Annotated in this window: 101 protein-coding genes and 2 pseudogenes (2 of these 103 running past the window's edge); 35 read left to right on the top strand and 68 right to left on the bottom strand. The window is 72.9% G+C overall.

All coding sequences use genetic code 11. The features are described 5' to 3' along the window. The 17 genes from cobT to ABT014_RS11725 form a co-directional block, all read right to left on the bottom strand. Positions 1 to 930 carry the beginning of a nicotinate-nucleotide--dimethylbenzimidazole phosphoribosyltransferase gene (gene cobT, locus ABT014_RS11805; RefSeq protein ID WP_350638536.1) on the bottom strand. The gene continues 2,757 nt to the left of window position 1, outside the view, so 930 of the gene's 3,687 nt are visible here — the first part of the coding sequence; it begins with the start codon at positions 928 to 930; its stop codon lies beyond the left edge, outside the window. A gap of 459 nt (positions 931 to 1,389) precedes the next feature. Next, positions 1,390 to 2,640, bottom strand: coding sequence for a precorrin-6y C5,15-methyltransferase (decarboxylating) subunit CbiE (cbiE, locus tag ABT014_RS11800; protein ID WP_350638535.1), 1,251 nt, complete (start codon positions 2,638 to 2,640; stop codon positions 1,390 to 1,392). A 117-nt stretch (positions 2,641 to 2,757) separates the two neighbouring features. Continuing rightward, positions 2,758 to 3,396: a GNAT family N-acetyltransferase gene (locus ABT014_RS11795; RefSeq protein WP_350638534.1), complete on the bottom strand. Its 639-nt coding sequence runs from the start codon at positions 3,394 to 3,396 to the stop codon at positions 2,758 to 2,760. A 219-nt stretch (positions 3,397 to 3,615) separates the two neighbouring features. Continuing rightward, the gene (locus ABT014_RS11790; protein ID WP_350638533.1) at positions 3,616 to 4,452 is read right to left on the bottom strand and encodes a MetQ/NlpA family ABC transporter substrate-binding protein; all 837 of its coding nucleotides are present in this window, start codon (positions 4,450 to 4,452) and stop codon (positions 3,616 to 3,618) included. Between the two features lie 117 nt (positions 4,453 to 4,569). Further along, positions 4,570 to 5,298, bottom strand: coding sequence for a methionine ABC transporter permease (locus tag ABT014_RS11785; protein ID WP_350638662.1), 729 nt, complete (start codon positions 5,296 to 5,298; stop codon positions 4,570 to 4,572). Positions 5,299 to 5,306: 8 nt separating this feature from the next. Continuing rightward, positions 5,307 to 6,329 (bottom strand): methionine ABC transporter ATP-binding protein, encoded by a 1,023-nt coding sequence (locus ABT014_RS11780; protein WP_350638532.1) that lies wholly within the window; start codon positions 6,327 to 6,329, stop codon positions 5,307 to 5,309. 514 nt (positions 6,330 to 6,843) lie between these two features. Then, positions 6,844 to 7,338, bottom strand: a complete 495-nt coding sequence (locus ABT014_RS11775) for a GNAT family N-acetyltransferase (RefSeq protein ID WP_350638531.1) — start codon at positions 7,336 to 7,338, stop codon at positions 6,844 to 6,846. Between the two features lie 270 nt (positions 7,339 to 7,608). Next, positions 7,609 to 8,109 carry a sigma-70 family RNA polymerase sigma factor gene (locus tag ABT014_RS11770; protein WP_350638530.1) on the bottom strand — a complete coding sequence of 167 codons (501 nt, stop codon included), beginning with the start codon at positions 8,107 to 8,109 and terminating at the stop codon, positions 7,609 to 7,611. A 163-nt stretch (positions 8,110 to 8,272) separates the two neighbouring features. Then, the gene (gene argH, locus ABT014_RS11765; protein ID WP_350638529.1) at positions 8,273 to 9,697 is read right to left on the bottom strand and encodes an argininosuccinate lyase; all 1,425 of its coding nucleotides are present in this window, start codon (positions 9,695 to 9,697) and stop codon (positions 8,273 to 8,275) included. 80 nt (positions 9,698 to 9,777) lie between these two features. Beyond that, positions 9,778 to 10,971 carry an argininosuccinate synthase gene (locus ABT014_RS11760; protein ID WP_350638528.1) on the bottom strand — a complete coding sequence of 398 codons (1,194 nt, stop codon included), beginning with the start codon at positions 10,969 to 10,971 and terminating at the stop codon, positions 9,778 to 9,780. A 179-nt stretch (positions 10,972 to 11,150) separates the two neighbouring features. Continuing rightward, entirely contained in the window at positions 11,151 to 11,699 is a 549-nt protein-coding gene (locus tag ABT014_RS11755; RefSeq protein WP_350638527.1) for an arginine repressor, read from the bottom strand. A gap of 23 nt (positions 11,700 to 11,722) precedes the next feature. Beyond that, positions 11,723 to 12,928: an acetylornithine transaminase gene (locus ABT014_RS11750; protein WP_350638526.1), complete on the bottom strand. Its 1,206-nt coding sequence runs from the start codon at positions 12,926 to 12,928 to the stop codon at positions 11,723 to 11,725. After that, positions 12,925 to 13,857 (bottom strand): acetylglutamate kinase, encoded by a 933-nt coding sequence (argB, locus tag ABT014_RS11745; protein ID WP_350638525.1) that lies wholly within the window; start codon positions 13,855 to 13,857, stop codon positions 12,925 to 12,927. The genes ABT014_RS11750 and argB overlap by 4 nt, the downstream gene beginning before the upstream one ends. A gap of 13 nt (positions 13,858 to 13,870) precedes the next feature. Continuing rightward, positions 13,871 to 15,019 carry a bifunctional glutamate N-acetyltransferase/amino-acid acetyltransferase ArgJ gene (gene argJ / locus ABT014_RS11740; protein WP_350638524.1) on the bottom strand — a complete coding sequence of 383 codons (1,149 nt, stop codon included), beginning with the start codon at positions 15,017 to 15,019 and terminating at the stop codon, positions 13,871 to 13,873. A gap of 20 nt (positions 15,020 to 15,039) precedes the next feature. Further along, positions 15,040 to 16,068, bottom strand: coding sequence for an N-acetyl-gamma-glutamyl-phosphate reductase (gene argC, locus ABT014_RS11735; protein ID WP_350638523.1), 1,029 nt, complete (start codon positions 16,066 to 16,068; stop codon positions 15,040 to 15,042). Positions 16,069 to 16,290: 222 nt separating this feature from the next. Next, positions 16,291 to 17,247 carry an ADP-ribosylglycohydrolase family protein gene (locus ABT014_RS11730; protein WP_350638522.1) on the bottom strand — a complete coding sequence of 319 codons (957 nt, stop codon included), beginning with the start codon at positions 17,245 to 17,247 and terminating at the stop codon, positions 16,291 to 16,293. A gap of 3 nt (positions 17,248 to 17,250) precedes the next feature. Next, positions 17,251 to 18,417 (bottom strand): methyltransferase, encoded by a 1,167-nt coding sequence (locus tag ABT014_RS11725; RefSeq protein WP_350638521.1) that lies wholly within the window; start codon positions 18,415 to 18,417, stop codon positions 17,251 to 17,253. A 195-nt stretch (positions 18,418 to 18,612) separates the two neighbouring features. On the opposite strand from ABT014_RS11725, the gene ABT014_RS11720 reads away from it, so the two are divergent. Both ABT014_RS11720 and ABT014_RS11715 read left to right on the top strand, forming a co-directional pair. Further along, positions 18,613 to 19,578, top strand: a complete 966-nt coding sequence (locus ABT014_RS11720) for a rhomboid family intramembrane serine protease (RefSeq protein ID WP_350638520.1) — start codon at positions 18,613 to 18,615, stop codon at positions 19,576 to 19,578. Positions 19,579 to 19,625: 47 nt separating this feature from the next. Then, entirely contained in the window at positions 19,626 to 20,147 is a 522-nt protein-coding gene (locus ABT014_RS11715; RefSeq protein WP_350638519.1) for a GNAT family N-acetyltransferase, read from the top strand. Positions 20,148 to 20,166: 19 nt separating this feature from the next. Here the strand turns inward: ABT014_RS11715 and pdxR are convergent, their stop codons facing one another. Next, positions 20,167 to 21,537, bottom strand: a complete 1,371-nt coding sequence (gene pdxR, locus ABT014_RS11710) for a MocR-like pyridoxine biosynthesis transcription factor PdxR (RefSeq protein ID WP_350638518.1) — start codon at positions 21,535 to 21,537, stop codon at positions 20,167 to 20,169. A gap of 69 nt (positions 21,538 to 21,606) precedes the next feature. On the opposite strand from pdxR, the gene ABT014_RS11705 reads away from it, so the two are divergent. Together ABT014_RS11705 and ABT014_RS11700 are read left to right on the top strand one after the other, a co-directional pair. Beyond that, entirely contained in the window at positions 21,607 to 22,530 is a 924-nt protein-coding gene (locus tag ABT014_RS11705; RefSeq protein WP_350638517.1) for a DMT family transporter, read from the top strand. Between the two features lie 77 nt (positions 22,531 to 22,607). Next, positions 22,608 to 24,089, top strand: a complete 1,482-nt coding sequence (locus ABT014_RS11700; RefSeq protein WP_350638516.1) for an alpha/beta hydrolase — start codon at positions 22,608 to 22,610, stop codon at positions 24,087 to 24,089. Between the two features lie 189 nt (positions 24,090 to 24,278). Here the strand turns inward: ABT014_RS11700 and ABT014_RS11695 are convergent, their stop codons facing one another. Then, positions 24,279 to 24,839, bottom strand: a complete 561-nt coding sequence (locus ABT014_RS11695) for an HD domain-containing protein (protein WP_350638515.1) — start codon at positions 24,837 to 24,839, stop codon at positions 24,279 to 24,281. Between the two features lie 69 nt (positions 24,840 to 24,908). On the opposite strand from ABT014_RS11695, the gene ABT014_RS11690 reads away from it, so the two are divergent. Further along, entirely contained in the window at positions 24,909 to 25,748 is an 840-nt protein-coding gene (locus tag ABT014_RS11690; protein WP_350638514.1) for a polysaccharide deacetylase family protein, read from the top strand. 75 nt (positions 25,749 to 25,823) lie between these two features. Beyond that, positions 25,824 to 26,822, top strand: coding sequence for a ketopantoate reductase family protein (locus ABT014_RS11685; protein WP_350638513.1), 999 nt, complete (start codon positions 25,824 to 25,826; stop codon positions 26,820 to 26,822). Between the two features lie 48 nt (positions 26,823 to 26,870). Here the strand turns inward: ABT014_RS11685 and ABT014_RS11680 are convergent, their stop codons facing one another. Then, entirely contained in the window at positions 26,871 to 27,689 is an 819-nt protein-coding gene (locus ABT014_RS11680; RefSeq protein ID WP_350638512.1) for an SDR family NAD(P)-dependent oxidoreductase, read from the bottom strand. Between the two features lie 338 nt (positions 27,690 to 28,027). On the opposite strand from ABT014_RS11680, the gene ABT014_RS11675 reads away from it, so the two are divergent. Continuing rightward, positions 28,028 to 28,897, top strand: coding sequence for a 3-hydroxybutyryl-CoA dehydrogenase (locus ABT014_RS11675; protein WP_350638511.1), 870 nt, complete (start codon positions 28,028 to 28,030; stop codon positions 28,895 to 28,897). A 412-nt stretch (positions 28,898 to 29,309) separates the two neighbouring features. On the opposite strand, the gene ABT014_RS11670 is transcribed toward ABT014_RS11675, so the two are convergent. The 9 genes from ABT014_RS11670 to infC form a co-directional block, all read right to left on the bottom strand. Continuing rightward, on the bottom strand, positions 29,310 to 30,041 hold the full coding sequence (locus ABT014_RS11670) for a DUF7873 family protein (RefSeq protein WP_350638510.1): 732 nt from the start codon (positions 30,039 to 30,041) through the stop codon (positions 29,310 to 29,312). A 97-nt stretch (positions 30,042 to 30,138) separates the two neighbouring features. Further along, positions 30,139 to 30,969 (bottom strand): chitosanase, encoded by an 831-nt coding sequence (locus tag ABT014_RS11665; RefSeq protein WP_350638509.1) that lies wholly within the window; start codon positions 30,967 to 30,969, stop codon positions 30,139 to 30,141. 225 nt (positions 30,970 to 31,194) lie between these two features. Then, positions 31,195 to 33,708, bottom strand: a complete 2,514-nt coding sequence (gene pheT / locus ABT014_RS11660; protein ID WP_350638508.1) for a phenylalanine--tRNA ligase subunit beta — start codon at positions 33,706 to 33,708, stop codon at positions 31,195 to 31,197. After that, positions 33,708 to 34,829, bottom strand: a complete 1,122-nt coding sequence (gene pheS, locus ABT014_RS11655) for a phenylalanine--tRNA ligase subunit alpha (protein ID WP_350638507.1) — start codon at positions 34,827 to 34,829, stop codon at positions 33,708 to 33,710. The genes pheT and pheS overlap by 1 nt, the downstream gene beginning before the upstream one ends. Positions 34,830 to 35,077: 248 nt before the next feature. Then, positions 35,078 to 36,181, bottom strand: coding sequence for a sensor histidine kinase (locus ABT014_RS11650; RefSeq protein WP_350638506.1), 1,104 nt, complete (start codon positions 36,179 to 36,181; stop codon positions 35,078 to 35,080). Positions 36,182 to 36,237: 56 nt separating this feature from the next. Beyond that, on the bottom strand, positions 36,238 to 37,104 hold the full coding sequence (locus ABT014_RS11645; RefSeq protein WP_350638505.1) for a TrmH family RNA methyltransferase: 867 nt from the start codon (positions 37,102 to 37,104) through the stop codon (positions 36,238 to 36,240). 121 nt (positions 37,105 to 37,225) lie between these two features. Beyond that, the gene (gene rplT / locus ABT014_RS11640) at positions 37,226 to 37,615 is read right to left on the bottom strand and encodes a 50S ribosomal protein L20 (protein ID WP_033825492.1); all 390 of its coding nucleotides are present in this window, start codon (positions 37,613 to 37,615) and stop codon (positions 37,226 to 37,228) included. 103 nt (positions 37,616 to 37,718) lie between these two features. Further along, positions 37,719 to 37,913, bottom strand: coding sequence for a 50S ribosomal protein L35 (rpmI, locus tag ABT014_RS11635; RefSeq protein WP_350638504.1), 195 nt, complete (start codon positions 37,911 to 37,913; stop codon positions 37,719 to 37,721). 169 nt (positions 37,914 to 38,082) lie between these two features. Further along, positions 38,083 to 38,835, bottom strand: coding sequence for a translation initiation factor IF-3 (gene infC / locus ABT014_RS11630; RefSeq protein WP_350638661.1), 753 nt, complete (start codon positions 38,833 to 38,835; stop codon positions 38,083 to 38,085). 449 nt (positions 38,836 to 39,284) lie between these two features. Between infC and ABT014_RS11625 the strand changes: the two genes are divergently transcribed. After that, positions 39,285 to 39,668 carry a DUF1844 domain-containing protein gene (locus tag ABT014_RS11625; protein WP_350638503.1) on the top strand — a complete coding sequence of 128 codons (384 nt, stop codon included), beginning with the start codon at positions 39,285 to 39,287 and terminating at the stop codon, positions 39,666 to 39,668. 60 nt (positions 39,669 to 39,728) lie between these two features. Here ABT014_RS11625 and ABT014_RS11620 read toward each other — a convergent pair whose 3' ends face one another. Next, positions 39,729 to 40,472: an SseB family protein gene (locus ABT014_RS11620; RefSeq protein ID WP_350638502.1), complete on the bottom strand. Its 744-nt coding sequence runs from the start codon at positions 40,470 to 40,472 to the stop codon at positions 39,729 to 39,731. A 97-nt stretch (positions 40,473 to 40,569) separates the two neighbouring features. Here ABT014_RS11620 and ABT014_RS11615 point away from each other — a divergent pair, with 97 nt between their 5' ends. Together ABT014_RS11615 and ABT014_RS11610 are read left to right on the top strand one after the other, a co-directional pair. Further along, positions 40,570 to 41,784, top strand: coding sequence for an amino acid deaminase/aldolase (locus tag ABT014_RS11615; RefSeq protein ID WP_350638501.1), 1,215 nt, complete (start codon positions 40,570 to 40,572; stop codon positions 41,782 to 41,784). A gap of 62 nt (positions 41,785 to 41,846) precedes the next feature. Continuing rightward, complete coding sequence (locus tag ABT014_RS11610; protein WP_350638500.1) at positions 41,847 to 42,254, top strand: hypothetical protein; 408 nt, start codon at positions 41,847 to 41,849, stop codon at positions 42,252 to 42,254. Positions 42,255 to 42,342: 88 nt separating this feature from the next. Here ABT014_RS11610 and ABT014_RS11605 read toward each other — a convergent pair whose 3' ends face one another. After that, a complete protein-coding gene (locus ABT014_RS11605; RefSeq protein ID WP_350638499.1) occupies positions 42,343 to 43,425 on the bottom strand; it encodes a DUF2510 domain-containing protein in 1,083 nt (360 codons plus the stop codon). A gap of 152 nt (positions 43,426 to 43,577) precedes the next feature. Between ABT014_RS11605 and ABT014_RS11600 the strand changes: the two genes are divergently transcribed. From ABT014_RS11600 to ABT014_RS11580, 5 genes are all read left to right on the top strand, one after another. Beyond that, positions 43,578 to 44,318 carry a gamma-glutamyl-gamma-aminobutyrate hydrolase family protein gene (locus tag ABT014_RS11600; RefSeq protein ID WP_350638498.1) on the top strand — a complete coding sequence of 247 codons (741 nt, stop codon included), beginning with the start codon at positions 43,578 to 43,580 and terminating at the stop codon, positions 44,316 to 44,318. Positions 44,319 to 44,462: 144 nt separating this feature from the next. Continuing rightward, the gene (locus ABT014_RS11595) at positions 44,463 to 45,500 is read left to right on the top strand and encodes a cation diffusion facilitator family transporter (RefSeq protein WP_350638660.1); all 1,038 of its coding nucleotides are present in this window, start codon (positions 44,463 to 44,465) and stop codon (positions 45,498 to 45,500) included. Positions 45,501 to 45,610: 110 nt separating this feature from the next. Next, complete coding sequence (locus tag ABT014_RS11590) at positions 45,611 to 46,576, top strand: 5'-3' exonuclease (protein WP_350638659.1); 966 nt, start codon at positions 45,611 to 45,613, stop codon at positions 46,574 to 46,576. Between the two features lie 736 nt (positions 46,577 to 47,312). After that, positions 47,313 to 48,731 (top strand): alpha/beta hydrolase, encoded by a 1,419-nt coding sequence (locus tag ABT014_RS11585; protein ID WP_350638497.1) that lies wholly within the window; start codon positions 47,313 to 47,315, stop codon positions 48,729 to 48,731. A 148-nt stretch (positions 48,732 to 48,879) separates the two neighbouring features. Next, positions 48,880 to 53,142, top strand: a complete 4,263-nt coding sequence (locus tag ABT014_RS11580; RefSeq protein WP_350638496.1) for an AAA family ATPase — start codon at positions 48,880 to 48,882, stop codon at positions 53,140 to 53,142. Between the two features lie 84 nt (positions 53,143 to 53,226). Here the strand turns inward: ABT014_RS11580 and ABT014_RS11575 are convergent, their stop codons facing one another. The 5 genes and pseudogenes from ABT014_RS11575 to mobF all read right to left on the bottom strand — a co-directional run. Further along, the gene (locus tag ABT014_RS11575) at positions 53,227 to 55,152 is read right to left on the bottom strand and encodes a hypothetical protein (protein ID WP_350638495.1); all 1,926 of its coding nucleotides are present in this window, start codon (positions 55,150 to 55,152) and stop codon (positions 53,227 to 53,229) included. Beyond that, a complete protein-coding gene (locus ABT014_RS11570; protein WP_350638494.1) occupies positions 55,149 to 55,730 on the bottom strand; it encodes a hypothetical protein in 582 nt (193 codons plus the stop codon). Before ABT014_RS11570 ends, ABT014_RS11575 begins: the two co-directional genes overlap by 4 nt. Then, positions 55,720 to 56,805: a dsDNA nuclease domain-containing protein gene (locus ABT014_RS11565; protein WP_350638493.1), complete on the bottom strand. Its 1,086-nt coding sequence runs from the start codon at positions 56,803 to 56,805 to the stop codon at positions 55,720 to 55,722. Before ABT014_RS11565 ends, ABT014_RS11570 begins: the two co-directional genes overlap by 11 nt. 332 nt (positions 56,806 to 57,137) lie before the next feature. Beyond that, positions 57,138 to 60,878 (bottom strand): AAA family ATPase, encoded by a 3,741-nt coding sequence (locus tag ABT014_RS11560; RefSeq protein ID WP_350638658.1) that lies wholly within the window; start codon positions 60,876 to 60,878, stop codon positions 57,138 to 57,140. 93 nt (positions 60,879 to 60,971) lie between these two features. Continuing rightward, positions 60,972 to 62,059: pseudogene (mobF, locus tag ABT014_RS11555) on the bottom strand (MobF family relaxase); the annotation flags it as partial. A 519-nt stretch (positions 62,060 to 62,578) separates the two neighbouring features. Between mobF and ABT014_RS11550 the strand changes: the two are divergent. Further along, positions 62,579 to 63,259 (top strand): hypothetical protein, encoded by a 681-nt coding sequence (locus tag ABT014_RS11550; protein WP_350638492.1) that lies wholly within the window; start codon positions 62,579 to 62,581, stop codon positions 63,257 to 63,259. An 89-nt stretch (positions 63,260 to 63,348) separates the two neighbouring features. Here ABT014_RS11550 and ABT014_RS11545 read toward each other — a convergent pair whose 3' ends face one another. The 6 genes from ABT014_RS11545 to ABT014_RS11520 all read right to left on the bottom strand — a co-directional run bounded on the left by ABT014_RS11545 (position 63,349) and on the right by ABT014_RS11520 (position 66,803). Beyond that, positions 63,349 to 64,065, bottom strand: a complete 717-nt coding sequence (locus tag ABT014_RS11545; protein ID WP_350638491.1) for a hypothetical protein — start codon at positions 64,063 to 64,065, stop codon at positions 63,349 to 63,351. A gap of 22 nt (positions 64,066 to 64,087) precedes the next feature. Further along, on the bottom strand, positions 64,088 to 64,777 hold the full coding sequence (locus ABT014_RS11540) for a pentapeptide repeat-containing protein (protein WP_350638490.1): 690 nt from the start codon (positions 64,775 to 64,777) through the stop codon (positions 64,088 to 64,090). A gap of 67 nt (positions 64,778 to 64,844) precedes the next feature. Continuing rightward, positions 64,845 to 65,009, bottom strand: a complete 165-nt coding sequence (gene amcA / locus ABT014_RS11535; RefSeq protein ID WP_280721532.1) for a multiple cyclophane-containing RiPP AmcA — start codon at positions 65,007 to 65,009, stop codon at positions 64,845 to 64,847. Then, positions 65,006 to 66,148: a cyclophane-forming radical SAM peptide maturase AmcB gene (gene amcB / locus ABT014_RS11530; RefSeq protein WP_350638489.1), complete on the bottom strand. Its 1,143-nt coding sequence runs from the start codon at positions 66,146 to 66,148 to the stop codon at positions 65,006 to 65,008. The genes amcA and amcB overlap by 4 nt, the downstream gene beginning before the upstream one ends. Positions 66,149 to 66,168: 20 nt before the next feature. Next, positions 66,169 to 66,354 (bottom strand): hypothetical protein, encoded by a 186-nt coding sequence (locus ABT014_RS11525; protein WP_350638488.1) that lies wholly within the window; start codon positions 66,352 to 66,354, stop codon positions 66,169 to 66,171. After that, positions 66,351 to 66,803, bottom strand: a complete 453-nt coding sequence (locus ABT014_RS11520; protein WP_350638487.1) for an ATP-binding protein — start codon at positions 66,801 to 66,803, stop codon at positions 66,351 to 66,353. Before ABT014_RS11520 ends, ABT014_RS11525 begins: the two co-directional genes overlap by 4 nt. A 243-nt stretch (positions 66,804 to 67,046) precedes the next feature. On the opposite strand from ABT014_RS11520, the gene ABT014_RS11515 reads away from it, so the two are divergent. The 3 genes from ABT014_RS11515 to ABT014_RS11505 all read left to right on the top strand — a co-directional run bounded on the left by ABT014_RS11515 (position 67,047) and on the right by ABT014_RS11505 (position 69,669). Then, a complete protein-coding gene (locus tag ABT014_RS11515) occupies positions 67,047 to 68,309 on the top strand; it encodes a helix-turn-helix domain-containing protein (RefSeq protein WP_350638486.1) in 1,263 nt (420 codons plus the stop codon). Continuing rightward, complete coding sequence (locus ABT014_RS11510) at positions 68,306 to 68,833, top strand: GNAT family N-acetyltransferase (RefSeq protein WP_502894944.1); 528 nt, start codon at positions 68,306 to 68,308, stop codon at positions 68,831 to 68,833. Before ABT014_RS11515 ends, ABT014_RS11510 begins: the two co-directional genes overlap by 4 nt. A 116-nt stretch (positions 68,834 to 68,949) precedes the next feature. Then, on the top strand, positions 68,950 to 69,669 hold the full coding sequence (locus tag ABT014_RS11505) for a hypothetical protein (protein WP_350638485.1): 720 nt from the start codon (positions 68,950 to 68,952) through the stop codon (positions 69,667 to 69,669). A gap of 137 nt (positions 69,670 to 69,806) precedes the next feature. Here ABT014_RS11505 and ABT014_RS11500 read toward each other — a convergent pair whose 3' ends face one another. After that, entirely contained in the window at positions 69,807 to 71,033 is a 1,227-nt protein-coding gene (locus ABT014_RS11500; RefSeq protein WP_350638484.1) for a recombinase family protein, read from the bottom strand. An 87-nt stretch (positions 71,034 to 71,120) separates the two neighbouring features. Continuing rightward, positions 71,121 to 71,339: a recombinase family protein gene (locus tag ABT014_RS11495; protein WP_350638483.1), complete on the bottom strand. Its 219-nt coding sequence runs from the start codon at positions 71,337 to 71,339 to the stop codon at positions 71,121 to 71,123. A gap of 116 nt (positions 71,340 to 71,455) precedes the next feature. Between ABT014_RS11495 and ABT014_RS11490 the strand changes: the two are divergent. Next, positions 71,456 to 71,959: pseudogene (locus tag ABT014_RS11490) on the top strand (5'-3' exonuclease); the annotation flags it as partial. A gap of 125 nt (positions 71,960 to 72,084) precedes the next feature. On the opposite strand, the gene ABT014_RS11485 reads toward ABT014_RS11490, so the two are convergent. Further along, positions 72,085 to 74,952, bottom strand: coding sequence for a DEAD/DEAH box helicase (locus ABT014_RS11485; protein WP_350638482.1), 2,868 nt, complete (start codon positions 74,950 to 74,952; stop codon positions 72,085 to 72,087). 386 nt (positions 74,953 to 75,338) lie between these two features. Here ABT014_RS11485 and ABT014_RS11480 point away from each other — a divergent pair, with 386 nt between their 5' ends. The 4 genes from ABT014_RS11480 (at position 75,339) to ABT014_RS11465 (ending at position 77,803) form a co-directional block, all read left to right on the top strand. Continuing rightward, positions 75,339 to 75,743, top strand: coding sequence for a peptidase inhibitor family I36 protein (locus tag ABT014_RS11480; protein ID WP_350638481.1), 405 nt, complete (start codon positions 75,339 to 75,341; stop codon positions 75,741 to 75,743). Between the two features lie 106 nt (positions 75,744 to 75,849). Beyond that, on the top strand, positions 75,850 to 76,824 hold the full coding sequence (locus ABT014_RS11475) for a hypothetical protein (protein ID WP_350638480.1): 975 nt from the start codon (positions 75,850 to 75,852) through the stop codon (positions 76,822 to 76,824). A 234-nt stretch (positions 76,825 to 77,058) separates the two neighbouring features. Then, positions 77,059 to 77,433, top strand: a complete 375-nt coding sequence (locus ABT014_RS11470) for a hypothetical protein (RefSeq protein ID WP_350638479.1) — start codon at positions 77,059 to 77,061, stop codon at positions 77,431 to 77,433. Between the two features lie 40 nt (positions 77,434 to 77,473). Beyond that, positions 77,474 to 77,803: an ArsR/SmtB family transcription factor gene (locus ABT014_RS11465; protein ID WP_350638478.1), complete on the top strand. Its 330-nt coding sequence runs from the start codon at positions 77,474 to 77,476 to the stop codon at positions 77,801 to 77,803. A 57-nt stretch (positions 77,804 to 77,860) separates the two neighbouring features. On the opposite strand, the gene ABT014_RS11460 is transcribed toward ABT014_RS11465, so the two are convergent. Continuing rightward, positions 77,861 to 79,036: an aminotransferase class V-fold PLP-dependent enzyme gene (locus ABT014_RS11460; protein WP_350638477.1), complete on the bottom strand. Its 1,176-nt coding sequence runs from the start codon at positions 79,034 to 79,036 to the stop codon at positions 77,861 to 77,863. 79 nt (positions 79,037 to 79,115) lie between these two features. Here ABT014_RS11460 and ABT014_RS11455 point away from each other — a divergent pair, with 79 nt between their 5' ends. Then, positions 79,116 to 81,212: a S9 family peptidase gene (locus ABT014_RS11455; RefSeq protein WP_350638476.1), complete on the top strand. Its 2,097-nt coding sequence runs from the start codon at positions 79,116 to 79,118 to the stop codon at positions 81,210 to 81,212. A gap of 123 nt (positions 81,213 to 81,335) precedes the next feature. Next, the gene (locus ABT014_RS11450) at positions 81,336 to 83,714 is read left to right on the top strand and encodes an immune inhibitor A domain-containing protein (protein ID WP_350638475.1); all 2,379 of its coding nucleotides are present in this window, start codon (positions 81,336 to 81,338) and stop codon (positions 83,712 to 83,714) included. Between the two features lie 110 nt (positions 83,715 to 83,824). Here the strand turns inward: ABT014_RS11450 and ABT014_RS11445 are convergent, their stop codons facing one another. Beyond that, on the bottom strand, positions 83,825 to 84,466 hold the full coding sequence (locus ABT014_RS11445) for a TetR/AcrR family transcriptional regulator (protein ID WP_350638474.1): 642 nt from the start codon (positions 84,464 to 84,466) through the stop codon (positions 83,825 to 83,827). A 96-nt stretch (positions 84,467 to 84,562) separates the two neighbouring features. Here ABT014_RS11445 and ABT014_RS11440 point away from each other — a divergent pair, with 96 nt between their 5' ends. The 5 genes from ABT014_RS11440 (at position 84,563) to ABT014_RS11420 (ending at position 88,656) form a co-directional block, all read left to right on the top strand. After that, entirely contained in the window at positions 84,563 to 86,065 is a 1,503-nt protein-coding gene (locus tag ABT014_RS11440) for an FAD-dependent monooxygenase (protein WP_350638473.1), read from the top strand. 264 nt (positions 86,066 to 86,329) lie between these two features. Then, complete coding sequence (locus ABT014_RS11435) at positions 86,330 to 86,713, top strand: hypothetical protein (protein WP_350638472.1); 384 nt, start codon at positions 86,330 to 86,332, stop codon at positions 86,711 to 86,713. After that, positions 86,713 to 87,654 (top strand): transcriptional regulator, encoded by a 942-nt coding sequence (locus ABT014_RS11430; protein WP_350638471.1) that lies wholly within the window; start codon positions 86,713 to 86,715, stop codon positions 87,652 to 87,654. Before ABT014_RS11435 ends, ABT014_RS11430 begins: the two co-directional genes overlap by 1 nt. A gap of 40 nt (positions 87,655 to 87,694) precedes the next feature. Then, positions 87,695 to 88,189 (top strand): roadblock/LC7 domain-containing protein, encoded by a 495-nt coding sequence (locus tag ABT014_RS11425; RefSeq protein WP_350638470.1) that lies wholly within the window; start codon positions 87,695 to 87,697, stop codon positions 88,187 to 88,189. A 92-nt stretch (positions 88,190 to 88,281) separates the two neighbouring features. Next, a complete protein-coding gene (locus ABT014_RS11420) occupies positions 88,282 to 88,656 on the top strand; it encodes a roadblock/LC7 domain-containing protein (protein ID WP_350638469.1) in 375 nt (124 codons plus the stop codon). Between the two features lie 129 nt (positions 88,657 to 88,785). Here ABT014_RS11420 and ABT014_RS11415 read toward each other — a convergent pair whose 3' ends face one another. From ABT014_RS11415 to ABT014_RS11395, 5 genes are read right to left on the bottom strand one after another with little or no spacing between them, the layout of a single operon-like run. Beyond that, positions 88,786 to 89,763 carry an ABC transporter ATP-binding protein gene (locus ABT014_RS11415; RefSeq protein WP_350638468.1) on the bottom strand — a complete coding sequence of 326 codons (978 nt, stop codon included), beginning with the start codon at positions 89,761 to 89,763 and terminating at the stop codon, positions 88,786 to 88,788. Next, the gene (locus ABT014_RS11410) at positions 89,760 to 90,776 is read right to left on the bottom strand and encodes an ABC transporter ATP-binding protein (RefSeq protein ID WP_350638467.1); all 1,017 of its coding nucleotides are present in this window, start codon (positions 90,774 to 90,776) and stop codon (positions 89,760 to 89,762) included. Before ABT014_RS11410 ends, ABT014_RS11415 begins: the two co-directional genes overlap by 4 nt. Further along, a complete protein-coding gene (locus tag ABT014_RS11405) occupies positions 90,773 to 91,762 on the bottom strand; it encodes an ABC transporter permease (RefSeq protein ID WP_350638466.1) in 990 nt (329 codons plus the stop codon). Before ABT014_RS11405 ends, ABT014_RS11410 begins: the two co-directional genes overlap by 4 nt. Next, positions 91,759 to 92,808 (bottom strand): ABC transporter permease, encoded by a 1,050-nt coding sequence (locus ABT014_RS11400; protein WP_350638465.1) that lies wholly within the window; start codon positions 92,806 to 92,808, stop codon positions 91,759 to 91,761. The genes ABT014_RS11405 and ABT014_RS11400 overlap by 4 nt, the downstream gene beginning before the upstream one ends. 15 nt (positions 92,809 to 92,823) lie before the next feature. Next, on the bottom strand, positions 92,824 to 94,566 hold the full coding sequence (locus ABT014_RS11395; RefSeq protein ID WP_350638464.1) for an ABC transporter substrate-binding protein: 1,743 nt from the start codon (positions 94,564 to 94,566) through the stop codon (positions 92,824 to 92,826). 236 nt (positions 94,567 to 94,802) lie between these two features. Here ABT014_RS11395 and ABT014_RS11390 point away from each other — a divergent pair, with 236 nt between their 5' ends. After that, a complete protein-coding gene (locus ABT014_RS11390; protein ID WP_350638463.1) occupies positions 94,803 to 96,266 on the top strand; it encodes an aminopeptidase P family protein in 1,464 nt (487 codons plus the stop codon). Between the two features lie 34 nt (positions 96,267 to 96,300). Here ABT014_RS11390 and ABT014_RS11385 read toward each other — a convergent pair whose 3' ends face one another. Then, entirely contained in the window at positions 96,301 to 97,317 is a 1,017-nt protein-coding gene (locus tag ABT014_RS11385) for a nitronate monooxygenase (protein WP_350638462.1), read from the bottom strand. A gap of 207 nt (positions 97,318 to 97,524) precedes the next feature. Between ABT014_RS11385 and ABT014_RS11380 the strand changes: the two genes are divergently transcribed. Beyond that, on the top strand, positions 97,525 to 98,394 hold the full coding sequence (locus ABT014_RS11380; protein WP_350638461.1) for a hypothetical protein: 870 nt from the start codon (positions 97,525 to 97,527) through the stop codon (positions 98,392 to 98,394). A 33-nt stretch (positions 98,395 to 98,427) separates the two neighbouring features. Here the strand turns inward: ABT014_RS11380 and ABT014_RS11375 are convergent, their stop codons facing one another. Together ABT014_RS11375 and ABT014_RS11370 are read right to left on the bottom strand one after the other, a co-directional pair. Further along, the gene (locus ABT014_RS11375) at positions 98,428 to 99,060 is read right to left on the bottom strand and encodes a response regulator (RefSeq protein WP_350638460.1); all 633 of its coding nucleotides are present in this window, start codon (positions 99,058 to 99,060) and stop codon (positions 98,428 to 98,430) included. After that, positions 99,057 to 100,265: a sensor histidine kinase gene (locus ABT014_RS11370; protein WP_350638459.1), complete on the bottom strand. Its 1,209-nt coding sequence runs from the start codon at positions 100,263 to 100,265 to the stop codon at positions 99,057 to 99,059. The genes ABT014_RS11375 and ABT014_RS11370 overlap by 4 nt, the downstream gene beginning before the upstream one ends. 181 nt (positions 100,266 to 100,446) lie before the next feature. Between ABT014_RS11370 and ABT014_RS11365 the strand changes: the two genes are divergently transcribed. Further along, on the top strand, positions 100,447 to 101,517 hold the full coding sequence (locus tag ABT014_RS11365) for an FtsX-like permease family protein (RefSeq protein ID WP_350638458.1): 1,071 nt from the start codon (positions 100,447 to 100,449) through the stop codon (positions 101,515 to 101,517). Then, positions 101,514 to 102,209: an ABC transporter ATP-binding protein gene (locus tag ABT014_RS11360; protein WP_350638457.1), complete on the top strand. Its 696-nt coding sequence runs from the start codon at positions 101,514 to 101,516 to the stop codon at positions 102,207 to 102,209. The genes ABT014_RS11365 and ABT014_RS11360 overlap by 4 nt, the downstream gene beginning before the upstream one ends. Before the next feature lie 48 nt (positions 102,210 to 102,257). On the opposite strand, the gene ABT014_RS11355 is transcribed toward ABT014_RS11360, so the two are convergent. The 13 genes from ABT014_RS11355 to ABT014_RS11295 form a co-directional block, all read right to left on the bottom strand. After that, a complete protein-coding gene (locus ABT014_RS11355; RefSeq protein ID WP_350638456.1) occupies positions 102,258 to 102,968 on the bottom strand; it encodes a GntR family transcriptional regulator in 711 nt (236 codons plus the stop codon). 65 nt (positions 102,969 to 103,033) lie between these two features. Next, positions 103,034 to 103,969 (bottom strand): ornithine cyclodeaminase family protein, encoded by a 936-nt coding sequence (locus ABT014_RS11350; RefSeq protein WP_350638455.1) that lies wholly within the window; start codon positions 103,967 to 103,969, stop codon positions 103,034 to 103,036. Continuing rightward, the gene (locus ABT014_RS11345; protein ID WP_350638454.1) at positions 103,969 to 104,991 is read right to left on the bottom strand and encodes a proline racemase family protein; all 1,023 of its coding nucleotides are present in this window, start codon (positions 104,989 to 104,991) and stop codon (positions 103,969 to 103,971) included. The genes ABT014_RS11350 and ABT014_RS11345 overlap by 1 nt, the downstream gene beginning before the upstream one ends. After that, complete coding sequence (locus ABT014_RS11340) at positions 104,988 to 106,367, bottom strand: aldehyde dehydrogenase family protein (RefSeq protein ID WP_350638453.1); 1,380 nt, start codon at positions 106,365 to 106,367, stop codon at positions 104,988 to 104,990. Before ABT014_RS11340 ends, ABT014_RS11345 begins: the two co-directional genes overlap by 4 nt. 74 nt (positions 106,368 to 106,441) lie before the next feature. Beyond that, entirely contained in the window at positions 106,442 to 107,443 is a 1,002-nt protein-coding gene (locus ABT014_RS11335) for a proline racemase family protein (protein ID WP_350638452.1), read from the bottom strand. Between the two features lie 70 nt (positions 107,444 to 107,513). Further along, the gene (locus ABT014_RS11330) at positions 107,514 to 108,455 is read right to left on the bottom strand and encodes a dihydrodipicolinate synthase family protein (protein WP_350638451.1); all 942 of its coding nucleotides are present in this window, start codon (positions 108,453 to 108,455) and stop codon (positions 107,514 to 107,516) included. An 82-nt stretch (positions 108,456 to 108,537) separates the two neighbouring features. Further along, on the bottom strand, positions 108,538 to 109,962 hold the full coding sequence (locus tag ABT014_RS11325) for an FAD-dependent oxidoreductase (RefSeq protein ID WP_350638450.1): 1,425 nt from the start codon (positions 109,960 to 109,962) through the stop codon (positions 108,538 to 108,540). Continuing rightward, entirely contained in the window at positions 109,943 to 110,263 is a 321-nt protein-coding gene (locus ABT014_RS11320) for a (2Fe-2S)-binding protein (RefSeq protein WP_350638449.1), read from the bottom strand. Before ABT014_RS11320 ends, ABT014_RS11325 begins: the two co-directional genes overlap by 20 nt. Beyond that, positions 110,260 to 111,459: an NAD(P)/FAD-dependent oxidoreductase gene (locus ABT014_RS11315; protein WP_350638448.1), complete on the bottom strand. Its 1,200-nt coding sequence runs from the start codon at positions 111,457 to 111,459 to the stop codon at positions 110,260 to 110,262. Before ABT014_RS11315 ends, ABT014_RS11320 begins: the two co-directional genes overlap by 4 nt. Positions 111,460 to 111,595: 136 nt before the next feature. Continuing rightward, positions 111,596 to 112,531 carry a twin-arginine translocase subunit TatC gene (tatC, locus tag ABT014_RS11310; protein WP_350638447.1) on the bottom strand — a complete coding sequence of 312 codons (936 nt, stop codon included), beginning with the start codon at positions 112,529 to 112,531 and terminating at the stop codon, positions 111,596 to 111,598. Between the two features lie 197 nt (positions 112,532 to 112,728). After that, positions 112,729 to 112,899 carry a hypothetical protein gene (locus ABT014_RS11305; RefSeq protein ID WP_350638446.1) on the bottom strand — a complete coding sequence of 57 codons (171 nt, stop codon included), beginning with the start codon at positions 112,897 to 112,899 and terminating at the stop codon, positions 112,729 to 112,731. 10 nt (positions 112,900 to 112,909) lie between these two features. Then, positions 112,910 to 113,140 carry a hypothetical protein gene (locus ABT014_RS11300; protein WP_350638445.1) on the bottom strand — a complete coding sequence of 77 codons (231 nt, stop codon included), beginning with the start codon at positions 113,138 to 113,140 and terminating at the stop codon, positions 112,910 to 112,912. Between the two features lie 6 nt (positions 113,141 to 113,146). Then, positions 113,147 to 113,960, bottom strand: the 3' portion of a protein-coding gene (locus tag ABT014_RS11295; protein ID WP_350638444.1) for a helix-turn-helix transcriptional regulator. Its footprint extends 143 nt past the window's final position; the window shows 814 of its 957 coding nt (coding positions 144–957); its start codon lies off the right edge, out of view; the stop codon is at positions 113,147 to 113,149.

Genomic DNA, 113,960 nt, shown 5'->3' with positions numbered 1-113,960 from the left:
CTCGGCAGCGGGCTGCTCGGCCACGGGCTGCTCGACCGGGGCGGGTTCCGCGACCACCGGCTCGACCGCGACCGGCTCGGCGACGACGGGCGCCACCGGCGGCGGGACGGGGGTTCCGTGCGCCGGCGTACCGCCCAGCGGGCGGACCTGGTACCCCTGCGGGTCGACGGCGCCGGAGGGGCCGCGGTCGGCGAGCGAGCGGACCGGCACGTGGCCGGTCATCAGCGACGGGTCCGGGATCGGCGGCCCGGCGTGCAGCGGGCGCCGGACCGGCTGCGCGGGCTGGACGGGCTGCGCGGGCTGCTGGACCGGCACCGCCTGCGGCGGGGCCACGGCCGCGTCCAGGGGCTGGACCGGGGCCTGGACCGGCGGAACAACCGGTTCTGCGCCGGCCGGGACGGGCTCGGTCGGCTGCGGCTGCGGCTGCGGCACGAGCTGTTCGGCCACGACCGGTACGGCCACGGGCTGTTCGACCACCGGCTGCGCGGGCAACGGCTGCTGGAGCTCCGGCGCGTACACCTCGGCGACCGGCATCGGCGGGTTCAGCGGCGGCCAGGAGGGCTCGACGGGGACCCCGGCGGGCGGCGTGTGCATCGGCAGCGGCTCGGCGACCGTGCGCAGCGGCATGGTCTCGCCCAGCGCGGCGGGCGCCGCGAGCGGCGGGGCCGGGTGCTCCATCACGTTCACGGTCTCCACGGCACCGAGCAGAGGCTCGCCCCAGGAGCCCTGCGGGCCGGGCATCAGGAGCTCGTCCTCCTCCTCGTCCAACTGGTCGAGGAAGGTGTACGCGGGCCGCGGCTCGGCCGCCCAGACCTGGCCGGGCGGCTGCGCGCCGGGCATGCCGGTACCCGCCTGCGGGCCGAGCGGGTCGGCACCGCCGTACGGCTGCTCCGGGACTCCCGCGCTCGGGACGTGGCCGCCATCGGTCATGTCAAAGCTCCTTCCAGGCCGCATCCACGACCTCGGCGGCGCGGCCATGACCGCAGCGCCCAACTCCGCCGGGGCGGGGCCGCGGACGGCCCGCCCCTGCACCTACTGGCGGCCGCCGCGCACACGACGGCCGTCGGCCCCGGCGCGCCGCTCCACCCCGGCGGCGCGGCGGGCCCGGCCGGGCTGGCGCACCATCAGGAACAACGACCGCCCGGGGCAACCGGCACGTCCGCACCGGAACCCCAGGCATTCTTCCGGCCCGGCCTGCATCGCGTCGAATGTACGCAAGATGTGTCGATACAGGTTGCACCGCGTCAAATCGGTACCAACCAGTCCGGATCGGACACGATCCACCGGGTGTTCGCAGCCCGGGGGCCACCCTACCGGCCGGGGCCGACGCTCTCCCGAATCCGTGTCCGGATGCGACGTGGATCACCGTCGGCCGCACCGTACACGGTTTCAGGCGGCCTTGGCCCAGAGGATCAGAGTGTGGTCGGCCGGGCCGAAGGAGGGGCGGTCGTGCTCGGCGCGCGCCGGCGTGAGCGGCGCGGACTGGAGCAGTGCGCCGTCCACCCGGTAGCCGGCCGCCTCGGCGATCCGCCGGAGTTCGCCGGCCTCGGCCAGGTTCGCGGCCACCGCCACCACCCGGTCCGGCCGCCGGGCCACCACGGCCCGGACCAGGTCGGCGCCGCCGGACCCGACCAGGACGGCGTCCGGCTCCGGCAGGCCGCCGAGCGCCTCGGGCCCCTCCCCCTGGACCACCTCGACCTCCGCCGCGTGCCGCCGGGCGGCCAGCACGAGCCGGGCGCAGGCGGCGGGGTCGGGCTGCACCGCGACCGCCGCGGCGCCCAGGCGGGCGGCGTCGACCGCGACCGCGGCGCCGCCGGCGCCGATCGTCCAGACCAGGTCGCCGGGGACCGGGCCGAGCCGGGCCAGGGCCAGCGCGCGGACCTGCGCGGGGAGCTCGGACTCCGCGTCCTCGGCGCCGGGAGCAGCATCCGCCCCCGCGTACGCCGGGGCGGGCAGGGCCCAGCCGTGCTCCGGCGCGGGGAAGCTCACCGGGCGCCCGGCGAGCCACCCGGCCGCCTCTGTCCCGGCGAGGGGCTGGCCGCCGCCGATCACCAGCACCACGCTCGGGTCGCGCCAGTCGCGGTCGGGCACCCGCTCGGAGGTGAGGACGGTGACGTCCTCCTCCGGGGTGCCGAGCGCCTCGCAGACCACGAAGGTCCGGGGCACGCCGTGGAGCATCAGGGCGAGTTCGGCGGGGCCGGCGTCGGCGGTGGTGAGGACCGCGACCTTCGGATTGGCCCGGCAGATGTTGGCGGCGCGGCGCAGCCGGCCGCCGTGCGCGGAGACCACCTGGGCGTCCTCCCAGGCCATCCCGGCCCGGGCGAAGGCGGTGGCGACCGAGGAGACCGCCGGCAGCACCTCGAGTTCCAGCCCGTACTCGGGACGCCGCAGGGTGCGGACCACCCCGAAGAAGCCCGGGTCGCCCTCGGCGACCACCACGGCGCCGCCGCGGTGCTCGGCCAGCCGGTTCGCGGCGTCCGCGATGCTGCCGAGTGCGATGCGTTCGGCGTCCGCCGGTACGGGCAGCGCGTTCAGTTGGTAGGGCGCTCCCGCGACCAGGGTCGCCCCGGCCAGGGCGGAGGCCGCCGCCTCGGTGAGTGGGGTTCCGTCCCACCCGATGACCGTGATCCGGTCAGCCATCTGCGGCTGTTCTCCCTCGTCCGTCCACCCCTCGGGCGGCCTGCCCCGGCGCGCCCCAGGAGAGGCTACCCGGTGTGCTCCGCCCGACGCAGGACCGGGCGCCGCGCGGGCCGGCGGTCAGTCCCGCAGCAGGTGGTGCTGCTCGGCCCAGTCGGGCTGGAGGCCTTCCAGGTCCTCGGGCAGCAGGCTCCAGACGATCAGGTCTGACCTGCTCCCGGCGGCCGTACGGGCCGGCTGGCCGGGGGCGCGGTCGTCCCGGACTATCCAGGCGCTGCGCAGCACGCCCTCGCTGATGCAGCCGGTCTTCTGGGCGACCTGCTGGCCGGCCGTGTTGCCGGCGGCGGTGCGCAGCTCCAGGCGGTGGAAGCCGCGGTCCTCGAACAGCCACTGGGCGACGCCGAGCACGGCCTCCGGGGCGTAGCCCTCGCCGCGGGCCCAGGGGGCGGTGATCCCGGTGAGTTCGGTGGAGCGCAGCCGCCAGTCGGTGTCGCGCAGTTCGACCCGGCCGACCACGCGCTGGGTGAGGTGCTCGGTGACCACGAAGCCGATGCCGCGGCCCTCGGCCCGGCGGGCCGGGGCCAGGCGGCGGATCCACTCCAGCGCGTGCGTCTCGGTGAAGGGTTGCGGGACGGCCGTCCAGGCGTTGACCTGCTCGTCGGCCATCATCGCCACCAGGCTGGGGGCGTCGGCGTCCGCGGGCGGGCGCAGCAGCAGCCGTTCGGTGCTGATGGCGGTCTCGGGGAAGCTCGCTGCCATTGCCGTCTCTCCTCGCCGGGTCGTCGACGCACGGTACGCCGCGCCCCTCCTCGGGCGTGCCAGGGTACCCGCTGTCCCGCGACGGTCCGTCAGGTACGCCGCCGTTGTGACGACGGCTCGTCAGATTCGTCCCCGGCGGCGCCGTCCCCCCTGCATACTGCCCGACCGGGCCCCCGCCGTGGTGCGGCGGGGGCCCGGTCACGGGGCTGGGCGGGCGGCTCAGAAGGCCGGGGTCACCGAGCCCTGGAAGGTGTCGGCGATGTACTTCTTCACCTCGGGCGAGTGCAGCAGCTCGGCCAGCTTCTTGACCCGCGGGTCGGCCTCGTTGCCCTTCTTGACGGCCAGGATGTTGGCGTACGGGTTGCCCTCGGCCTTCTCCAGCAGGATGGCGTCGGTGGCGGGCTTGAGACCGGAGTCGAGGGCGTAGTTGCCGTTGACGACCGCGGCGTCCAGGTCGTCGAGGGCGCGCGGCAGCTGGGCCGCCTCCAGCTCCTTGAACTTGAGGTTCTTCGGGTTGCTCGCGATGTCCTGGACGGTCGCGGCGGTGCCGGCGCCACCCTTGAGGGTGATGAGGTTGTTGTCGGCGAGCAGCTTCAGCGCCCGGCCCTCGTTGGTGGCGTCGTTGGGGACGCCGACCTGGGCGCCGTCCTTGAGGTCGCCGACGGCCTTGGCCTTCTTGGAGTACACGCCGAGCGGCTCCAGGTGCACCGGCTCGACGGAGACGATGCCGGTGCCGTTCTTCTGGTTGAAGTCCTCCAGGTAGGGCACGTGCTGGAAGTAGTTGGCGTCCGCGGAGCCGTCCTGAACGGCCGTGTTCGGGGTGACGTAGTCGCTGACCACCTTGATGTCCAGCTTCAGGCCCGCCTTCTCGGCCAGGTTGTCCTTCACGTACTGGAGGATCTGGGCGTGCGGGGTGGGGCTGGCGACGACGGTCAGCGCCTTGTTCGGGTCGGCGGAGGCGCCGGCCGGCGAGGAGCCGGAGCTGCCGCAGGCGGCGAGCGAGAGGGCGAGGCCGGCGGTGGCGAGGACGGTGGTGGTCTTCAGGACGTTACGCACGAAAAGTGCCTTTCTGCGGGGTTGCGGTCGGCCGCCCGGACCGTCGGGGACGGGCCGGCGTGCGGCCGGGTTCTCGCCGGGCCCTGGGTCGGGCCGGCGGGGTCGGTGGGGGGCGGGTCAGCGCCCGGCGAGCTCGTCGTCGGCGCCGCGCCGGCGGCCGAACAGCAGGCCCAGCGGGCTGGGGTAGGAGCCGCGGTGGGCGAGGTGACGGGCGATCCGGTCGCCGACCAGCTGGAGCACCGTCACGATGACGACCAGCTCGGCGACGATCACCCACATGAAGGTGGTCTGGAAGCGCAGGTAGCCGTAGCGGTAGGCCAGGTCACCGAGGCCGCCGCCGCCGACGGTGCCGGCCATCGCGGAGTAGCCGATCAGGGCGATCACGGTGGTGGTGACCGAGGCGACCAGGGCCGGCAGCGCCTCCGGCAGCAGCGTCTTGCGGACGATGGTCCAGGTGGAGCCGCCCATCGACTGGACCGCCTCGACCAGACCGCCGTCCACCTCCCGGACCGAGGTCTCCACCAGCCGGGCGAAGAACGGGATGGCGCCGACGGCGAGCGGTACGGCCGCAGCCTGCCAGCCGAGCGAGGTGCCCACCACCCAGCGGGTGAACGGGATCAGCGCCACGATCAGGATGACGAACGGGATCGAGCGGCCGACGTTGACGATCACGCCGAGCACCCGGGCGACGGGCACGTTCTGCAGCAGCCCGCCCTTGTCGGTGAGCACCAGGAACAGGCCGATCGGCAGGCCGATCACGATGGTCGCGGCGGCGGCGATGCCGACCATCCCGAACGTCTCCCAGGTGGCGGGCCACATCAGGTCCTGCATCTGGTCCCAGGTCAGGGTGTTGCTCATGCCACCGCTCCGTTCGCCGCGAGGACGTCCACCTGCAGGCCCTGCTCGCGCAGGAAACCGATCGGCACCACGTTGTCCTGGTGGCTGCCGGGCAGTTCGACCCGCATCCGGCCGACCATCCGGCCGGCGATGGTCTCCACCGCGGCGCCCAGGATGTTGATGTCGATCTGGTAGGTGCGAGCCAGCTGGGAGATGAACGGCTGGGCCGGGGCGTCGCCCTGGAAGGTGACCTCGACGACGGTGTGGCCGGGGTGCCCGGAGCCGAAGTCGCCGAGCGGGAAGAGGTCCCGGGCGAGCTGGGAACCCTCGGTGGCGAGCAGGTCGTTCAGCGCGCCGGACTCGACCACCCGGCCGCCGCGCATCAGGGCGGCCGAGTCGCAGACGGACTTGATGACGTCCATCTCGTGCGTGATCAGCAGGACGGTCAGGCCGAGCCGCTGGTTGAGCTCGCGCAGCAGGTGCAGGATCGAGCGGGTGGTCTCCGGGTCGAGCGCCGAGGTGGCCTCGTCGGAGAGCAGCACCTTGGGGTCGCCGGCCAGCGCGCGGGCGATCCCGACCCGCTGCTTCTGACCGCCGGAGAGCTGGCTCGGGTAGCTGCGGGCCTTGTCGGCGAGACCGACCAGGTCGAGCAGTTCGGCGGCGCGGCGGCGGCGGGTGGTGCGGTCCTGGCCGATGATCTCCAGCGGGAGCTCGACGTTCTCCTGCACGGTGCGCGAGGCGAGCAGGTTGAAGTGCTGGAACACCATGCCGATCCGGCGGCGCGCCTCGCGCAGTTCCCGGCCGGCCCGGTGCTCGCTGCCGGCGAGCGCGGTGAGGTCGAGACCGTCCACGGTGACCGTGCCGGAGCTGGGCCGCTCGAGCATGTTGACGCAGCGGATGAGGGTGGACTTGCCGGCACCGCTGGTGCCGACGACGCCGTAGACCTCGCCCTCGCGGACGTGCAGGTCGACGCCGTCGAGGGCGGTGACCTCGCGGCCCCGGGAACGGTAGACCTTCCTCAGGTCCTTGGTGGTGATCACAGCTGCTTCCGTTGTTCGTGGGCGGACGGCCTAGTGGCCGGAACGCCGGTGGCGGTCAGCGGCATGCCGGGCACGCCGGTGCAGGGTGAAGAAGGGGGGTCGGTGCGATCCGCACGTCGATCGTCGCCGCCGGGCGGCCGGGACGCGCGCGGGCATGGCCCTCACGGGTCATCAGTGACCGGTGGGCGGGTACGCCTGGACGGCGCGGAAGGGGTTACTCGCTTCGGGGCGCGAGCGGGGGGACGGTGGCCCTCAGCGGTGACACATTCGACGGCACAGGCATCGCTCACCTGCCGGCGCGGTGCCGGTGGGGATGCATGTCGTCGTCGCAGTCATGGAAGCAAGTAAATCAGACATATGGGCAGGGTCCCAATGAACAGGACCAGCTGTCCGAAATGCGGACACGACCCTTGTGCGGCAAGGCCGACGGCGCCCGACCTCGGGGAGGTGGGGCGCCGTCGGCGGAGCTGGAACGGGGTCGCGGCGGGGCGCTGCGAGGCTCTGGCGGGAGGGGTCAGGCGGCCAGCGAGGTGGCGACCGGCTTCTCCAGCGTGACGATGCTGAGCCGGCGGCTGACCTCCCGCACCGCGGTCTGGCGGTAGCCCTGGCGGGCGTACAGGCGCAGGTTGGCCAGGCTGCGGTGGCCGGTGAACAGCGCGAACGCGCTCACCGCGGACTCGGCGGCCAGGCTGCGCTCCACCGCGTCCAGCAGGCGGCGGCCGAGGCCGTGGCGCTGGATCCGCGGGTGCACCACCAGCCGGCCGATGTGGCCGACGCCCTGCTCGTCCACCCAGCCGCGGACCGTGCCGACGACCTCGTCGCCGAGCCGCGCCACCAGGACGTGCCGCTCGGCGATCTCCTCGCGGAGGCTGTCCAGGCTCTGCGTCAGTGGATCGATCGACCAGTCCGAGTACAGCTCGGCCTCGCCCTGGTACCCGAGGTACTGGAGCTTGAGGATCTGCTCCGCGTCCTGCTCGTTCGCCGCCGAGATGCTCACACTCATGCCCATGTAAGGGGCCTCCCCATGGATCGTGCCCGGCGCGACGAGTGAGGGTCTCGCACCGGCCGCCTGCCGAGGTGTTCCCGGACGGGGATCTGCCCGGTCCGGGGGTAGCGCACGCCGCGCCCCTCCGGACGGCGATGCCGCCCGCCGGACCGGACCAGCGCTCACGCTCAGTATCCGGAACCACGGGCGACCGTCAAGAGCGACGTTCGCCACCGCTCTACCCAGCCGCCGCCCGCTCTCAACCTCCCGGCCGCCCGACGTGGCGAGCGTCACTCAACCTTCACCGGCCCGCCAGTCCTCCCGCCGGGCCGCCAGCAGCACCCGCAGGCAGCCCAGGCAGCGGGATCTGGTCGGGCCGAGCGAACCGCGCGGCAGCCCGAGGCGGCCGGCCAGCTGCTGGTACGTCAGCTCCGGGGAGCCGGCCAGAGCCGCCAGCAGCTCGGGACAGCGGCCGGGGAGGGCGGCGAGGGCCCGGCGCAGGGCGCGGTGCAGCTCGGTACGGGAGTGGTGCTCGGCCGGGCCGAGGTGACGCTGCGTCACCGTCGGGACGGGGGTCTCGGCGGGGGCGGCGCGGGCGGCGAGCGCCTCCCGGACGGCGAGGCCGCGGAGCCAGGCGGCGGGGGCGGGGGTGGCCGGGAGGCGGCCGGCTTCGGCGCGCTCCAGGGCGGTGAGCCAGACCGACTGCTCCAGGTCGTCGGGGTCGGCGCCGCTGCCGCGGGCGAGGGCGGCCAGGAAGGGGAGCAGGGCGGGGCGGAGGGCGGCGACGGGGATCACAGCCGGTATGACGGTGGGGTGGGGTGGTGGACACGGGTGGGGGGCGGGTTCCACCCGCACGGGGGCGGGGGCACGCGCAGGGCACGGGACGGGAAGGGAGGGGAATGCGCGCGGCCCCTGCCAGGGGGTGGGCAGGGGCCGGGCGGTGGTGGGGAGGGGGAGGTCAGGGGGTGAGCCAGGACTGCTGGGTGGCGAGGTCGGCCTTGAGTTCGGCAAGCTGGGTGGCGACGGCGGTGGGGGCGGTGCCGCCGCGGCCGTTGCGGGAGGCGATGGCGCCGTGGACGCTGAGGACGGAGCGGACCTCGGGGGTGAGGTGCTCGGAGATCTCGGCGAACTCCTGGTCGGTCAGGTCGGCGAGCTCGATCCCCCGAGCCTCGCAGGTCTTCACGCAGGCGCCGGCGACCTCGTGCGCGACCCGGAACGGGACGCCCTGCTTGACCAGCCACTCGGCGATGTCGGTGGCCAGCGAGAACCCGGCCGGGGCCAGCTCCTCGAGGCGCTCGCGGTGCACGGTGAGGGTGGCCATCATGCCGGTGAAGGCCGGCAGCAGGACCTCCAGGGTGTCGCAGGAGTCGAAGACCGGCTCCTTGTCCTCCTGCAGGTCGCGGTTGTACGCGAGCGGCAGCGCCTTGAGGGTGGCGAGCAGGCCGGTGAGGTTGCCGATCAGGCGGCCGGACTTGCCCCGGGCCAGCTCGGCGATGTCCGGGTTCTTCTTCTGCGGCATGATCGAGGAACCGGTGGAGAAGGCGTCGTGCAGCGTGATGAAGCCGAACTCCTTGGTGTTCCAGATGATCACCTCCTCCGCGATCCGGGAGAGGTTGATCCCGATCATCGCCGTGACGAAGGCGAACTCGGCCACGAAGTCCCGCGAGGCCGTGCCGTCGATCGAGTTGCCGACCGAGCCGCGCTCGAAGCCCAGCTCGGCGGCGACCGCCTCCGGGTCCAGCCCGAGCGAGGAGCCGGCCAGGGCGCCGGAGCCGTACGGGGAGACGGCGGTGCGGGTGTCCCACTGGCGCAGCCGCTCGGCGTCCCGGCCGAGGGCCTGCACGTGCGCGAGGACGTGGTGGGCGAAGAGGACGGGCTGCGCGTGCTGGAGGTGGGTGCGGCCCGGCATCGCGGTCTCCGGGTGGGCCTCGGCGAGGCCGACCAGGGCGTGCTGCAGGTCGAGCAGCAGACCACCGATGATCTTCGCGTGGTCCCGCAGGTACATCCGGAACAGGGTGGCGATCTGGTCGTTGCGCGAGCGGCCGGCCCGCAGCTTGCCGCCGAGGTCGGCACCGAGCCGCTCCAGCAGGCCGCGCTCCAGCGCGGTGTGCACGTCCTCGTCGGCGACCGTGCCGGTGAACGCGCCGGAGTCGACGTCGGCGAGCAGCCGGTCGAGGCCGGCGAGCATGTCCGCCAGCTCGCCGTCGGTCAGCAGGCCGGCCCGGTGCAGCACCTTGGCGTGCGCCTTGGAACCGGCGATGTCGTAGGGGGCCAGGCGCCAGTCGAAGTGCACCGAGGCGGAGAGCCTGGCCAGGGCCTCGGAGGGGCCGTCGGCGAATCGCGCGCCCCAGAGGCGGACGTCGGCGGGCTGGTCGGCGGGCATCGCTCGGGCTCCTTCAGCTGTGCGGCGGGAGGGGAGGTCCCGGCTGCCGGGGGTGACAGCCGGGACCGGGTGGAGATGGCTCAGGCCAGGTCGCGCCGGGCCGCGATCTTCGAGGAGAGGCCGAAGATCTCGATGAACCCCTTGGACATCGACTGGTCGAAGGTGTCGCCGGTGTCGTAGGTGGCGAGGTTGAAGTCGTACAGCGACTGGTCGGACCTGCGCCCGTTGACCACCGCGCGGCCGCCGTGCAGGACCAGCCGGATGTCGCCGGAGACGCTCTGGTTGGCCTCGTGGATGAAGCCGTCCAGCGCGCGCTTGAGCGGGGAGAACCACAGGCCGTCGTAGACCAGTTCGGCCCAGCGCTGCTCGACCTGCCGCTTGTAGCGGGCGAGTTCGCGCTCGACGGTGACGTTCTCCAGGGCCTGGTGGGCGGTGATCAGGGCGATCGCGCCGGGGGCCTCGTAGATCTCGCGGGACTTGATGCCGACCAGCCGGTCCTCGACCATGTCGAGCCGGCCGACGCCCTGGGCGCCGGCGCGCTTGTTGAGCTCCTCGATGGCCTGGAGCACGGTGACCTTGCGGCCGTCGATCGCGACCGGGACGCCGGCCTCGAAGGTGATGACCACCTCGTCGGCCTCGCGCGGGGTGGCGGGGTTCTGGGTGTACTCGTAGACGTCCTCGATCGGGGCGTTCCAGATGTCCTCCAGGAAGCCCGTCTCCACCGCGCGCCCGAAGACGTTCTGGTCGATCGAGTACGGGGACTTCTTGGTGGTCGCGATCGGCAGGCCCTTGGCCTCGGCGAAGGCGATCGCCTTGTCCCGGGTCATCGCGTAGTCCCGCACCGGGGCGATGCACTTCAGGCCCGGGGCCAGCGAGTTGATGCCGACCTCGAAGCGGACCTGGTCGTTGCCCTTGCCGGTGCAGCCGTGCGCGACGGTGGTGGCGCCGTGCTTCTGCGCGGCGGCGACCAGGTGCTTGACGATGGTCGGCCGCGAGAGCGCGGAGACCAGCGGGTACTGGCCCTGGTAGAGGGCGTTGGCCTTGAGCGCCGGGAGGCAGTACTCGTCGGCGAACTCGTCACGGGCGTCCGCGACCTCGGCCTCGACCGCGCCGCAGTCCAGCGCGCGCTGGCGGATCTTCTCGAGGTCCTCGCCGCCCTGGCCGACGTCGACGGCGACGGCGATGACCTCGGCGCCGGTCTCCTCGGCGATCCAGCCGATGCAGACGGACGTGTCCAGACCGCCCGAGTAGGCGAGTACGACGCGCTCGGTCACGGCTTTCTCCTTCACGAAAGGTAACGAACAGGGCAGGGGAACGGCGCTGTGCGGGATCCCATGCGGCGTTAGGCATAAGTATGCATCACCGCGTATGAAACGCCAAACAGCGTTTTCTGGGCCGGAGTGCGGGGTGCTGCGGGCGGAGTGCGGGGTGCTGCGGGCGGAGCGCGGGGCCGCTACTGGACCTTGGCCTGGGCCAGCTGCATCAGGTGGTCGGCGAGCGCCTGGCCGCCGGCCGGATCGCGGCTGATCAGCAGCACGGTGTCGTCGCCGGCGATGGTGCCGATCACCTCGTACACCTCGGCGGCGTCGATGGCCGAGGCGAGGAACTGCGCGGCCCCGGGCGGGGTGCGCAGCACCACGAGGTTGCCGGAGGCGGTGGCGGAGACCATCAGCTCGCCCGCCAGCCGGGCCATCCGGCCCTCGCTGGCGGACTCGCCCATCGGTGCCCGCGGCGTGCGGTCACCGCCCTCGGCCGGGACGGCGTAGATGAGCGCGCCGTCCCGGTTGCGGATCTTCACCGCGCCCAGCTCGTCCAGGTCCCGGGAGAGCGTGGCCTGAGTGACCACCAGCCCGTCGTCGGCCAGCAGCTTGGCCAGCTGGCTCTGCGAACGGACGGGCTGACGGGTCAGCAGGTCCACGATCCGCCGGTGGCGCGCGGTGCGGGTCTGCGGGACCTGCGACGTCGGCCCGGCGGCGGACTGGTCGGAGTGGGGAGCGGTCATACGATGATTCTCCTGGACTGCGCTCAGCTGTTCGCGTCGGGGGCGGGCTCCCGCACCGACCGGAGGATCTCCGGCAGTGCGGCCAGGAAGGTGTCCGCGTCCTGCTCGGACAGCACCAGCGGCGGCACCAGCCGGACCGCGTCCGGGACGGCCGCGTTCACCAGGAAGCCGGCCCGCTGGGCGGCGGCCTGCACCTGGCCGGCCACCGGCTCGGTGAGCACGATGCCCAGCAGCAGGCCGCTCCCGCGGACGTGCGCGACCAGCGGGTCGCCGAGCGCCTCGACGCCCGCGCGGATCCGCTCGCCGAGCTTGGTGGCGTGCTCCAGCAGGCCTTCGGACTCGATGGTGTCGAGCACCGCCAGCCCCGCCGCGGCGACCACCGGGTTTCCGCCGAAGGTGGTGCCGTGATGGCCCGGGTGGAGCAGCTCGGCCGCCGGTCCGAAGGCGACCGCGGCGCCGATCGGCAGACCGCCGCCCAGGCCCTTGGCCAGCGTGACGACGTCCGGCTCGACCCCGTCCAGGGCCTGGTGGGCGAACCAGTGGCCGGTGCGGCCGATGCCGGTCTGGATCTCGTCCAGGACCAGCAGGGTGCCGGTGGCGCGGGTGATCTCGCGGGCCGCGCGCAGGTAGCCCTCGGGCAGCGGGACGGCGCCGTTCTCGCCCTGGATCGGCTCCAGGAACACGGCCGCGGTGTCGGTGGTGACGGCCGCCCGCAGCGCCTCCACGTCGCCGAACGGGACGTGCTGCACCTCGCCGGGCAGCGGACGGAACGGGTCCTGCTTGGCGGGCTGGGCGGTGAGCGCGAGCGCACCCATGGTGCGGCCGTGGAAGGCGCCCTGGACGGAGACCAGTCCGGTCCGGCCGGTCAGCCGGCTGATCTTGAACGCGGCCTCGTTGGCCTCGGCGCCCGAGTTGCAGAAGAACACCCGGCCCTCGCGGCCGAACAGCCCGAGCAGCCGCTCGGCGAGCCGGACGGTCGGCTCGGCGATGAACAGGTTGGAGACGTGGCCGAGGGTCGCGATCTGGGCGGTGACCGCCTCGACCACCGCCGGGTGGGCGGTGCCCAGCGCGTTCACCGCGATGCCGCCGACCAGGTCCAGGTACTCCTTGCCGTCGGCGTCCCAGAACCGGGCGCCGGCGCCGCGCACCAGGGGGATCCGCGGGGTGCCGTAGTTGTCCATCAGGGCGTGCTGCCACCGCTCGGTGAGCTCGGTGTTGCTGCCGGTCATGCCAGTCCCCCCAGTACGGGCGCCTCGTCGTCGGGGACGACCATGGTGCCGATTCCTTCGTCGGTGAAGATCTCCAGGAGCAGGCTGTGCTGCACCCGGCCGTCCAGCACGCGGGCGGTGCCCACGCCGGAGCGCACCGCCCGCAGGCAGCCCTCCATCTTGGGCAGCATGCCGGTGGCCAGGGTCGGCAGCATCTCCTCCAGCTCGGTGCCGGTGAGCTTGCTGATCACGTCGTCCGACTCCGGCCAGTCGCGGTAGAGGCCCTCGACGTCGGTGAGGATCACCAGCATCTCGGCGCCCAGCGCCACCGCCAGCGCGGCGGCCGCGGTGTCCGCGTTGATGTTGTAGACGTGGCCGTCGGCGCCGCGCGCGATCGAGGAGATCACCGGGATCCGGCCGTCGCCGATCAGCGCCTTCACCGCGCCGGCCTCGATGTTGACGATGTCGCCGACCAGGCCGATGTCCACCTGCTCGCCCTCCACCACGGCGTACCGCTTGACGGCCGTCATGGTGTGGGCGTCCTCGCCGGTCATCCCGACCGCGAACGGACCGTGCGCGTTCAGCAGGCCGACCAGCTCACGCTGCACCTGACCCGCCAGCACCATCCGCACCACGTCCATGGTCTCCGGCGTGGTCACCCGCAGACCCGCGGTGAACGAGGACTCCAGGCCCAGCTTCTCCAGCTGCGCGTTGATCTGCGGGCCGCCGCCGTGCACCACGACGGGGTGCAGTCCGGCGTACCGCAGGAAGACCACGTCCTGGGCGAAGGCCGCCTTGAGGTCCTCGTCCACCATGGCGTTGCCGCCGAACTTGATCACGATCGTCTTGCCGTGGAAGCGCTCCAGCCAGGGCAGCGCCTCGATCAACGTGCGGGCCTTGGGCAACGCGGTGTTGTTGCGGGCCTGTTCGCCCTTGGGTGCGATCTGCACGGTGTCCCCCGGATCAGGTCGAGTAGGCGCTGTTCTCGTGCACGTAGTCGGCGGTCAGGTCGTTGGTCCAGACGCTGACCGCGGCCTCGCCCGCCTTCAGGTCGGCGGTGATGACCACCTCGCGGTCCTTCATCGAGACCAGCGAGCGGTCCTCGCCCACGCTGCCGTCGCGGCAGACCCAGACGCCGTTGATCGCGACGTCCAGCCGGTCGGGGTCGAAGGCGGCGGCGGTGGTGCCGATCGCCGCCAGCACCCGGCCCCAGTTCGGGTCCTCGCCGTGGATGGCGCACTTGAGGAGGTTGTTGCGGGCCACCGTGCGGGCGACCTCGACGGCCTCCTCCTCGGTGGCGGCGTTGACGATGTCGATCCGGATGTCCTTGCTGGCACCCTCGGCGTCGCCGATCAGCTGGCGGGCCAGGTCAGCGGAGACCGTGCGGACGGCCTCGGCGAACTCCGCGCCGTCCGGGACGACGCCGCTGGCCCCGGAGGCCAGCAGCAGCACGGTGTCGTTGGTCGACATGCAGCCGTCGGAGTCGATCCGGTCGAAGGTGGTGCGGGTGCCGGCGCGCAGCGCGGCGTCCAGTGCCGGGGACTCGACCGCGGCGTCGGTGGTGATCACCACCAGCATGGTGGCCAGGCCGGGGGCGAGCATGCCCGCGCCCTTGGCCATGCCGCCGACCGTCCAGCCGGCCGGGCTGGTGACCTGGGCGGTCTTGTGCACGGTGTCGGTGGTCTTGATGGCGATGGCGGCCGACTCGCCGCCGTCCGCGCTGAGCGCCCCGACCGCCTGGTCGACGCCCGGCAGCAGGATGTCCATCGGCAGCCGCTCGCCGATCAGGCCGGTGGAGCAGACCGCCACCTCGCCGGCGCCGGTGCCGAGTGCGGCGGCCACCTTCTCGGCGGTGGCGTGGGTGTCCTGGAAGCCGAGCGGGCCGGTGCAGGCGTTGGCGCCACCGGAGTTGAGGATCACCGCGGTCAGCCGGCCGGCCTTCAGCACCTGCTCGGACCAGAGCACCGGCGCGGCCTTGACCCGGTTGGAGGTGAAGACGCCGGCGGCGGCGAAGGCCGGACCGTCGTTGACCACCAGCGCCAGGTCGGGGGTGCCGGAGGCCTTGATGCCGGCGGTGACACCGGCGGCCCGGAAGCCCTTCGCCGCGGTCACGCCTGCATTCTGACTGTCGGTCACGGTGCGACTCCGTTCAGCGGAAGGCCCAGCTCCTCGGGGAGGCCGAGGGCGATGTTCATGCTCTGCACCGCGCCGCCGGCGGTGCCCTTCACCAGGTTGTCGATCGCGCTGATCGCGATGATCCGCCCGGCGTGCTCGTCCAGCGCGACCTGGATCAGCGCGGCGTTCGAGCCGTACACCGAACTGGTCTGCGGCCACTGGCCCTCGGGCAGCAGGTGGACGAACGGCTCGCCGCCGAAGGCCTCTTCGTACGCGGCGCGCAGCGAGGCGGCCGTGGTGCCGGGCCTGGCCTTGGCGCTGCAGGTCGCCAGGATGCCGCGGGGCATCGGGGCCAGGGTCGGGGTGAACGAGACGGTGATCTCCTCCCCCGCGACCGGGCCGAGGTTCTGCGCCATCTCCGGGGTGTGCCGGTGGCCGCCGCCGACGCCGTACGGGCTCATCGAGCCCATCACCTCGCTGCCGAGCAGGTGCGGCTTGGCCGCCTTGCCGGCGCCGGAGGTGCCGGAGGCGGCCACCACCACGGCCTCGGGCTCGGCCAGCCGGGCCGCGTAGGCGGGGAAGAGCGCGAGCGAGACGGCGGTCGGGTAGCAGCCGGGGACGGCGATCCGCCGGGTGCCCTTGAGCGCGGCGCGGTGGCCGGGCAGCTCGGGCAGGCCGTACGGCCAGGTGCCGGCGTGCGGCGAGCCGTAGAACTGCTCCCAGGTGGCGGCGGAGCGCAGCCGGAAGTCGGCACCGCAGTCGACCACCAGCACGTCCTCGCCGAGCGCCTCGGCGACCGCGGCGGACTGGCCGTGCGGCAGGCCGAGGAAGACGATGTCGTGGCCGGCGAGCACCTCGGGGGTGGTCGGCTCCAGCACGCGGTCGGCGAGCGGGATCAGGTGCGGCTGCAGGGCGCCGAAGCGGGCCCCGGCGTTGGACCCGCCGGTCAGCGCGCCGATCTCGATCTCGGGGTGGCCGAGCAGCAGGCGCAGCACCTCGCCCCCCGCGTACCCGCTCGCGCCGGCGACGGCGACTCGCAATGGCATGACGTTCCCTTCTCGGACTTGGCATGAATATACGCAGCGCGGAACATTCATGCAAGGAGTTCCCTGATAAGGGTACCCTAAGTCGATCGCCGGGTCCGCCGGTCCGCCGCCGCCGGGGCGCCGCTCACCTTCCGGCGCCCGGATGACGGGCCCGCCGCAGCACGCTGTCCTCCGGGAGAACGAGGCCTGACCAGAAGGCGCGCGGACGCGAACACACGCCGGTCAAGGCCGGTCCAGCCGCCGGGCCAGCACCAGCAGGTCCCCCGCGCGCAGCACCCGGCCACCGCCTCCGGGCAGCGGGACGTGCAGCGGCTCGCGCCACCTGGCGGGCACCGCGTCCAGCCCGTACACCGCGCCGGCCAGGCCGCCGGTCACCGCGGCGACGGTGTCGGTGTCACCGCCGAGGTCGACCGCCGCCCGCAGCGCCTGCTCGAACGAGCCGGTGCTGCGCAGCGCCCAGAGCGCCGAGCCCAGGCACGGCCAGACCGCGCCGTTGAACTCGGTCGCCCGGTCCGGGTGCCAGCCGGCGTCCAGCACCACCGCGTACCGCTCCCGGTGCTCAGGGTGCACCTCGGCCAGCGCGGCGGGCAGCTCCGCCAGCGGGTCCTCGCCGGCCAGCGCGGCCCGGACCAGGGCGTGGAAGACGGCGGTGCCCTCCCAGGCGGCGCGGTCGCCGTGGGTGAGCGCGGCGATCCGCCGGGCCGCGTCCATGGTCCCGGCCCGGTCGAGACGGGCGAAGCGGACGGCCGAGGTGGTGGCACGCATCAGCGAGCCGTTGCCGGCGGCCCGCAGGGTGCTCTGGAAATGGATGCCTGCGGCCAGGTCCCAGGGCAGGTCACCGGTGAGCACCTGCTCGGTCTGGATCCCGATGTCCTTGGGGTCGGCGGCCGCCCAGCGGCGCAGGCGGTCGAAGACGTCCGGCAGGTCGAGTCCGCCGCGTTCCAGCAGCGACTCGGCCAGGTGGACGGCCTGCTGGGTGTCGTCGGTGGCCTCGCCCGGCTCCCAGCCCCCTCCGCCGCACATCTCCGAGGCGCCGGCCGGGACGCCCGCCGGGCCGTGCTGCGGGAACCGCGCCGAGAACGCGCCCGGCGGACCGAACTCGAACGGGGCGCCCAGGGCGTCACCCACCGCGGAGCCGAGCACCGCGCCGGCCGCGCGGCCGGACCTCCCCCCGAGCACCGGTCAGCCCCGGACCGCGCGGAGGACCACGAACTTGGGGTTGCTGGCGACCAGGTCGCAGGAGCCGAACAGGCGGCGCAGCTTGAGGTGGTAGCCGAGGTGGCGGTTGCCGACCACCCAGAGCTCGCCGCCCGGGCGCAGCGCGTCCCGCGCGCCGGTGAACATCCGCCAGGCCGTCGCGTCGGTGGTCGCCTGGTGGCTGTGGAACGGCGGGTTGTTCAGCACCAGGTCGACCGAGCCGGCCGGGACGCCCGCGAGGCCGTCGCCGACCCGGAAGGTGGCCACCGCGCCGAGGCCGGTGTTGGCCCGGAAGGTGGCTTCGGCGGAGGCGACCGCCTGGTGCGACTCGTCGAGGAAGAGCAGTTCGGCCGCGGGGTTGGCGAGGGCGGCGGCGGTGCCGACCACACCGTTGCCGCAGCCGAGGTCGACCACCCGTGCGGGGCCCCGGCCCGGCGGGAGGTGCTGGAGGAGGAACCGGGTGCCGATGTCCAGGTGTTCGGCGCAGAAGGTGCCCGCGTGGTTGGTGACGGTCCGTCCGGACATCGGGCCGATCCCGGCCGGCAGCGGGTAGCTGTGCGGCCACGGGTTGGCGGGCCCGGCGGTGTCCTGGCCGGACGGCTGCGGGGTGCAGAAGATCAGCCGGGCCTTGCGGGCCGCCAGCGAGGTCCGGGTGGGGCCGAGCAGCCGCTCGAAGAGCTTGAGGGTGGAGGTGTGGATCTCGGTCACCATGCCGGTGCCGACCACCACCGTCCCCGGGTGCAGCGAGGGGGCCAGCCGGTGCAGCTGGTCCTCGAGCAGGGCCAGGCTCTTGGGCACCCGGACCAGCAGCACGTCGATCCGGGCGGGCACCTCGTCCCGGGTGGAGCGCAGCTCGACGGCGTCCGGGGCGGCCGTGTTGCGCCGCAGGTTGGCCGTGGTGGCGCGCTGGCCGAGGTAGGAGTCGCTGATCTGCACGGGGCGGTGGTCGGCGAGTGCGGTCACCAGCGCGCCCCAGCGGTCGCCCAGCACCACGACGGTGCCCGACAGGTCGACCGGCGGTGCCCCGTCGATCCCGGCGAGGTGCCGCAGCAGGTACTCGTCGGCGGCGTCCCAGGCGCGGAGCCGGTCCCGGGGGTCCTCGGGGAAGCGGGTGAGGTCGAGGTCGCCCCAGGGCGTCGTGAAGCAGTTCATCGTGGATCCAGGCTAGCCGAGCCCGCCGGCACCGCCGCCCGCCCGCGGCGCCGGGGTCGGCCACCCTCCCCCCACCGGCCACGGGGGCTCCCGGAGCCGGTCCGCGGTTCGCTAGTTTGTTCGCCGACACCGCGGATGCCCCGCGGTTCGACCGCAGACCAGCTGCGCGAACACGACGGAGACCCAGAACCCGCCATGGATGCCACGCACCCCGCCGACGGCCCGCAGTCCCCCGAGACCCGACCGGACCCGGTCTGCTTCCGGCACCCCGGGCGGGAGACCCACGTGCGGTGCACCCGGTGCGACCGCCACATCTGCCCGGACTGCATGCACGAGGCTCCGGTGGGCTACCAGTGCCCGGAGTGCGTCCGGGCGGGCCGGCAGGACATCCGGCCGGTGCGGACCCAGTTCGGCGGGCGGCTCGGCGCGGCGCCGTACGTCACGTACCTGCTGATCGCGCTGAACGCGCTGGCCTACCTGTGCGAGCTCGCCCGGCCGTCGGTGGTGGACGACTTCGAGATGCGCGGGCTCGCGACCGTCGGGCCCGACGGCGGGTACTACATCTTCCACGGCTTCGTGCTGCCGCCCGAGTTGCACGCCGTCGGCGTCGCCACCGGCGAGTGGTACCGGCTGCTCACCGGGGCGTTCCTGCACCTGCAGCCCAGCGAGGGCACCTTCGGGATCGCCCACATCCTGATGAACATGTTCTCGCTCTGGGTGGTGGGCCGGGTGGTCGAGGAGCGGCTCGGCGCCGTCCGGTACCTGGCGGTGTACCTGCTGTCCGCGGTCGGCGGCTCGGTCGCGGTCTACCTGCTGGCCCCCACCCAGGGCGCGGTCGGCGCCTCCGGGGCGATCTTCGGCCTGACCGCCGCGTACTTCGTGCTCAGCCGCCGGATGCAGCACGACCCGCTGGGCGGCAACCGGCAGATGGTCTCCCTGCTGATCTGGCTGGTGGTCTCGGCCGGCATCACCTCCTGGCAGGGCCACCTCGGCGGCCTGCTCACCGGCCTGGCCACCGGCGCGGCGATCGCCTTCGCCCCGCGGCGCCAGCGCGGCGCGGTGCAGGCCACCGGACTGGTCGCGGTCGCGCTGGTGCTGGTGCTGCTGGTGGTGCTGAAGACCACCGACCTCGCCGACGCCTACCCGTGGCTCCCGAGCTGACGGCGCCCGAGCTGACGGCGCCCGCGCACCGGGGGTAGCGTCGCCGCATGGACGACGACCGGCCCACCCTGCACGGCGCCGCCGTGACGCTGCGCCCCGCCACCGCGCAGGACATCCCGGCGCTCGCCGCCATCCGGGCCGCGCCCGAGGTGTACGCGCGCTGGCGCGGCGGCGCCGACCTGGCGGCCGAGGTCGCCGAGGACCTCGCCGATCCGAGCACCCCCACCCTGACGGTGGAGTACGGCGGCCGGGTGGCCGGCGCGATCCAGTGGCACGCCGAGGAGGAGCCCGACTACCGGCACGCGGGCATCGACATCTACCTGGACCCCGCCGTGCACAGCCGCGGCGTGGGCACGGACGCCGTCCGCACCCTGGCCCGCCACCTGATCACCGCGCTCGGCCACCACCGTCTGGTGATCGACCCGGCCGCCGACAACGCCGCCGCCATCGCCTGCTACCGCAAGGTCGGCTTCCGGCCGGTCGGCGTGATGCGGCGCTACGAGCGCGGCCCGGACGGCAGTTGGCACGACGGCCTGCTGATGGACCTGCTGGCCGACGAGCTGAGCTGACACCCGCGGCGCGGGCGGCTCAGGGCCCGGCCACCGCAAGGGCGAGCAGCCGGGCCGCCCGGCGCAGCCGGTGCTCGGGCAGCAGCCCGTACCCCAGCGCCAGCGCGGGCGGCCCCGGGCTCAGCCGCATCGGGGCCACCGGCTCCACCCGTACGCCCCGGGCCGCCGCGGCGGCCACCACCTCCGGTTCGCCGCGGCCGGGCGGCAGCCGCAGGCAGAGGTGGAGCCCGGCCGCCACCCCTGGCACCTCGGCGGCGGGCAGCTCGGCCCGCAGGGCGTCCACCAGCGCGTCCCGGCGGCTGCGGTAGCCGGCCCGGACGGTCCGCAGGTGCCGGTCGTAGCCGCCGCCGGCGAGCAGTTCCGCGAAGCTGAGCTGCTCGATCACGCCGGTGCCCAGGTCGGCGTAGCGCTTGGCGTGCCGGAAGTCGGCGGCGAAGCGTTCGGGCAGGACCGCCCAGCCGAGCCGCAGCCCCGGCGCCATCGACTTGCTCAGCGACCCCAGGTGCACCACCAGGTCCGGGGCCAGGCCCTGGAGGCAACCGACCGGTTCGCGGTCGTAGCGGAACTCGGCGTCGTAGTCGTCCTCCACCACCACGGCGCCCGACTCCCGCGCCCAGGCGATGAGTTCGGCCCGCCGGGCGGGGGCCAGCACCACTCCGGTGGGGTACTGGTGGGCCGGCGTGACGACGACCACCGTGGCCCCGCAGGCGGCGAGCGCCGCCACGTCCAGCCCGTCCGCGTCCACCGGGACCCCCACCGGCTCCACCCCGTGCGCCCGCAGCAGCGACAGCGTGCCCGGCGAGCACGGGTCCTCGACCGCGAACCGGTGGTGCCCGTGCCCGGCCAGCACCCGGATCAGCAGCGCGAGCCCCTGGGCCACCCCGCTCACCACCGTCACGTCCCCCGGGCCGGCCGCCGCCGCCCGTACCCGGCCCAGGTGGCCGGCCAGTTCGGCCCGCAGCTCGGGCAGGCCCGCCGGATCGTTGTAGCCGAGCCGGTCGTGCGGGGCGGCCGCCAGCGCCCGCCGCCCGGCGGCCAGCCAGGCCGCCCGGGGGAACGCCGCCAGGTCCGGCGTGCCCGGCTTCAGGTCGTACGGGGGCGGCGGCGCGGGCGGCTCCGGCAGGCCGGCGGCGGGCGGCCGGGCCACCCCGGGCGCGACCCGGGTGCCGGACCCGTGCACGGCCACCAGGTAGCCCTCGGCGACCAGTTGGGCGTACGCCTCGACCACCACCCCGCGGGAGAGCCCGAGTTGGTCCGCCAACCGGCGGGTGGCGGGCAGCCGCGCACCCGCCGCCAGCCGGCCGTCCCGGACGGCCCCGCGCAGCGCCCTGGTCAGCTGACCGGTGAGATCGCCCTGCCCGTGGTCGACCGCGATGACCAGTTCCGACACGGTGGTCCTCCCTGCGGCACTCCGAGTGGACCTGTCCGGCGGACCACTTCCGCTCCTAGCGTGGCACACATGCCCCTCTCCGACGCCGCCTCCGGCGGGCTGCGCGCCGCCGCCGCGATGACCGTACTCGGCTGCTCCACCGGCGCCACCGCCGTCCTCACCGGCTACCCGCTGTACGGCGGGCAGGCGGTGCGCTACCTGCTCGCCGCCGCCCTGCTGCTCGCCCTGGCCCGCCGGGCCGGACCGCTGCGGCCCCGGCTGCGGCCGGCCGAGCTGGTCCGCCTCCTCCTGCTCTCCGCCACCGGCCTGTTCGCCTTCAACGTGCTGCTGATCCAGGCGCTGCGCCGGACCGACCCGGCGGCGGTCGGCAGCGTCGTGGGGTGCACCCCGCTGCTGCTGGCGGTGGTCGGCCCGCTGCTGGCCGGGCGCCGGCCGCAGGCGCGGCTGCTCGGCGCGGCCGCCGTGGTGGTGGCCGGCGCCGCCGTCACGCAGAGCTCCGGGCCCGGGGATCCGCTGGGCTTCCTGTTCGCGCTCGGCACGCTGGCCTGCGAGGCCGCGTTCTCGCTGCTCGCCGTGGACCTGCTGCCGCGGCTGGGCGCGGTCCGGGTCTCCGCGTACACCACCGCGCTGGCCGTACCGATGTTCGGGCTGACCGGGCTGGCACTGGACGGCACCGGGCTGCTGCGGGTGCCGAGCGCGGCCGAGGCCGGGGCGTTGCTGTACCTGGCGGTGGTGCTCACCGTGGTGGCCTTCCTGCTCTGGTACGCGGCCCTCGGCCGGCTCGGCCCCGAACGGGCCGGGCTGTTCGCGGGGCTGATCCCGGTCACGGCCGCCCTCTCCGGCGCCGCCCTGGGCACCGCCACCCTCCACCCGGGCGAACTCCTCGGCACCGCCCTGGTCGGCCTCGGCGTCTGCGCGGGCATCACGGGCCGTCAATCCCTCACGCCTGTAAGTGCGGTGATGGCAGCGGAGCCGGACCCGGCCGGACGGTGAACCGGGGGAACACCCCACCGCGGACCGGCCCGCTGGCCCGATGGGAACGGCCCGGCCGCCCGAGCAGACTCATCGGCATGCGAATCGCCCACCGCGCCGCGGCCCTGCTCGCCGCCGCCACCGCCGTCACCGCCGCCATCACCGCCGCCATCACCCCCGTGGCCGAGGCCGCGCCCCGACCCGCCCCACCGGTGTGGACCGCCTGCGCCGGGGGCGCCGCGCCCGAGCAGCAGTGCACCACCATCGCCGTCCCGCTCGACCACCGGGACCCGGACGGCCCGCAGCTCACCCTCGCGGTCTCCCGGATCCCGAGCAGCCGGCCCGAACTGCGCCGGGGCAGCCTGCTGCTGATCCCCGGCGGCCCCGGCGGCACCGGTCTGAACACCCCGTCCGCGGTCGCCGGCAAGCTGCCGAAGGAGGTCCGGGAACGCTACGACCTGATCGGCTTCGACCCGCGCGGCGTCGGGCGCAGCACCCCGGTCGACTGCCGGCTCGCCCACGAGGACCTGTCCATGGCAAGGCTGCGCCCGTGGCCCGCCGCCGACGGTTCCACCACCACGAACACCGCGACCGCCCGCCGGGTCGCCGAGACCTGCTTGCGCAACGGCGGCCCGGTACTGCGCTCGCTGTCGACCGCCAACGAGGCCCGCGACATCGACCGGATCCGCCAGGCGCTGGGCGAGCGCCGGATCTCTGCCTGGGGCACCTCGTACGGCACCTACGCCGGAGCCGTGTACGCGACCATGTTCCCGGAGCACACCGACCGGTTCGTACTGGACAGCAACGACGACCCCGACCCGGCGAAGGTCGGACGCGGCTGGCTGGCCGCGTTCGGCACCGGCGCCGAGGACCGCTTCCCCGACTTCGCGGCCTGGGCCGCCGCCCCCGGCAACCCGGACCGGCTCGCCGGCACCGCGGCCGAGGTCCGCCCGCTCTTCCTCGACCTGGCCGCCCGGCTCGACCGCGAACCACTGCCGTGGCCGGGCGCCAACCCGGCGGTGCTGGACGGCAACGCGCTGCGGGAGACCATGCTGGAGAGCCTGTACGACGACGAGAAGTTCCCCGCGCTGGCGCAGCTGATGCTCGCCGGCCTCGGCAGCCGGCCGCTGCCGGCGGTGCAGAGCCCGCCGGACGCGGTCCTGCAGAACACCGTCGCGGTCTCGGTCGGGGTGCTGTGCAACGACGTCGCCTGGCCGCGCCCCAGCGCGGCCGCGGTGGCGGCGGAGCGCGCGGCCCATCCGCTGACCGCCGGGATGCCGGTGAACGTGATGCCCTGCGCGTACTGGCCCGCCCCCGCCGAACCGCCGGTCCGGGTCACCGGTGGCGGCCCGCCGAACGTGCTCCTGATCCAGAACCTCCGCGACCCGGCGACGCCGTACCAGGGCGCCCTCAAGCTCCGGCACGCCCTCGGTGACCGCGCCCGGATGGTGACCGTCGACTCCGGCGGCCACGACGCCTACCTCGCCAACGGGAACGCCTGCGGCGACGCGCTCGTCACCACCTTCCTCACCACCGGCCACCGCCCCACCACCGACACCCACTGCCCGCCGACCCCCTGACCGGACGCACGGGCCCCGGGCGCGACCCACCCACACGGGCCCCTCAGGGGCGCGGGGAACTGCGCGAAACGGAAGGCGCACCACCGTCACTCCCGCACCGCGCAGTTCCTCGCGCCCCCAGGGGTGACCCATTCGCAGGGACCACACAAGACCCCCAGGGGTGGCCCCCGCTCAGAGGCTCTGTGTGGGTCAGGTGAGTCGGTGGGCGGACTGGTGGGTGAGGCGGTGGTCGGCGGTGGCGCCGAGGGGGGTGAGGAGGTCGTCGAGGGTGAGGAAGACCTCCCAGCGTGGGCTGCCGCAGGCGGTTGCCAGGTGGGTGGTGACCAGGTCCTCCAGGTCGGGGCGGCGGCTGTTCTTCCAGATCTTGTCGGCAAGGCTGACCAGGAGCTCCTCCAGGGTGATGCCGGGCAGGTTCCAGGAGGCGTGGGTGCGGGCGGGCCGGGCGTCCGGTTCGGGGACGCCGAGGTCGAGCAGGAGGTGGTAGCCGGCCTCCTCGTGCAGGTGGCCGGGGGCGGAGAGTTCCTCCGGGTGGCGGACCTTGCCGATGTCGTGGACGGCGGCGCCGAACAGGACCTTCGTCCGGTCGACGGCCACCGCGGGCCAGTGGGTGGCGATGCCGTCCAGCAGCCGGTCGGCCACGTCGTGGACCAGCTCCAGATGGGCGCGCAGCCGAGGCGGCGCCCCCACCGCGTCCAGCAGCTCCAGCGCCCGTCCGGGCATCGGACGAAGGGTCAGCAGGCGATCCGTCATGCCGGACAGGGTCGCACGGGTGCGCGGCCCGAATCGCACGCGGGAGCGGTGCTGCCTAGGCTGTCGCCGATGACTGTCGACCGACGCACCCTGCTGCGCGCCTCCGCCCGGATCGCCGGGCTGGCCGCGGGTACGGCCGCGCTGACCGCCTGCGGCGGCGGGCGGACCGGACCGAGCGCGCCGTCCCCCGCCGGCGCCACCGCGGCCGCCGGCTCCGCGACCGCTGCGGCGGCGGCCGCGCCCGCGTCCGGCCCGGCCGCCGAGCCGTCGGCGAGCCCCGCGCTGGCGCTGCCGCCGCTGGCCGCGGACACCCCGGAGGAAGTGATCAACGGCCCGCGCGGCCGCCCGCAGGTGGCGCTGACCTTCCACGGCCAGGGTGACCCGGCGATCGCGGAGCGGGTGCTGCAGACGGCCGAACAGCTCGGCGCCCGGCTGACGGTCCTGGTGGTGGGCAGCTGGCTGGACGAGCAGCCGCAGCTGGCCCGGCGGATCCTGGACGGCGGCCACGAGCTGGGCAACCACACCCAGAACCACCTCAACATGTCGGGCCTGAGCGCCGCCCGGATCCACGCCGAGATCGCCGACTGCGCGGAGCGGCTGGAGCGGCTCACCGGGTCGATCGGCCGCTGGTTCCGCCCGTCCGCCACCCAGTACGCCACCGCGACCGTCCGCGAGCAGGCCCGGCTGGTCGGGTACCAGCACTGCCTGTCCTTCGACGTCGACCCGATCGACTACGCCGATCCCGGTTCGGACCGGCTGCAGCGCCGGCTGCTGGGATCGGTCCGCAACGGTTCGGTGGTCGCGCTGCACCTCGGCCACCAGGGCACCGCCGACGCGATGCCCGGGATCCTGGCCGGGCTGGCCGAGCGCGGCCTCGGCGCGGTGACGGCCAGTCAGCTCTGCAGCTGACCCGGCCGACCAGCCGGCCGACCAGCTGCCCGCCCGGCCACCGGAGGGCCCGGGCGGCATGCGATGCTCGGCTGCATGCGCTACATCGTGATCGGGGCCGGTGCCGTCGGTGGCACGATCGGCGGACGACTGTTCGAGAGCGGGCACCGGGTGGTCCTGGTCGCCCGGGGCGAGCACCTGGAGGTGCTGCGCCGGGACGGGCTGGGCTTCACCACGCCGGACGGCGGCCTGCGCCGGCTGCCGGTGCCGGCCGTCGGCGGCCCGGAGGAGCTGGAGCTCGGCCCGGAGGACGTCCTGCTGCTGGCGGTGAAGACCCAGCACTCCGCCGGGCTGCTGGCCCAGTGGGCGGGCCGGCCGGTGGCGGGCGGCGGCACGGCCGGCGAGCGGCTGCCGCTGGTCTGCGCGCAGAACGGGGTGGAGAACGAGCGGCTGGCGCTGCGCCGGTTCCGCCGGGTGTACGCGATGTGCGTCTGGCTGCCGTCCACCCATCTGGAGGCGGGGCAGGTCGCCGCGTCCGGGAGCCCGCTGAGCGGGGTGCTGCACGTCGGCCGCTACCCGGAGGGGATCGACGCGACCGCCGAGCAGATCGGGGCGGACCTGGCCGACTCGCGGTTCGCCGCGCTGGTCCGCTCCGATGTGATGGGCTGGAAGTACGCCAAGCTGCTGAGCAATCTGGGCAACGCGCTGGAGGCGGTCGGCGGTCCGATCGAGGGCGAGCTGCGGCTCGCCCTGCTGGGGCGGATCGCCGCCGAGGGCGCCGCCGTGCTGGCGGCGGCCGGGATCGGCTACCCGGACGAGGCGGAGCAGCGGGCCGTGCGCGGTGACCTGGTGACGCTGGTCCCGATGCCGGGGGCGGCGCGCGGCGGCGGCTCGTCCTGGCAGAGCCTGGCCCGGGGCACCGGGGACATCGAGGCGGACCATCTTAGCGGCGAGATCGTCCTGCTGGGCCGGCTGCACGGCGTGCCGACGCCGGTCAACGAGGCCGTGCAGCGACTGGCCAACGCCTTCGCGGCCGAGGGCCGCACGCCCGGCAGCCTGCCCGAGCCGGAGCTCGCCGCCCTCCTCGAACCCTGAGCGGCCACCCGGGCCACCCGCGACCCACCGGCGACCGGGTGGCCGGGCTCAGCCGAGCGGATCGTCCGGACCGTACGGGCGCAGCCGCAGGGTCCGCGCGTCCGTGGCCCGGATCTCCTCGGCCCGGGACACCAGCTGCTCCAGGTTGTCCCGGCCGGCGTGCAGGAAGCGGCCGTGCAGGGCGTCGAAGCGGCCCCGGGCGGCGTCCACGGTCACGGCGACCATGTAGCCGATGGAGCCCCACTCCTTCATGCCGGCGAACATCGGCATCCCGGTGGTCATGTCGGTGGCGACCGCGCCGGGGCTGATGTCCAGCACCACCACGCCGTGGGCGGCCACCGAGTCGGCGAGGTTGTCGGAGAGCTGGAGCAGCGCGCCCTTGGAGGTGGCGTACGCGGTGTAGTGGCCGTCGGGGCGCAGCGCGAAGCCGGAGTTGAGGTTGACCACCCGGCCCCGGCGGCGCTGCACCATGCCGGGCAGCACGTGGCGCATCAGGTTGAACGGGCCGCGCAGGTTGGTCTCCACCACCTGCCACCAGCGGTTCGGGTCCGCCTCCCAGAGCGGCACCTCGGCCGGGTCCACCTGGCCGGCGTTGTTGACCAGCAGGTCGAGCGGTCCGAGGTCGCGTTCGACCGCGCGCACCGCCTCGCGGACCGCGCCCGGCCTGGTCACGTCGGCGGTCACCGCGACCCCGCGGGCGCCGCGCCGGGCGCACAGCCTGAGCGTCTCGACCAGGGAGTCCTGGGTGCGGCCCAGCAGGCCGACCGACATCCCCTCGGCGGCGAGCCCGACGGCGATCTCGCGCCCGATCCCGCGGCCGGCGCCGGTGACCAGTCCGACCTGCCCTGCCAGTGATCCGGTCGCCATCGGCGGGCCTCCTCGCTCGTCGGCGCGGGTGCGCGCCCGGGCGCCCGCGGGTCCCGGTGGGGCCCGGACGGGCACTGGTCGGCATTGTCGCCCCGGCCGGGCACCGGCGGGGGCAGCGCGCGGGCCGCCGCGGGCAACTCATCCGGTCGGCCCAGCGGCCCGCCGTTCCCGGGGCGGGCGCGGCCGGGCGCGCCGGACGGGAGCGCCCGGAGGTGAACGTGCGTTAAGCGGGGTAGTACCGTCGTCCCGGGCGTCGTACCGGGCCGCCACGGCCGCGGTGCTCCGCCTGCAGAGCAGCCGGCTGGGAGAACCCCAGCACCACCGTGAAGGGCAACTGAGTGAGTGACATCGCGCGCGTCGGAGTAGTCGGCTGCGGCCTGATGGGGTCGGGCATCGCCGAGGTCTTCGCCCGCTCCGGTCTGGACGTCCTGGTCTCCGAGGCCACCGGCGAGGCCCTGGAGCTCGGCCGCACCCGGCTGACCAACTCCCTGGAGACCGCGGTCAAGCGCGGCAAGCTGACCGAGGAGCAGCGCGACGAGGCGCTCGGCCGGCTCTCCTTCACCACCGATCTGGCCGACTTCGCCGACCGTGACCTGGTGGTCGAGGCGGTGGCCGAGCGGGAGGACATCAAGGTCCAGATCTTCCAGACGCTCGACCAGGTGATCGAGCGCCGGGACGCGATCCTGGCGTCCAACACCTCGTCCATCCCGATCGTGAAGCTGGCGGCCGCCACCAGCCGCCCGGAGCAGGTGATCGGCCTGCACTTCTTCAACCCCGCGCCGGTGCAGAAGCTGGTCGAGGTCATCCCGACCCTGACCACCTCCGCCGAGACCACCGCCCGGATCGAGGCCTTCGCGGTCGAGGCGCTGGGCAAGGAGCCGATCCGCGCCCGGGACCGGGCCGGTTTCGTGGTCAACGCCCTGCTGGTGCCGTACCTGCTGTCCGCGGTGCGGATGTTCGAGACCGGGGTCGCCACCGCCTCCGACATCGACAAGGGCATGGAGGCCGGCTGCGCGCACCCGATGGGCCCGCTGCGGCTGTGCGACCTGATCGGCCTGGACACCATCGTCTCGATCGCCGAGTCGATGTACGAGGAGTACAAGGAGCCGCTGTACGCCGCTCCGCCGCTGCTGTCCCGGATGGTGGACGCGGGCCTGCTCGGCCGCAAGTCGGGCCGCGGCTTCTACGACTACACCGCCTCCGCCTGACCGGCGGCCGGGCCCGGACGTGACGGGACCCGGGAGCGGTATCCGGCTCCCGGGCCCCTGAGGTGCCACCCAACTGATTGCGCCAGCACGTTTAAGAGCTGCGGATCATTTTCACAGTGTCGTGTTCTGCCTTTGAACTACCGTGCCACGAGGAGAGGCACAGGCGGGACTTGAACCCGCATCCGACCCTTCGGTCCGCACCCGGTCGATCTGGCGCTCGGCGGCGAATACTGAGACTGGAGCGAGAATCTGAGTTTCATGGGGCTGCCTCTACCCTTTGGGCCACCCCGGCAGGTGGTGCCGGGGGGAGGACTCGAACCTCCACCGTTACCCCGTGGTCAGCTTCAACATCAGTGTCAGCTTGCGCTGTTGCCAGCGCACCCCTTCGCTCGCACGAGGGGCGATCAGAAGGCTACCCGAACAGGTAGCCGAACACGGCCTCGCCGGCGCGCCGGTCGGTGACCTCGGCGCCGTTGGCCTCCTCGCGGGCGTACTGCACCGCCTGCTGGAGCTTCTCCACCCGCTCGACGAGTTCGTTGACCCGCCGGGCGGGGAGCGCGCCGGAGAACTTGACGGTGGTCCAGTACCCCACCGGGATGTCCTCGTAGTACACCTCGACCTGGGCCGGGTGCTTCTCGGTCGCCTCGGCCTTCACGTGGTTGCGCGGCACCTTCTTGGTCCGGATGGTGCGCACCGCGTCGGTCTTCCAGGCGTCGGTGGACGGGTCGAGGGCCCACGCCTCCGAGGCGTCCAGCACGGGCAGCTTGCGGACGAAGGTGTACAGGTCGGCGAGCTGCTTCTCCAGGAAGAGCAGGTAGCTGACCGGCACCTCCTTCAGCAGCGGCCGCCCGTCGACCACCACGTCGGCGCGGGCGGAGCAGTTGGCCCAGTCCTTGGTCGCGGTGACGTCGAACAGCCGGGTGAGCGAGGTGGCGGTGGCCCGCAGGATGTCCTCGGCCTTGACCTGGACCCGGGTCGACTCCGGCGGGAGCTGCTCGCCCTCCTCGTCCTTGGGCTGGTACGTCCGGGAGATGCCCGCCAACAGGGCCGGCTTCTGCAGCCCGTGGTGGGCCTGCGTGAGCTCCTGGAACGACTTGGACTTGACGCCCTTTTCGACCGCGATGATCTGGTTCAGTTTCGCCACGTGGCAGAAGCTACCAGCGCCGCATGCGCACTGTCGTGCGAATTCACGCAGCAGGCTGCCTTCGGGCCAGGCGCCGGCCCGAAGGCAGCCCCGCAGGTCAGCTGTTGATGCTGTAGGAGTCGCCGTAGACCTTCCACTTGAGCGGCGGGTCGAGGTCGAAGTTCTTGGCGTTCAGGAAGACCGTCTGCTCGGTGTCGACCCTGCTGGTGTCGGCGTGCGCCTCCTCCTTCTTCATGACGACCTTGCGGGCCGCCAGGAAGGCCTTCAGGTAGGTGGTCTCGTCGCCGCCCTGCGCCGGGGACTTGGCCTTCTTGAGGGCCGCCGCGCGGATCCCGCCGAAGCTGTCGGAGTCGCTGCCGGGGCCGTGCATCACGATGGCGTCGTAGTAGATGAACTGGCCGAGCGCGCGCAGCCCGTCCGCCTTGGCCTGGCTGACCGCGGGGTTGAAGTAGACGCGGTCGCGCTCGTCGTTCTGGGCCTTCTGGAAGACGGTGTCCTTGGCCGCGGTGGCCCAGTCCTTCTCGAACGCGCTGCCCAGGCCCGAGTGGGACTCGCTGCCGTTCACCTTCTTCAGCGCGGGCAGGTACTTGGCGAGGATGTTGCCGGGCTTCAGGTCGGTGTAGTGCTGGACCAGTTCGAGCATGTCGCCGGTGCCCGAGCAGAAGCCGATGATGCCGGCCGTGTAGCCCCGGCCGTCGCCGATGTCCTCGATGTACTTGTACTGGGCCTTCCAGTCCAGCGAGGAGTTCTCGGCGCTGGACACCAGCTGCATCGCGATGTCCTTCTTGTGCGCGTCGTCCAGGCCGACCGCCGCCACCGCCACGGTGGAGCTCTCGGCGTGCCCGACGCCCGCCGTGGCCAGCGTGAGGGGGACCGCGGCGAGCAGGATCGCCAGTGCGGTGCGGGCCGTCCGGTGGTGAGTTGCCATGTGAATGCTCCGTCTGCCGGCTGCGGGCATGGGGGTCCCCGCAGGTCACGTTAGGAAACTTTCCTAACCGATTGAAGCGCCCGGCCACCCCGGGCCGCAAGACCCTTGGCGCAGAAAGCAGTTGATCGTCACAGCGGGCACACCGCGCATCCGGCCGGCGCGCACACGACAAGGGCCCCGCCCCCGGACCGAGTCCGGGGGCGGGGCCCTGTGGCCGCCGTCGGGTCAGGCGCCGCGCAGCACCGCGCCGGTGCGCTCGCCGGCCACCGCGACCGCGTTCGCGCGGGCGGCCGAGGCCTCGTCCGCGGTCAGCGTGCGGTCGGTGGCGCGGAAGCGCAGCGAGTACGCCAGCGACTTCTTGCCGGCGCCCGCCTGCTCACCGGTGAAGACGTCGAACAGCCGGATCGCCTCGAGGAGTTCGCCCGCGCCGTCACGCAGCGCGTGCTCCACCTCGGCGGCCGGCACGGCGGCGTCCACGATCAGCGCCACGTCCTGGGTGGCCACCGGGTAGGCGGCGACCGCCGGCCCGGAGACCCGCTCGCCACCACCGGCGAACAGCAGGTCCGCGTCGATCTCCATCGCCGCGGTGCGCTCGGGCAGGTGCAGCGCCTTGATCACCCGCGGGTGCAGCTCACCGGCGTGGCCGACCACGACCTCGCCGACCAGCAGCTCGGCGCAGCGGCCCGGGTGCCACGGGGCACGCTGGGCCTGGCGGACCGTCAGCTCGACGTTGGCCGCGCGGGCCACCGTACGGGCCGCCTCGACGGCGTCCGCCCAGCTCGCGCCGGCGCCCTTGCCCCACCAGCCGGACGGCAGCCGCTCGCCGGCCAGCGCGATCGCGATCCGGCGCGGCTGGTGCGGCAGCGCCGCGTCCAGCTCGGCCAGCTCGGCCTGGCTCGGACGGCGGTCGACGGGCAGCCGCGGGGCGACCCGCAGTTCGTCCTTGGGCAGGAACACCGTGCCGGTCTCGAAGATCGCGAGATCGGTGTTGCCGCGGCCGATGTTGCGGCGCAGCGCGCCGAGCAGACCGGGCAGCAGCGTGGTGCGCAGGCCCGGCTCCTCGTCGTTGAGCGGGTTGACCAGCGTCACCGTGCGGCGGCGCTCGTCCGCGGGCTCGAGGCCGAGCGCGTCGAGCGCGGCCTCGCCGACGAACGGGTAGTTGTTCACCTCGACGTAGCCGGCCCCGGCCAGCGCCACCCCGGCCCGGCGGTGGAAGCGCTGGGCCTCGGTCAGGCCGCGGCCCGGCGGGACGGTGGGCATCCGGGCGGGGACGTTGTCGTAGCCCTCCAGCCGGATGACCTCCTCCGCGAGGTCGTACGGGTCGGTGAGGTCGGGCCGCCAGCTCGGCGGGGTGACCTCCAGGATGTCGGCGCCCACCACGGTGCAGCCGATCTCCTGGAGCCGCCGGGTGACCGTCTCGCGGCTGTACGCGGTGCCGGCGACCCGGTCCGGCAGGTCCGCGTCGATCGCGATGGTGCGCAGCGGGTGCGGCGCGGCGATGTCGGTGACCCCGGCCTCGGCGGTGCCGCCGGCGATCAGGACCAGCAGGTCGACCGCGCGCTGGGCGGCGGCGCGGGCGGCCTCCGGGTCGACGCCGCGCTCGAAGCGCTTGGACGCCTCGGAGGGCAGCTTGTGCCGCTTGGCGGAGCGGGCGACCGCGACCGGGTCGAAGTGCGCCGCCTCGATGATCACCTCGGTGGAGCCGGTCACCTCGCCGGTCTCCGGGTCGAGCGCCGGGTCGAGGATCTCGGTGCTGGCGCCGCCCATCACACCGGCCAGGCCGATCGGGCCGCTGTTGTCGCAGATCAGCAGGTCCTCGGCGGACAGCTTGCGCTCGACGCCGTCCAGCGTGGTGAGGCTCTCGCCCTCGGCCGCGCGGCGGACCTGGATCGGGCCGTCCACCCGGTCGCGGTCGTAGGCGTGCAGCGGCTGGCCGACCTCGAGCATCACGTAGTTGGTGATGTCGACGGTCAGCGAGATCGGGCGGATGCCCGCCTTCTGCAGCCGGCGCCGGAGCCAGATCGGCGACTGCGCGGACGGGTCCACGCCGGTCACCGTGCGGGCCACGAAGCGGTCGCAGCCGACCGGGTCGGCGACCTTGACCAGGTAGCCGTAGGAGTTGGCCGGCGGCACGTCCAGCAGCGCCGGGTCGGCCAGCGGCAGGCCGTACGCGGCGGCGGCCTCGCGGGCCACGCCGCGCATGGACAGGCAGTAGCCGCGGTCCGGGGTGACGGCGATGTCCAGCACCTCGTCGACCAGCTGGAGCAGCTCGATCGCGTCGGTGCCGGGCTCGTACTCCGGCGGGAGCACGATGATGCCGTCGTGGTCGTCGCCCATGCCCAGCTCGCGGGCGGAGCAGATCATGCCGGCCGAGGTGTGGCCGTAGGTCTGCCGCGCGGAGATCGGGAACGGGCCGGGCAGCACGGCGCCCGGCAGCACCACGACGACCTTGTCGCCGACCGCGAAGTTGGTGGCGCCGCAGACGATCTCCTGCGGTTCGCCGGTGCCGTTGGCGTCGCCGACGTTGACGAAGCAGTGCCGGATCGGCTTCTTGAAGCCGGTCAGGGTCTCGATGGAGAGCACCTGGCCGACCACCAGCGGGCCCTTGAGGTCGGCGCCGAGCTGCTCGACGGTCTCGACCTCCAGGCCGGCCCGGACCAGGCGGGCCGCCACGTCGCGGCCGGTCTCACCGGCCGGAAGGTCGACGTACTCGCGCAGCCAGGAGAGCGGGACGCGCATCAGATCTCCATCCCGAACGGGAGGGTGAACCGGACGTCACCCTCGACCATGTCGCGCATGTCGGCGACGTTGTGGCGGTTCATCAGGATTCGCTCCAGGCCGAGGCCGAAGGCGAACCCGCTGTAGCGGCTCGGGTCGACGCCGCAGGCGACCAGCACCCGGGGGTTGACCACGCCGCAGCCGCCGAGCTCGATCCAGCCCTCGGAGGAGCAGGTCCGGCACGGGCGGTCCGGGTTGCCGACGCTCTCGCCCCGGCACACGAAGCACTGCAGGTCGATCTCGGCGCTCGGCTCGGTGAACGGGAAGTACGAGGGCCGCCAGCGCAGTTCCAGACCGTCGCCGATCAGCTTGGAGACCAGCTGCTCGATGGTGCCCTTGAGGTCGGCGAAGGTGATGCCCTCGTCCACCGCCAGGCCCTCGACCTGCCGGAACACCGGGGTGTGGGTGGCGTCCAGCTCGTCGGTGCGGTACACCCGGCCGGGGCAGACCACGTAGATGGGCGGCTCGCGGTCGAGCATGGTGCGGGCCTGCACCGGCGAGGTCTGGGTGCGCAGCACCACGCCGGAGTCCGGGGTGCCGTCCGGGGCCCGCACGAAGAAGGTGTCCTGCATCGACCGGGCCGGGTGGTCCTGGTGCAGGTTGAGGGCGTCGAAGTTGAGCCACTCGGCCTCGACCTCGGGGCCCTCGGCGACCTCGTAGCCCATGGCCACGAAGGTGTCCTCGATCCGCTCGGCCAGCGTGGTCAGCGGGTGCCGGGCACCGCGCGGGGCGCGGTCGTACGGCAGCGTGACGTCCACCGCCTCCTCGACCAGCACGCGGGCGTCGCGCTCCGCCTCCAGCTCGACCTGACGCTTCGCCAGGGCCTGGTTGACGGCGCCGCGGGCCTGACCGATCAGCTTGCCGGCCGCGGCCTTGGCGTGCGGCGGCAGCGCGCCGATCTCGCGGTTGGCCAGCGACAGCGGGGAGCGGTCGCCGGTGTGGGCGACCTTGGCGGCCTTGAGCTCGTCGAGGCTGCCGGCCGCGGCGAAGGCCGCGACGGCCTCGTCCCGGGCCTGCTCCACCACCTCGGGCTTGAGTGCCTCGACCTCGACCGGGTCGTACGACTTATTGGGTGCGGACATCTCTATCTTTCCCGTGCTCCTGCTGGTGAAGGGTTCTGGTGGCACAGCTCGCCCTTGCGTCACGCCCGGCGTGGCCTGGTCGCGGGCAGCCGCTCCCGCTGTTCACGGGAGGGGTGTCCGCGGCTCGGCCGCGCGGGGCGTACCACAACGCCAAAGGTCGAGTGTAGTCGTAGCGCGCACAGGGCCGACCGCAGGTCCGCGGCGCCCTCGCACGGCGAAGCCCGCCGGGGCGACCGCTTCAGGGGCTCTCAGAGCATGAAGTCCGGCACCCCGGCGGGCAGGATAAATCGGAACTGGGCGCCGCCGCCGGGGGCGCGGCTGATCCGGATGGTGCCGCCGTGGGCCTCGACGATGCCCTTGACGATGTAGAGGCCGAGGCCGGTGCCGCCGCGCTTGGAGCCGCGCCAGAAGCGGGTGAAGACGCGCGGCATCGACTCCTCGGGGATGCCGCTGCCCTCGTCGCTCACGGTGACCGCCGTTCCTTCCAGGACCCGGGGCGGGGTGCCCGGGGGCTCCCAGCCGGCCGCCTCGACCACTTCCTTGGCGGGCGCCACCTCGATGGTGACAGTGCCCTCGCCGTGCCGCACCGCATTTTCCAGCAGGTTGCCCAGCACCTGGTCGATCTTGTCGGGGTCGGCCCAGAGCGGACCGGACAGCTCGCCCACCCGGATGTCGAAGCGGTCGGCCGGGATGCCCGCCGCGACCTTGCCCTCCACGTGCCGCCGCACCGCGGCCGGCAGGTCGATCACCTGCTTGCGGACCTCCAGCCGGCCGGCGTCGATCCGGGAGATGTCCAGCAGCTCGGCGATCAGCCGGGTGACCCGGTCCGCGTCGGCGTCGACGGTCTCCAGCATCACCCGCTTCTGCCCGTCGTTGAACCGCTCCCACTTGGCCAGCAGCGTGGCGGTGAAGCCCTTGACGCTGGTCAGCGGGGAGCGCAGCTCGTGCGCCACGGTGGCGATCAGCTCGGCGTGGCTGCGCTCGGTGCGCCGGCGGGCCTCGGTGCCGCGCAGGCAGACCACCACCCGCTCGATGGGGCCGCGGGGCCGCTCCCGGACGTACCGGGCGGAGGCCAGCACCTCACGGCCGCCGGGCAGCAGCAGGTTGCGTTCGGGCTGGCCGGTGCGGACCGCGAGACCGCCGTACGGGTCGGTCAGCTGCCACCAGCGCCGGCCGTCCAGGTCCTCCAGCGGGAGCGCCTGCTCCAGCGGCCGGCCGAGCACCGCGGCCGGCGCGAGGCCGGTGATCCGGGCGGCGGCGCTGTTGAAGACGGTCACCCGGCCGCGGGCGTCGGCGACCACCAGCCCGTCCGGAAGGTCGTCCGGGTCGAGCCGTGCACCGCTGCCCACCATGGGTGTCCCTCCCGCTTACCCAGCGTGTTGCCGCCCCGACGCAGACCCTAGCGCCCCTACCCCCGTGCGCGACAGCCTCCGGGCGAGCGCTGTGCGCGGGCCGAGGCGTAGAGGCAGACGGCGGCGGCCGTGGCCAGGTTGAGGCTCTCGGCGTGGCCGTGGATGGGCACGCGCACCACCTCGTCGGCGAGTGCGCGGGTCTCCTCCGGCAGGCCCCAGGCCTCGTTGCCGAACACCCAGGCACCGGGCGCGCCGAGGGTGCCCTCGTCCAGCTCCTGGTCGAGGTCGCGCTCCCCCGCGCCGTCCGCGGCCAGCACCCGCACACCGGCCTCGCGCAGCCGGGCGACGGCCACCTCGATCGGCACGCCGGTGGCGAACGGCAGGTGGAACAGGCTGCCGACGGAGGCCCGGACTGCCTTCGGGTTGTAGAGGTCCACCGAGGCGTCGGTGAGGATGACGGCGTCCGCCCCGGCCGCGTCGGCGGTCCGCAGCACGGTGCCGGCGTTCCCGGGGTCACGGACGTGCGCGAGCACCGCGACCAGCTGCGGGCGGGCCGCCAGCACCTCCTCGAAGGGGGTGTCGATGAACCGGCACAGCGCCACGATGCCCTGCGGGGTGACGGTGTCGCAGATCTCCGCGATCACCTCGTCGGTGGCGGTGAGCACCGCGAGCCCCTCGGTCAGCGCCGCCCGCACGATGTCGGCGTGCCGCTCGGCCGCCTCGGCGGTCAGGTAGATCTCCACCACGGCATGCTCGCCCGAGCCCGGCAGCCGCCCGAACGCCACGGCCTCGCGGACGGCCTGCGGACCCTCGGCCAGGAAGCGGCGCTCCTTGCTCCGCTGGTTGCGCTTGGCGAGCCGGCGGGCGGCCACCACCCGCGGGGAGCGCAGGGAGGTGAGCAGGGGGGTGTCGGTGCTCTGCATGCTCTCGTTCTCTGAGTGGGCCGGGCACGGCCGGGGCCGGACGCGGCGGGCCGCCAACGAATCGGACCCGCAGGCCGTGGGGCCTGCGGGTCCGGACAGCTCAGCTGTGATCCGCTCGGGATCAGGCAGCGGCGACCTTCGGCGCGTTCACGTCGGCCGGCAGCGCCTTCTGGGCGACCTCGACGAGCACGGCGAACGCACCGGCGTCGTGCACGGCCAGCTCGGCCAGCATCTTGCGGTCGATCTCGACGCCGGCGGCCTTCAGGCCCTGCACGAAGCGGTTGTAGGTGATGCCGTTGGCACGGGCCGCAGCGTTGATGCGCTGGATCCAGAGCTGGCGGAAGTCGCCCTTGCGCTTCTTGCGGTCGTTGAAGTTGTAGACCAGCGAGTGGGTGACCTGCTCCTTGGCCTTGCGGTACAGGCGCGACCGCTGGCCGCGGTAACCGCTGGCCCGCTCGAGGATGACCCGGCGCTTCTTGTGGGCGTTCACTGCCCGCTTGACGCGTGCCACTTGATTACTCCTTGGGTTGGACCGCGGACTGCTTCACGCGGTCCGTCATTCGATTGGGTCGGGAAGGATCAGCCGGTTCCGCAGCAGGGCCGCGGGCGGGCGATCACTTGCCCAGAAGCTTCTTGATCTTCTTGGCGTCGGCCGGGGCCATCACGACGGTGCCGGCCAGCTTGCGGGTCAGCGTCGAGGGCTTGTGCTCCAGCAGGTGGCGACGGCCGGCACGCTCGCGCAGCACCTTCCCGGAGCCGCTGATCTTGAAGCGCTTGCTGGCGCCGCTGTGCGTCTTTTGCTTCGGCATGTCGCCGTTTCTCCTCATCGTCCGCCCCTTGGCCCGCACACTGCTGCGCGGGCCCGGGGCACAGGCCCCTCCCCACCCGGTGTCGGGTACGGAGGGCGGTTCTAGGTCACCGGGGCGGATGCCCCGGTACCTGGGCCGATCACCCGGACGAGCCATGAGCCACGGGGGCTCAGGCGTCCTGGGCGGTCTCGGCCGGCTGCTCGACCTCGGCGGCGGGGGCCTCGACGGCCTCGTCACCTTCGGTGTCCTCGATCACGTCCAGGGCCTCGTCGTCCTCGACGTCGTCCTCGGCGTCCTCGGCGATCGAACCGGGGGTCCGGCCCTGGCGCTCGGCCTTGCGGGCGTCCGCGATGGCACGGGCCTCGGCCATGGCCTCGGTCTTCTTCTTGTGCGGGCCGAGAACCATGATCATGTTTCGGCCGTCCTGCTTGGCCGAGGACTCCACGAAGCCGAGCTCCTGGACGTCGTCCGCGAGCCGCTGCAGCAGTCGGAAGCCCAGCTCGGGGCGGGACTGCTCACGACCGCGGAACATGATCGTGATCTTGACCTTGTCGCCCTGCTTGAGGAACCGGACGACGTGACCCTTCTTGGTGTCGTAGTCGTGCGGGTCGATCTTCGGCCGGAGCTTCATCTCCTTGATGACCGTGTGCGCCTGGTTCTTGCGCGCCTCACGGGCCTTCATGGCCGACTCGTACTTGAACTTGCCATAGTCCATGAGCTTGCAGACCGGAGGCCGCGCGGTGGCGGCAACCTCGACCAGGTCGAGGTCGTACTCCTGGGCAAGCTCCAGCGCCTTCGCGAGCGGCACGATGCCGACCTGCTCGCCACTGGGACCGACGAGTCGCACCTCGGGGACGCGGATCCGGTCGTTGATGCGGGGCTCGGTGCTGATGGGGCCTCCTCGGTTGCACCTTTTTTCGATGCGGCCGTCGGACGGCGGTCGCACGTAGTGGCTTCGACCACTGGGCGGGGCTTCATTCATGCTGCGCTGCGAACAGCACCGCAAGCACGAAAAAAGCCCCGCACGGTGACAGGCGGGGCTCCACACAATCCGAGGCGCCGGTGAGGGCGCCACTGGCGACCTGCGACCCTCGCGGGCGCCTGTCGCGGACCGTACCCGTCGACCGTGAGGACGAGGCGGGTGGGAGACTGTCGGGGTGGCCCTTTCGGGCCTCCTGGGTGGAGCCTCCACTTGCTGGCCAGGAACCCATGCGGGAATCCGGCCGGTCAGTCTCGAAGCATACAGCCTTTCCCGTCTCACCGGTATTCCGCCCCTCCCCCGGCCGGGGCCGCCCACCTGCGGCGCACCGGGCCGGGCGGGCCTGGGTACGCTCGCTGTGTACCCAACCCGGCACGACGGAGTGAGCCATCTTGACCAGCCAGCCCGAGCAGCACGAAGAGCACACCGGCGACGAGGCGGCCATCGGCTTCGACGACCTGACCCGCGACATCGCGGAGGTGCCGGCCGTCGAGGTGATCACCACCGTCGCGGTCCACCTGATGAGCGCCGCCGCCGTGAAGTGCGGGCTCGCCGAGGGCGGCGAGAAGGACAAGGACCTGGACGAGGCGCGCAAGCTGATCACCGCGCTGGCCGGCCTGGTCACCGCCGGGGCCCCGGAGATCAGCAACTTCCACGCCGCGCCGCTGCGGGACGGGCTGCGCTCGCTCCAGCTGGCCTTCCGCGAGGCGTCGCTGGTGCCGGACGCCCCCGGCTCCGGCCCCGGCGAGAAGTTCACCGGGCCGGTCTACTCCTGAGCCCGTCGCGCGGACACGCCGGCGCCCCCGGAGCGAGCCGCTCCGGGGGCGCCGGCGTGTTCAGCGGCGGTACAGCGGCTCCGGCGGCAGCGCGGTGCCCGCCGGCACCACCGCGAGCTGGAGGCCGCGGTCCAGCCTGACCCGCAGCACCGGGTCGGCGGTCAGCGCGCCCGCCAGCCGTTCGACCGCGGCGCGCGGCTGCGGCTCGGCGAGGCCCTCGTCCAGCACCACCACCAGCGTGCCGTCCGCCTCCTCGGCCGCCTGCAGGTGCCCGGCGACGACGGCGGGCTCGGCCACCAGCAGCGCCCGCACCGCCGCCCGGACCTCCGGGTCGGCGTGCGGCGCGAGGTAGGCGCGGTTCTCCGCCACGGCGCGCAGCCGGGCCCCGCTCAGCGGGACGGTGACCGGGCCGGCCGGGTCCACCAGCAGGGTGTCGGCGCGCTCGGAGTACGCCACCATCGCGGCCTGCGGCGCGGCCACCGGCGCCGGGCGGGCGTCGGCCCGCCAGCGGGCCATCGACTCCAGCGAGGTGAAGGCGGGCAGCGCCCGGCGGCCGTCCGCCGCCTCGATCACCGGCACCGCCATGTCGCTGGTCTTCTCGTGTCTGAGCCCGTTCGCGTCCGTCTCCACCTCGCCGAGCAGGGCCACGATCGGCACCAGCAGGCGGCTCGCGGTCAGCGCGCCGAGCAGCTCGCCCTCGGCCGTCCGGCCCTCCGGCCAGCCCGCGAGGGCCGAGGCCAGGCGCGGGTCGGCGGTGCCGTCGTCGTCGGAGAATCCGGGGTTCGGGATGTTCTTGGGCTCCACCCCGTGAGGGTATGCCACCGGTGCCGGCCGGCCGGCACCCGCAGGAGCCCCGGCCCAGGACCTACCCAGCGGTAGCGCCGTGTGGCAGTCTGCGCCCATGGCCAACCTGCACCCCGCCCCGGGCACCGTCGCCGACCGCGCGCGGTACGACCGCGCCACCGCGCACCTCGACGCACCGCTGGCCCTGGTCGACCTGGCGGCCTTCGACGCCAACGCCGCCGATCTGGCCAGGCGGGCGGCCGGGAAGCCGATCCGGGTCGCCAGCAAGTCGGTGCGCTGTCGGGCCCTGCTGGAGCGGGTGCTGGCGATGGACGGCTTCGCCGGGATCATGAGCTTCACGCTGGCCGAGTCGCTCTGGCTGGCCCGCTCCGGCTTCGAGGACGTCCTGCTCGCCTACCCGTCCGCCGACCGGGCCGGCTACGCCGAGCTGACCGCCGACCCCAAGCTGGCCGGCGCCGTCACCGTGCTGATCGACGACCCGGCGCAGCTCGACCTGATCGACCGGGCCCGCGAGGGCGCCGAGCAGGTCCGGGTCTGCCTGGAGCTGGACACCTCGCTGCACCTGCTGGGCGGCCGGGTCCGGGTCGGCGCCCGCCGCGCCCCGATGCGGACCCCGGAGCAGCTCGGCGCCTTCGCCGAACTGGTCCACACCCGGCCCGGGTTCAAGGTGGTCGGCCTGATGGCGTACGAGGGTCACATCGCCGGTGTCGGGGACCGGATCGCCGGGCGGCCGCTGCGCTCGCAGGCGATCCGGCTGATGCAGGCGAAGGCCCGGGCGGAGCTGGCGCAGCGGCGGGCCGCGGTGGTGCGGCGGCTGCGGCAGGTGGCGGACCTGGAGTTCGTCAACGGCGGCGGCACCGGCAGCGTGGAGAGCACGGTGGCGGAGCGGGCGGTGACCGAGGTGGCCGCGGGCTCGGGCCTGTACGTGCCGCGGCTGTTCGACAACTACCGCTCGTTCCAGGGGCGTCCGGCGGCGCTGTTCGCCCAGCCGGTGGTGCGGCGGCCGGGGGTCGGCGTGGTGACCGTGCTCGGCGGCGGATACCCGGCCTCGGGCGCGGCCGGTCCGGACCGCTCCCCCGTGCCGTACCTGCCGGCCGGGCTGCGCTACGACCCGCAGGAGGGTGCCGGCGAGGTGCAGACCCCGCTGCTCGGCTCGGCCGCCGACGACCTGCTGATCGGCGACCGGGTCTGGTTCCGGCACGCCAAGGCCGGTGAACTCTGCGAGCGCTTCCCGGAGTTGCACCTGGTCGAGGGCGACCGGGTGACCGGCACCGTGCCGACCTACCGGGGTGAGGGGAAAACCTTCCTCTGACCGTCCGACCCGGGGCCTATGCTGACGATCAGTCGGATTTCGCGGGTCGGAAGGGGGCAGCCATGGAGGCCGAGCTCGTCGCACTGGCGACGTCGGGGGCGACCACACTGGTCGGGCTGATGGTGACCGAGGTCTGGTCGGAGGTCCGGGGGCGCTTCGGCGCCCTGTTCGGGCGCCGCCGGGAGACGGTCTGCGAGGACATGGACGCGGTCCGCGAGGAGCTGATCGCCGCCGAGGACCGTGAAGCCGCGATGGCCGGTGCGGAGGCCGAGTGGACCGCCCGGCTGCGGCGCGCGCTGGCGGCCGACCCGGCGGCGGCCGACCAACTGCGGTCGCTGCTCGACGAGTTGCAGCAGCACGGGCCGCAGCCCGGCGCGGGGTCGGCGAACGCCACCATCACCGGCGGCACGTTCCACCAGTCGGTGGTCCAGATCGGCCGGATCGACCAGGCCGGGGACGTCACCTTCTGACCACGACGACGGATCGGGCCCCCGGCGGGTGCCGGGGGCCCGATCCGTCGTCGGTCGGTCTTCGGGTCCTCGGGATGCTCGGGCCCGCTCAGGTGCGGGTGCCGCCCGAGCCGCCGCCGAGCGCCGGGCCGTCGTAGGCCGCGATGCCCGCGACGATGGTGTCCATCACCTTGACGTCGGGCGCCTTGGTGTCCACGTCGAAGCCCAGGTGCACGGAGGCCAGCTGCTTGCCGTCGCCGGTCGGGAAGACCACCGTCTCCACGTAGCCGTCGTTGCCCTGCGCCGCATCCACCTTCCAGCGGACCAGGTAGCCGTCGTGGCCGGCCACCTTGACAGCCTCGGACTTCAGCTCCTCGTGCGAGTTCACCTCGCCGTAGGAGTCCTTCGCCGCCGCCGCGATGTCGGCCAGCGCCGCCTGCTTGGCGTCGGTGCCGTCCACCTTGCCGGTCACCGCCCCGCCCAGCGAGCAGGTGTCCTTGCCGTCGACGCAGGTGTACTGGCCGACGGTGAGGGCCGCGTAGCCGTCGTCGGTGGTGCCGCCCTGCCAGCCCGACGGGACGGGCAGGCTGATCCGGTTCACCGCGTCCACGGCCGGGCCGCCGCCGGCCCCGCCACCGGGCAGGCCGCCGCCCGGCGGGGTGCCGTCCTGGCTGCCTCCGCCCTGGCCGTTGCCCTGGCCGTTGCCTTGGCCGTTCCCGCCCTGGCCGCCGTTGCGGCCCTCGCCCGGGGCCGTGCCGCCCTTGCCGCCGAAGCCGCCGCCGGGGCCACGGAAGTCCTGGGACCGCTGACCGGGCCGGTCCACCGCCGCCCGGCTGTCACCGGAGCGGCCGTCCATCGCCAGGTAGGTCACCCCGGAGCCGACCGCCAGGCCGACCAGTGCCGCCACCGAGGCGGCCACCAGGACGGCCCGGCCCGGCCGGCGGCGCGCCTTCGGCGGGGCCGGCTGGCCGAACGCCACCGGCGGCAGCTCCGGGTAGCGCACCGTCGGGCCGGTGCCCAGCACCTCGCCCTCCAGCACCCGGTCGTCCGTGCTCCCGGCCGCCGCCCCGTCGGCCGGCGCGGGCCGGGTGGCCGTGGTCCATCCGGTGCCGTCCCACCAGCGCTCGGGCCGAGGGTCACCGGTGAGTTCCTTGGGGTCCGGGTACCACCCGGCGGGAATCTGCTCGCTCACACCGGAGAAATCTAAACGCCCGCGGGTAAGCACGGAATCAGCTCGACCTGAGAACGGCCTTTCCCCGATGAGATTCGGATGAGAAAGACACGCCAGCCCCGTCGGACCGCCCCAGCAGCCCTTCCCGCCCCGCGGACGGCAGAATTCGCCGCATGACCCCACGGCCCGTCATCGGCATCAGCAGCTACCTCACCACGGCGGCCTGGGGCCGCTTCGACCAACGGCTCGCGGTCATGCTGCCCGAGCGCTACCCGGCGCTGGTCCGGGCCGGCGGCGGCCTGGCCGTCCTGCTGCCCCCCGACGCACCCGAGCACGCCCCGGCCGCCGTCGCCCGGCTGGACGCCCTGGTGATCGCGGGCGGCGAGGACGTCGACCCGGCCCTGTACGGCGAGCAGCCGCACCCCAGCACCGAGGCCGTCGCCCCCGAGCGGGACGCCTGGGAGGCCGCCCTGCTGCGCGCCGCCCTGGCGGTCCGGATGCCGGTGCTCGGCATCTGCCGGGGGATGCAGCTGCTGAACGTGGTCCGCGGCGGCTCCCTGCACCAGCACCTGCCCGACCTGGTCCGGCACGAGGGCCATGCCGGCGGCCCGAACAGCTACGGCCGGCACGCCGTGCGGCCGGTGGCCGGGACGATGCTCAGCGGGCTGCTGCCGGAACCGAGCGTGGTGGTGCCGACCTCGCACCACCAGGCGGTGGACCGGATCGGCGAGCGGCTGACGGTCTGCGCCCTGGCCGAGGACGGCACCGTCGAGGCGGTCGAGGACAGCACCGGGGCGGGCTTCGTCCTCGGCGTGCAGTGGCACCCGGAGCAGGGCGAGGACCCGCGGGTGATGCAGGCCCTGGTCGGCGCCGCGGCGGCGACCCGGGCGGGTCGGCTGGTCCCGGTCGGCTGAGGCCGTTCGGCGGCACCGGCGCGGGCCGTTCGGCGGGAACGACAACGGTCACCAGTGCAGTCTTTGGATCTTCCTCCGATCTGCGGTTCACTTCGTGGACGGGCAGTGCGGCCCGGCCTACGGAACGTGCGGGAGAGGATCTCGATGGGCGGCCACGACCACCAGCACGACGAGCACGACCACGGCGGACCCGGTGGCCACGGCGGGCACGGCGGGCACTCGCACGGGGTGGCCGCCGACGCCGACCGGCGGTGGCTGCTCAGCGCGCTCACCCTGATCGTGGTCTTCATGGCCGGCGAGGTGGTGGTCGGCTTCGCCGCCCAGTCGCTGGCGCTGATCTCCGACGCCGCCCACATGCTCACCGACGCGGCGTCCATCGTGCTGGCGCTGATCGCCATGCGGCTGTCCGCCCGGCCGGCCCGCGGCGGCTACACCTACGGCCTCAAGCGGGCCGAGATCCTCTCCGCCCAGGCCAACGGGGTCACCCTGCTGGTGCTGTCCGCCTGGCTCGGCTACGAGGCCGTGCAGCGGCTGATCCACCCGCCCGAGGTGACCGGCGCGCTGGTGCTGGTCACCGCGCTGGTCGGGATCGCGGTCAACATCGCGGCGGCCTGGTGCATGTCCAAGGCCAACCGCAGCTCGCTGAACGTCGAGGGCGCCTTCCAGCACGTGCTGACCGACCTGTACGCCTTCATCGCCACCGCCGTGGCCGGCCTGGTGATGATCACCACCGGCTTCGTCCAGGCGGACGCGATCGCCTCGCTGATCGTGGTCGCGCTGATGCTGAAGGCCGGCGTCGGACTGGTCCGGGACTCCGGCCGGATCTTCCTGGAGGCCGCCCCGGCCGGCATCGACCCGGACACGGTGGCCGATCGGATGGTCGCCGAGCCGCTCGTCGAGGAGATCCACGACCTGCACATCTGGGAGATCACCTCGGGCCAGCCGGCGCTGTCCGCGCACATCCTGGTCAGCCCGGGCGGGGACTGCCACGCCGTCCGCCGCGAACTCCAGCGCCGGCTGCGCGAGGAGTACCGGATCAGCCACAGCACCCTGCAGGTCGACCACGTCGGCGAGGAGGAGGCGCAGGCGCTGCTCCAGATCACCGGCCCCGGCGTCGAGCCGTGGGACCACTGCGCCGACGCGCACGGGCCGGTGCACCGCAGCGGGCCGCACGAGCACTGACGCCGGTGGCCCGCCGGACCCGGCCGCCTGACCCGGCCGCCGGCGGTCGATCGGTCGGACGGTTCGTCAGCGGCGTGCGGCATGATCGGAGGGTGACCGCACCCCGACTGATGCTGCTCGACACCGCCAGCCTCTACTTCCGCGCCTACTTCGGCGTGCCGGAGTCCGTGAAGTCCCCCGACGGGCAACCGGTGAACGCCGTCCGCGGCCTGCTGGACTTCGTGGCCCGGCTGGTCCAGGACCACCACCCCGACCACCTGGTCGCCTGCATGGACGCCGACTGGCGCCCGCAGTGGCGGGTCGACCTGATCCCCTCCTACAAGACCCACCGGCTCGCCGAGGAGGACGCCGGGAGCACCGGCGACGCGGAGGAGATCCCGGACACCCTGGCACCGCAGGTGCCGGTGATCGAGCAGGTGCTGGACGCCCTCGGCATCGCCCGGGTCGGCTGCCCCGGGTACGAGGCCGACGACGTGATCGGCACCCTCACCGCGCGGGCCACCGGGCCGGTCCAGATCGTCACCGGCGACCGGGAGACTGCAGATTACCAACCCGCACGGGTCCTGATCGTGACGGGGGACAGAGACCTCTTCCAGCTGGTGGACGACGCCCGCGGCGTGCAGGTCATCTACCCGGTCAAGGGCGTCGGCAACGCCGAGGTCATCAACGAGGCCGCCCTGCTCGAGAAGTACGGCGTCACCGGCAGCGAGTACGCCGACATGGCCGCCCTGCGCGGCGACCCCAGCGACGGCCTCCCGGGCGTCAAGGGCATCGGCGAGAAGACGGCGGCCCAACTCATCCGCGAGTACGGCGACCTCCCCGGCATCCGCGCCGCCGCCGCCGACCCGCTCTCCAAGCTCACCCCCGCACGCCGCAAGAACATCCTCGAAGCCGCCCCCTACCTCGACGTCGCCCCCACCGTCGTCCGCGTCGCCACCGACGTCCCCCTCCCCGACTTCGACCCCGTCCTCCCCACCGAACCCCTCGACCCCATGGCCTTGGAAGACCTCTCCGCCCGCTGGGGCCTCGGCACCTCCCTCACCCGCCTCCTCGACACCCTCACAGCCACCCGCTGAGAACGGAGCCCGCGTCCGTCTCCGCGCTGGCTCCCCGGCACGTCCCGAGACTCGGTGCCCCTTCCATGCGACGGCTCCAATAGTCAGGCGCAACAGGTTCGAGCTGTGCTAAGACTTCTGAACCGGCCTCCAAGTGCCATCTGGCCAGGCCCTCATTTTATGGCCCCTGACCTGCAAAAACACCTCTCAGAAGCTCTCGCTGTTACTCGCTCGTCCTCTCCCTCATGTGAAATGAGTGTGAAATGGCGACACTCGCAGATGACTATGCGTCAGCAGAGGAAGCGGGCGACAGGTCGGCCACTGCCCGCACAGAGAGTGACGAACCCTGTCGAGTGGCGGCCGCTGCATCAGTGCAGCAGCCGCAGCTCTGCAGGCGAGATCGGTGGCTACCGTCATCGCCTTGCACGCGGGCAGTCATGGCGGCTGCAAGGGGATTCTGCGGCCTCCCCATGTATTTGCTGTCCACGGCCCCTGATGTCGATGTTCCCTTGGCGCCGGGGCCACCGTCACCACCGCCTCGATCCTGCTCTGGATCTGATCTTTGAAGACGATCTCTAGTACGCAGCCTGGATTCCTCCTGCAGTGAAGCTCGTACGCGGATGGGCGCGCTTGTCTATTGTCGGGTGACATGGGGACGGTAGGAGATGACAGTGCGAGCCGTAGGGTGCCATACGGGGCTATGCCGCCGGTGTTCAGGGATCGCACCCGGGACGCGTGTGTGGTAGTACCGGGCATCATGGGCAGCGTCCTTCAGGAAACTACGACGGGCCGCCCGCTATGGGGCGTCGACCTCAGGATGCTGACCGGCACTGCAGCCGACGACGACCGGTTTAGCGTGTTGCAAGCGGACGAGTTGGAGCGGGCCGCTGACGCTGACACCTTCCGACGTAATCCGCTGACCCGAGTGCGAGCAACCGGGCTGCTGGCGAAGCCGTGGTGGCTGCCCGTACTGGAAGGCTTGGATCCCTATACCCAGACAGTCGACAGCCTGCGGAAAGTCGTGTTGGCACCGGAGGCCGTGGCCGCTTTTCCGTACGACTGGCGCCTGTCCGTCGCCTACAACGGCGCAGTGCTCGCCCGTACGGCCCGCGCGCATCTGACTCGGTGGCGAGACCAGGTCGCCTCCCGGTCCGAGTGGCGGGCGGCGGGCGAACGGCAGCCGCGGCTGGTATTCGCCGCACACTCGATGGGTGGGCTGGTGGTGCGGGCCGCCATGGAGCAGGACCCGGAACTGGCGGCCGACACGCGGGCGGTGGTCACCGTGGGGACCCCCTTCTTGGGCTCAGCGAAGACGGTCCTGACGCTCAACCTCCTATGCGCCGGGGCGAGGCCGAGGTGGCTGCTTCGGCAGGTGCAGGCAATGGCGGCGACTCTGCCGGGCGTGCACGACCTGCTTCCCGGATACCGCTGCCTGGATATAGGTCTGGATATCGCACGGCTCACTCCGAGTGATGTCGCTCGGTTCGGCGGAGATCGGGACCTGGCAGCCCGCTCGTTGGACGAGCACACCCGCCGTTGGGAGCAGCCATTCGCGATGCCCGGCCACCGGGCGGTCGTGGGCGAGGCCCAGGCCACCGTGCAGACCCTGGCTGAGCTACCGCAGGCAATCGTCGTGGGCCGCCGCCACGCATTCGATGTCGGCGACGACGGCGAACTCGTCCGCGACCCGGCCAGTGGTGTCCCCGCCCGGCGCGATACACGCGGAGATGGCACTGTGCACCTCCCATCCGCTCAGGCCGGCATCACCGCGGTCACCTACGTATTCGGCCAGCACGGCACCCTGATGCGCCACGACGAGGTCCTGCGCCAGATCCGCAACATCACCCTCGAACGCGCCTCGGGCGCCCGCATGGCCGACAGCAACAAAGCCGGAGCGGGCCTGGAGACCCCCTATCTCGGCGGGTCGGTCGGGCAGCCGCTCACCCTCCACGTCACCGGCTTGCTCAACCCGGCCGGGGTGAGCCTAACCGTTCGCTCTGCGACCAGCGGCCGCCTCGGCCACCCCCTCACCCTCCGTCGCGACATTGATCGCCCCGACGGCGCCTTTGCCAGCCGATTCATCCCCGACGCGCCAGACCTGTACCGAGTCACCTTGGACACCGGGGCCGACGTGCCGATTACCCAACTCATCCTCGTCACCCCGCCCGACGCCTGAACGCGGAAATCCGCCCATGCCTACCCCCAGCGCCCCCGCCTACCGACCGACCCCTGCTGCCGCTGCCCCAGGCCAGGCAGGGCTGACCCCGACCGGTGACGCGGTCGAGGACTTCCCGGCCGCTGGAAGCGCGGTCGAGCTGTTCCCTGTGAACTTCACGACCTACCGGCACCATGACGACCTGGACACCGAGCAACACGTACTGGCAATCGCCGAACTCCTTACCCCCTACGGCCTAAACGTCAACCACTGGGTAGTCCCGGAGGACGAACGGGACCGGCAGGCGGTCGAGAACCGCCTCGGCGACTGGAAACGGCTCACGGCCACGCATCGCGGAAACACGGTGCTCTACTGGGCCGGCCACGGCAATGCCGAGCACCTCGCCCACCATCTCACCCCAACACCCATCGACGACGGTGTATCCCCAGAGGAGGTTGCCCGCGCCATTGGCCGCAGACGGTTTCACCCCGACAGCGAGCACAGCTGGACGATCGTCGTCCTCGATGCCTGCTTCTCCCAGGACTTCGCTCGCAAGGTCCACACCACACTCATCAACGAGTATCGAGGCGTCGACCGCTTCCTGCTGCTGTCCACCGCCGCCGAGGGCTACGCGGAGCTTGGCGCCTTCACCCGAGCTTTGGAAAACGCCCTGACCATCACCTTCTTTGGGAGGAGGGCCATCGGCCTGGCCGAACTCGGAAGCCAGCTCGCTCGCGAACTCCGCGGCTACCGCGCTGATACCGTCGACGACCACCGCGACCAGTTGGTCCGCGTCCTGCCAGACGTCGCCTCCGCCGTCTCCGCACCGCTAGACCAGCTCGCCGAGCTCCAAGCAGTTATCGACCAGCTTCCCGCCGATGAGCAGCGCCACTTCCTCCCCAAGGCCAGCGGGGCCGAACTAGGCGAGCTCGCCTGGTACTTCCACGGCCGCACCCAGGAACGCGACCAGATCCTCCACTGGTTGGCCACCGCCATTCGGGGCGCCCTCGTTGTCACCGGCCCCGCAGGTTCGGGCAAATCAGCCCTCCTCGGCCACGTCCTCCTTCACACCAACACCCGCCTGCGCGTCCTCCTCCTTCGCCACGGTCACCTTGCCCCACTACCGGCCGACATCCCCTGCCCAGACGACCCGTTCGACCTCGTCGTCCACCTCTCCGGCCTCACCCTCGCCCGAACCCTGCACCTCGTCGCCCAGGCAGCAGGTCTGCCAGACCTCGCACAGGAAGCGACCGCCAGCCAACCCCCGGCCGACCTCGCAGCCCGGCTCCTCGAACGACTCCAAGACCGACGCGAACGGCTGACCCTCCTCTTCGACGCCCTCGACGAGGCCGAACAGCCCCACACCATCGCCGACACCCTCCTACGCCACCTCGCCGCCCTCCCGGCCGTACGCATCGTCATTGGCACCCGCCGCTCGACCCGTGAAGGCCCCGACCAGCTGGCGCTCAACGACACCGACATCCTCGACGCCCTCCGGCCACGCGCTCACGGAGCACACCTGCAGTACATCGAGGTGACCCAAAATCAGGATGCGCTCGCCGGATATCTGAGCGCCAAACTCCACACCGCCCAATACAGAGGCGCCCTCGACGCCGACGACATGACTATAGAAAATGCCATCCACCGCCTGGTTACCCACCATCAACTGGGCGGCGCAGAACCGCAGCAGTTCCTATACGTCCGCCTCGCCGCCCACGAACTGCTCAACGACCCCGCCCTCCTCGCCGACCCCTCACCCCTGATCGGCCGCACCCACCGCCAGCTATTCACCCGCGCCCTGGAACGCCTCCACCGCGCCGACCCCCACTACACACCCCTCCTCCATGCCCTCGGCCTCGCCCAGGGGCGAGGCATGCCCGACCAAGATGGCATCTGGGCACAGGCCGCCGACGCCCTCACCACCACTGTTGGCACCGGCGGTAGTATCTCCGGCCTAGTCCGGGACGCCGCCCCTTACCTCGTCCTTGACCAGGAACACGGCCAGAGCGTCTACCGCCTCGCCCACCGCACCTTCAGCGAACACTTCACCGCTGCCCCTGACGTCCCCACTGCGCACGCCGCCGTCACGACAGCCCTGGCCTGCCACATCCGCTACAACCTCGACACCTCGCCGCATGAGGACTTCAGCCCCTACATCCGCCACCACCTCGCTGACCACGCACGCCTCGGCCACAAGGCGGGGGCCCTGAGGATCCTCGCCGAACACCCCGATGTCCTCGACACCCTCGACCTTTCCAGCATCACCACCAACGCCCTGCACCGTGGCCTCGCCTCGGGCGAGCTGCCACCCACCATCGCCGGGACCGTCTTCTTTCACAACCATGTCTACGAGACCGGTCCCTATCAGCAGGATCACGGCACGATCGGATGGCGCAGGTGGTGGCGCAGACTTGGTACTGCCTACATCCAAGGCACCCCGCCCTCCGTCGAGACCTGTCCTCACAACCCCTCAACGTGGCCCCCCACGCTGGTCGCTGGCGCAGTCAAGCGACGGCAGCTCCACCTGCAACTCACCGGCCACGTCGGCTACGTACACTCGGTGGCGGCGTTCACGGCTCCGGACGGCACCCCCCGCCTCGCCACCACCAGCGACGACCGGACGGTCCGGATCTGGAACCCCGCTACTGGCACCCAAGACGGACCTCCCCTCACCGGCCACACTCGGGGGGTGCTGGCGGTGGCGGCGTTCACCGCCACCGACGGCACCCCCCGCCTCGCCACAGCCGGTTATGACCGGACGGTCCGGATCTGGAACCCCGCCACCGGCACCCAAGACGGACCTCCCCTCACCGGCCACGCCGCAGGGGTGCACTCGGTGGCGGCGTTCACCGCCACCGACGGCACCCCCCGCCTCGCCACCACCAGCGACGACCGGACCATCCGGATCTGGAACCCCGCCACCGGCACCCAAGACGGACCTCCCCTCACCGGCCACACTCGGGGGGTGCTGGCGGTGGCGGCGTTCACCGCCACCGACGGCACCCCCCGCCTCGCTTCGGCCAGCGACGACAAGACCGTCCGGATCTGGAACCCCGCCACCGGCACCCAAGACGGACCTCCCCTCACCGGCCACGCCGCAGGGGTGCACTCGGTGGCGGCGTTCACCGCCCCCGACGGCACCCCCCGCCTCGCTTCGGCCAGCGACGACAAGACCGTCCGGATCTGGAACCCCGCCACCGGCACCCAAGACGGACGGCCACTCACCGACCACACCGACTGGGTGCGCTCGGTGGCGGCGTTCACCGCCCCCGACGGCACCCCCCGCCTCGCTTCGGCGAGCTACGACAAGACGGTGCGGGTGTGGAATCCCGCTACAAGCACCCAGGAAGGCCAGCCCCTTGTCGGCCACACCAACTGGGTCCGGGTGGTGAGGGCGTTCACCGCCGCCGATGGCACTCCCCGCCTCGCCTCGGCCGGAGATGACCAGACCGTGCGGATCTGGAACCCCGCCACCAGCACCCAGGAAGGCCAGCCTCTTGTCGACCGCACCGGCAGGGTCCGGGTGGTGGGGGCGTTCACCGCCGCCGACGGGACCCCCCGCCTCGCCACCACTGGCAACGACCGGACCGTGCGGATCTGGAACCCTGCCACTGGCACCCCAGACGGCCCTCCTCTCATCGGCCATACCGGGAGGGTCCGGGTGGTGGGGGCGTTCACCGCCGCCGACGGGACCCCCCGCCTCGCCTCGGCTGGCCGGGACAAGACGGTGCGGGTGTGGAATCCCGCCACCGGCACCCAGGAAGGCCAGCCCCTTGTCGGCCACACCAACTGGGTCCGGGTGGTGAGGGCGTTCACCGCCGCCGACGGGACCCCCCGCCTCGCCTCGGCCGGAGATGACCAGACCGTGCGAATTTGGAATCCCGCCACCGGCACCCAAGACGGACCTGCCCTCACTGGCCATACCGATGGGGTGCTGGCGGTGGGGGCGTTCGTCTCTCCGGACGGCACCCCCCGCCTCGCTTCGGCCGGCTACGACCGGACCGTGCGGATCTGGAACCCCGCCACCGGCACCCAAGACGGGCCTCCCCTGACCGGCCACACCCGGGCGATAATGACCGTGGCGTCATTCACCGCCCCCGACGGCACCCCCCGCCTCGCCACCACTGGCGATGACACGACGGTGCGAATCTGGAACCCCGCCACCGGCGCGCAGGACGGACCTGCCCTCACCGGCCACAACGGCGGAGTCCAGGTGGTGGCGTTCACCGTCGCCGACGGAACCCCTCGCCTCGCCACTACTGGCGATGACAAGACGGTGCGGATCTGGAACCCAGCTACTGGAACAACCCACATGTTGCCCCTGGAAGATCAGATATACGCACTAACGGAACACTGTGGACTGATCATCGCAGGAACCGACTCGGGCTATCTTGCGATCGATATCTCATCCATACCCGCCGGCACAGTTTGATCGCCAAAACACTTCCTAAGCTACTTTCGTCTGCCTTAGCACCGAGTTCGAGAGGAACAACCTGTTCGATCCGCGGGACCGGGATCAGGAGGAAGACTCTCCGGTGTAGGCCGTTCGCATCAGAATTTGCTTGATCGTTTTCGTGGCCCCGGGAACTGCCACTGCCTGGGTGGAGATCACCTGGGCACCTGTCTCCTCGGCAGCTTTCGCAATGTCCCGTAGGACGGCGTGAACAACCTCATTGGCAATGCCCTGCTGGAACGGGTTGTCCAGCATCAGCAGTCCGGGATACGGGCAGTCGCCGTCCATGTCCTTGGCGAGGAAGAGCAGAGCCCTGCTGTAGGCGAGGAAGAAGAGCACCGTGGCTTCTGCCCCGAGGGCTTGGTGCCAGGGCCGAGTGCCCACGTAGAAGGTCAAGTCGTCGGCGCTGATCGCCACGTTGCCGTCCACCCACACGTCGGCGCGGTGACGGTCGAGGAACTCGTTCATCCTCTCGGCGAACAGGGCGCAGCGGTCGAGTGGTGTCTTGCCGGGGCGGGGTGCGTCATCAGCCTGACGCTGGTGGTGCTCAAGGCGTCGGGCTGCCGCCGCAGTTGCTTCGGTGGCGGCGGCCTTGCGGGCGATCATCTCGTCCAAGGCAGGCAGCGCCGTGAGCTTCTGCTGCAGTCGGGCGATTCGGGCCGCCATCTCTTCGAGTGTCGTCACGAACGGTGCGAGACGGGCGGCCCGCTCGGTGTTCAGCCGGGCTGCGAGTTCGTGGTGGCGGTTCTGGGCCTGCTGACGATCCGTCCTGGCTTGTCCGAGGTCTTGGCGGGTGCGGGTGATGGCCTCTTCGAGGTCTTCGTCCTCGGCGGTCAGTGATCGCTGCTCCAGTTCCCCGCGGCGCTGGCGCTGGTCGTCGGTCACGGGCTGCGTGCAGACGTAGCACGTTCCCTCCGGGTGGTCCCGGTGAATGTCGATCTTCTGTTCGCAAGCGGGGCAGAGCCGTACCGGCAGGCTGCCGAAGACGTCCACCGAGGCAATCAGCCGGTCCATGCGGGAGATCTCGGCCTTGACGGTGTTCTGGGACTGGACGTGAGCTGCGAGGACCTGTTCGAGGTCGGCGATCCTCTCGGCTGTCTGGGCGAGTTCTTGGGTCGCCCGCTCATACTGGCTGGAGAGCGTGGCGTCGTAGCCCGGTGTCGTGCCCTCGGGGCGGCTGGGGGCCAAGAGGAGTTCTATCTCGCCGGTGAGCCGGCGGCGCTGCTCGTGGACGGAGTCGAGTTCGGCTCTGAGGTCGGCCCGGACGGAGTCGACCTGGTGCTGGGTCCGGGCGATGGGGATCTGCAGGTTCTCACACACAGCAGCGACGGCCCGGTCCGTGCTGTCGTGAACTTCCCGCTCAGCCGCTTGCGCTTGGAGGAGGTTGCGCTCTGCTGCCGCGAGGGCGAAATCGTTGTTGTCGTAGCGCGTGGGGGCGAACCCGAGGAGGTAACTGATCACCGCTCGCCGAAGGTACTCCTGCTCTTTGTCCGCGAACCGGATCCAGGAGTCCTCGTTGCGGTGGATGTGGCGCAGCACGCTACGGAAGCTGAGGGGTACGAGCTCGGTGGCGGTCGCAGCACGGATGCCCTTGGGGACGTTGATCCTCGGCCAGCCGAGTACGTACAGGATCCGGTCGGAGAACTCGGCGACGGGGAATTCGTTGCCGTTCACCGTGACCTTGCCCCGGTGTCCGTACTCCAGGTTCCGGCGGATCTCGGTCGGATTCCCGTTGACGGTCAGCTCGGTGATGATCTCGACGTACTCATCGGCGACCGCCGCCTTCAGGGCGTCGGCGGGGCTGTCCGGGTTGCCGAGGCAGTAGTCGATGGCCCTGAGCGTGGTGGTCTTCGAGCTGTTCCTGACGCCCTGGATGATGTTCAGGCCGACCGTGTTGAAGTCGTACCTGTCGATCTCGCCCGAGGTGTGGACCAGGGTAACGGCGCTGACCCGGAGCCCGGGTCGGGAGGGTGCCGTGGGCTCGGTCATGGCCTGATCTCCTGGTGGTAGGCGAGTTCTGCGACCTCAGCGGGGAAGAGTCGGTAGACGAGGTCCTTCAAGTCGGTGCCGGACCAGTCCGCGAGGTTGCCGCGCATGGCATGGCAACGCATGACTATGGGGCGGAACTCGTCCATCGCCGCCAAGGTGGCGGCGGCCTGCTTCCCCTTGGCCGTCAGGCGGACCCGTTCCGGTTTATGGCTCGTGGTGACGGTGATGAGTTCGCGGGCTGCGAGGAACGCCAGGAACTGCCGGTAGCGGGGATCCCAGGGGCCGAAGCGGTAACGGATCATCGGCGCCTCGACCTCCTCCGGCATGGACGCACGGAAAGCCGTTTCGTGGTGGACCTCGTCCGCGAGTGCTCGGTGTGCGCGTTCCAGGAAGATGGGGTAGCGGAGGAAGAAGTCGAGCTTGGCGAGCTTGGTGCGGCCGGCGATGTGCGGTCCGGGCTGGCTACCGCATTCGGCGAGTAGGAGGAGCAGCCGAGAGGCGTGGAAGTCGGGCGAGTCGTCCGGGTCCCAGGGCCGATGGAGCGGCGGGATGGCGCTCCTGCCGATTCTATGAGGCATCGGCGTACCGGTTCTGGCAGCGGGCGGTGATGTCCGCGAGGACCGCGTGAGCTCGGGCGAGGGTTACCGCCCCGCTGCTCACCGCCGGGAGGTTCTCGACCCGGGCGAGGGTTTCGAAGTATGCGTCCGATCCTGCAGGAATTCGTCCGGCCCGGCGCTCGGCCATGACCCGGGTGCAGACTGCGAACACCTCATCAGCAAAAACTTCCATCTGCTCACGTGCCGAACTGACGCTGGCCCGCTGAGCCCTGCGGTACCTGAAGACCTTCTCCTTATGAGCCTCTGCCTCCTCGGCCGACACCCCAGCGACCGCGAGCTTGTCCGCGAGTTTCGTCAACGGAGCGGTGGTGCCGTCCTGCTGTCTGCCCGTGGACTGCGTGATGGCCAGCAAAAGCATTTCGCGAAAATCCATGGCCGATACGGCACAGGGCTGCGGGGCCATCGCGCTGCGGGCGATGCGCATCAGGAGCCGCACCATGATGTCCTCGACCTCGGTGCTCAGCGGTGCCTGTCCGAGGTGACTGCCCACGATGGGGCCGAGCCGCCGTATCGCTCGGTCTTCCACCTCCTCGATGGTCCTGCCCTCCACCAGGACCTCAAGGCGGTCTACGCACCAGCCGATGTCCCGCTCGTTCGGCAGGACGACGCCACGAAGTCGCTTGACGATGTCCTCCCGGATGTCCTGCGGGACAGGACCCCGTGGCTTGCCGCGTTCGGTCACGAACACGTGGAAGTTGGCGTGCGGGCTCTCGTTGATGATGAAGGTGAAGCGGGCGTTGTCGGAAAGGGGTTTGCCGAGGAACAGCTTTCCCAAGTAGCTGCTCTCCGGCTTCTTGTCTATGTCAGCTGCGCACACGCTGGCGACGCTGTGGCGCTTGCCAGCTTCTTCGATGGTCTTCACCTGGCGGTAGACCGGCGCGTCTCCGTCGACGCAGACGATGTCTTCCAAGTCTTCCCAGGAGACTTGCGTCCACATGCCTTCATGCATGTCAAGGCAGTCGAGGAGGGTAACCGCGTCCTGGTACGCGAAGCCGCGCCGGCTCCGGCGCCCGCCGTCAGCTGGCGCCGAAGACATTCGTACTCCGCCATACTGCAGGAGGCCACGTCGAGACAGCCATTGGCTGCGCTGGCCGACGACGCACCAACACCACCCCTTAGATGATCCGTTGAGGATCGGCCAAGTAGACCATCGGGCGACAGAACGTGGCAACGGTTGTGACGGGCACCCGTTGCCAATCCTTCACAAATGCCTGCCTCCGCAATGACAGCTCTCCAACCCATGCGCATATGAGGCTGGCTGAGAAGTTGGTGAACAAGAACGGTGCTCCCGGGGTTTAGCGGAGGCGTGGTCCTTGCTGGTCTTGGTGCTGGATCTGCTGCGGACGTGGCTGGAGCGGCTGCCGCTGCTCAGCCGGGCGCTGGGTCGGGGCCTGGCGCTGGTCGGCGGGCTCGACTCGGCGGTTCGGCGCAGGCCGGGCGGTGCGGGTGGTGGGCTGTCCGCCGCGCTGCTGGAGCTGGTCGCGGTGGGCTTGGCGCTCGGCTTGGCGGCCGGCTCGGCGTCGTTCGGCGAGGGTCGGCTGGCGACGCTCCTCGGTCTGCTGCTGCTCGGGCTGGGTGGCCTCGGTGGTGAGTTGGCGGCGTTCGGCGAGGGCCGTGCTGACGTGTTCGGCGATGTACTGCTGGGCCAGGGCTGCATCGTCCAGGCGCGGTCGGCCGGCGAGCCAGGTGGCGCCGGTCCGGGCGGCGACGGTACGCAGGATCTCGGCCTGATCGGCCTCGGACAGCGTGCGGTAGACGTCGGCGGCGAGTCGGTGGAGGGCCTGCTGGTCGCTGTCCGCGGTGGCCGCCGCCGGGGTGTTCAGGGTGGTGGCGATGCGGCGGGCGGCGATGGCGGCTTCGGTGGCCGTCCAGTAGGCGTGGTGGCCGGTTCGGCCTTCCTCGATGTAGGGGCCGGCGGGCTGGGCGGCGTTGTCGTTGGTGACGCGGTACTGGTCGCGGTAGGCGGCGACGACGGCGAGTTGCTGCTGCCACTCGGTACGCAGGACGGGGTCGGCGGGGGCTTCGCCGAGGCTCCGGGCGACTCTCCGCGGTGCGCTCGGCGAGGACCGAGACGCGGTTGGCGATCAGCGCGGTGCTCTCGGTCAGGTAGTCGTGGTGGCGCGGGTTGGCCGCGGTGGAGGGCGGTACCGGGTTGATCCACGCGGGCAGGTCGGCGCGGCCGGAGGCGGCGCGGGTGTGGGCGAGGGCCTGCTGCTGGGCGTGCTGGAGGAGTTCGGGCAGGGCGGTGCGGCCGGTCGCCTCGGAGAGGGCGGCCTCCGCGGTGGTGCCGGTGTTCTCGATGGCCTTGAGGGTCCAGGCGAGGGTGCGCCACAGCTCCGCTTCGGCGCGATCGTTCTGCTGGGCGGAGACGGTCGGGGCGTCGGCGGCGAGGTGGCGGCCGATGCGCCAGGCCAGAACCTGGCTGAGGCTGTCGGCGCCGTTGAGCGGGCGGCTCTCGGCGACCTGGCGCAGCAGTACGGCGGGTTCGTGGCCGGCGGTCTCGGCACGACGCAGGGCGGCGGTAAGGGCGAGCCAGGTGCTCTCGCCCAGCGCGCGGGCGGCGTGCTGGGTGCCGAGGACATCGGCGGCGAGGGCCTGGCGGCGGAGGGCTTCGGGGGCCTGCTGGTGGTGTTCGGGGATGCCGTCGGCGGCCAGGGTGGTGCGGGCTGCGCGGGTCAGGGCGGTGACCGGGTCGCTCGCGCCGGTGGTCTGGTTCGCGGCGGTGGTGAGCAGGGTGGTGGTGTCGCGGTCGGTGCGCTCGGCGGCGGCCAGGGCGCCTGCGAGATGGGGCCACTGCGGGTGGGCGGTGACCTTGTCGGTGGTGGTGTTGAGCGCGGTGGCGGCGGTGGCGGCGTAGTGGTTGAGGGTGTCGGTGGCCACGTGCGGGTGCGCGTCCGGGGCCTGGGCGGCGGCGGGCGCGATGTGCAGGGCGGCCGGCTGCTCGGTGGCGCTCTCGGGGTCGAAGCGGTGGGCGGGCTGCCCGGTGAGCTGCGCGACCAGGGTGGCGTAGCGGGTGGTGTCGGCGGTGGTGGGTGCGTTGAGGTGGGCGGGTGCGGGGCGGTCGTCGGTGATGGTGTTCAGGCGCCAGGCGAGGGCCTGGGCTGGGGAGTCGGCGGTGGTCAGGTCGCCGCGCCAGGTGGCGGCGGCGAGCAGTCGTTCGGGCTGCCAGCCGGAGGCTTCGGCATCGCGGAGGGCGCGGGTGACGGCGGTCATCGCGTCGTCGCTGGTGATCTGCTCGGCGAGGGCGGGGCCGAACAGGCGGTGGATCAGCTGGTGGTAGTAGGGGGCGGTGAGGGTCTCGACGGCGTGCTGGTGGCGGGGCGCCAGGGTGGCCAGGGAGACGGCGTCCTCCTGGGCGCCTCGGATGGTCTCGGTGGCGGAGAGCTGGGCACCCTCGCGGCCCAGGACGCGCTCCAGCACCTCGCGGGCGGCGAAGGAGTCGGGGTCATTCTTGGGCTTGTCGAGCTGCTCGTCGGTGTCGAACGGGAGGAGGTCGTGGGTGGCGGTGTAGAGGGTGGTGGTGTGGCGGGCGCGGGTGAGCTGGACGTACAGCTCCTCGCGGGTGGTGTCGTCGGTGACCAGGGGGTGGGCGGTGTCGACGGTGCCGCCCTGGGAGCGGTGGACGGTGGAGGCGTAGAGCAGCTGGACGTCGGCGGCGACGTACTCGGCGGGCAGGGTGAGGCGTCCGCGGTGCCCAAGGTGGCGGACCTTCAGGGAGCCGTCCTGGTGGCGCTTGAGAATTTCCCAGGCGTCGCCGTTCTTGACGAAGTCGCAGCCCCGGTTGGTGGTGATCTTGCGGTTGTTCTCGCGGGTGACGATCCAGTCGCCGCGGCCCGCGCGGTTGCCGTCGCGCAGCAGGACGCCGTCGGCCTCGACCTGGCCGGCGGCCACGCGGTCCTCGCGGGCGCGGGCGGACAGGGCGGTGACGTCGGCGCCGGTGCGGGTGCTGATCAGGGTGGTGCGGCCGACGAGCATGTCGGCCTTCCAGCCCTCGTACGCGGCTTCGACCATGGCGGTGCGCGAGCCGCTGACGACCCGCTGGTTGGCGAAGTAGAAGTCCAGTGCGGCGGTGTCGCCGGTGCGGATCTTGAGGGTGGCGGCGGCCTCGTGCTTGTCGGTGAAGCGGTGGAGGGTGGTGAGTTCGACGGCGCCGGCTTCGGCGGCGATCAGCCGCAGCGCGCCGCCCGCTTCGACGCTGCTGAGCTGGCGGTAGTCGCCGAGCAGGCGCACGCTCGCGCCGCGGTCGGCGGCGATGCGGACGAGGTTGTCCAGGTTGAGGGTGCCGGCCATGCCGGCCTCGTCCACCAGGACGACGTCGCCCGGGTTCAACTTGAAGCCCGCGCGGTTCTCGGGCACGTTCTGGCCATTGCGCAGAGCGCCCATGTGCTTGCCGCCGGTGTACTCCCAGAGGAACTTGTGGAGATTCTCGGCGGGCTGCTTGAGGTCGCGGGCGAGGACGGCGGCGGAGGCCGCGGAGGTGGCGAGCGGGACGACGCGCTGGCCGGCCTGGTTGGCGACGTGGACGTATGCCTGCATCGCGGTGGTCTTGCCGGAGCCGGCCGGGCCGAGGCCGAGGGAGACCAGCCGGGTGTCGGTGGCGAAGGCGGTGACGAGGGCGCGCTGGCCCTCGTCCAGAGGGCGGTTGCGGGCCTCGAAACCGTCGATCGCGGTGCCGACGAAGGCCCGGTTGAGTCCCTGGTTGGCGGGGGTGAGGGCGGCGTCGACCAGGCGGCGCTCGGCGTCCAGGATGGCGGTGCTGGTGTAGCGGTCGGAGGCGTGCCGGACGAACACGCTGTCGCCGTTGGCGCGGCGCAGCTCCTCCGGCTCGTCCAGCAGCGCGGGGGCGTCGACGCGGACGCTGTGGGCCGGGGAGACGGCCTCGGTGACGATCGCCTCGACCAGCTGCCGGTGCTCGGCGGCGTCGGTGGTGGGGTGCTCGGAGCGGGCCAGGCGCTCGGCGTGGGCGCGCAGGTTCCACACCGTCCACACCGCCCGCTCCTCGCCGACGGCAGTGATCACGGCGGCGGCCAGGGCGGGGATCTCGACCGGCTTCGCCTCCTCCCGCTGGGCGCTAGCCGGGGTGCTTCCGGGCGCGGGGACGGCCGCCATCACGCGCCCGACAATGTCCTGGCCGTGGGCGGTGGTGACGGTGCTGGTCCAGTCGGCGCGCATCTCCTCCAGAGATCGGGCGGCCTTCTTGCCCTCGCGGGTGTCGAGGTTGGCCTGGCGGGCGAGCTGGCGGGTCATGCCGCGGGAGGGGTCGTGCCCGTGCTCGCGCCGGTACTCACGCAGCAGCTGCTCGTAGCGGGCCTCGATCTCGGTCCGGCGGGAGGAGAAATGCGTGATCGCCTCGACCGGGACGCCGACGATCTCGCGCACCGGCTGGCGCTTGGTGACGGAGTCCTCGCGGGCCTCGAAGGTCACGCCGAGCCGGGCGGTCAGCTCGGTCTCGAACCGCGAGTTGTAGAACTCGGAGGCGGCGACGGTCATCGCCAGCAGGCCGCGGGCGTCCAGCGAACGCCACTTCCCGTCGACGCCCTGGATCTTGTTGGCGACGACGACGTGGGTGTGCAGGTTGGGGTCGCCGGCCCGGGAGTCGAAGTGGTCGAAGGCGACGGCGATCAGGCCCTTGGTGTCGATCTGGGCCTGGCCGGTGCTGCCGGTGCGGGTGTGCGCGGCGTTCTGCTCCAGCAGCTCCAGCGCGGCGTCGCGGGCGGCGGCGCGGACCTCCAGGCGCTCGTCCAGCGCCCACAGCACCGCAGCACTCTTCACCGGGGCGAAGACCAGGTCGAACCCGGCGACGGCGGCCCGCTGGCGGCGGGACTCCTCGTGCTGGACCTTCTTGATCTCGGCGCTGGTGGGGGTGCGCCGGGTCTCCTTCTCGATGACGGCCAGGCGCCGCTCGACGCGCTCGGCGAACGGGTCCAGAGGCTCGTACTCGGGGTACTTGCGGCCGAGGGTGGCGGCCTTGATCGCGGCGGCCTGGACGGCCTTGAGCTGATCGTCGTCCATGTCGGCGCGCACGTTGGCGGCCAGGTGCTCGTCGATGATGCGCTGGGCGTCCGGGTGCTGCCCGAGGCCGAACAGGTGCTTCATCTGCTGCTCGGTCACGGTGGTCCCGTCGAGTCCGAGCAGGGGGCGCCGCGGCCGAGCCAGACGCCCGCCGGGTTGCCCTTCTGGGTGTAGTACTCCTCGGCGGACTGACCCCGCTGACGCTGTACGTCGCCGCCCGCGACCTGGCGCGTCAGGTAGGTGTAGCCGTTGCCGGCAGTGAGCTTGTGGATGGTCATCAACGCGACCACCCCCAGCTTTCCGAAACCTGGATGAGGGTAAGCACAGCAGCTATTCGAGCCGCCGATTCACCTGCCTCATCAAATGCCATGTGAGCACTTTAGCCCCGCGCAGCGGACCATGCTCAGAATATCTGCAAGAGGTGTCTGGATATCTTCGAGCGGAGCGGATGGTGATGCCGAGCAGCCTCGACTCGTCACCTCTGACCTGCAGAGTCGATGGACTCGCGGCGACGAAGGGACGGTTTCCTGTCATTCATGTCTCGATATTTATCGTTGCTCCTCAGGGATTTTCAGTCGTGAAGACAAGGGGTTTCCGAGCTGGGTTTTTGTAGCTAGAGTCACGGCCAGAAAGGGCCGCTCGCTCTCCTGATCAAAGTTGCTCCCGGCTGCTGCGGAGCAACGGAACCGATCCCCATCGACTCCCTGGGATGCCGCCCCCCTGTGATGACCCGTGAACCTCGTACTGGTCACGCCGACGCGCCACTCGCGCAACTGCTCCGCTCGCGCCCTGGCTACGTGCCGCCGACCGTCGGCGAGCGGGTGGTCGTCGTCGCAGACTTGCTGACACCCAGCTGCCATCCGCGCGCCGTGATGAACCTGATCCGGTTCGTTCGTGACTGGCAGCCGGACCGGGTGGTTGTCATGAGCACCAGCCAACCCAGTTCGACTCGTAAGGGCTCCGAGTGCACCACGCGTGCCCTCGCCCAGCTACGCGCCGTCTACTCAGGAGACGTCGTCATCCAGGCCGGGGCCGGAGCAGGCGGAGACTGCCACATAGCCGGCCCCTGTCCATGCTGGCCCGCAGTCATCTCCGACCTGGGCCTTGCCGTCGTCGCCGGAATCCAACCGGTCGAACCGGGCTGGCTGAGCCTCACCGCGACCGGCCCCGGCCCCAGTCGCTATCCGGGCGCGCTCGCCATCCTGCTCGCTCGCGGGTTCGGACGCTCCGTCATCTGCAGCGGAACCAGCGGCCTCGCACTGATCGGAGAGATCCCGGCCGACGACCCGACGGCTGACACGCTCTGGGGCTTCGAGATCGGAACGCTTCGGCGCACTGCAACGTCGACAGCTTCGTCCTTCCGCCCAGCGATGGGCTTCGGAGTGGTCGACTCCACGGCCGGCGTCGCCGAGCCCATCGCCGTACCGATCTCGCGCAGTGGGGCGTTCACGTTCGACGGAGTCACCTACGCCGCATAGCGGTCGACCTACGCAGCGGCGCAGGGCGCCTCCGGCGAGCCGAACAGGAAGGGCATGCCCCCGGCTTACGCGGTTCCATCCACCGGAGATCAGACCGCAGAGCGGAGACTGCCGCGCGGCCAATGGCCGAGCCAGAACGCTGCCGTGGACGGCTCGGGTTGGTCCTCCGTCGAGCCGTCGTGGGGCAGCAGTTCGGTGGGAGCGATGTAACCCTCTCCCGGGGCCAGCCGGATGCGGAAGACCCGCAGCGGCTGTCGACCGGCGACGTAGGCCCGCAGGTCGTCGGTGTGCGGGTAGCGGCCGGCGGGGTCGGCGTAGAGGGTGCGGCAGATGGTGCGGATGTCGACGTCGGCGAGCAGGAGGTAACGGGTTCCGGGGCCGAGGTTGAAGCAGAGGCGCCGTCGGCCGGTGTGCTTGGACTCGTAGTCCAGGCGGTCCCAGTTGTCGACGTGCAGTCCGATGCGGCGGCCGTCCTGATAGTTGGGAGTGGTGGTCAGGGCCTTGGCGGGGCTGGCGGCCTGGCCGAGATGGACGGCGTCCGGATCTCCGAGCGGGTTAGCCAAGGCTGCCAAGCTCGCAGGCACCGGGCCGTCGGGGAGCTTGACCAGCTCGACCAACGTGTCGTCGGCGGTCCGGGCGCTGGGCTTGAGCCGTGCGGCCAGGTCGGCCGTCAGCGGTTGCCAGGGGCCGGCCGGAAGGACGGCCCCTGGCTCGTACTCCGGCTCACTGCCGGCGATGCGGACTTCGGTGGTCTCGCAGCGGGCGATGAGGGCGGCGGGGTCGGTGTGGGCGATGGCGAGGTTCACTCCGGGCTCCTCCCGGTTCGGGTCATCGGCGCTGGTTCATGGTGTTGCCGAAGGTCACGTCCAGCTCCGCGATCAGGGCTTCGGCGAGCTCGGACTGCTGGGCCCGGTCGATGACCACCTTGGCGAGGTGGGCGACACCCCGCAGCGAGGTCAGGTCGTTGCCGCGCAGGTCCAGGCCCTGGTACTTGCCTCGCCCGAAGTCGGCCATCCGCAGCGTGCACGCATCCAGGACCGCCCCGGTCAGGTCGCAGCCGGTGAACGATGCTTCGGTGAGCACGCACTTGGAGAACACGACCGGTCCGATGGCCCGGACCTGCTCGAAGCTCGCGTAGTCGAGCTTGCAGTTCTCGAAGAGCACATTGTCCAGAGCCACGCCGGTGAGGCCGGCACCCATGATCTTGCAGTTGCGGAAGACGACGCGGGACAGCTTGCTGTCGGCGATGCGGGCGGTGGCCAGGTCGCAGGTGTCGAACTCAACGGAGTCCAGGCGGACCTTGTCGATCTGGACGCGATCGGCCCGCAGCCCCCTGACGCGGCCGGTGATGAGGCTGATGTCGGCCAGGTCCAGGTCTCGCAGGTCGGCGTCGCCGTACTGGAAGTCCTGGACGATGCCCCGGGCGGAGTCCAGGGAGGTGACGTTGGACAGGTAGAGGCCGGGCTCGTCCAGGGCGGGCGGAGTGACGGTGACGCGGCCGAAGGTGATGCTGTCCACGGGTGGGGCTCCGCTCTGCCGGGCCGGGCCCACACCGCGCAGTGCGGGCCCGGGTGCTCAGGTGGTGCTACTTGCTGGTCTTGTTGTCCCAGGTGGGCCGGTTGTCGAACGACGAGCCGACGTTGTCCCACGTCGGTCGGTTGTCGAACTTGGCGACCGTGACCGGGTGACCAGACGTCAGGTCGGCCACCACGGGGGAATCGGTAACGGCCAACAGCTCGAGGATGGTCATGCTGGTTGCTCCTCTCGGACGGTATCGGACAGTGCGGTGACGAGGGCCTGCCTGGACACGCGGCAGTAGTTGGTTTCGGTGGTGTCCAGGCTCCCGTTCTCGAAGTAGCGATTGCCGGCTTGGGCTCCTCGGCAGAAGCCGAAGAACTCGCACCGGGCCTCGCACTCGTCCAGGCCGGTCAGGAACTCACGCACGTACCGCAGGTGGTGCGCGCGGTCCAGCATGGAGCCGATGGTCAGCTCCAGGACGTTGCCGGCCCGGAAGTCGTTGTATGCCGGGTCGCTGATGCCCGCCAGCTCGGGCGAGAGCAGGACCACGTCCCCAGCGGCGGAGACGGTCGGGATCGGGTCGATCAGCGCGTCGTCCCACGCAGCCAGACCCGTTGCACGGGCGGACCGCAGATAGCTGCCGAGCCGGTCGACCTCGCGAACGGTCAGCTCGCGGTGTCGCCTCGACCAGGCGATGGTGCGACGCCAGAACTCGCGGGCCTGTTCGACGGTGGGCACCGCCCGGCCAGTGTCGACGCCCTCGGTCTCTTCCATGTTCAGCCCGACGCTGTGGCAGCCCAGGCCCGCGATGAAGTCCAGCAACCCTTCCGGGTCGAGGATGCTCTCCGCGCTGACGACTGCGATCACGGAGAACCGGACCTCGTGCTCTCGAAGGCAACGAATGCCCTTCATGATCCGGTCGAAGGCCGGGCGGCCGGCCCAGTCGACGCGCTGGCGGTTGAGGGTGGCCGGGCCGTCGATGCTCACCCCGATCCGGAACCCGTACTCGGTCAGGAAGTCGCACCAGGCCGGGTTGATCAGCACCGCGTTGGTCTGCACCGAGTGCTCGACCAAGCCAGCCTTCCGAAGCGGCTCGAACGGGGCCAGCAGTTCGGCCAACCGCCGCCGCCCCACGGCCAGCGGCTCGCCCGCGTGCCACAGGACCTCGATGGGCGAGGAGGTCGCGGTGTCGGCGAACTCGGCGATCGAGCGGGCCACCGCCTCGGCGACCGCCACCGGCATTGGTGTGCGCCGGCCTCGGTCGGGCAGGTAGCAGTAGGTGCAGTTGAGGTTGCAGAAGCCGTCGGGCTGCACGACCACCGTGTTCGGACGGCGGGCGATGCGGCGCCGGTAGCGGACCAGGTTCTGCATCGTGCTGGCTCCTCGCGCGGTCAGAGGGATTCGGTACCCGGGTCGGTGTCCGGCGCGCTGGCTGAAGCGCGCGACTGGTACTGAGGCGGTTGGTGCTCGACCAGGTAGCCGAGCAGACCGAGCACGACGAGGTGACCGGACAGCACCAGGGCCTTCATGGCGTCGCCCAGCAGCTCGCGGTCGGGGCCGCGGTGCTGGGCGCTCATGCCACAGCCCCCAGTTCGGCGTGGACGGTCTTGCCGTTCGGCAGTTGGTCAGCGCCCCAATGGCCGCCAGTGAGGTGGTGGATCAGAGCGATGCCCCGGCCGCCCTCGTCCTGCCCATCGGCCTCGACCATGACCGGCAGGACGCGGCAGCCGTCGGTGACACGGATCTGGACCGCCTGCTCGGTGAGCCGTTCGATCTCGACTCGCATCCGCAGTCGGCACCCGGTCTTGGCCGCGTTGGTCGCCAGCTCCGAGACGATCACCTGGGCGTCCTCGACGAGGTGGTCCAGGCCCCAGAGCGCCAGCTGGACGCGCACCAGCCGACGAGCGGCGGACACGGACTCGGACCGGTAGGGCAACTCCAGGCCGACCGACTCGGTACCGCTGGCGGCTGGGGTCTCGGCGGCCGTCGGCTCGACTCCCGAAGGCATGCCTGCGGTGAAGGCCATGGCGGAACTCCTGGTGGGTGCGGTTGAGGGTTGGCCGGGTGCCCGGCCTGGAACGCAGGACGGGTCTGGCAGCAGATGCCGTCCCCGAGAGGAGGACGGCTTTGCGTAACCAGTGAACGACCGTCAGCTACCGGCTGGTGAGGCAAAGTACGAGTGCCTCTGGTCCGCGCTCGACCGGAAAACTTGACCGCCTCATTACCCGACCCCCTGCACAGCACGTCACGCCACAGCTACGTTGACCGCATGGTGGCCAACGCCGCACTCCGCCTCCGGATAGCCGAACGCCGCATGACGAAGGCAGAGTTAGCCCGCGAAGTGAACGCCGAGGTCAAGACCCTCACCGGGAAGCTCGGCACGGTATCAGAGCGCACGGTCCACAACTGGCTGACTGGTCAAACCCGTTGGCCTCCGGCGAAGATCCGCCTTGCGCTCACGGCAGTGTTCGACTGCCCGTCCGAGGAACTGGGCTTCGTCCCCACAGGACGAGCCCAAAGCAGCGCAACGGAGGAAGACGTGAAGCGACGCGACTTCATAGCAGCCGCCGGAGGCACCACCGTGGCCGCGCTCACGGGCGCCGCGGCCGGACCACGTCGGATCGGGATCAGCGACGTCCAACACTTGCAGGCCCGCTTCGCCGAGGTCGTTGCCAGCGACCACCGCCACGGCGGTCGCCTCAGCATCGAGACCCGGGCCGGCCAGCTGGCCGACGAAGCCCTCGCCCTCCAGGAGCGCAGCACTGCCACGCAGCGGATCAGGGCTCAGCTGTACGCCAGCGCGGCCTCCTTCATGTCGAGCGCGATGTGGGCCGCCATCGACGGCCGTCGCTTCGCCGCTGCTCTCCAGTACCACCAGAAGGCTGCCTCCCTGGCCGCCATGTCCGGTGACTCGTCCATCCAGTTCCGTATCTGGTCCCACGCCGGCAGCCTCTACCGCCATCTCGGCCGGCCCGGTGACGCGCTCGCGGCCAACGACGTGGCCCGCAACCTGCCCATCGCCCGGCGAGACCCGCTGTTCGCCTCCCTCGGACACGCCCGCCACGCGGCCATCCACGGTCTGACCGGAGACACCAATGCGGTGCGACGCTCCCTCGGGCACGCCCAGGAGGCCCTTGACCGAGCCGACTCCGGCGTCTCCCGCCCGCTCTGGATAACAGCCTTCTACGACCAGGCCGAACTCGGCTCCCTGGCCCTGGCCGCCTATCTCTCGGCCGGAAGTTGGGAGGAAGCTGAAGCTCACGCGCACCGCTGCATGGCGCTTCGCCGGGGCGCCATGCAGCGCTCACACGCGATCACCACGGTCCGCCTCGCCCATGCCCAGCTCGGCCGGGGCGACCTCGAACCCGCCGTCGCCACCGCCATGTCGGTCCCGGCGGAGGTCTCCGCCCACCCCCGCGTCACCGGCATGCTGAACGCCTTCGACACCAAACTGGGCGACCTGGCCGATGGCAGCAACCTGGCCCGCACCTGGGCCGAGTACGCACACAACAGCAGGAGGACCACCGCGTGACGATCGAGCTCCGCCACCACATCGACCTCACCCCGCAGGCCCGCCAGGACCTGCTGGACGTCTACGCCGACGTACGGGCGCCCCTGCTGCACCTGGCCAACTACCGCGTCCAGACCTTCGCCGAGCGCCTCGACCGGCACGCCACCGAACACGGCTTCGAACTCGTCCTCGGCTACGACGGCGATGTGCCGATCGGCTACGCCTACGGCAACACCGCCGACGCCGGCGACCGGTACTGGAAGCGCATGGCCGAACCCCTGCCCGACGGCTTCACCAACGTCCCCGTACTGGTCATCAAGGAGATCGGCGTCCGCACCCCCTGGCGCGGCACCGACACCGCTCGCCGCATCCACGACGAACTCCTCGCCCACCGCGCCGAGGATCGCGTCACCCTGATGGTCAACCCGCTCGCCGGGGACGGCAAGGTCCAGGCCCTGTACGAGTCCTGGGGCTACGAAGCCATCAACAGCCAGCAGCCGTCCCCTGACTCGCCCCGCCTCACTGCCATGATCCGCCCTCGCTGACGCGCCCGAATCGGCGGGCCCGAGCCATTACCTACTCGACCTCGGGAAAGCTGCCCCTGTTGTCGTGCGCGACGGCTACCGTTGAATGACTGTCCGTCAACGATCGGTTTCTAAAGGTGACTTCAAAGCCACGCCGTAGCTACGGTAGCGGTACCATCGCCGGACTCCTCACCCTGGCCCGCGGCGCGTGCTACTGGCCGGACTGCGGTGAGCCGACCGTCCGGATGGTCGATGGTGAGCCCGTTCAGAACCTCCAGATCGCCCACATTCGAGCCTTCGAGGAGAACGGTCCGCGGTTCGACCCGACCTGGTCGGTGGACGAGCGCAACCAGTTCTCCAACCTGATCCTGCTGTGCACCCCGCACCACAAGGTGATCGATGGCCCGCGCAGTGCCGAGTTCTCGGTCAAGCTGTTGATCCGTTGGAAGAGCGCCAGGGAGGCCGACGGCCTCGACGCGCTGGAGGGCCTGGGTGATCTCACCAAGGCCGACCTCGGCGAGATGATCGCCGAGGCCCAGACCGAACTTCTCGACCGCCTCGGACCGGCCCTGGACGAGTTCGCCAAGACCGCACCGGACCTCGCGTCCCTGCTGCGGCTCGTCACCAACGAGCTCGCAGACCCGCGGGTGCACGGCTTCGGCATCTCGGAAGACGCACTGTGGGCCTTGAACGACTCCGCGCAGTCCCTCTCCCATCTCCAAGACAGCGCAAATATCTTGGCCCAGGCTGTGACCGGCTTGCAGAATCTAGAAGGCCAAGCCAAGGCACTGCAGGCAGCCGCCGCCGAAGCCCGCAGCGCGGCGAACGCACTCAGCGACGCCCGATACGGCGGATAGCAAGAACGGGCACCACGCGCGCACCCGCCGCCAATGCACACAGCTCGGGCACTGCGTCCCGCTGAGCGGTCATGGCGGGGCCGGAATCGCTCTGGCCCCGCCGTCGGCAGCAGTGCGGTAGGACAAACCCACAACTCTCAGTCGAACGTGTCGGCCTCCTCCGCCTGGGCGGCAGGAAGCCCGCCACCCAAATGCGGAGTCGATCCGCTCCGAGTGACCGCGTCCCTGAGCCGGGCAGCCAAGTCCTCCGGGACCTCGACCCGAGCTTGGAGAGCCGGTGCGGGCTTGACCACCAGCCTGATTCCGCTGTCCAGCAGAAGCTGCCGACGCCCTGCGGTGTCCCGGGCCTGCCAAGCCGTCGCGTACGTTTCGTCGGAGTCCTCCAGCACCCACTGCGCCGGCCGCTGCGGCAGGGCTTCGAGCTCCTCTCGCCGGTGGAGCAGCGCCCGCATGCGTTCCTTCCACTCGTCCTCGTCCTCGCGACCGACGATCAGGCCTTCGTCCTTCTCCTCGCGAAGGCCCTTGATCGCCCGCTTGACCGCGGCCAGATCCTCCGAGTGGTCCTCCCCCGGGATGTACCGACGCACTGGAACGTGCTTGTCGCCGACCTTCGCGATGAAGGTCTCCTCAATCAGGTCCTCCAGTTGCTGGGAGGGCTGAGACGTTCCGCAGTTCGCCCTCCCCTTCGCGCTCCCGCTCGGGCAGTGGTAGTAGCTGTAGACATTCCCGCTCGACTTCTTCGGAGCGTTCTTCTGATAGAGCGGCCCGTTGCACGCGTCACAGAATGCGACACCGAGCAGCGCGGACGTGGAAAAGGTCCGAGTCTTCTTCGTGGATCTGGCCGCGAGCGCGGGCTCCAGCCTGGCCCACAGCTCTCGGTCGAAGACCGGTCCGGCGATCCTGATCGGCAGCCCGTCGGCGCCTCGGGTCTCCTTGCCACGGTGGAGTTTGTACCCTCGCAGCGACGGGGTCCTGAGCAGGTCGGCGACGACGCTGGTCGCCCACTCGATCCCGTCGACGCTCTTCCCCTTCGAGGTCTCGGTCTTTCCCTGGGCCCTCAGATGGCGTACCAGGTTCGTCGGCTCGTTGCGGCGATTCAGTTCCCCTGCGATTTCACGGAACGACCATCCGGCGATGTACCACTCGGCCATCTCGCGCGCCACCCCCACGGTGTGTGGCTCCAGACTGAGCGTCTTTCCGCCTTCCGGGTGATCCACCACCTCATAGCCGTAGGGCGCGTATCCGCCCGGCCAGCGCACCGTCTTCCGCAGGAATCGGTGGGCCCCGAGAACTCGGTCCCTCGTCCGCTTGAGTTCCATCTCCGCGAAGAGCGAGGCGAGCATCAGGAAGACCTTGCTCATCATCGCCGACATCGAGTCCTTGCCCTCGTCCCGGAAGTTCAGGACGATGCCGTCGTACGAGAAGACGAGGATCTTGCGGTTGGCCTCCGCTCAGTGCGCCACGTCCGCGCAGTCCTTCGCCGAGCGGAAGACGCGGTCCACCTTCGAGAAGATCATCGCGTCCCACAGGCTTGCCTTCTCCCCCAGCCACGGGCCGAGGTCGGGGCGGTCGAACGGACGGACCTCGGCAGACACGTCCAGGTCCTGGAAGTAGCCGACGACCTCCCAGCCCGACCGGTCGGCGTAGCGTTGGCCGGCTTCCTTCTGCACCAGGTTAGGAGACCTTCTCGGCCCCCTTGACCACGCTGACGCGTGCACCGACGACGGCTCTGAGCATGTTCGGATCCTCGCAGGTCAGACCCGGTTTCGCGTGTTGGGAAACTTCTGTCTCCCGCGACCGGGACCTGTTCCAGCTGGTCGACGACGGCCGGGAGATCACCGTGCTCTAACCCCTCAAGGGGGTCGGCAGCCTGCAGATCACCGACAACGCGCTGCTGCGGGAGACGTACGGCGTGGACGGCGCCTCGTAAGCGGACCTGACCGCCCTGCGGGGGGACGCCAGCGACGGGCTGCCCGGGGTCAAGGGGATCGGCGAGAAGACCGCGGCCCAGCTCCTGCAGGCGTACGGGGACCTGGCCGGGATCCGGGCCGCCGCGCTGGACCCGACCTCCAAGCTGACCCCGGCCCGCCGGCGCAACCTGGTCGAGGGCGCGCCCTACCTGGACGTCGCCCCCACGGTCGTCCGGGTCGCCGCCGACTGCCCGCTCCCCGCGTTCGACCCCGCGCTCCCCACCGAACCGCTCGACCCGATGACCCTGGAAGACCTCTCCACCCGCTGGAACCTGGGCAGCTCCCTGGACCGCGTCCTCACCGCCCTGCAGCGTTCCTGATTTTCAGGGGCGCGGGGAACTGCGCACGGCGGGAGGGCAGACGTCGCACTCTTCCGACCTCGCGCAGTTCCTCGCGCCCCTGAGGGCACCAGGGCGGTTACTCAGCAGCCCCCCTGGCGGAGCCGTCACCCCACCGAGGAGTACGCGATGATGCCTCGGCGGAGGGAGTCGACGGCCTTGCGGGCGGTGGTGCGGAGGGTGGCGTCCTCGCCGGCCGCGTCCTGGATCTGGCCGAGGACGTCGATCAGCTGCTTGGTCCAGCGGACGAAGTCGCCGGCCGGCATGTCGGCGTCCCGCAGGACCGAGTCGAGGTTGTGGCCGAGCGACCAGCGGTAGGCGGCCCAGGCGAAGCCGAGATCGGGCTCGCGCTGGCCGACGCCCTCGGCGGTGGAGATGCGGTGCTGCTCCTCCAGCGCGTCCAGGTGCCCCCAGATCCGGACCATCTTGCCGAGCGCGTCCTTGGCCGCCCCCTCGGGCACCCGGGGAGCGGTCGCGTCGTCCGACTGCCGCGACTCGTAGACCAGCGCCGAGGCGCAGGCCGCGAGTTCCGCGGCGGCGAGGTCGGACCAGACGCCTTCGCGGATGCACTCGGAGGCCAGCAGGTCGAGCTCGCCGTACAGCCGGCCGAGCCGCTTGCCGTCGTCGGTGACGGTGTCGGCGCGCAGGTAGCCGAGGTCGGTGAGCAGGCCGCAGACCCGGTCGAAGGTGCGGGCGATGGTGTGGGTGCGCGAGCGCATCCGCCGTTCCAGCAGCTCGGTGTCGCGGTGCAGGCGGTGGTAGCGCTCGGCCCAGCGGGCGTGGTCCTCGCGCTCGTCGCAGCCGTGGCACGGGTGCTGCCGCAGCTCGGCGCGCAGCCGTCCGATCACGTCGTCGTCGGCCGCGGCCGCCCGCCCCTTGCGGTAGCGCTCGGGCTCCAGGTGGCCGGCCTTGGTCCGCAGGGCGGAGGCCAGGTCGCGGCGGGACTGCGGGCTGCGCGGGTTGAAGGACTTCGGGATCTTGACCCGCTCCAGCGCCTGCACCGGGTACGGGAAGTCGATCATCGCGAGCCGCTTGACCTGCCGCTCGGCGGTGAGCACCACCGGGCGGGGCCCGTCCTGGTAGTCGGGGTGGCGGCTGGTCCGCGGCGAGCGGCTGACCGGCGGCAGGCCCGGGTCGAGGACCAGGGCGAGACCGGCGAACTTGCCGGTCGGGACGTGGATGACGTCCCCCGGCTTGAGGTGTTCGATCGACTCCACGGCCGCGGCCCGGCGCTGGCTGGTGCCTTCGCGGGCGAGCTCGTTCTCCCGGTCCTTGAGCGCCCGGCGCAGCCCCATGTACTCGTCGAAGTCGCCGAGGTGGCAGGTCATCGACTCGCGGTAGCCGTCCAGCCCCTCCTCGTTGCGCTGGACCTGGCGGGCGATGCCGACCACCGAGCGGTCCGCCTGGAACTGCGCGAAGGAGGTCTCCAGCAGCTCCCGGGAGCGGTGCCGGCCGAACTGGCCGACCAGGTTGACGGCCATGTTGTAGGACGGCCGGAAGGAGGACCGCAGCGGGTAGGTGCGGGTGCCGGCGAGGCCCGCCAGCGCCTCCGGGTCGAGGCCGCGCTGCCAGAGCACCACCGCGTGGCCCTCGACGTCGATGCCGCGGCGCCCGGCCCGGCCGGTGAGCTGGGTGTACTCGCCGGGGGTGATGTCGGCGTGGGTCTCGCCGTTCCACTTGACCAGCTTCTCCATGACCACCGAGCGGGCGGGCATGTTGATGCCGAGGGCCAGGGTCTCGGTCGCGAAGACCGCCTTGACCAGGCCCTTGACGAAGAGCTCCTCGACGACCTCCTTGAACCTCGGCAGCATGCCGGCGTGGTGGGCGGCGATGCCGCGCTCCAGGCCGTCCAGCCACTCGAAGTAGCCGAGCACGTGCAGGTCCTCGTCGGGGATGTCGGCGCAGCGCTGCTCGACGATCTCGCGGACCACGGCCCGGTCGGCCTCGCGGTTGAGCCGCAGGCCGGAGGTGAGGCACTGCTGGACGGCGGCCTCGCAGCCGGCCCGGCTGAAGATGAAGGTGATCGCGGGCAGCAGCCCCTCGGCGTCGAGGCGCTCGATCACGTCGACCCGGCCGGGCGTCCAGATCCGGGTGGGGCGGCCGGTGGGCATGGAGCGGCCGCGGCCCTTGGCGAACCTGTCCCGGCCGCCGCGGTCCTGCTCGGAGCGGGCCAGCCGGACCAGCTCCGGGTTGACCGCCTTGGCCGGGTTGCGCGGGGCGTCCTTGGGGCGTCCGTCGCGGTCCGGGCTGGCGAACAGGTCGTACATCCGGTTGCCGGCCATCACGTGCTGCCAGAGCGGCACCGGGCGGTGCTCGGAGACGATCACCTTGGTGCCGCCGCGCACGGTGTCCAGCCAGTCGCCGAACTCCTCGGCGTTGGAGACGGTGGCGGACAGCGAGACCAGGGCGACGGACTCGGGGAGGTGGATGATCACCTCTTCCCAGACCGCGCCGCGGAAGCGGTCGGCGAGGTAGTGGACCTCGTCCATCACCACGTAGCCGAGGCCGTCCAGGGCCCGGGAGCCGGCGTAGAGCATGTTGCGCAGCACCTCGGTGGTCATGACCACCACGGGCGCGTCGCCGTTGACCGAGTTGTCGCCGGTCAGCAGGCCGACCTTGTCGGCGCCGTAGCGCTTGACCAGGTCGCCGAACTTCTGGTTCGACAGGGCCTTGATCGGCGTGGTGTAGAAGCACTTGCGGCCGCCGGCCAGGGCCATATGGACGGCGAACTCGCCCACGATGGTCTTGCCCGAGCCGGTCGGGGCCGCGACCAGCACCCCTTCACCGGCCTCCACGGCCTCGCAGGCCTCCAGCTGGAAGGGGTCGAGCGGGAAGTCGTAGAGCTGCTGGAACCCGTAGAGCGCGGTGGCCTGCTCCTCGGCCCGGCGGCGCGCGGCCCGGTAGGCCTCGGAGGGGCTGAGCTGGTCCTGATCCGTGAGCTGCTGGTCACTGCGGCCCGGCATGGCGCTGTTCATCGGCGTCACCTTTTCTTCCCGCGGGCGGACGGCCCCGAGGGGCGAGACGGGGGCGCAGACGGCGACGCCTGCGGCTGCGGAGCCGCGGCGATGGGGGCCGTCGGGGCGCAGCGGACGTGGTGGGTGGTGTGGTGATCGAGCATCTCAGCCAGAGATTACCCGCCGGGACTGACATCGATAGCACCGTTTTTCGGGGGTGTGGGGGCATGGCGGGCCTTGGTGGGTTTTTAGCGGTTTGTCGACAGGAATTCGGCCAGCCCGATGGCAACCTGACGCAATCGAGCCTGTGCAGTGCGTCACAGGGCTGGTCCACTGTCCCGGTACGAGGTTCCAGGCACAGGACTCCCACCGCCGCCCCCGCGACCACTCCCAGAGAGGCAAGCCGCATGCTGGCCAACCGCCACCGGCTCCCGCACCGCCTGATCTCCGCCCTGATCGCCACCGCCGCCGTCGCCGTGCTCGGCCTGACCGGCAGCGCCACGGCCGGGGCCGCCGAGCTGAACGGCTATACGGACAACGGTGAGTTCTCGCTGTACAGCGGCCCGGGTACGACGGCCATGGTGCTCGACCTCTACACGTCCAAGGACAACCTGGGCTACCTCAGCTGGCCGCTGTACGGCGGGAACCCGAACGACCGCAACGAGTCGTACTGGAACAACGACAGCTTCACCTGGCACGTCTACACCGACGCGAACCGCGGCGGGCGGCACGGCTGGGTCAATCCCGGCGTGATCTCGGACGCCTCCAGCACCTTCCGGCACCAGGTCTCCTCCGCGTACTACACCGGCTGATCCGCCGCTCGCGGTGCCGCCCGGCCGGGTGCCGGGCGGCACTCGCGTTCCGCCGCGCCGGCCCCTGTCCGGCGAGCCCGACCACCACCGACCCCCGGAGCCCGATGTGCCGAGCCGGCCGCAGACCAGCCGCGCCGCCCTGCCCGCCCTCCCCGTCTTCCCCGCGCTGCTCGCCACCGCGGCCGCCCTGCTGCTGGCGGGGTGCGGGAGCGGTGGCGACGGCGGTGAGCCCGCGGTGGCGGCCGTGCCGACGCCGCCGAACGCCGCCACGCTGCGGTTGCCGCTCCAGGACTACATCCCGGACGCCGAGCAGCTGAACCGGCTGGACCGCGCCCAACGGATCCTCACCGACCAGTGCATGCACCGGTACGGCTTCGCCTTCCTGGTGCCCGAACTCCCGCAGAGCCCGTCCGGCGAAGGGGAGAACGCCCGGCGCTACGGCCTCTACGACCCGCAGGCGGCGGCCGCCTCGGGGTACAGCACGCACGAGGAGGACCGGCCGCAGAAGCCGCCGATGCCCTCGCTGGAGCCGGCCGCGTCGCTGGTGCTGGGCGGCACCGGGCGGGTGGACGCCAGGACGATGCCCAAGAACCAGCAGGAGGCCGAACGGTCGGGCGCCGGGGACGGCGAGGTGAACGGGCTGAAGGTGCCGATCGGCGGCTGCCGCCGGGAGGCGTACCTGCGGCTGTGGGCCCCGACGGCGGCCGCCGGCGACCCGATGAAGGTGCAGGAGCTGGACGCCGACGCCTACGACCGGTCGCGGCAGGACAGCCGGGTGGTCAAGGCCACCGAGCAGTGGAGCGCCTGCATGGCCGAGCAGGGCTATCACGCCCGCAACCCGGTCAGCCCGCAAGCCGAACTGGGCCTGGCGCCGGACCAGTTCGCCGGGCCGGCCGGGATCGCGGCGGCCGTGGCGGACGTCGGGTGCAAGCGCCGGACCAACCTGGTGGGCATCTGGTACGCGGTCGAGTCGGCGTACCAGCGGAACCTGATGGACCGCAACGCCGAGCTGCTGCAGGCCGCCCGGCGCGGGGAGGAGGAGTCGCTGAAGCTGGCGGCCGGGCTGGTGGCGCAGGGATGAGGCGGAGCCCGGAGCCGGCGGCCGGTCCGCCCGTCGCTCCGGTCGTCGGTCCGGTCTCAATCAGATCCGGAGTTTCAAAAGTCTTCATACGGCCGGATATCACCGCTAGGTGACCACGGAACGGGCAGCTCCGGTCAGTTCCGATCATCCCGCCGGGCCGGACCCCCCGCTTCCTACAGTCGGACCACTCACCCCGCCACCGCGGCGCGGGATTCACCGGCAGGAGGATTCGCGATGGCGACTCTGGAGACCGCGCTCAAGGATGCCATGACCATCGAGGGCGCCATCGGCATCGCCCTGGTCGACTACGGCAGCGGCATGGCACTCGGCACCCTCGGCGACAACACCGAGCTCGACCTCAACGTGGCCGCGGCCGGCAACACGGACGTGGTCCGGGCCAAGATGCGCACGATGGAGATGCTCAACCTGCACGACAACGAGATCGAGGACATGCTGATCACCCTGAGCAGCCAGTACCACCTGATCCGCCCGCTCACCGTGCAGTCCGGCCGGGGCCTGTTCCTCTACCTGGCGCTCAGCCGCAGCCGCGCCAACCTCGCGATGGCCCGGCACCAGCTGAAGCGGATCGAAGCCTCGCTCGAGGTCTGAACGGCAGCCACCCGACGGGCATCGGAGAGGGGAGGCCCGGATGCCGGTGCCGCTGCACCAGGCCAAGGCCGAGCTGTTCCGGATGCTCGGCCACCCGATCCGGATCCGGGTGCTGGAGCTCCTGCAGGCCGGGCCGACACCGGTCCGCGAGCTGCTCGCCGAGCTGGAGATCGAGCCGTCCAGCCTCTCCCAGCAGCTGGCGCAGCTGCGCCGGTCCGGACTGGTGACCGCCACCCGGGAGGGGTCGACCGTGGTGTACGCGCTGGCCGGCGCCGATGTCGCCGACCTGCTCCGGGCGGCGCGGCGGATCCTCACCGAGCTGCTGGCCGACCAGGGGATGCTGCTGGCCGAGCTGCGGGCGGCCGACTGACCGGGGCCCGGCGCTCCCAGCATCCCCGCCTCGTCGGTGCCCGACCGCCCCCGGGCGTCACCGGCCGAGCAGGTCGCGCAGGCCGCAGCCCAGCTCCCGGTACTCCTCGGGCCGGTTGTAGAGCTGGGCACTGATCCGCAGCACCCCGCCGCCCGGCCAGGGCCGGACCGCCACCCGGGCCTGCAACCGCCGGGCCACCGCCACCATCAGCGCCTTCGCGGCGTGGTCGCTCTCGGCCACGCCGGGCGGCAGCCGCAGGGCCCGCATCGCCACCCCCGGCATCACGGCCAGCGGCCGCAGCCCCGCCCGGTCCGCCAGCTGCCGGGCGCCGTACCCGACCAGTGCCTCGTTGTGGGCGCGGACCCGCTCCGCGCCGAGCTGTTCCAGCAGGGTGAACCCGGCCGGGGCGGCCAGCCACGGCGTGTAGTCGGCGGTGCCGCGCCACTCCACCCGGCCGGGGAAGCCCCGGTCGTGCTCCCAGGACAGGGTCAGCGGCCGGATCCGCGGCCGCCAGGAGCCGCCCACCGCGAGCACGGCGGTGGCCCTGGGGGCGAAGGCCCATTTGTGGAGGTTGCCGAGCCAGAAGTCCGCGCCGCCGGCGCCGTTGCCCAGGCGCACCGGCAGCATGCCCGGTGCGTGGGCGGCGTCCACCACCGTGACCACCCCGCGCGCGGCCAGTTCGGCCAGCAGCGGTGCCCCGGCGATCTCGCGCGCGGTCGGCGAGGTGACCAGGTCCAGTACGGCGATCCGGGTGCGCGCGCCCACCGCGGCGAGCACCTGCGCCCGGACCGCCGCCTCGTCCGGGGTGTGCAGCGACAGCCGTACCGTGCGCACCCGGGCACCGGTCTCGGCGGCGCGGCGGCGGGCCGCCTCGGTGACCACGCCGTAGCCGTGGTCGGTCACCAGGATCTCGTCCCCCTCGGCGAGCGGGACGGAGTCCAGCACCACCGCCATGCCCTCGGTGACGTTGGTGAGCAGGGCGAGCCGGTCCGGTTCGGCGCCGAGCGCGGCGGCGACCCGGGCCCGGGCGCGGGCGATCCGGTCCGGCAGGTCGGCGAAGAATCCGTCGGGGTCCTGCTCCTGCTCGGCCCGCAGCCGGGCCTGGATCCGCTGCACCGGTGCCGGGACCGCCCCGTACGAGCCGTGGTTGAGGTGGGCCACCGCGGGGTCGAGGGTGAACAGCCCGCGGGCGCCCGGCACCGGTTCGGGGAGGCCGCCGGCCGGCGCGCTCATCGGGCATCGTCTGATGTGTGACATTTCACACTGCATAGTTCTAGCCGAGGGACCACGCCCGGGGCAAGCATCTGTGCCCGTGACCCACACCGACCCCTTCCTCTCGCTCAGCGCCCGCACCGGCCGTTTCGGTTTCGGCTCGCCGCGCGCCGCCACCCTGTCCGAGGACGGCACCCGGGTGCTGTTCCTGCGCTCCACCGGCCCCCTGGACCCGGTCGAGCGGCTCTGGCTGCTCGACCTGACCACCCGGACCGAGCGGCTGGTCGCCGACCCGGTCGCGATCGCCCCGCAGCGCACCGGCGACCCGGCCGACCTGCCCGTGGCCGAGCGCCGGCTGCGCGAGCGGACCCGCCTGTGGGCCCCGGGCATCGGCTCCTTCGCCGCCACCGCCGACCTCGCGGTCGCGGTCTTCACCCTGGACGGCCGGCTGCACCGGACCGTCACCGACACCGCCGTGACCACCGAACTGCCCACCGCGGGACCGGCGTTCGACCCCCGGCCGGACGCCACCGGGCAGCGGGTGGCCTACCTCACCGGCGGCGCCCTGCACCTCACCCCGGCGCCCGCGCTGCACCCCGGCGGTCCGCTCGCCCCGCTCAGCCCGCCGGACGGCGCGCTCTGGGGCACCGCCGAGTTCGCCGCCGCCGAGGAGCTCGGCCGCCACCGCGGGCACTGGTGGTCGCCGGACGGCCGCGCGGTGCTGGCCACCCGGGTCGACGAATCCGCCCTGCCGCTACGGCACTTCGCCGACCCGGCGCACCCCGAGCAGGCCCCCGACACCTTCGCGTACCCGCAGGCCGGCGGCCCCAACGCGGACGTCCAGCTCTGGGTGCTGGCGCTCGACGGCCACCGGGTACGGCTGCGCTGGGACACCGCCGCGCACCCGTACCTGACCGCGGCCGGCTGGGAGGGCAACGGCGAGATCCTGCTCACCGTGGCCGACCGGCTCCAGCAGTGCGTGCTGCTGCTCAGCGCCGACCCCGCCACCGGCGAGACCCGCGAACTCTCCCGCACCACCGACGAGTTCTGGGTGGACGAGGTGCCGGGCACGCCCGCCCGGCTGGCCGACGGACGGATGCTGACCGCCGCCGACACCCCGGACGGCGGGGCCCGCGGGCTCGCCCTGGACGGCCGGATCCTCAGCGACGAGCGGCTCCAGGTCCGCCGGGTGGTGGGCCGCCTCGACGGCCGGCTGCTGATCGAGGCCAACGAGGACCAACCCGCCGACCAGCACGTCTACCTGCTCGACCCGGACGGCGGCGTGCCGGAGCGGCTCACCGAGGGCGCCGGCGTGCACTCGGCCACCGCCGCCGGCGGCACGCTGCTGCTCACCTCGGCCACCCCGGACGGCATCCACCGCACGGTGCACTTCCGGGGCGAGCGGATCCCGCTCGCCGACCACGCCGAGCCGCTGCCGTACCGGGTCCGTCCGCAGCTCGCCCGGGTCACCGAACTCGGCCTGCCCACCGCCGTGGTGTACCCGCGCGGCCACGTCGCCGGAGAGCGACTGCCGGTCCTGCTGGACGTCTACGGCGGCCCGGGCGCGCAGGCGGTGGCCAGCGAGCCCCGGCGCTGGCAGGTCCGCCAGTGGTGGGCCGACCAGGGCTTCGCGGTGGTCACCACCGACAACCGCGGCACGCCGTTCGTCTCCCCCGCCTTCACCCGGGCGATCTTCCGGCGGTTCTCCCAGGTAGCGATCGAGGACCAGGTCGCCGCGTTGCGGGCGCTCGCCCCGGACCACCCGGACCTCGACCTCGAACGGGTCGGCGTGCGCGGCTGGTCGTACGGCGGCTACCTGGCCGCGCTCGCCGTGCTGCGCCGGCCGGACGTGTTCCACGCCGCGAGCGCCGGCGCCCCGCCCACCGACTTCCGGCTCTACGACACCGCCTACACCGAGCGCTACCTGGGCCTGCCGCAGGACAACCCGGAGGGCTACCGGGCCGACTGCCTGATCGAGGACGCTCCCGCGCTGCGCCGCCCGCTGCTGCTGATCCACGGCCTGGCGGACGACAACGTGCACCCCGCGCACACCCTGCTGCTCTCCGAGGCGCTCACCCGGGCCGGGCGCCCGCACAGCCTGCTCGCCCTGCCCGGGGTCAGCCACCTGACGGCGGGCGGGGTGATGGAGCAACTCGCGGCCCTGGAACTCGACTTCCTGCGCGGCGCGCTCGGCTGAGGGCCCACCGTCAGGGCCCGGGCACCGCGGGTGACGAGCGCCCGAGGTCTTCCATGTGACCGATGACATGTGAAATATTACGCCCGCTCACCCGACCACCCCCGTCCGGAAAGGACCGGTCAGTTGCGCAGAATCTCTGCGGCCCTCGCGGCCGCACTCAGCACCGGTGCGATAGCGGCCACCATGCTGGGGACCCCCGCCTACGCCCGCCCCGCCGTACCCGTGAGCGTCACCGGCCAGCAGGCCGCCGTCGGCGCGCCCGCCGCCGACGGACAGGAGGGCCCGCAGCAGGAGCTCTCGCCCCAGGAGCGCAAGCGCCAGGCACTGCGCGGCCTCGCCCTGGAGCAGGTCAACAGCGGCGCCGTGGCGAAGACCGCGGCCGGCACCACCCCGGCCAAGGTGAAGATCGGCAACGACTACGTCCAGCTCGCGCAGCAGCGCAAGGACAAGGTCTTCGTGATCCTCGCCCAGTTCGGCGACGAGGTCGACAACTCGACGCTCTACAACGGCCAGCCGCGCTACGGCGGCACCCCCGGGCCGCAGCACAACACCATCCCGCAGCCGGGCAAGGACGACACCCACACCTTCTGGAAGAACGACTTCAGCCGCGCGTTCTACCAGCAGATGTTCTTCGACGACTCCCCCGGCGCCAACTCGATGCGCAACTTCTACCGCACCCAGTCCTCGGGCCGGTACGACATCGAGGGCACCGTCAGCGACTGGGTGACCGTCCCGTACAACGAGGCCCGCTACGGCAGCAACAAGGGCCCGCAGGGCAGCGGCGCCTGGACCCAGGCGCAGGAGTTCGTCCGGGACGCGACCAAGGCGTGGTTCGACGGCGAGATCGCCAAGGGCCGCACCCCCGCCGACGTGAAGGCCGAGCTGGCCCAGTACGACGTGCAGGACCGCTACGACCACGACAAGGACGGCGACTTCAACGAGCCGGACGGCTACCTGGACAACGTGATCGTGGTGCACGCCGGCGTCGACGAGACCTGGGGCGGCGGCGCCCAGGGCGCCGACGCACTGTGGGCGCACCGCAGTTGGGACCTCCCGGACCCGACCGGCCAGAGCGGCCCGGACGGCAACCGGATCGGCGGCGCACCGGTCGGCGACACCGGCCTGTACGTCTACGACTACGTCCAGGCGGGCGAGAACAGCGGCGTCGGCCTCTTCTCGCACGAGTACGGCCACAACCTCGGCCTGCCGGACCTCTACCCGACCAACGGCGGCGACAACGCGGTCAACTTCTGGTCGCTGATGTCCTCCGCGTCCTACCTGGGCAAGGGCAAGAACACCACCGGCGAGTTCCCCGGCGACCTGGACGCCTGGAGCAAGCTGCAACTCGGCTGGCTCAACTACGACGAGGCGCAGGCCGCCACCCGTTCCAGCCACGCGCTCGGGGTCAGCGGCTACAACACCGACCAGGCCCAGGCCGTGCTGGTGCACCTGCCCCCGTCGCAGACCACCACCTCGCTGGCGGTGCCCGCCGAGGGCGCGGCCCAGTGGTGGAGCGACACCGGCGACAACATGGACGCCTCGCTGACCCGCACCCTGGACCTGCGCGGCCGCTCGACCTCCGCCGCGCTGGACGCCTCGGCCTGGTACGACATCGAGCAGGACTACGACTTCCTCTCGGTCGAGGCCTCCACCGACGGCGGCCGCAGCTGGACGGCGCTGCACGGCACGGTGAACGGGGCGCCGATCGGCGACACCACCGCGCTCACCCCCGGCCTGACCGGCACCTCCAACGCCTGGACGCAGCTGCACATCCCGCTGGACGCCTACCTGGGCCGCCAGGTGCAGGTCCGCTTCCACGTCACCTCGGACGGCAACACGCACGGCCGCGGCGCACTGATCGACGCGGTCAAGGTGACCGCCGACGGCGTGCGGATCGTCGAGGACGGCGCCGAGACCGGCGGCCAGGACTGGGCACTGACCGGCTTCTCGGTCATCAAGGGCAAGGACGCCGTCAAGGACCACCCGCGCGCCTACCTGGTCGAGAACCGCCGCTACGTCGGCTACGGCACCTACCTGAAGACCGGGCCCTACAACTTCGGGTACTCCGGCATCTGGGGCAAGGCCAACATCATCGACACCTACCCGTACCAGGAGGGCGTCCTGGTGTGGCTGTGGGACACCGCCTACGAGGACAACAACACCAAGGACCACCTCGGCGGCGGCCTGATCCTGCCGGTGGACGCGCACCCCGAGGTGAACTACTTCAACGGCGGCACCGCGGTCAACGGCCGGATGCAGAGCTACGACGCGCCGTTCTCGCTGCAGCCCACCACGGCGTTCCAGCTGCACAACGTCAGCGCGGTGACCAAGTTCCCGGCGAAGCCCGCCGTGCCGGCCTTCAACGACCGCACCGGTGACTACTACAACCCGGCCGCACCGCAGCTGGGCGTGAAGGTGCCGAACACCAACACGAAGATCGAGGTCGTCCGGGAGACCCAGGGCGGCAAGCTGACCACCATCAAGGTCGGCCCGGCCGCCTGATCGAGGCGCAGGGCGACGCTACCCCGAGGAGGGGCGCCGGGGATCCCCGGCGCCCCTTCCGGCCTGTCCGGCCACCACCGGGGAACGGGCACCGGCCCGCCGCGGCCCGGTCAGAACCCGCGGCCGCCCGCGCCGCCGCGCAGCAGGGCGACGGCCTCGGCGAACTCGGCCGTGGCCAGCCGGTGGGCCTCCCCGATCGGGGTGCCGCCGTCCAGCCGCTGCCAGTTGAGCCGGGCCAGCTCCTGCCGCACGCCGATGAACTGCACCGCCACCAGCTGCGGCGCCAGCCCGCCCGCGCCGGGCAGCGCCTCGGCGAGCGCGGCCGCCAGGTCGTCGGTGTCGCGCGCGATGTAGTCCAGCAGGTGCGAGGACAGGCTCGGGGTGTCGTAGATCAGCCGCATGAAGGCGAGCACCTCGGACTCGTCGTTCAGCCCGGTGTTCGGGTCGTGCGCGGCCAGCCGCTCCAGCTGGTGGCGCTCCAGCGCGGCCAGCGGGGTGAGCGGGGCGGGGCGCTCGCGCACCACCCGGGCCGCCTCGCCCAGGTGGTCGGCGATCCGGTGCAGGACCAGCTCCTCCTTGGTGGCGAAGTAGCGGAACAGCGTCGGCTTGGAGACCTCGGCGGCGGCGGCGACCTCGGCCACCGACACCCGGTCGAACCCGTGCGCAAGGAACAGCCCGATCGCGGTGTCGGCGATCGCCTGCCGGGTGCGCTGCTTCTTCAGGGCTCGTAGTCCCTCGGGCTCATCGGTCATAGCTCAATCATAACCCGGATACTTTTGTGACTCGGTTGTATTTCTGCCTCGGTTGCGATTCCCTGGAGGGAGCCGACCGAGCAGAGGGAGAAGCAGATGCCGACCGTGGTGATCGTGGGGGCCGGACCGACCGGACTGACACTGGCCTGCAGCCTGGCCCGCCAGGGCGTCCAGGTGCGGGTGCTGGAGCAGGCGACGGAGTACGCCTCCGGCTCGCGCGGCAAGACGCTCAACCCGCGCAGCCTGGAGGTGCTGGCCGACCTGGGGATCCTCGACCGGCTGACCCCGCACGGCCGGTCCCGGCTGCCGTTCCGCAAGTACTTCGCCGGCGAGTTCGTCGAGGACACCGACCCCTACGCGGGCGTCCGGCCGACCCCCGCCGCCCCGTACGAGGCCGGCCTGTTCCTGCCGCAGTGGCGGGTCGAGAGGGCGCTGCGCGAGCTGCTCGGCGAGCTCGGCGGGCGGGTCGAACTCGACAGCCGGGTCGAGCGGTTCGAGCAGGGCCCGGACGCGGTGCGGGTGCTGCTGGCCGACGGCCGGGCGGTCACCGGCGACTACCTGGTGGCCTGCGACGGCGGCCGCAGCACGGTGCGCAAGCGGCTCGGGATCCCGCTGGAGGGCAGCAGCGACCCGGAGTTCGCGCTGGTGTGCGGCGACGTCGAGGTGGCGGGCCTGGAGCCGGACGCCTGGCACCAGTGGTTCGGCCCGGAGGGCGCGCTGATGCTCTGCCCGTTCCCGGGCGAGCGCAGCTGGCAGCTCCAGGCCTCCCCGGAGTTCGACGCGGACGGCGTGCCGCTGCCGCCCTCGCTGGAGAGCTTCCAGCGGCTGGTCGAGCTGCGCACCGGGCGCAGCGACATCCGGCTGTCGGAGGCCACCTGGCTGTCCACCTGGCGGGTCAACGTCCGGATGGTGGACCGCTACCGGGTGGACCGGGTGCTGCTCGCCGGGGACTGCGCGCACGTGCACCCGATCGCGGGCGGGCTGGGCATGAACACCGGCATCCAGGACGCCTGGAACCTGGGCTGGAAGCTCGGTCACGTGCTGACCGGCCTGGCCGGGCCCGGACTGCTGGACACCTACCAGGAGGAGCGGCTGCCGATCGCGGCCTGGACGCTGGGCGTCAGCAGCGAGGGGATGGCGGCGGTGATCGAAGGCGTGCGCACCCCGGGCGTGGGGGTGGAGGCCGGCCGGCTCACCGACACCACCGGGCTGGGCCTGGACTACCGCTGGAGCTCGCTGGCCGAGGACCGGCTCGGCGGCCCGCTGCGCGCCGGCGACCGTGCACCGGACGCCCCCTGCACCGGCCCGGACGGCGAACCGGTGCGGCTCTTCGAGGCCTTCGCGGGCAGCCACTACACCCTGCTCGGCTTCGGCCCGGCCGCCCGCTCGGCGCTGGCGGACCTGCCGGCGCACGTCCGGGCGGTGGCGGTCGAGGCCGGCGCGGGCTCGCTGGTCGACCACGGCGGGCACGCGCGCCGCGCCTACGGGGTGACCGGGGACGCGCTGGTGCTGGTGCGGCCCGACAACCACGTGGCGCTGACCGTGCCGGCCGGCCCCGCGGCCGGGCCCGCCGTCCGGGCGTACCTGGACCGGCGGTGAGACCGGTACCAAGGCCGGCAGCGAGGCCCGCAGGACTGCCGGCGGGCCCGCGCAGGGCGGCGCGCGGCCGATCCTCCGTCAGTTCCGTTGCCCTGAAGGGGTGGTGACCCTAACAGATTCGGGCATATGCCCGACGAATATGACGGATTCCGACCCACGGTCGAACCACGGGGGTTAGCGTTACGCTCCGACGAGGTTACCGCTAGTGAGCGCGGTGCCACACGCGGGGCCCCTCGATGGGCGCCGCAGGAGGGGTGCGTGTCGGTGCCGGGGATCGATGACTGCCTTGACGAGGCCATGGGCGTGCCGGGCGCGCTCGGCGTCAGCCTGGTCGACTGGACCAGCGGGCTGGCGCTGGGCACCGCCGGGGAAGGTCCGGGCGGTGACCACGAGGCCGGGGCCGCCGACGCGACCGAGCTGGCGAGAGCGGTGACCCAGAGCGCGTCCTTCGCGGACCCGGCCGCCGGGACGGCTCCCGCCGAGGACCTGATCCTCAGCTCGGCGGGCGCCTACCACCTGGTCCGCTTCCTGGAAACGGACTTCGACAGCAACCTGATCCTCTACCTGCGGCTCGACCGGGACCGGGCGAACCTCGCCCTCGCCCGACTCAGACTCGCCGCCATCGCCGAACAGTTGGTGCTCGACTGATGACCACCGCCGCACTCGGCGTGCCGACCCTGCACGCACCCGTCCTGCGCCTGCCCCGCCGGCGCCGCTCCGGCTGCTCACCGGCCACCGTCTTCGAGACCGCGCTGACCGACCTGGCCGCGCAGCGCGCCACCGGCGTCATCACCGGCACCGACGGCTCGCTGTACCTGCACGACGGCTCCGTGGTGCACGCCGAGAGCCCGTCCGCCCCCGGGGTCGGGTCGCTGCTCACCGGCTGCGGGCGGCTCACCCCCGCCGAGTGGGCCGGACACCTGGAGGGCCACCGGACCGACGGCCGGCCGCTGGCCGAGCAGTTGGTCGGTTCCGGCCGGGTGAGCGCCAGCGAGCTGCACCTGTGCCACCTGACCGCCGTCCTGGACGCGGCGTTCTTCGCGCTCGGGCAGGCCGAGGGCGAGATCCACTTCTCGGCTGCCGTCGAACCGCGGTTCACCCTGGCCCGTCCGATGAGCGTGCGCGAGCTGCGCGCCGCGGCCGGCCGGCGGCGGGCCCTGCTCGACCGGGTCTGGCCCTGCCCCCAGCTGGACACCGCGACCGTACGGCGCCGGCCCGGCGCGGTACCGCGGGCCTGCACCCGGCGGCGGCGGGCGGTGCTGGAGGCCGCCGACGGACTGCGCACCCCGGCCGAGATCGCCCGGCTGCTCGGCCGCTCGACCTTCGGCACCGTGCTCGACATCAGGCACCTGGCGGCCGGCGGTCTGATCGAGTCGGCGGCACCGGTGCCCGAGCCCGCACCGGCACCGTCGTTCCCACCGGTGACGGTGCCGCCACCGCGCGCCGCCCCGGAGCCGTCCCCCGCTGCCCCTCAGGTGCTGCTCCCGTCCCGGCCGCATCCCACCGCACCCGTCCTGTTCCACGATCCGTCAGATCCGCACGTCGCCCTGCTGCTCAGGATCCGAGCCGGCCTGGAGGCCCGACTGTGAGTGTTGTTCCGCCCGTCCTTACCGCCCGCCCGACCGAGTCATGAAGCGCACCTTGCGACAGTTCACCGGCCGCCGGCCCCCCGTGCTGATCGATCCCGAGCTGCTGTCCGAGCCGGAGGTGCTCACCGAGTTGCGCGGCCTGCGGGCCCGGGTGCCGCACCTGACCGGCAGTCTGGTCGCCACCACCGACGGTCTGGTGGTCGCGCACGACACCACCGACCTGGAGCCGGCGGGGGTCGCGGCGCTGACGGCGGCCGCCCTCGGGGTGGGCGCCCGGCTGGCGGAGGCGACCGGCCAGGGCGGGTTCCGCGAGCTGCTGACCCGCGGCGAGTTCGGCTACACGGCCACCTACGCGGCCGGCGCCTTCGTGGTGCTGACCCTGCTGGCCGGCCCCGAGGCCAACATCGGGCGGCTGCACCTGGAGGCCCGCCGCGCCGGCGGCCGGATCTCCTCGATCGCGGACGCCGCCCTGGAGCGCCAGGACCAGCGCGACCGACCGGCCGGACCGCCGACCACGGGCCACCGCCCCATGTGATTGCCCGAGTGCCCGAGTTACCGAATTACCGCGTCACCGCGTCACCGATGCACGATCCGACAACCCTTCGTACCCGGATGAAAGAGGACACCATGGCCAACACCGACAGCGCGCTCAAGGACATCATGAACTCGATCGACGGCACCATCGGTGTCGCTCTGGTCGATTACAACAGCGGTATGGCTCTGGGCATCCTCGGCGGCTCGCCCGATCTCGACCTGAACGTGGCGGCGGCCGGCAATACCGACGTGGTCCGCGCCAAGGTCCGGGCGATCGAGCTGCTCGGCCTCAAGGAGGCGATCGAGGACATCCTGATCTCGCTCAGCAGCCAGTACCACCTGATCCGGCCGCTCACCGGCCGTTCCGGCAAGGGCCTGTTCCTGTACCTGGCGCTCGACAAGGGCCGGGCCAACCTGGCGATGGCCCGGCACCAGCTGAAGCGGATCGAGGCCGAGCTGGAGGTCTGACCGGCGAACGCCGACCGCAGCCCCGGGACGGGTGTCCGGGGCGGCGGTCGGCGCGGAGCCCGGCCGGGCGCGGCCCGCTGTTACGGTTCCCCGCCGACGCCCGGCCGGGGGTCTGGGCCCGGGGAGCGGTCAGCCCTCCGGGAAGTGGCAGGCCGCCTGCCGGGCGGAGTCCGCGGAGGTGATCCTCAGCAGCGGGGCCTCGGTGCGGCAGATCTGCTGCGCCTTGGGGCACCTGGGGTGGAAGGTGCAGCCGCTCGGTGGGTTGGCGGGGCTCGGCGGGTCGCCGAGCAGCACGATCCGCTCCCGCCGCCGTTCGGCGAGCGGGTCGGGCAGCGGCACGGCGGACAGCAGCGCCTTGGTGTAGGGGTGCGCCGGGCGCTCGTACACCTCGCGCTTGTCGCCGATCTCGACGATCCGGCCGAGGTACATCACCGCCACCCGGTGGCTGATGTGCCGCACCACGGCGAGGTCGTGCGCGATGAAGACGTACGCGACGCCCAGCTCCCGCTGCAACCGCTCCATCAGGCCGACGATCTGGGCCTGGATGGAGACGTCGAGGGCGGAGACCGGCTCGTCCGCCACCACCAGTTCGGGGCGGGTGGCCAGCGCGCGGGCGATGCCGATCCGCTGGGCCTGGCCGCCGGAGAACTGGTGCGGGTAGCGCTCCAGGTGCTCCGGGGCGAGCCCGACCAGCCGGATCAGGTCGCGGACCTCGGCGGCGATCCGCTTCGGCTCGGTGCCCTGGGCCCGCAGCGGCGCGGAGACGATCTGCTGGACGGTCTGCCGCGGGTTGAGCGAGGCGAACGGGTCCTGGAAGATGATCTGGAGCTTGCTGCGCAGCGGCCGCAGCTCCCGCTGGCCGATCCGGGTGATGTCCCGCCCGTGGAAGCCGACCCGGCCGGCCGTCGGGTCGAGCAGCCGGACCAGCATCCGTCCGGTGGTGGACTTCCCGCAGCCGGACTCGCCGACCAGCCCGAGCGTCTCGCCGGGCCGGACGTCGAAGCTCACCCCGTCGACCGCCCGGATGCCCGCGCGCCGGCGGAAGGTGCCGTTGCCGCCGGGGAAGGTCATCCCCAGGTCCTGCACGGTGAGCAGCGGGGCCGTCATGCGGTCACCTCCTGGTGGGTGGTGCGGCCGGCGGACGGCGGGTCCAGCAGGCAGGCGGAGCGGTGCTGTTCGGCGACCAGGCGCAGCGGCGGTCGCCCGTCGGTGCAGACCGCGCGGACCTCCTCGGGGGCGGCGGCGTACCGCGCGCAGCGCGGGTGGAAGGCGCAGCCGGCCGGTGGCGACAGGAGCGAGGGCGGGCTGCCGGGGATGGCGTGCAGCGGGTCGCCGTCGGCGGCGTCGAGCCGGGGCAGCGAGTCCAGCAGGCCCTGCGTGTAGGGGTGCCGCGGCGTGCTGAACAGCGTTTCGGCGGGGGCCTGTTCGGCGGCCGCGCCGCCGTACATCACCAGCACCTCGTCGGCCACCCGGGCGATCACGCCGAGGTCGTGCGTGATCATGATGATGCCGAGGCCGCGGTCCTGCTGGATCTTCATCAGCAGTTCCAGCACCTGGGCCTGGACGGTGACGTCGAGGGCGGTGGTGGGCTCGTCGGCGATGATCAGGTCGGGTTCGCAGGAGAGCGCCAGGGCGATCATCGCCCGCTGCCGCATGCCGCCGGAGAACTGGTGCGGGTACTCCCCGGCCCGGCGGGCCGGTTCGGGGATGCCGACGTCGCCGAGCACCTCGACGGCGCGGGCCAGGGCGGCCCTGCGGCCGGTGCCGAAGTGCGCCCGGTGGGCCTCGGCGATCTGGTCGCCGATGGTGAAGTAGGGGTGCAGCGAGGTGAGGGCGTCCTGGAACACCATCGCCATCCGCCGCCCGCGCAGCTGCCGGACGGTCTCCTCGGGGGCGCCGATCAGCTCGGTGCCCTGGAAGCGCACCGATCCGGTGACGGCGGCGCCGCGGTGCAGGCCCATCACGGCGAGCGAGGTGACCGACTTCCCGGAGCCGGACTCGCCGACGATGCCGAGCGTGCGGCCGGCCTCGACGGTGAAGTCCACGCCGCGGACGGCCCGGACGACCCCTTCCGCGGTGGTGAACTCCACCGCGAGGTCCTTGACTTCGAGCAGGGTCACGACAGCCTCGCCCTCGGGTCGATCCAGGCGTAGACCACGTCCACGATCAGGTTGGAGGTGACGATGAAGAAGGAGGCCAGCAGCGTGACACCCATGATCACGGGCTGGTCGGCCTTGTTCAGCGAGTCGGCGAACAGCTTGCCGACGCCCGGCAGTCCGAACAGCGACTCGGTGATCAGCGCGCCGGCCAGCAGGCCGCCGAGGTCCATGCCGAGCATGGTGGCCACCGGGGTGAGGGCCGGGCGCAGGCCGTGCTTGGCCACCACCCGGCGTTCGCGCAGGCCCTTGGCGCGGGCGGTGCGGACGAACGGCTCGGCCATCGTCTCGATCACCGAGTTGCGGGTCATCCGGGCGTACATGGCGGCGGACATCAGCGCCAGCGTGATCCAGGGCAGGATCAGGTTCTGGATCCACTGGAACGGGTGCTCGCCGAACGCGATGTAGCGCGGGTAGGGGATCAGGTTCAGCTGGCCGACCACGAAGTAGAGCAGGACCATCGCGGTGAAGTAGACCGGCATGGCGGCGATGCCGATGGTGCCGACCATCAGGGTGCGGTCGAGCCAGGTGCCCCGGCGCAGGGCCGAGACCACGCCGGCCGCCAGGCCCATCACCAGCCAGAGGAAGGCGGCCCCGACGGCGAGCGAGGCGCTGGCCGGCAGGCGGTCCATCATCAGGTCCCAGACCGGCTGGGCGCTCTGGTAGGAGTAGCCGAAGCAGGGGAAGCCGCAGTGCACGGCGTAGCTGCCGCTGCCCAGGGTCTGGCCGGCGAAGATGCCGACCAGGTAGCGGCCGAACTGGACGGTGACCGGGTCGTCCAGGCCCATCTGCTGGCGCACCAGCAGGATCCGGTCGGCCGAGCAGTCCTTGCCGCAGAACTGCGCGGCCGGGTCGCTGGGGAGCAGGTAGAAGACGGCGAAGGTGATGGCGGCGATCACCACCAGGGTGAGCAGGATGCCGGCCACCCGCCGGATCAGGAAGGCGATCATGCCCGGCTGCCCTTCGGGTCGAGGGCGTCGCGCAGCGCGTCGCCAAGCAGGGTGAAGGCCAGCACGACCAGGAACAGGCAGAGGCTGGGCAGCAGGAAGAACATCGGGTCGACCTTGTAGTAGGGCACCGCGTCCGAGATCATCTGCCCCCAGGAGGGCGTCGGCGGGCGGACCCCGACGCCGAGGTAGGTGAGCGCGGCCTCGGCCCCGATCAGGCCGGGGATGGCCAGCGTGACGTACACGATGATGGTGCCGGTGAGGTTGGGCAGGATCTCGGTGAACAGGATCCGGGCGCTGGAGGTGCCGCAGGCGCGGGCGGCCTCGACGTACTCGCGGTGCTTGAGCGAGAGGGTCTGACCGCGGATCAGCCGGGCGATGTACGGCCAGCCGAAGACGCTCATCACCAGGATCAGCAGCAGGATCCGGTTGGCGTTCCGGGCCACCGAGAGCAGCGCGATCATGAAGATCAGGCTGGGGAAGGACATCATGATGTCCATGAAGCGGCTGATCACGGTGTCGGTGCGGCCGCCGAAGTAGCCGGCGGTGATGCCCAGCAGCACGCCGATCACGGTGGTGACCAGGGCGGCGCTGAACGCGACCAGCAGGCTGATCTGGCCGCCGTACAGGAGCCGGGCGAACACGTCGTGGCCCAGGCCCGGTTCGACGCCGAGCCAGTGCCGGGTGCCGGCGCCGCCGAGGGCGCCCTTGGGCAGGCCGCCGAGGTAGAGGTCGAGGGCCTTCTTGTCGGTGTCGGCCGGGCCGTAGCCGCTGATCGCGGTGAGCACGGGGGCGAGCAGCGAGCCGAGCACGAAGAAGGCGATGATGCCGAGGCCGGCCATGGCGGGGCGCTGGCGGCGCAGGCGGTGCCAGGCGAGCCGCCAGGGCGAGGCGGGCGGGCCGGCGGGGCCGGCAGCGGCGTCGGCGGGGCCGGCAGCGGGGCCGGTGGGGTCGGGAGCGGGCGGCGCGGCGGGCGCGGGGGCGGGGTCGGCGGCGCTGACCACCGCCCCCGCTCCCTGGGCTGCTGCCTCGGGGAGCGGGGCGGTCACAGGTCAGGCTCCTGACTACTTGACGGACTTCAGGCCGATGACGGCGTAGTCGATCTGGCCGGACCAGACCGGGTGCGCGAAGGCGCCGGCGATGTTGGAGCCGACCAGCAGCGGCTTCTTCTGCCAGGTCATCGGGACGGCGGGCGACTTGTCCATGATCTTGGCGTCGAGGGCGAGCCAGGCGGTGTTGGCCTTCTGCAGGTCGTCGAGGCCGGCGATGCGGTCCAGCTCCGCGATGGTCTCCGGGTCGTTGAACCGGCTGTTGTTGCCGTTGTTGCCCTTGTCCTTGATGGACCGGCCGTCGAAGATCATCGGCAGGAAGGTCGCGGCGGACGGGTAGTCCGGGCACCAGCCGGTGAGCGACAGGCCGGGCTGCTTGTCCTTGTCGCCGACGATGGAGTTGACGGCGGTCGGGTCGACGGTGGTGACGGTGACGTCGATGTTGACCTTCTTCAGCGCGGCCTGGACCGCCTCGGCCTGCGGCTTGCCGCCGGTGGAGGTGACCAGCTCGGTCTTCAGGCCGTCCGCGAAACCGGCCTCGGCCATCAGCTGCTTGGCCTTGTCCGGGTCGCCGGCCGGCTTGATCATGAAGTGGTCGATCGGCGCGCCGGCCGTCAGCACCGGCGGCAGGAAGGTGGTGGCGACGTCGTTGAAGGCCGGACCGCCGACCGCGGTCGCGTACGCCTCCTTGTCCACCGCGTACTGCAGCGCCAGGCGCAGCTTCTGGTTGTCGAAGGGCGGCTTGCTGGTGTTGGTCACCAGCATCGCGGTGCAGCCGGAGTTCTCGCTGATCAGACGCTTCTTCAGGTCCGGGTTGGTGAGCACCTCGCCGACCTTCGCGGGGACCAGGTCGACGTAGGAGATGGCGTTCTTGTCGTCGCCCTGGTCGGCGATCAGCCGGTCGGCGATGCCGGCGCCCTTGAGGGTCTGCTCGACCACGATCTTGTCCGGGTAGGCCTTGCGCACCGGGTCGGTCTTCTCGTCCCAGTTGGTGTTGCGGACCAGCACCATGCGCTTGCCGCGGTCGTACTCCTCGATCTTGTACGGGCCGGAGGAGACCGGGTGGTTGCTGTAGTTGGCGCCGGCCTCCTTGGCCTTGGGCACCGGGGCGAAGGTCGGCAGGGTCACCGTGTAGCCGAACTCGGCGACCGGGCGCTTGAGGTGGAAGATGATGGTCTTGGCGTCCGGGACCTCGATCGCCTGCTTGCCCAGGCGCTGGCCGCCGAGCGGGCCCTGGTAGCCGTCGGGCGCGTCGAGGTAGCGCACCGCGTAGTCGGGGCCGCCCGGCAGCTCGGGCGAGAAGGAGCGCTCGACGTTGTACTTGATGTCGTCGGCGACGATCGGGGTGCCGTCCTCGTACTTGAGGCCGTCCTTCAGGTGGAAGGTCCAGGTCTTGGCGCCGTCGCTCGGGGTGCCGAGGTCGGTGGCGAGGTCCGGCTCGATCTTCAGGCCCTCGGCGCCGGGGGCCGCCTTGAAGGTGGTCAGGGTGCGGTAGAGCATCCGGACGCCGACGTCCATCACCGGCATGGTCCAGTTGCGGGCCGGGTCGAGCTGGTCGAAGTCCTGGTTGGACAGGATGGTGAGGGTGCCGCCCTTGACCGGCGTGCCGCCGATGATGCCGTTGCCCTCGGTGGTGACCCCCGCGTGGTCCCCGGCGCCGTCGCCGTCGCCGTTGCCGTTGCTGCTGCAGGCCCCGAGACCGAGGGTGAGGGTTGCTGCGATGGTCGCCGCCAGGGCGACGTGCGTGCGCCTGTTCATGTTGAACTCCGAGATGGGGGGCCGGTGTTGAGGCCCAGTCCGCCCCGGGGCTGATCCGGGGCCCACTCCGGAGGGGCGACCAGGGGTCTAGCCCCTCCGGGATGTGACCCGTAACATAGTAATGTGAAATTGCACTGGCAAGAGATGTTGCGGCCCGTTACCGAGCCGTGTCCTGCCGGAACGCGAGCCACCCGCCAACCCCCGCACCCCCGCCCCAGGTCAGAGGAGTCGCAGCAGTGACCGCCGAGCCCACCCCACGCCTGAACACCGGCAGCCACGATCTGCCCGTCTCGCCCGCCCTCGACGCCTTCATGGGCACCGGCTGGGCGGCCACCCCGCTGCCCGCCGACCGGCGGGTGGCCGGGTACGACGCGACCGGCGCCCGGCGCAGCCGGCTGGCCGCCGCCTTCCCGGGCGAGCGACTGGTCGTCCCCGCAGGGCAGTTGAAGGTCCGCAGCAACGACTGCGACCAACGGTTCCGCCCGCACAGCGCCTACGCCTGGCTCACCGGCCTGACCGGCGAGGACCAGGTCGGCCACGTGCTGGTGATCGAGCCCTCCGGCGAACCGGTGCTCCACCTGCGCCCGCGCTCGCCGCGCGGCGGCCCCGGCCCGTACGGCGGCGAGTTCTACCGCGACCGCCGCTACGGCGAGTTCTGGGTCGGCCGGCGGCCCGACCTGGACGAGGCTGCCCGGCTCACCGGCGTGCGCACCGCCCACCTGGACGACCTGGCCAAGCTGTTCACCGGCGCGCAGCCCGTCACCCGGGTCCTCACCGGCGTCGACCCGGTGCTCGACGCGCTCGCCGGGCGGCCCGACGCCGCCGCCCAGCAGGCCGACACCGCGCTCGCCGCCGCCCTCTCCGAGCTGCGCCTGATCAAGGACCCCTGGGAGGTGGCCCAGCTCCAGCACTCCGTCGACCTCACCACCACCGGCTTCGAGGACGTGGTCCGCGCCCTGCCCGCCGCGCTGCGCCACGGCCGCGGCGAGCGCTGGCTGGAGGGCACCTTCAACCTGCGCGCCCGCGCCGAGGGCAACGGGACCGGGTACGACACCATCGTCGCCTCCGGCGCCCACGCCTGCGTGCTGCACTGGATCCGCAACGACGGCGCGCTCGACCCCCGCGAACTGCTGCTGCTGGACGCCGGCGTGGAGACCGACACCCTCTACACCGCCGACGTCACCCGCACCCTCCCGCTCGGCGGCACCTTCTCCCCCGTCCAGCGCCAGGTCTACGAACTGGTGCTGGCCGCCCAGGACGCCGCCATCGCGACCCTGCGCCCGGGCGCGAGCTTCCGCGACTTCCACCGCGCCGGGATGCGGGTGATCGCCGAGGGCCTGGCCGACTGGGGCGTGCTGCGGATCCCCGCCGACGAGGCGCTGCGCGAGGACAGCGGTCTGTTCCGGCGCTACACCCTGTGCAGCAGCGGCCACATGCTCGGCCTCGACGTGCACGACTGCGCCAAGGCCCGGGCCGAGACCTACCTGGACGGCGTGCTGGAGGAGGGCATGGTGCTCACCGTCGAACCCGGCCTGTACCTCCAGCCCGACGACGAGACGCTGCCGGTCGAGCTGCGCGGCATCGGCGTCCGGATCGAGGACGACCTGGTGATCACCTCGGACGGCGCCCGGCTGATGTCCGGCGCCCTGCCGCGCACGGTCGCCGGGATCGAGGAGTGGATGGGCACCCTGCTCGGCTGACCGCACCGGCCGCCGGGCCGCCGGGCCCGGCCCGCTACCCGAGCAGCCCCCGGACGATCGCCGCCGCCGGGCCGGTCCCGGCCGACCGGTGGCCGGTGCCGGCCCACAGGTGCATCGCCGCCAGGTCACCCCGCTTCGCCGCGGCCGCCCGCAGCGGCTGGGTGAGGTGGTGCACCTCCGGGTACGCGGCCGGCGCGTACGGCTCGTAGCGGTCGATGAAGGCGTTGCGCAGTCCGCGCGCCGGGCGGCCGGTGAAGGACCGGGTGACCACGGTCTCCCGGAAGCCCGGATCGACCAGGGCGGCCCGGTGCGCGGCCGAGGCACCCGACTCCTCGCAGCGCAGGAAGGCGGTGCCCAGCTGGCCGGCCACCGCGCCGGCCCGCAGGACGGCGGCCAGGCCCTGGCCGTCCGCGATCCCGCCGGCCGCGATCAACGGCAGGCCGACCTCGGCGCGGACGGCCGCCAGCAGGTCGATCAGCGGCTCGGTGCCGGGCTCGGCGTCCACCCGGTGGGTGGCCCGGTGCCCGCCGGCCTCCGGCCCCTGCACGGTCAGCACGTCCATCCCCGCCTCGGCGGCGGCCCGCGCCTCGGCCGGGCCGGTCACCGTACCGATCTGGAGGATCCCGGCCGCCCGCAGCGCCTCGGCCTCCGCCGGGGCGGGCAGGCCGAAGGTGTACGAGACCACTGGCACCGGATCGGCCAGCAGCAGCTCGATCTTGGCGTCCCAGTCGTCCCGGTCCGGCGCGATCGTCACCGGCAGCTCGACGCCGTACCGCTCGGCCTCGGGCCGCAGCCGCTCGCGGTAGCCGGCCACCGCCGCCGGATCGCCCGGGGCGGCGGGCACGAACAGGTTCAGGCCGAACGGCCGGCCGGTCAGCTGCCGGGTGGCCCGGATCTGCTCCGCCACCGCGGCGGCCGTCCGGTACCCGGCGGCCAGCAGGCCGAAGCCGCCCGCCTCGCCCACGGCCGCGACCAGCTGCGGGGTCGAGGCCCCGCCCGCCATCGGCGCCACCACCACGGGCGCCGCGAGGCCGGTCAGATCCACAGCCATGTGCCACTCCTCCGAGGCCGTCCGCCACGCTGCTGCGCGCCTCCACCCTATGCGCGCGGCCGCCCGGCCGGCCGAAGGCCTGTCAGGTCACCCGGCCGGGCGGCGTTCCGGCCCGGCCTTCCTGCTCCCCCGGACCGGCGGCGATAACTTCGTGGACGAACGCAGGCGCCGATCCGGCCGCCCGCCACCGTCCTGATGGAGACCCCGTTGAGGATCCCCGCCGTTCTCGCCGCCGCCGTCGCGGCCGCGCTCGTCCCGGTCGGCGCCCAGGCCGTCCAGCCCCCGCAGCCGACCCCGCCGTACGCCCGCGACCTCGCGGTGACGGTGGCCGCACCCGACCCGGCGGCCCCGCCCGGCGCCACCGTGCCGTTCACCGTGGTGGTGTGCAACCACGGCACCGAGACCCCGCAGAACGCCGCCACGCTGGTCGTCAACGGCCCGCCGGACGAAGGCATGGAGATCGGCCCCGGATCCGGCCAGGCCACCGACGGCGGCTGGAACTGGATCCGGCTGCCGGTCGCCGAGGGCCTGGCCCCGGGCGCGTGCAGCTACACCGCGCTGCGCTCACGCACCATCAGCGGGCTGGCCGGGCCCAGGAGCTACCCCGGCGGCACCGCCGAGGTCACCTGGGAGGGCGAGCAGAACCCCGCCGACAACCTGGCCACCTGGACCTCCGAGATCGCCGCCCCCGTCACCCGGGCGTACCTCGCCCTGGCCCGGCCCCCGCTGCCGACCGCCCCCGGCGACCCGGCCGACTTCGAGGTCGAGGAGCGCAACCTCGGCCCCTCCACCGACTACCCGTGGCGCGGCCGCCTGGTCGCCCAACTGCCGCCCGGATCCACCTTCCTGAGCTCGGCGCCGGACCGGTCGCCGTGCGAGTACTCGGTCGACCGCACCACCGCGATCTGCCCCGACACGGTCAGCAACACCTGGTCCTGGCTCAACCGGGGCTTCGCGGTGCGGGTCAGCCCCACCGCGGCGCACGGCAGCACGGTCACCGCCACCCTCACCTACGAGGCCCCGGCCGACCCGGCGCCGCACGCCTTCGTCCTGAAGGTGGACATCCCGGTGCTCTGACCACCGCCCGCGCCCGCCTTAGCTCGCCCGGGCTCAGGCGGGCCGGATCAGCCCCGAGGCGAGGCCGGCGGCGATCGCCCCGGTGCGGCTGTCCACGCCGAGCTTGTCGTAGACGTGCACCAGGTGGGTCTTGACGGTGGCCTCGCTGATGAACAGCCGCCGGGAGATCTGCCGGTTCGCCAGCCCCTCCGCGAGCAGCTGCAGGATCTCCGTCTCGCGCGGCGACAGGCTCGGCCGGCCGGCCCGGACCCGGCCGAGCAGCCGGGCGGCCACCGGCGGGGCGAGCACCGTCTCGCCCCGGGCGGCGGCGTGCACGGCGGCCGCCACCTCCTGCGGCGGGGCGTCCTTGAGCAGGTAGCCGGTGGCGCCGGCCTCGACTGCGGCGAGGATGTCCGCGTCGGTGCTGTAGGTGGTCAGGATCAGCACGGCGGGCGGGTCGGGCAGCGCGGTGATCCGCCGGGTCGCCTCGACGCCGTGCATCCCGGTGCCCATCTGGAGGTCCATCAGCACCACGTCGGGCTGCTGCTCGAGCTCCGCCAGCCGCAGCAGCGCCTCGGCGCCGTCCGCGGCCTCGCCGACGGCCGTCACGTCCGGGAAGTCGTCGACCATCGCCCGCAGCCCGCGCCGCACCACCGGGTGGTCGTCCACCAGCAGGACCCGGATCACCGGGCACCCGCCTCGGCCGGCACGGTCGCCCGCAGCGGCAGGGCCGCCGCCACCGCCGTGCCCTCGCCCGGCGCGGACTCCACGGTGAGGCTGCCGCCGAGGTCCGCGATCCGCTCCCGCATCCCGTGCAGCCCGAAGGTGCGGCGCTCCCCGCCCGGCCTGGCCTGCGGGTCGAAGCCCACCCCGTCGTCGAAGACGTCCAGGGTCACCTCGTCGTCGAGGTAGGCGAGGGTGACGGCGATCCGTCCCGCCCCCGCGTGCCGGACGGCGTTGCCCAGGGCCTCCTGGGTGAGCCGCAGCAGCGCGACCTCGGCCTCGACCGGCAGCGGGTGCGGCTCGCCGTCCAGGTGGAAGTCGGCGCCCGCCCCCTGGGCCAGCCGGCGCAGCGCCTCGGTGAGGGTGGCGTCGTCGAGGGCGGGCGGGGTGAGCGCGTGCACGAACCGGCGGGCCTCGGCGAGGTTGGCGGAGGCGGTCAGCCCGACCTCGTGGATCCGGCCCGCGGCGGCGGCCGGGTCGGCGGGCAGCGCCGAGCCGGCGGCCCGGGCGAGCAGCACGATCGAGGACAGGCCCTGTGCCAGGGTGTCGTGGATCTCGCGGGCCAGCCGCTGCCGCTCGGCGAGCCGGCCGGCCTCCCGCTGGCTGGCGGCGAGCTGGTCCCGGGTGCGCATGAGGTCGTCGATCAGCCGCTGGCGCTCGCGGCTCTCCCGGTAGAGCGCGGCGTAGCCGTACGCGGTGAGCAGGGCGACGGCTGTGCCGGCGACCGGGCCGAGCACCTTGGCGGTGGTGAGGCCGCCGGCGGTGCCGGACTGCGCGGCGACCACGATCGCGGTGAGCCCGGCGACGGCGGCCACCGCCCGGCGGACCGGCAGCAGGTGCAGGCACAGGAAGTACAGCGGGAAGGCGAGGTAGCAGAACTCGGGGTGCTGGAGGGTCAGCGCGACCCAGAGCAGCACCACCGCCCCCAGCCACAGGCCGGCCCGGCGCCTGCTGTCGCGGATCCGCCCGACCAGCCCGCCGGCGGCGTACACCGCGGCGAGCCCGGCCGCGGTGGCCAGCGCGCCGGGCCCGAGGTCGCCGCCGACCACGCCGCGCACCAGCAGCACGCCGAGCAGGGCGAAGAACAGCCCGTGCAGGGCCAGGTGCATCAGCCGCAGGGCGGGGGTCTGGACGGTGTGGCCCGGTGCGGGCGGTTCGGTACGGGTCACGCCTTCCGAGGGTACGGGCTGCGGCGGCCGCGGCCGACCGGTCGGGCATCAACCGTTCGATGGATTCCCGGCTGCACCCGACGGTGGAGGCGCGGTGCCCTCCTCTCCACGATGGCGGCGCCGCCCCGGGCGGCCAGGGTGGGTGGAGCCATCGGACAGCCCCCTCCACCGGAAGGTCCCCGTGTTCGTCGCACTGCGTGACATCCGCTTCGCCAAGGGCCGCTTCGCGCTCATGGGCGCGGTCGTCACCCTGATCACCACGCTGGTCGTGTTCCTCTACGGCCTCACCGGCGGCCTGGCCGCCGCCGCCTCCTCGACCGTCGCCGGGCTGCCGGCCGACCGGATCGTCTTCGGCGCCCCGGCCGGGGCCGCCCCGACGGTCTCCTTCGGCAACTCCACCGTCTCCGCCGAGCAGCAGGCCGTGTTCGCCGCCGCCCCGGGCGTGCGCGCCGCCCACCCGCTGGGCGTCTCGCTGACCAGGCTGACCACCGCCGACGCCGCCACCCCGGTCAGCGTGCTGGGCTCCCCCGCCGAGCTGCTGCCGCCGCTGCGCCGGGGCTCGGCCCCGCAGGACGGCCAGCTGGCGGTCGGCGCGGACACCGCGCGGACCTACCACCTGGAGGTCGGGGCGCGGGTCGGGCTCGGCCCGAGCGCGCTGACGGTGGCCGCGATCACCGAGGAGCGCTCGTTCTCGCACGCGCCGACGGTCTGGACCACGGTGGCGACCTGGGAGCGGATCAGCGGCCAGAGCCGGCCCACCGCACTGGCGCTGAGCGGTGCGCCGGCCGACGCCGCCGGGCTGGACCGGGCGGAGAGCACCACGACCGTGCCGACGGCCGACGCGCTGGCCGGGATCAACGGCTACGCGGCCGAACAGGGCAGCCTGCAGCTGATCCAGGGGTTCCTGTTCGCGGTGAGCGCGCTGGTGGTCGGCGCCTTCTTCACGGTGTGGACGGTGCAGCGGCGCCCGGACATCGCGGTGCTCAAGGCGGTCGGCGCGAGCAGCGGCTACCTGGTGCGGGACGCGCTGGCGCAGGCGGCGGCCGTCCTGCTGGGCGGTGCGCTGCTGGGCGGCGCGGCCGGTGGCGCGGGCGGGCTGCTGGCCTCGGCCGCGGTGCCGTTCGAGGTCGGGCCGGCCACGGTGGCCGTCCCGGTGGCCGCGATGATCCTGCTGGGCCTGGCCGGGGCCGCGCTGGCGGTCCGCCGCATCACCTCCGTCGACCCGCTGGCCGCGCTGGGAGCCTCCCGATGACCACGACCCCCCAACTCACCCGTACCGGCCTCGCGTTGCGCGGGGTGACGCTCAGCTACCCGGACGGCGAGAGCCGGTTGACCGCGCTGGACGCGGTGTCGCTGGCGGTCGCGCCCGGCGAGTTCACCGCCGTGGTCGGCCCGTCCGGCTCGGGCAAGTCCAGCCTGCTGGCGGTGGCCGCCACCCTGCAACGGCCGGACCGGGGCGAGGTGGTGATCGACGGTCAGGAGGTCGGCGCGCTCGGCGAGCGGGCCCGTACGGCGCTGCGGCGCGAGCGGCTCGGGATCGTCTTCCAGCAGTCGAACCTGCTGGCCTCGCTGACCGCGGTGGAACAGCTGCTGGTGCTGGAATCGGTGCGTGGCGGGCGGCCGGCGGCGGCGCGCCCGCGAGCGCAGGAGCTGCTGGCCTCGGTCGGGCTGGACGGCGCCAAGCAGCGCCGCCGTCCGCACCAGCTGTCCGGCGGGGAGCGCCAGCGGGTGAACATCGCGCGGGCGCTGTTCGGCCGGCCGTCGGTGCTGCTGGTGGACGAGCCGACCTCGGCACTGGACCACGAGCGCGGCGCCCTGATCGTCGACCTGCTCGCCGAGGTCACCCGCACCCACGGCACGGCGACGGTGATGGTCACCCATGACCGCGATCTGCTCGGCCGGGTGGACCGGGTGGTGGAGATGCACGACGGCCGGCTGGCCTGAGGCCGACGGCCGACGGCCGAGGGATCGGCGCCCGCGACCGGACCGGGGTCAGCGGGCGCCGAGGCGCAGCGCCGGACGCTCCTCGACCGCGTTCTCCGCGCCGGAGGCCCAGAGCGAGCGGATGTGGCCGAGGTGGCGGGCCATGCACTCCTCGGCCTCGTCGGCCCGGCCGGAGATCATCAGGTCGAGCAGCTCCAGGTGCTCCTCGGCCGAGGTGACCAGCTCGCCGCGCTGGTCCAGCCGGTTGAGGCCGTACAGGCGGGAGCGCTTGCGCAGGTCGCCGACGGTCTCGACCAGGCGGGCGTTGCCGGCCAGACCGAGCAGGTCGAGGTGGAACTGCCGGTCCGCCTCCAGGTAGCCGATCAGGTCGTGCTCGCGGGCGGCGACCACGATGGCCTGGGCCTCCGGGCGCAGCGCCTCCAGCTGCTCGGGGGTGGCGGTGCGGGCGACCCGGCCGACGGTGGGCACCTCGATCAGCGCGCGGATCTCGGTGTACTCGTCGAGGTCCCGCTCGCTGAGCTCGGTGACCCGGAAGCCCTTGTTGCGGACGGCTTCGACCAGGCCCTCGCGGGCGAGGTCGAGCATGGCCTCGCGGACGGGGGTGGCGGAGACCCCGAAGTCGGCGGCCAGGGCGGGCGCGGAGTAGACCACGCCGGGGCGCAGCTCACCGGAGATGAGCCCGGCGCGCAGGGCGTGGGCGACCTGGTCGCGCAGCCGCTCCTGTACCGAGATGAGGGTGCGGGGCTTTCGGTCCGCCATGGTGTTCCTCCGGGAGTTTGCAGGACACCATTGTACAATGTCACGTTACTCAAATTGTGGAAGATTCAAACGCAATGCGGGTGACATTCGTATTGGCTGGCAGCGACTGCCAGATCCTGCCAGGCCATCCCGACGCTCTTGAAGAAGCGCGGTCGGTCGGCCGGGACAACTGCCTCATCGTTCACCAGTTCTGAGAGGTTCGCAAGGCTGGTCGGAACGGCTTCCCCGGCCTCCCGGAATGCCATCAGCAGGTCGCCCGCCTCGCGCAGCGCGGTGGCCCGGGATTCGGTGTAGAGCGCGGAGCGCCGCACCAGCGCGCCATCCACCTCGCGCGCCCCGGGTTCGTGCGAACCGACCGCCGCCACCGCCGCCCGGTCGGGCACCAGCGCGCCGTCGAACAGCGGGGTGCGGGCCGTGGTGCAGCAGACCACCAGGTCGGCGTCGGCGACCGCCCCCGGCCCGCCGGCCGTGGCCGCCAGCCCCAGCGCGCGGGCCCGGGCGCACAACTCCTCGGCCCGCGCCGCGCCGCGGCCCACCACCGTGAGCCGGGTCAGCGGGCGGATCGCCACCAGCGCCTCCAGGTGCCCGTACGCCTGCGGGCCGGTCCCGAACAGCACCAGGTGCTCGGCCCCGGGCGCGGCCAGCCGGTCGAGCGCCAGCGCGGTGACCGCCGGGGTCCGCAGCGCGGTCAGCGCGGCGCCGTCGAGCAGGGCGAGCGGCCGCAGGGTCGGCCCGTCCAGCAGCAGGTAGCTGCCGGTGATCCGGGGCAGCCCGCGGGCCGGGTTGGCCGGGGCGACGCCCGCGATCTTCACCCCGACGTACCGCCCGGTCGCGGCCGGCATCAGCAGCAACTCCCCGGCCGGGACAGGGATGTTGGTGCGGGCCGGGCAGTGCTCCACGTCCAGGCCGGCGCGCAGCTCCCGCTCCAGCGCCTCGACGGCCCGGGCCGGCGACAGGGTCAGTTCCAGGGTCGGCGCGAGGCCGGTCGGCTGGTCGGCCATCAGAGCTGGAACCCCGTCCCGAGCCCGTCGAGCGGATCGAGGACGAAGCGGTGCTCGCCGGTGCGGTGCGCGGTGCCGGTGACCTCGGTGACCACCCCGTCCGGGCGCTCGCCCACCACCCGTCCGGTGAACACCGTGCCGATCACCGACTCGTGCCGCAGCGACTCGCCGGGGGCGAGCCGCCCGTCGGCGGCGAGCAGCGCCAGCCGGGCGGAGGTGCCGGAGCCGCACGGCGAGCGGTCGATCTGGCCGTCGGCGAAGACGGTGACGTTGCGCTGGCTCGGCCCGTCCGGGGTGTCCGGCAGCTCCTCGTGGAGGATCACCCCGTAGACCCCGGACAGCCGCGGGTCGCTCGGGTGCCGGGTGCCCGGACCGCCCTCCAGCGCGGCGCGGATCTCCCGCCCCACGGCGGTCAGTTCGTCCAGCCGGTCGGTGCGCACGCTCAGCCCGAGGTCCGCGGCGCGGACCGAGGCGTAGCAGGCCCCGGAGTGCGCCAGGTCGACCTCGACGGTGCCGCGCGAGGTGGGCACCGGCACCTTGCGGGCGGTGACCTGGGTCGGCACGTTGCGGAAGGTGACCGCGGTGGTGCGGCCCCCCTCGCGGTGGACGGCCGCCGAGACCCGGCCGGAGGGCACGTCGATCCGCACCCGGACGGTGCCGTCGGCGGGCGCGGCGACCAGGCCGGAGTCCACCGCCCAGGCGCCGAGCGCGATCGTCCCGTGGCCGCAGGCGGTCGAGTAGCCGTCCTTGTGCCAGAACAGCACCCCGAAGTGCGCCTCGCTGTCGTCGGGCGGCACCACGAAACCCCCGTACATGCCGGCGTGGCCGCGCGGTTCGCGCGACAGCAGCCGGCGCACCTCGTCGAGCGCGCCGGGGCGCGGGGCGGTGGCACTGCCGCCGGGGCCCAGCACGACGGCCCGGCGCTCGGCGACCGTGTCCCCGGGGACGGGCGGCAGGCCGCCGGTGACGATCCGGAACGGCTCGCCGGCCGTGTGGTAGTCGACGGTGCTGATCGGGTTCACCGCGGCGTCCCGGCAGGCAGCAGCGTGACGGTCCGGCTGGAGGTGAAGAACTCCAGCGCGGCCTGCCCCTGCTCCCGGCTGCCGTAACTGGCGGACTTGGCGCCGGAGAACGGGAGGTGGAAGTCGACGCCGCTGGACGGCGCGTTGACCCGGATCATGCCCGCCTCCAGCCGGTCCGCGGCGGCCAGCGCGGTGTCCAGGTCGCGGCTGTGCACCGAGGTGGCGAGCGAGTGCCGGGTGGCGTTGGCCAGGGCGATCGCCTCGTCCAGGTCGGCGGCGCGGACCAGCACGGCGAGCGGGCCGAAGAACTCCTCGGCCAGCAGCGGGTGGTCGGCCGGGACGTCCTCCAGCAGGGTCGGCTCCAGGTACCAGCCGGTCCGCTCCGCCCGGGCCCCGCCCGCCACCACGGTGGCGCCGGCGGCGACCGCCGAGTCGAGCGCGCCGGTCAGCCGGTCGAGCGCGGCCTCGCTGATCACCGGGCCGCAGACGGTGTCCGCCTCCCCGGGCGCCGCGGCGGCGGTCGCGGTCAGCGCCTTGGCGAGCGCCTCGCGCAGCGGCCGGTAGGCCTCGCCGACCGCGATCACCCGGCTGGTGGCGGTGCACTTCTGCCCGGCGTAGCCCGCGACGGCCGAGGCCAGGTGGGCGGCGGCCTGCTCGATGTCGGCATCGGGCAGCACCAGCGCGGCGTTCAGGCCGCCCATCTCGGCCTGCACCGGCACGCCGCGCGCCCCGGTGGCGGCGATCACCGCCCGGCCGACCCCGGTCGAGCCGGTGAAGGAGACCACGTCGGCGGCGTCCACCAGCGCGGCGCCCTCCTCGGCCCCGCCGGGCAGCACGGTGAGCACGCCCTCGGGCAGCCCGGCGAGTTCGGCCAGCCGCAGCGCGCAGGCGGTCGCCTCCGGCGCGGGCTTGAGCACCACCGTGTTCCCGACCGCGAGCGCAGGTGCCGCCTTCCAGGTCGGGATGGCCAGCGGGAAGTTCCACGGCGTGATCAGCCCGGCCACCCCGTACGGGCGCCGCCGGGTCATCAACAGGCCCTGCCCGGCGGCCGGTTCGTGCACCTCGCCGACCGGGGCGTACGGTGCCTGCGCGTAGTACCGCCAGATCGCGACGGTCCTGGCGACCTCGCCGCGGGCCTCCGCGATCGGCTTGCCGACCTCGCGGACCACCAGCGCGGCGAGCTCCTCGGCGTGCGCCTCGAGCGCGGCCGCGGCCCGGCCGAGCGCGGCCGAGCGGCCCGCCGCGCCGAGGCCGAGCCAGCCGGCCCCGGCGGCCCGGGCCCGCTCCACGGCGGCGGCGGTGCCGGCCGCGCCGGGGGCCTCGACCCGGATCACCAGATCGCCCGGGTCGGCCGGGTTGTACGAGTCGATGCTCATGGTGCGGAAGCCTTTCGTGTGCGGTCCGGCGGGCGCCGTCGGTCGGTCGTACCGGTGGGCGGGGAGCGCCGGGGTCAGAGCAGGAAGCCGGCCGGGAACGGGTCGTCCGGGTCGAGGAAGTACTGCGCGGTGCCGGTGATCCAGGCCCGGCCGGTCACCGTGGGCACCACCGCGGGCAGCCCGGCCACGGTGGTCTCCTCGACCAGGCGGCCGGTGAAGGTGGTGCCGATGAAGGAGTCGTTGCGGAAGTCCTGGTGCAGCGGGAGTTCGCCGCGGGCGTGCAGCTGGGCCATCCGGGCGGAGGTGCCGGTGCCGCAGGGCGAGCGGTCGAACCAGCCCGGGTGGATGGCCATCGCGTGCCGCGAGTGCTGCGCGGTGGAGCCCGGCGCCAGCAGCTGCACGTGGTGGCAGCCGTGGATCGACGGGTCCTGCGGGTGCACCGGGCGCTCCGCCGCGTTGATGGCGTCCATCAGCGCGAGGCCGGCGGTCAGGATGTCCTGCCCGCGCTCGCGCTCGAACGGCAGCCCCAGCTCGGCCAGCGGCAGCACCGCGTAGAAGTTCCCGCCGTACGCCAGGTCGTAGCCGACCGTGCCGTACCCGGGCACCTCGACCTTCCGGTCCAGCGCCACCGCGTACGAGGCCACGTTGCGGATGGTGACCGACCGGGCGGCGCCGTCCTGGACGGCCACCTCGGCGACCACCAGACCGGCCGGGGTGTCGAGGCGCACGGTGGTGACCGGCTCGACCACCTCCACCATGCCGGTCTCCACCAGCACGGTGGCGACCCCGATCGTGCCGTGGCCGCACATCGGCAGCAGCCCGGAGACCTCGATGTAGAGCACCCCGAAGTCGGCGTCCGGTCGGGTCGGCGGCTGGAGGATCGCCCCGCTCATCGCGGCGTGGCCGCGCGGCTCGTACATCAGCAGGGTGCGGAAGTGGTCCAGGTGCTGCTGGAAGTGCACCCGCCGCTCGGCCATGGTGCTGCCGGGGATGGTGCCGAATCCGCCGGTGATCACCCGGGTCGGCATGCCCTCGGTGTGCGAGTCGACGGCGTGGAAGACGTGACGGCTGCGCATGGGTTCGATACTCCCTCGTACGGACCGGGGCGGGCCGGCTGTCCCCGCAGCCGGCCCCGCTGGCGTTGCGTTACTTCAGCCCCTCGGCGAGCGACTTCTCGGTGGCGGACCGGACGGCGGCCTCGATCCCGGCGGAGAGCGGGAAGCGCGGCGGGCGGACCGGACCGCCGGCGCGGCCGGCGATGTCCATGGACAGCTTGATGGCCTGGACGAACTCCACCTTGGAGTCCCAGCGCAGCAGCGGGTGCAGCGACCGGTACAACGGCAGCGCGGTGGCCAGGTCACCCGCCACAGCGGCGTGGTACAGGGTGGCGCAGGACTGCGGCAGCGCGTTCGGGTAGCCGGCGATCCAGCCGACGGCCCCGGCCAGGGCCAGCTCCAGCAGCACGTCGTCGGCGCCGATCAGCAGGTCCAGCCCGGGAGCCAGCTCGGCGATCTCGTACGCCCGGCGGACGTCCCCGCTGAACTCCTTGACCGCGACGATCGAGCCGTCCGCGTGCAGCTGCGCGAGCAGCTCGGGCACCAGGTCGACCTTGGTGTCGATCGGGTTGTTGTACGCCACGACCGGCACGCCGGCCCCGGCGACCTCGGCGTAGTGCGCCCGGACGGCGGCCGCGTCGGCCCGGAAGGCGTTCGGCGGCAGCAGCAGCACCGAACCGGCGCCGGCCTCGCCCGCCTGCTCGGCCCAGCGGCGCGCCTCGGCGCTGCCGTACGCGGCGACGCCGGGCATCACCCGGGCACCGTCGCCGGCCGCCTCGACGGCGACCGTGACGACGCGGGCGCGCTCCTCGTCGGTGAGGGTCTGGTACTCGCCGAGCGAGCCGTTCGGGACGACGCCGTCGCAGCCGTTGTCGATCAGCCAGCGGACGTGCTCGGCGTAGGCGTCGTAGTCGACGGAGAGGTCGTCACGCAGCGGGAGTGCGGTGGCGACCATGATGCCGCGCCAGGGACGGGTGGGGTCATGCGGTGCGTGGGACACGGGGGATTCTCCCTGAGTGGTGAGGTGTGACATTTTATTAGATTTGACGGGGTGGCCACAAGAGCGCCCCGCAGAATTCCGCCGAGCGCTCCGGCGCCCGTCCGGCGGGTACGGGCTACGCCGACGCCTCCGGCAGCCGCTCCAGCTGGGCCAGCGGCACCGGACAGGCCAGCGGCCGGCTGTCCGCCCGGGCCACCGGGTCGCCGGACAGGCAGGCCACGGCGGCCCCGCACATCCGGCCCTGGCACCAGCCCATCCCGGCCCGGGTGAGCAGCTTGACGGTCCGCGCGTCGGTGGCCCCGAGCTCCTCCACCGCCTCGCGGATCCGCCCGGCCGGCACCTCCTCGCAGCGGCAGACCTCGGTCTCCGGGGTCAGCCAGTGCGCCCAGTCCGCCCCGGGGCGGTGCGCGGCGGCCATCAGCTCGGCGAACGCCCGGCGGCGCTCGCGGCGGCGGCGCGCCCCCGGCGGGGCCGGGCGCCCGGCGACGGCGTGCGCGGCGAGCACGCCCTCGGCCAGCGCCAGGTCGGCCCCGCCCACCCCGCAGGTCTCCCCCACCGCCCACAGACCGGGCAGGCTGGTGCGCTGGCGGGCGTCGACCCGCAGCGCGACCGTGCCGTCCGGGGTCACCCGGGTGTCCGCGCCCAGCTCGGTCGCCAGCTCGATCTGCGGCACCAAGCCGTGCCCGACCGCCACCGCGTCGCAGTCGATCCGGCGCGCGGTACCGGCCACCGGACGCCACCGGGCGTCCAGCCGGGCCACCGTCACCCCGGTCACCCGGTCGCTGCCGTGCACCTCGACCACCGCGCTGCTGCGCCGCAGCCGGACCCGGTGGCGCAGCAGGGCGGCCGCGTGGCCCGCCCCCTCGACCAGCTTGGCGGGGTTGGCGAGCAGGGTGGGCAGCCCGCGGGCGTACCCGAGGTAGCTGCCGGCCTCGACGATCGCCGGCACCTCGGCCCCGGCGGTGACCAGCGAGGAGGCGGCGGCCAGCAGCAGCGGTCCGCTGCCCGCCACCACGATCCGGCGCCCGGGCAGCACCAGCGAGGACTTGAGCATGGCCTGCGCCCCGCCGGCGGTGACCACGCCGGGCAGCGTCCAGCCGGGGAACGGCAGCTGGCGCTCGTACCCGCCGGTGGCGAGCAGCACGGCGCGGGCCCGCAGCACCACCGCGTCCCCCGCGCCGGGGCCGGTGGTGGCGTGCAGGCGCCAGAGGCCGTCGGCCCCGGCGGGCTCCGCGGCCCAGACGTGGTGGCCGGTCAGGTAGCCGATCCGCCGGTGGCCGGTGTGCTCGCGCAGGCGCCGCGAGAGGTCGGCGAAGGCGGACCAGCCGTGGTGCAGCCGCTCGGGCCGGGCCGCGCGCAGGCCGGGGGCGGGATGGCGGTAGTACTGGCCCCCGGGGCGCGCGCCGGCGTCCAGCAGCAGCACCCGCAGGCCCAGGTCGGCGGCGGTGACGGCGGCGGCCAGCCCACCGGGGCCGGCCCCGATCACGGCGAGGTCGTGGCCGGGCTCGGACCCGGTGCGGTCAGACGGCGAGGTCGGCACGGCCGTGGCCCTCCTGGGTGGTGACGCGGTCGCCGGGGCGGGCCGGGAGCAGGCAGGTGCGCCGGTTGGGCTCGCCGTTGACGGTGGCCAGGCAGTCGAAGCAGACGCCGATCCCGCAGAACGCGCCGCGCGGCCGGCCGCCGACCCGGGTGGTGCGCCAGGCCAGCACCCCGTCCGCCCAGAGCGCGGCGGCGATGGTCTGGCCCGGCAGGGCCGCCACCGGGCGGCCGTCGAACTCGATGGTGTGGCCGGGTCCGGGCTCGGCCCCGACCAGCTCGGCGGGGGTGCGTCGGGTACTCATGCCTCTCCCTCGGGGGCGGGCCGGCCGCCGAAGCGGTCGGGGCGGAACGGGCTCGGGTCGAGCTCCGGCACGGCGCCGGTGAGCTGCGCGGCAATCAGCCGCCCGGTGGCCGGGGCCAGCCCGATGCCCGCGCCCTCGTGGCCGCAGGCGTGGTACAGACCGGGGGCGCGCGGGTCGGCGCCGATCGCCGGCAGGTGGTCCGGCAGGTACGGGCGAAAGCCCCGGTAGGCGCGCTGCACGGCGACCGTGCGCAGCACCGGGAAGAGCGCGGCGGCGTTCCCGGCCAGCCGGCGCAGCACCTCGACGGAGAGCGTCCGGTCGAAGCCGACCCGCTCCCGGCTGGCGCCGATCAGCACCGGGCCGCCGGGGGTTCCCTCGACCACGGCGGAGCTCTGCAGCGCGGCGGATCCGCTGGCCACGTCGGCCACGTAGTCGGCGGCGTACACCTTGTGCCGGACGATCCGCGGCAGCGGCTCGGTGACCAGGACGAAGCCGCGCCGGGGCAGCACCGGCAGCTCGACGCCGGCGAGCCGGGCGACCTCGCCGCCCCAGGTGCCGGCGGCGTTGACCACGGCGGGCGCGTCCAGCCGCCGGCGCTCGGTGGTGACGCCGAGCACCGAGCCGTCGGACCGGGTGCGCACGGCCCGGACGGCCTCGCCGAGGATCAGCTCGGCGCCGCCGGCGCGGGCGGCCCGCAGCAGGTGGGCGGCGGCCAGTGCGGGCTGGACCTGGGCGTCCTGCGGGTAGTGGAAGCCGCCGGCCAGGTCGGCGGCGAGGTGCGGTTCCAGCTCGCCCAGCTCGCCGCCCTTGACCTCGGCGGCCTCGACCCCGGCGGTGGCCTGCTCGGCGGCGAACCGGCGGAGCAGCTCCATCCCGGCGGGGTCGCGGGCGACCACCAGGCCGCCCTTGGGCTCGTACTCGGTGGCGGCGCCGAGGGTGCCAGGGCCCGGGGCGCCGGGGCCGGCGGTGTCGGCCAGCTCGCGCCAGAGCCGAGTGGAGAGCAGCGCGAGGTCCAGCTCGGGGCCGGGCTCCTTGTCGGAGACCAGCAGGTTGCCTTCACCGGCGCCGGTGGTGCCGCCGGCCACCGGACCGCGGTCGACCACGGCGACCCGCAGGCCGGCGAGGGTGGCGTAGTAGGCGCAGGCGGCGCCGACGACACCGGCGCCGATCACCACGACATCGTGGGGGGATCGCATGGACACGGCAGTAATATGTCACATGGCGATGAAGCTGCCAAGGTGGCCCGCCGGACCGGACCGGACTACGGGTACGGCGAAGGCCCCGCCCGCCACAGGGCGGAACGGGGCCTCGGTACGCGCGGGGCGGACTCGATCAGGTGATGTCGTCCATCTGCTCGTGCCGGGCCGCCGGCACCGGGGCCGGGGCGGCGGGCGCGGCCGAGGCCGCCACCGACTCGGCGCCGTCCACCTCGTCCACCGAGAGGTCCACCGAGGAGGCCTCGTCGTCGTCCAGCCCGGCGTCCGGGTTGCGGCGCAGCCGGCGGCGGTCGTTCAGCACCGAGATGCCGACGGCCAGGAAGTACAGGCCCCACATCGGTGCGGCCAGCGCCAGCATGGTCAGCGGGTCGGCGCTCGGGGTGGCGAAGGCCGCGAACACGGTGATCGCCATCACCATCGCCCGCCACCAGCCGAGCAGCCGCTTGCCGGTGAGCACACCGATCACGTTCAGCATCACCAGGAACAGCGGGAACTCGAACCCCAGGCCGAACACCACCACCATCCGGGTCACCACGTCGAGGTAGTCCTCGACCGGCAGGATGTTGGAGACGTGGTCGGCCGTGAAGGAGATCAGCATCTGCGCGGTCAGCGGCATGACCAGGTACGCGAAGGCCGCGCCCGCCAGGAACAGCGGGGTGCCGGCGCCGAGGAAGGTCAGCGAGTACCGGCGCTCGTGCTTGTGCAGGCCCGGCGAGACGAACTTCCACAGCTGGTACAGCCACACCGGGGTGGCCGCCACCAGTCCGGCCGTGAGGCTGACCTTCAGTACCAGCGTGAACGGGGTCAGCAGGCCGATGTTGACCACGTCGGCGCAGTTGGTGTCACCCGGCAGCGGCTTGCCGTCCGCGCCGCAGTGCGGCAGCGGCGCCGTCAGGAAGTCGATCAGCGGCTTGTTGAAGTACGCGGCGATGATCGTGAACAGCAGGATCGCCAGGACCGACTTCACCAGCCGGCTGCGCAGCTCGCGCAGGTGATCCGCCAGGGCCATCCGGCCCTCGGGATCCTTGGGTGCTTTGGAAGACTTGCTCAACCCCGGTCCTCGAACTCGTGCGACGAAACCCGCCGGGCGGCGGGCCCCCGTACTGAGCGTCCGTCAGCTCAGCCCATCCGGGTACTGCCCTGCTGCGGGCGATGGTAGCCGCTGCCGATGTCGGCCCGGCAACCGCCCGGTGGCCGGGGCGGACGGCCCCTCCCGCACAGCAGGGGCCTGCCCTAGAGGGTAACCCGCTAGCGCCGCTGTCCGGCGAGAGCTCCGGCCGCCTCGGCCAGCGCCCGGGAGGCGGTGTCGACCTGCTCGGCCAGCGCCCGCACCCCCAGCCAGAGCCGGCAGGCGAGCACGCCGAGCACGAGCAGGCCCGCGGTGGCCGTCAGTACGGCCGCGATGACGATCCACTCCATGGCGCCGACCCTATCCGTCCACCGGCAGCAGCCGCATGGTCCGTACCCCGGCCGCGCTCAGCGCGGCGACGATCTTCTCCCCCGCGGTCTTGCGCACCGACGCGCCGCACTCCGGGCAGGTGAAGCTGTAGAAGGTCCGCTCCGCGGTGGCCCCCAGGGCCAGCCGGAACTCGGTGACCGGCAGCTCCACCTTCTCCCGGCACTGCGAGCAGTAGACCTTGAATCTGGTGCCCTCCCCCACTCCGGCTCAGACCTGCCCGTCCCGGTAGGCGTCCAGCGCGGCCAGTGCGGCGGCCCTGGCCTGCTCGGCCGGCTCGGCCGGGGAGACGATCCGGCCGTCCCGGCCCAGCCGCAGCGCGAGCGGGCGCAGCCCGGAGGGGTCGGCGCTGCGCAGGGTGATCCGCAGCCCGCCGTCGGGCAGTTCCTCGGCCGAGTCGTGGGTGTAGTACTCGGCGACCCAGCGCCCGCCGGGGCCGACCTCGACCACCACCTCGGGGTCGTCGGCGGCCGGGTTGACCAGGCCGGCCGACAGGTCGCGCGGCTGCAGCCGGGGGGCGTCGGCGGCCTCGTCCAGCACCTTGATCTCAGCCATCCGGTCCAGCCGGAAGGTCCGCCGGTCCTCGGAGACCCGGCACCAGCCCTCGAGGTAGGTGTGGCCCTCGGTGACCAGCCGGATCGGGTCGACCTCGCGCTCGGTCATCCCGCCGCGCCCGTGCGACCAGTAGCGCAGCCAGATCCGCCGGCCCTCGCTGAGCGCCCGGTCGATGTCGGCGAACACCTGGCCCTCGGCCTCGAAGGTGACGCCGACCCGGGTGCTGGACTCGGCGCTCTCGCCGGCCGCGTCCTCCAGCTTGGCGACGGCGCGGGTCAGTGCCTGCCGGTCGCGCTCGCGCAGCCCCGGCAGCCCGGCCACCGCGCGGGCGGCGACCAGCAGCGCGGTCGCCTCGTCGGCGGCCAGCCGCAGCGGCTGGGCCACGTCGTCGACGTTGTGCCACCAGATCCGCTCGCCGTCGGTGTCGATGTCGAGCAGGTCGCCGCCGCGGAAGCTGGTGCCGCACATC

Source organism: Kitasatospora sp. NPDC094015 (genome assembly GCF_040304075.1).
In the GTDB taxonomy this organism is placed as follows: domain Bacteria; phylum Actinomycetota; class Actinomycetes; order Streptomycetales; family Streptomycetaceae; genus Kitasatospora.
This window is presented reverse-complemented; position numbering and strand designations above follow the sequence as displayed.

Excerpts from the sequence above, each read along its gene's own strand:
- ABT014_RS11695 (WP_350638515.1), bottom strand. The coding sequence starts at position 24,839 with ATGACGGATCGCCTGCTGACCCTTCGTCCGATGCCCGGACGGGCGCTG.
- amcB (WP_350638489.1), bottom strand. The coding sequence starts at position 66,148 with ATGCAGAACCTGGTCCGCTACCGGCGCCGCATCGCCCGCCGTCCGAAC.
- ABT014_RS11385 (WP_350638462.1), bottom strand. The coding sequence starts at position 97,317 with ATGGCTGTGGATCTGACCGGCCTCGCGGCGCCCGTGGTGGTGGCGCCG.
- ABT014_RS11725 (WP_350638521.1), bottom strand. The coding sequence starts at position 18,417 with ATGAACTGCTTCACGACGCCCTGGGGCGACCTCGACCTCACCCGCTTC.
- ABT014_RS11350 (WP_350638455.1), bottom strand. The coding sequence starts at position 103,969 with ATGGCCGACCAGCCGACCGGCCTCGCGCCGACCCTGGAACTGACCCTG.
- ABT014_RS11570 (WP_350638494.1), bottom strand. The coding sequence starts at position 55,730 with ATGCCTCATAGAATCGGCAGGAGCGCCATCCCGCCGCTCCATCGGCCC.
- ABT014_RS11355 (WP_350638456.1), bottom strand. The coding sequence starts at position 102,968 with ATGGCGGACCGAAAGCCCCGCACCCTCATCTCGGTACAGGAGCGGCTG.
- ABT014_RS11420 (WP_350638469.1), top strand. The coding sequence starts at position 88,282 with ATGGCCAACACCGACAGCGCGCTCAAGGACATCATGAACTCGATCGAC.
- ABT014_RS11340 (WP_350638453.1), bottom strand. The coding sequence starts at position 106,367 with ATGAGCATCGACTCGTACAACCCGGCCGACCCGGGCGATCTGGTGATC.
- pheS (WP_350638507.1), bottom strand. The coding sequence starts at position 34,829 with ATGTCCGCACCCAATAAGTCGTACGACCCGGTCGAGGTCGAGGCACTC.
- argC (WP_350638523.1), bottom strand. The coding sequence starts at position 16,068 with ATGCCATTGCGAGTCGCCGTCGCCGGCGCGAGCGGGTACGCGGGGGGC.
- ABT014_RS11360 (WP_350638457.1), top strand. The coding sequence starts at position 101,514 with ATGACCACGACCCCCCAACTCACCCGTACCGGCCTCGCGTTGCGCGGG.
- ABT014_RS11565 (WP_350638493.1), bottom strand. The coding sequence starts at position 56,805 with ATGTCTTCGGCGCCAGCTGACGGCGGGCGCCGGAGCCGGCGCGGCTTC.
- ABT014_RS11425 (WP_350638470.1), top strand. The coding sequence starts at position 87,695 with ATGAAGCGCACCTTGCGACAGTTCACCGGCCGCCGGCCCCCCGTGCTG.
- ABT014_RS11405 (WP_350638466.1), bottom strand. The coding sequence starts at position 91,762 with ATGATCGCCTTCCTGATCCGGCGGGTGGCCGGCATCCTGCTCACCCTG.
- ABT014_RS11700 (WP_350638516.1), top strand. The coding sequence starts at position 22,608 with ATGCGAATCGCCCACCGCGCCGCGGCCCTGCTCGCCGCCGCCACCGCC.
- ABT014_RS11335 (WP_350638452.1), bottom strand. The coding sequence starts at position 107,443 with ATGCGCAGCCGTCACGTCTTCCACGCCGTCGACTCGCACACCGAGGGC.
- rpmI (WP_350638504.1), bottom strand. The coding sequence starts at position 37,913 with ATGCCGAAGCAAAAGACGCACAGCGGCGCCAGCAAGCGCTTCAAGATC.
- ABT014_RS11610 (WP_350638500.1), top strand. The coding sequence starts at position 41,847 with ATGGAGGCCGAGCTCGTCGCACTGGCGACGTCGGGGGCGACCACACTG.
- ABT014_RS11600 (WP_350638498.1), top strand. The coding sequence starts at position 43,578 with ATGACCCCACGGCCCGTCATCGGCATCAGCAGCTACCTCACCACGGCG.
- pheT (WP_350638508.1), bottom strand. The coding sequence starts at position 33,708 with ATGCGCGTCCCGCTCTCCTGGCTGCGCGAGTACGTCGACCTTCCGGCC.
- ABT014_RS11750 (WP_350638526.1), bottom strand. The coding sequence starts at position 12,928 with ATGACCGGCAGCAACACCGAGCTCACCGAGCGGTGGCAGCACGCCCTG.
- ABT014_RS11615 (WP_350638501.1), top strand. The coding sequence starts at position 40,570 with ATGGCCAACCTGCACCCCGCCCCGGGCACCGTCGCCGACCGCGCGCGG.
- ABT014_RS11485 (WP_350638482.1), bottom strand. The coding sequence starts at position 74,952 with ATGAACAGCGCCATGCCGGGCCGCAGTGACCAGCAGCTCACGGATCAG.
- ABT014_RS11680 (WP_350638512.1), bottom strand. The coding sequence starts at position 27,689 with ATGGCGACCGGATCACTGGCAGGGCAGGTCGGACTGGTCACCGGCGCC.
- ABT014_RS11465 (WP_350638478.1), top strand. The coding sequence starts at position 77,474 with ATGCCGGTGCCGCTGCACCAGGCCAAGGCCGAGCTGTTCCGGATGCTC.
- ABT014_RS11665 (WP_350638509.1), bottom strand. The coding sequence starts at position 30,969 with ATGGCAACTCACCACCGGACGGCCCGCACCGCACTGGCGATCCTGCTC.
- ABT014_RS11305 (WP_350638446.1), bottom strand. The coding sequence starts at position 112,899 with ATGGAGTGGATCGTCATCGCGGCCGTACTGACGGCCACCGCGGGCCTG.
- ABT014_RS11520 (WP_350638487.1), bottom strand. The coding sequence starts at position 66,803 with ATGGCCTTCACCGCAGGCATGCCTTCGGGAGTCGAGCCGACGGCCGCC.
- ABT014_RS11320 (WP_350638449.1), bottom strand. The coding sequence starts at position 110,263 with ATGAGTACCCGACGCACCCCCGCCGAGCTGGTCGGGGCCGAGCCCGGA.
- ABT014_RS11430 (WP_350638471.1), top strand. The coding sequence starts at position 86,713 with ATGACCACCGCCGCACTCGGCGTGCCGACCCTGCACGCACCCGTCCTG.
- ABT014_RS11685 (WP_350638513.1), top strand. The coding sequence starts at position 25,824 with ATGCGCTACATCGTGATCGGGGCCGGTGCCGTCGGTGGCACGATCGGC.
- cbiE (WP_350638535.1), bottom strand. The coding sequence starts at position 2,640 with ATGGCTGACCGGATCACGGTCATCGGGTGGGACGGAACCCCACTCACC.
- ABT014_RS11480 (WP_350638481.1), top strand. The coding sequence starts at position 75,339 with ATGCTGGCCAACCGCCACCGGCTCCCGCACCGCCTGATCTCCGCCCTG.
- ABT014_RS11575 (WP_350638495.1), bottom strand. The coding sequence starts at position 55,152 with ATGACCGAGCCCACGGCACCCTCCCGACCCGGGCTCCGGGTCAGCGCC.
- ABT014_RS11690 (WP_350638514.1), top strand. The coding sequence starts at position 24,909 with ATGACTGTCGACCGACGCACCCTGCTGCGCGCCTCCGCCCGGATCGCC.
- ABT014_RS11650 (WP_350638506.1), bottom strand. The coding sequence starts at position 36,181 with ATGGTGGGCAGCGGTGCACGGCTCGACCCGGACGACCTTCCGGACGGG.
- ABT014_RS11415 (WP_350638468.1), bottom strand. The coding sequence starts at position 89,763 with ATGACGGCCCCGCTGCTCACCGTGCAGGACCTGGGGATGACCTTCCCC.
- ABT014_RS11775 (WP_350638531.1), bottom strand. The coding sequence starts at position 7,338 with ATGGGCATGAGTGTGAGCATCTCGGCGGCGAACGAGCAGGACGCGGAG.
- ABT014_RS11590 (WP_350638659.1), top strand. The coding sequence starts at position 45,611 with ATGCTGCTCGACACCGCCAGCCTCTACTTCCGCGCCTACTTCGGCGTG.
- ABT014_RS11755 (WP_350638527.1), bottom strand. The coding sequence starts at position 11,699 with ATGACCGCTCCCCACTCCGACCAGTCCGCCGCCGGGCCGACGTCGCAG.
- ABT014_RS11515 (WP_350638486.1), top strand. The coding sequence starts at position 67,047 with ATGGTGGCCAACGCCGCACTCCGCCTCCGGATAGCCGAACGCCGCATG.
- ABT014_RS11585 (WP_350638497.1), top strand. The coding sequence starts at position 47,313 with ATGGGCAGCGTCCTTCAGGAAACTACGACGGGCCGCCCGCTATGGGGC.
- ABT014_RS11720 (WP_350638520.1), top strand. The coding sequence starts at position 18,613 with ATGGATGCCACGCACCCCGCCGACGGCCCGCAGTCCCCCGAGACCCGA.
- ABT014_RS11460 (WP_350638477.1), bottom strand. The coding sequence starts at position 79,036 with ATGAGCGCGCCGGCCGGCGGCCTCCCCGAACCGGTGCCGGGCGCCCGC.
- ABT014_RS11500 (WP_350638484.1), bottom strand. The coding sequence starts at position 71,033 with ATGATGAGCAAGGTCTTCCTGATGCTCGCCTCGCTCTTCGCGGAGATG.
- ABT014_RS11560 (WP_350638658.1), bottom strand. The coding sequence starts at position 60,878 with ATGGCGGCCGTCCCCGCGCCCGGAAGCACCCCGGCTAGCGCCCAGCGG.
- ABT014_RS11315 (WP_350638448.1), bottom strand. The coding sequence starts at position 111,459 with ATGCGATCCCCCCACGATGTCGTGGTGATCGGCGCCGGTGTCGTCGGC.
- ABT014_RS11595 (WP_350638660.1), top strand. The coding sequence starts at position 44,463 with ATGGGCGGCCACGACCACCAGCACGACGAGCACGACCACGGCGGACCC.
- amcA (WP_280721532.1), bottom strand. The coding sequence starts at position 65,009 with ATGACCATCCTCGAGCTGTTGGCCGTTACCGATTCCCCCGTGGTGGCC.
- argH (WP_350638529.1), bottom strand. The coding sequence starts at position 9,697 with ATGCCCGCCGACCAGCCCGCCGACGTCCGCCTCTGGGGCGCGCGATTC.
- ABT014_RS11645 (WP_350638505.1), bottom strand. The coding sequence starts at position 37,104 with ATGCAGAGCACCGACACCCCCCTGCTCACCTCCCTGCGCTCCCCGCGG.
- ABT014_RS11395 (WP_350638464.1), bottom strand. The coding sequence starts at position 94,566 with ATGAACAGGCGCACGCACGTCGCCCTGGCGGCGACCATCGCAGCAACC.
- ABT014_RS11795 (WP_350638534.1), bottom strand. The coding sequence starts at position 3,396 with ATGGCAGCGAGCTTCCCCGAGACCGCCATCAGCACCGAACGGCTGCTG.
- ABT014_RS11330 (WP_350638451.1), bottom strand. The coding sequence starts at position 108,455 with ATGTCACACCTCACCACTCAGGGAGAATCCCCCGTGTCCCACGCACCG.
- ABT014_RS11525 (WP_350638488.1), bottom strand. The coding sequence starts at position 66,354 with ATGAGCGCCCAGCACCGCGGCCCCGACCGCGAGCTGCTGGGCGACGCC.
- ABT014_RS11470 (WP_350638479.1), top strand. The coding sequence starts at position 77,059 with ATGGCGACTCTGGAGACCGCGCTCAAGGATGCCATGACCATCGAGGGC.
- ABT014_RS11705 (WP_350638517.1), top strand. The coding sequence starts at position 21,607 with ATGCCCCTCTCCGACGCCGCCTCCGGCGGGCTGCGCGCCGCCGCCGCG.
- ABT014_RS11440 (WP_350638473.1), top strand. The coding sequence starts at position 84,563 with ATGCCGACCGTGGTGATCGTGGGGGCCGGACCGACCGGACTGACACTG.
- ABT014_RS11715 (WP_350638519.1), top strand. The coding sequence starts at position 19,626 with ATGGACGACGACCGGCCCACCCTGCACGGCGCCGCCGTGACGCTGCGC.
- ABT014_RS11445 (WP_350638474.1), bottom strand. The coding sequence starts at position 84,466 with ATGACCGATGAGCCCGAGGGACTACGAGCCCTGAAGAAGCAGCGCACC.